The following is a 114,365-nucleotide window of genomic DNA, read 5'->3' as shown; positions in this document are numbered from 1 at the left end:
ATTCCGTCCTCATAACAAGCCTCTTTATAGTGAGCGTAGATAATGATTAATGCAAACTATGACATAAATCCCGTGAATGATTAGCAGCGGTGCGCGCATGGACGTTACGCTAAGCGATATGCCATGATGCGGATTGATTAAAATTTTCCAATATATGCCCTTGTGATAAAGCAGTTAGCGAAATGGCATAGTTATTCAGGCGATAAAACATGGCGTATGTGAATCATCTACTGACGTTTATTGAGAGTAATCCGGCGCTGGCGGTGGGATTTAACCTTATTCTGCTGCTGCTCTCTGGCATATTTGCCCACCTTTTATGCAAGTTCTTGCTGATTAAAGTGGTGCGTAAGGTCTTCTTTGGCAGCCATAAACAGGACGTGCCGCTGGAGAAGGATCGACGCATCGCCGAAAAGTTGTCCAATTTCATTCCGGTTATTATCGTCTATTACGTTCTGCAGTTTATGCCAGCGATGCCGGCATCGCTGGTGACGGCGATTAATACCATCTGCGGGATCTTGTTTTTTATTTTTATGTCGGTGTTTTTCAACGAGATGCTGGATATTGTCAACAGCTCTTATCTGCGAAAAACCAAACGTAAAAATCATTCCATTAAGGGCTATATCCAGATAGGCAAAATCTTAGTCCACATCCTGGCGGCGATTATGATCCTCGCCGTGATGTCGAACAAATCGCCGATCATTATTATCTCCAGTCTCGGGGCGGTGGCGGCGGTGCTGATGATCGTCTTCCAGCATACCCTGCTGTCGCTGGTGGCGAACGTTCAGCTGTCGTCCAACGACGTGCTCCAGCTGGGGGACTGGATTGAAATGCCTGACAAGAACCTCAGCGGTGAGGTGACGGATATCGCGCTGCACACCATTACCATCCGTAACTGGGACAATACCATTTCCCGTATTCCCACCAAGAATTTCCTCACCGAGACCTATACCAACTGGCAGGCGATGTTCTCCTCCGGGGCGCGGCGGATCATGCGCAGTATCGCCATCGATCAGCACTCGGTGCGTTTTCTCAACCAGGAGATGCTCTCCTCGATGCTGACCATCCGCGGGGTAAGCGAGCCTCTGACCACGCTGCTTGACGGTCGCGATCCCGGCGGCGTGGCGGACCGCTGGTTTGTCGATAACGGCCTGACCAACCTGACCCTGTTTCGCCACTACCTGATGCACTATCTCGCCGAGCGACCGGATATTATTAAGGAGATGTATATTGTGGCGAGGACGCTGAAACCGTCGCCGTCGGGCATCCCGTTAGAGATTTACTGCTTTACCTCTTCGACGCTGTGGAAAGACTACGAGAATACCCAGTCGGCGATATTTGAGTACATTACCGCGGTGGCCGGGCAATTTTCCCTGCGCCTCTATCAGTATCCCGCCGGGCACGATTTCTGGCGTCTCTCCCAGGAGCACGCCGCCCGGGCGGGCCTGCCGCCGTCGGCGGAAGGCTAAGCGCTGAGCTGCTGGCGCCAGAGGGCGATCTCCTCCACCAGCCAGGCGATGAATCGGGCGACTTCCGGGCGGTTCTCCGCCTGCGGGGAGACGGTCAGCCAGTAGTGCCAGGGGTAGGGGACGGTGACTGCGGTGAGCTGCACCAGCTCGCCGCGGGCTATCGCCCCCGCCACCAGCGAGCGCCGCTCCAGCGCCACGCCCGCTCCCAGGCGAACCGCCTCCAGCACCAGGTTGGAGTCATTCAGGCGCAGGCCCGCAGGAATGATTGTCTTTTCCAGCCCCGCCTGGCTGCACCAGGCGTTCCAGGACTCCATGGAAAAAACGATATCGCTGGCGGCGATCGCCTGCGGGGTGGTCGGCAGGTCGCCGCCGCGATAGTGCGGCGCGGCCACCACCAGCTGTTCATCGGCAAACAGATGTCGGCTTTCCATCCCCTCCCAGTCGCCTTGCCCCATGCGAATGGCCAGATCGATACCCTCCTGCTGCAGGTTGACCACCGCCAGGCTGGTCAGCAGGCGCACCGCGATCTGCGGATGCCGCGCCTGAAAGCGCGCCAGCCGCGGCAGCAGCCAGTGGCAGCCAAAGGAGGGGAGCGTCGCCAGGGTCAGTTCCATCGTGCGGGGTTTGATCTGCACCATCCGCGTGGCGTCGGCGATGTGCTGTAACGCCTCGCGGATTTGCAGGGCATAGAGCCGCCCCTCTTCCGTGATGCGCACCCCGCGGCCGTGGCGGACAAACAGTGTGACGCCGACCAGGGCTTCCAGCTGTTTGATGTGCTGGCTGACCGCCGAATGGGTCACGCTCATCTCGTGGGCGGCCTGCGTCACGCTGCCGAGGCGCGCCACCGCCTCAAAGCTGCGCAGGCTGGCGACAGGGGGAAAATCTGCCATGGTCATCTCTCTTATCAGGGGGGCAATACGTTAACGTTACTACCGGGTTAGCGGGTTTTAAAGCCGCCGCGAGCAAACAGTGGACGGGCTTCAGGCGCCCTCAGTCGGTATAACACAGGGGAGACAGGCGGACTACCCCGTGGCGCTAATTTGTTAGTTTTTCTAACCTTTGCGGTAAGCATCCCCTGATATTCGCGGGGCGGGTTTTCCAGTAAGGTAAGCCAGCAACCCCTTTATCGCAGGCAGGAGTGACGATGAAACTCATTGGTATGATGGATTCACCTTATGTAAGACGCGTGGCGGTTTCTCTGGCGCTCTATGGCGTGGAATTCGAGAGCCTGCCGCTGTCGGTCTTTAGCGGCTTTGATGAATTCTCCCGTATTAATCCGGTGGTCAAGGCGCCGACGGTGGTTCTCGATGACGGGACACAGCTGATGGACTCCACGCTGATCCTCCACTATTTCGAAACGACCCATCCCGCCGGACGCCGGTTGCTTCCCGCGCATCCCGAGGCGCTGGCCCGCGACCTGCACCTGCTGGGGGTGATCCTCGCCGCCAGTGAAAAAGCGGTCCAGCATGTTTATGAGCACCGTCTGCGGCCGGAGGAGAAGCAGCATCAGCCGTGGATAGCCCGGGTGACCGGTCAACTGCTCGCCGCCTGTCGGGAATGGGACGCCCGGCTGGCAGACCGCGTTGCCGCCGCGCAGCCGGACCAGGTGTTGGTCACCAGCACGGTGGTCTGGTCCTTTATCCAGTTGATGATCCCGGCGGTGGTGTCGGCAGCGGCGTTTCCGCATATCCGCGCGCTGGCGGAGAAAGGAGAGGCGCTGCCGGCGTTTCAACAGTATCCGCTGAGTTAACGGCGGGGATGGCGAGGGGCGCCGCAGCGTGGCGCCCTGAAGCAGGAGAGGATCACCAGCAGACAAACCCGCCGTCGACCACCAGGTCTACGCCGGTGCAGAACGAGGCGGCGTCGCTGGCGAGGAACAGCGCCGGGCCGGCCATCTCTTCCACCTTCGCCATCCGCTGCATCGGCGTCTGGCTTTCAAACTCGCGGGTCTGGTGCACCATCTCCGGGCGGGTATTCATCGGCGTGGCGGTATATCCCGGGCTGATGGAATTGACGCGGATCCCTTTGTCCACCCACTCCATCGCCAGGCTTTTCGACAGATGGATCACGCCGGCTTTGGAGCAGTTATAATGCGCCTGGTCGAGGCCGCGATTAACGATAATCCCCGACATCGAGGCGATGTTGATAATCGACCCGCCGCCGGACTCCAGCATCAGTTCCGCTTCCGCTTTGCAGGAATTCCACACCCCGGTGAGATTGATATCGATCACCCGCTGCCATTGCTCGCTCTCCATCGCCAGCGCCGGATTGGCGTTGGCGATCCCGGCGGCGTTGACGGCGATGTCGAGGCGGCCAAAGCGGCTTTTGGCCAGCGCGACGGCGGCGCGCAGGTCGGCCAGCTGGCGGACGTCGCCGGTGTAGGCGCAGGCCTGGCCGCCGATAGATTCAATATGACTGACCGTTTCCGCCAGCCCGCCGTCGTCGCGAAGATCAAAACAGACCACCCGCGCGCCGGCGCTGGCGAGACTGCAGGCGATAGTCTGGCCAATGCCGCTGCCGGCGCCGGTAACGAAGGCGACGCGATCCTGCAGGCTAAACAGCTGTTGTGCAAAGTCTTTACCGATCATAATGATTATTCTCTTCAATATAGTGTCGAACGTCGGGAGCCTGACGTCCCGGATAGCGGCGCGTCGCGCCTAATCCGGGCTACCGTGCTCAGGACATAATCAAACCGCCATCGATATTAATGGTCTGTCCGGTGAGATAGCGGGCGTCGTCGGAGGCGAGAAACGCCACCAGGCCGGCGACATCTTCCGGCTTGCCGGCGCGCTTCATTGGAATGCCCTCGACCCACTCCGCCATCAGCTCGCCTTTGCCGTAGCGCTTCTGCTCGGTGCTGAGAATTTCGCCCCACACGCGGTCGTTGTAATCCCACATTTCGCTTTCAATAATGCCCGGGCAGAAGGCGTTGACGGTGATATTCCACGGCGCCAGCTCGTGGGCCAGGCTTTGGGTAATGCCGATCACGCCCATCTTGCTGGCGGCATAGTGAGGGGTGTAGATGAAGCCCTGACGCCCCTGGCCGGATGAGGTGTTGATCAGGCTGCCGTGGTTCTGTTTCACCATATATTTGGCCGCCTCGCGGCAGCATAGCCAGACGCCGGTGGTATTGACCGCCAGCACTTTCTCGAAATCGGCTTTTGGCATCCGATCGTAGTAATCAATGGTGATGACCCCGGCGTTCTGAATCGAGACGTCAATGGTGCCGAAGCGGGCGGCGGCCTGCTCATACAGCCCCTGCACCTGGGCTTCGTCGGTGACATCGACCTGCAGCGATAAAATATCCGCCTGATAGCGCTGACGCAGGGTTTCGGCGGTCTCATGAACGCGCTCGGCGTTGGAGACCATCACCAGGTTTGCGCCGTCGCGGGCGAAGCGCTCGGCAATACCCGCGCCAATGCCGCGGCAGGCGCCGGTGATCACCACCGTTTTGTTCTGGAAATCTCGTTGCATATTTTTTCCCTTTCGCTGAGCCGGGCACCAGGCCCGGCGGAAGATGTGAATCGTTGCCGGTTAGCTGGAGGTGGCGCCGTTGGGGGGGAGGGCGGCCAGTTTCTCCTCATGGCGGCGCATCAGGATGACCTTGCTCTGCAGCTTCTGCTGGAACTGGTCGACGACCACGGCGGTAACGATCACCACGCCTTTGATCACCATCTGCCAGAAGTCGCTGACGCCCATCATCACCATGCCGTCGGCAAGGAAGACGATCACGAAGGCGCCGATAATCGAGCCGGTCACCCGACCACGGCCGCCGGCCAGCGCGGTGCCGCCGAGCACGGTGGCGCCGATGGCGTCCATCTCAAACATGTTGCCGGTCATCGGGTGCGCGGTTTGCAGCTGTGATGCGACGATCAGGCCGACAAAGGCCGCGCACAGGCCGGAGAAGGCATAGACGAATATTTTCGCTTTCACAATCGGCACGCCGGCAAGGCGGGCGGCGGACTCATTGCCGCCGATGGCGTAGATGTAGCGGCCAAGCGGCGTTTTGGTGGTCAGCCAGTAGCCCAGCACCAGGAAGCCGATCATCAGCCAGATGGGAAGATAGACGCCGAGCAGAGTGCCGGAGCCGAGGGTGGCGAAACCGGTGTTGCCCAGCGCTTCCATACCGTTGAGATTCGGGTAGGTGCTCCCGTCGTTAAACAGCAGCGCGGAGCCGCGGGCGACGTACATCATGCCTAAGGTGCAGATAAACGGCGCCACGCCGAAGCGGGTGATCACTGCGCCGTTCACCAGGCCGACCAGTACGCCGAAGATCGCCACGCAGAGGATCACTTCCGGGACGTTAAAGAAGAGGATGTCGCCGTTCCACAGCGGCAGGCCGTTGGTCAGCAGCGCGCCCGCCACCATGCCGCAGATCCCCGCCACCGCGCCGACGGACAAATCAATGCCGCCGGTGAGAATGACCAGCGTCATGCCGATGGCCAGCAGGCCGGTGATCGCCACGTGCTGGGTCATGATCAGCAGGTTAGAGGCGGTCAGGAAGTTGGGTACCATCACGCTGAAGAATGCGATCACCAGCAGCAGGGCGATAAAGGTGCGGGCCTTCAGCAGGTACATATAAATCATATATTTCTGGTTCATGATGGATTCCAGCCTGATTAATCTTGAGGTGTTGAAGCCGCGATTAACTGTTCGCGGGTCACCGCATGACGCGGTAGATCGGCGGTAATGCGGCCATCGGCCATCACCAGGATGCGGTCGGCCAGGGCCATCACCTCATCCAGCTCTGAAGATGAAAACATCACCGCCAGCCCCTGCTGGGCCATTTTGCCGATCAGGTGATAGACGTCGGTTTTCGCGCCGACGTCGATGCCGCGCGTCGGTTCGTCGAGGAACACCACCTGCGGCTGGGTCATCAGCGCTTTACCCAGCACCACTTTTTGTTGATTACCGCCGCTCAGCGAGGTGATGGGCAAATTGGCGTCGCTGACCTTGATCGCCAGCTGCTGGATCATCGTTTTCACGCAGGTCTCTTCTTTTTGCGGATTCAACCAGCGCCAGGCGCGGCGAAACCCCTGCAGGCTGAAATCAGAGAGCGTCATGTTGGCCTGAATCGACATCATCTGCACCACGCCTTCGCCCTGGCGGTCCTCCGGCACCAGCGCCAGCCCCTTTTTCAGACGCTGCTGAAAGCGTGATTTGCCGATGCTTTCGCCGTTGAGATGCACCTCGCCGCGCTGGCAGGGCATCAGCCCCACCAGACCTTTAAACAGCTCGGTGCGTCCGGCCCCCAGCAGGCCGTAAATGCCGATCACTTCGCCTTTGCTAAGAGTGAAGGTAACGTCATTGAGCTTGTAGCCGCCGCTGGGATGCAGCGCGGTCAGCCCCTTGACGTCAAGCACCGCGTTGCCTTTTGGCGCCGGTTGATAATCAAAGTGTTTTTTCTTATTGCCGACCATCTGCTCAATTATCCACGGCACGCTGGCGTCGCTGACGTGACGCTCGCTGATAAAGCGACCGTCGCGGAAAATGGTGATGTTGTCGCCGATCTCCATCAGCTCTTCGAGGCGATGCGAGATATAGATAATGGTCACCCCGCGGCGCTTAAGCTGCGCGATCACCTTGAACAGCACTTTCACCTCAGACTGGCTGAGCGCCGAGGTGGGTTCGTCCATGATCAGCACCCGGGTGTCTTTCGACAGCGCGCGGGCAATCTCGACTAACTGCTGGTGGCCGATACCGAGTTCGCCCAGCGGGGTGTAGGGATCGACATCCAGCTCCAGTCGCTCCAGCAGCGATTTGGCCAGCGCGTACTGGTATTTTTCGTTGATGCGTCCTTTCTGAAAGAATTCATTTGCCATGAAGATGTTGTCCATCACATTCATATTGGGAAATAAATTCAGCTCCTGGAAAATAATGCTGATGCCGAGTTTTTCTGCCTGATGAGTCGAATGTAATGAAACCGCTTCGCCATCGAGAATAATTTGCCCGGAGGAGGGCGTTTCCACACCGGCAAGCATTTTCATCATGGTGGATTTACCCGCACCATTTTCTCCGATCAGCACGTTGACCTTATTTCGATAGACCCGGTAATTGACATTATCCAGGGCGGTCACGCCGGGATAGACGCGTGACAGGCCGCGGGTTTCGATAATCACTTCGGACTCAGCGGGCTGGGGAGCGACGAGTTCTTGCGGCGCCATATTATTGCCCCCCCGCGTGAACGATTTTCGCCGGGGTAATTTCCGGGAGAGTTGGCGGAATATCCCAGGCCGAGAAGACGCCGTAGACCTCCACGCTGTCGCCGGTTTTGAGGTTGGCGGTCTGAATCATTTTGACCGCCTGGCTGTTGATATTCTTGCTGTACTCGCCGAACAGCACCTGGTCATTAAAGTCCTGATAGCTGGCGCCGCTGTAGCCGTCGCGCAGCTGGGTGCCGCGCAGGGTGGGGCCAATCTGTACCGTCACCTTGCCGACGCTGGGGTCGGACAGGGTCATCTTGCCGCTGCGCGAGGCGGTATCGAGTTTGCTGACAGTACCTGAAACCTTGACGTAGAAGATGCAGGGGTTTTCGTCCTGCGCGCGGTAGCCGAGGGTTTTGCAGGCGCTATCAATGTCTTTTGCCGCCTTGAGCGCGCTCATCAATTCAGCCGCCGGGCGCGCTTTCGTCACCACCTGCGGTACGATGCTCTGCTGCCAGGTTTTATCCATATTTGCCATATGCGGGTTGGGCGGCGATTTCAGGTCTGCCAGCTCCTGCTGCGAGACGATGCGACAGCCCCCAAGCGCCAGCACGGCCAGCGTCAGACAGGTTTTCTTAAACATAATGCTCTCCTCTGCGCCCCCGCAGGGGCGCAACCACCCGAACTCAGGACTTAATGTTGAAATCCTGGACTTTATCGGCGTTATCCTGAGTAATCAGGATGCCGCGGAACATCACGCGCTGTTTAGCCGGCTTTTCGCCTTTTTGCAGGTAATTATCCAGATCGGTGACGCCCTGAGCGGCGATGGCCTGCGCCTGCAGCATCACGGTCGCCTGCAGGGTGCCGGCCTTCACGGCGTCGCGCTCATCGTTGCTGCCGTCGATGCCGACGACGATCACATCGCTGCGGTTGGCCGCCTTCAGCGCCGCAATCGCGCCGAGGGCCACCGGCCCGTTGCCGCAGATCACGCCTTTCACGTCCGGGTGAGCCTGCAGAATGCTGTCCATGATGCGCTTGCCGTCGATCAGGGTCCCTTTGGCATCCTGTTTGGCTACGCTGACCATATCCGGATACTGGTCAATGACCTGATGGAAAGATTTAGAACGGGTGACGCAGTTATTATCGGCGAGGTTGCAGGTCAGCTCGGCGTATTTGCCTTTCTCCGCCATCTTCTCGACGAAGACGTTGGCAACCTCGGAGCCGGCCTGGAAGTTATTGTGGGTAATTTGTTCCAGCGCCACATCATCAACCGGAATTTCACGGTTAATTAAGACCACCGGAATGCCGGCTTTTTTGGCCTTTTCAATGGCGGCGACGCTGGCGGTGGAGTCGGCGTTATCAAGAATAATACCCTGCACCTTTTTACCAATGGCGGTGTCGATAAGCTCATTCTGCTTTTTGACATCTTCGCCATGGGACAGCACGGTGGTTTTATAGCCGAGAGCTTGCGCTTTTTCACTGGCGCCTTTGGCTTCCGAGGCGTAATACGGGTTATCCAGCGAGTTGACCATGATCATTATGGTGCCTTTCTCCGCGGCGTGCGCGGCAAAGGATAAGGCGGTCAGGGTAGCAGCGGTTAAAAGGGTTTTACGTAATTTCATGACTCTGTTCCTGTATTTTTATATTCGAACAAATGAGCCCCTGAGCGGGCAGGCTTTTACGGTCTGAAATTTCCCCTGAATACATTCAGGGATAGCGATATCGTTATGGGCCGGGTTTCTCCTGTGATAAGTGAATGCATGTCGTCGCGCAGTCTGGCGGTCAGGCTGGCGAGTCCGGTTTCCATAATGTTCGGTCGACCGCATGGCGCCACTCCTGCCAGCGCGTTTGCAAGCGCTGGTGGCGGGCCATATCGGGCTGAAAGGTGCTGTGTTCGGTTAGGAAGGCCTGCAGGTCGGCGGTCGACCCCGGATGGAGCGCTTTGCGCGCCAGCAACGCTGCGCCGATGGCGGACAGCTCCGGTACGTCGCTGCGCATCACCGGGCAGCCGAGCAGGTCGGCCTGGTATTGCATCAGCCAGTCATTGTTGGTCGGCCCGCCGTCCACCATCAGCGCCGACAGGGTGAACTCTTCATGTTGCCGCATCGCCACCACCACGTCGGCAATCTGATAGGTGATGGATTCCAGCGCCGCGCGGATCAGATGCGCGCGTTTCACCCCGCGACTCAGGCCGCAGATCACGCCGCGGGCGCTGTCGTCCCACCAGGGGGCGCCGAGGCCGGTCAGCGCCGGCACGAAGTACACCCCGAGGGTCGAATCAACGGAGGCGGGAAGGGTGTTCAGCTCATGGGCCAGCTCGGCGGCAGAGAGCTCGCTCAGGCCAGTGCTGTCCGCCATCCAGGCGACGGCATCGCCGGTGTGGGGAATATTACCCTCCAGACCCCACACCAGCTGGTCGCCATCGTGCCAGGCGACAGTGGTCGCCAGCGCCTCGATATCGCACTGCGCCGATTTGACTGGCGCCATCACCGATGAACCGGTGCCGTAGGTGGCTTTCACGCAGCCCGCTTCGCCGAGCGCGTGGCCGAACAGCGCCGCGTGGGAGTCGCCGATCATCGCCATAATGGGAATACCGTCCGGAATGGCGGCCAGCCCTTTGGTATGGCCGAAGAGGCCGCTCGACGGTTTAATTTCTGGTAACGCCGCGCGCGGAATGCCGAACAGCGCCAGCATCTCGTCGTCCCACTCGCCGCGGTGCAGATTCAACAACTGGGTGCGGGCGGCATTGGAGTAGTCGCAGCAGAAGGCGTCTCCGGCGGTCAGATTCCACAGCAGCCAGCTGTCGATGGTGCCGAGGCAAATCTCGCCGCGTTCGGCGCGCAGGTGGCCATCGGCAGTCGCATCCAGCAGCCAGCGCATTTTGGAGGCCGAGAACAGCGGGGCGATCGGCAGGCCGGTGGCCTGTTTAATCCGCTGTTCCTGACGATCGTGACGCAGCGTGTCGCAGAACGCTGCGCTGCGGGTGCATTGCCAGGTGATGGCCGCGTTAATCGGTTTGCCGCTGTCGCGATACCAGCCGATGGCGGTTTCCCGCTGGTTGCTGATGGCCAGCGCGGCGACGTTTTCCGCGCCGACGTGGGCTATCGCGCTGGCGATCACCGCCAGCGAGGCGGCCACCAGCGCCTCGCCCGACTGCTCCACCCAGCCGTCGCGCGGCGTTTGGATCGCCAGCGGCTGCGAGAATTTGACGATAACCTTACCCCGGCTATCCAGCACCACCGCTTTGGCGTTGGTGGTGCCTTCATCCAGGGCAATGATGAACTCTTTTGCTGTCGCCTGCATCGTGCTCTCCTCGGTCACCCGGTGTCCTGGAACAACGGAGACGGGATCTTTTCCACCGTCTCATGCGTCTACGCAGGCCATGATGTGACATTTCGTTATCATCTTTTTAATCACTGAATATATATTCGATAGTGATTATTTATTTGATACCTTAAGCCACAAACCCGGTGACGGGCTACCGGAAAAATCATCAATTGTGCTGGCAATCACATTTCGCCGATCGGCGAAAGCGGCGGCAGGCGGCTGGGTTGGTTGACTAAATTATTGAATTTAAATGTATTAACAGAGACAGCCCTGAGGTTGAAAAAGCACGTCAGGGCGGCAGAGAGGAAAAACAGCGCGGCAGGTTAGTCGCTGACCAGCATGCGGGCGGTAGGATAATCGGTGATTAAAACGTCAATGTAGCCGCCGGTGAGGGCGCCTTTGATGGCCGCGACTTTGTCAGTGCCGCCGGCCAGCGCGACGACGTTCGGGCATTTTTTGACCTTTTCCAGCGCCATGCCGATCACCGGATCTTCATCATCGCGTAACACCGGATGGCCGTTTTTGTCGTAGTAGTGCAGGCAGATATCGCCCACCGCGCCGCGCGCCGCCAGCACCTGCAGCATATCTTCGTGATAGTAGTTCCCGGAGGTTTTCAGCAGTTGGGAGGGTTCGAGAATGCCGATGCCGACGATGGCGATATCCACCTCGTCAAAGCGCGACACCACGTCCGCGACGTCCTTGCTGGCCAGCAGCCGGTTGCGCTCCTCCATGGATCCCTCAATGCTCTGCGACGGCAGCAGCCAGGCGTCGCAGTTCAGGCGCTGGGCGAGGGTCTGGGTAAGAATCGTCGCCTGCACGTTACCGTTGGGCCCGACGCCGCCGAGCAGCTGGATCACGCCGCTGGCCTTCAGGTTCTGCGCATGAACTTCATCGACCATCGCGCGAATGGTTGAGCTCCAGGAGGAGACGCCAATCAGATCTTTTGGCCGCAGACGGGTTTCCAGATAGTGGGCGGCGGCGGAGCCAATCGCCCGCTTAATGGTGTGATCGCTGGCCTCTTCTTCGGTATCCACCACCACCGCCTGCTTAAGACCGTAGCGATCCTCAAGCCCTTTTTCGAGCTTCAGAAAAATGTTTGACGGCTGTACGACGCTGATTTTGACGACGCCCTCTTTCTGGCAGCGGGTGATGGCGCGGGAGACAAATGACTGTGAGAGCGAGAGAAGTTGGGCGATATCAGACTGCTTTCGTCCTTCCAGGTAGTAAAGCGTGGCAATCTTAACCAATAGCCGTTGTTCATCCTGCTTAGCCATATTAATCCTCGAAAATCATTTATCGCCTGTGTTCAGGCGCTTAGCGGCAGCCATTTTATTTAGGGTATAGAGGCTTCTATCATACGCGAAAAAAAATCACACTTAAGTGTGACAGGCGTCTAACTTTTGCCAATCCTCAAAATCGACTATGGACAAAAACAAAACAGCCAGGTCATAATCGAATAAAGAATCATCATTGAATATATATTCAAGGCGATTTCAAGTCAATGTGTTTCTCCGGGCTAAGTCCGGAGCGGGAGGCAGAATGTTCCTGAGTAGGGCGCTGTGGCAGAAGGCTTACCACCCGGCATAGGGATATCTGGTTTTTTTAGTTCTTGCTGGAATAAATATTCCATGCTGAAAATAAATTCAGAGGTGTGAAATGAATCCCTACAGATTTGATATTCAGACGCTGGAGCGTAAAGCCCGCGCGGTGCGGCGCCACATTGTGCGCTTAAACGCCAATAGTCCGGCCGGCGGACACACCGGGGCCGACCTTTCGCAGGTCGAACTGTTAACCGCGCTCTATTTCCGGGTCCTCAACGTGGCGGCGGATCGGCTCGACGACCCGCAGCGCGATATCTACATCCAGTCGAAAGGCCACGCAGTGGGCTGCTACTACTGCGTCCTGGCGGAAGCCGGCTTCTTCCCGGTGGAGTGGCTGGAGACTTACCAGCATGCCAATTCCCATCTCCCTGGCCACCCGGTGCGGCAGAAAACGCCGGGTATTGAGCTGAACACCGGCGCGCTGGGCCACGGTTTGCCTGTTGCGGTGGGGCTGGCGCTGGCCGCGAAGAAAAGCAACAGCACCCGCCGCATTTTTTTGATCACCGGCGATGGCGAACTGGCGGAAGGCAGTAACTGGGAAGCCGCCCTGGCGGCGGCGCACTACGGGCTGGATAACCTGGTCATTATTAATGATAAGAACAACCTCCAGCTGGCCGGGCCGACGCGCGAAATCATGAATACCGATCCGCTGGCCGACAAATGGCGCGCCTTCGGCATGGAGGTCAGCGAATGCCAGGGTAACGATATGGCCTCGGTGGTCGCGGCCATCGAGGGGCTGCAGCAGAAGGGTAAACCAAACGTCATTATTGCCAACACCACGAAAGGCGCGGGGATCTCCTTTATCCAAGGGCGCCCGGAGTGGCACCACCGGGTGCCGAAAGGTGAAGAGATCGCTCTGGCACTGGAGGAACTGAAAGATGAGTAATGCAGAACACCTGGCTAACGTCATGGTCGAGGCCTTTATCGCCGCCGTGGAAAGCGGTGTCGATCTGGTGCCGGTGGTGGCCGACTCCACGTCGACGGCCAAAATCGCCCCCTTTATTAAGCAATTTCCCGGCCGGCTGGTGAACGTCGGCATCGCTGAGCAGAGTATGGTCGGCACCGCCGCCGGTCTGGCGCTGGGCGGCAAAGTGGCGGTGACCTGTAACGCCGCGCCGTTTCTTATTTCGCGGGCCAATGAGCAAATCAAAGTGGATGTCTGTTACAACAACACCAACGTGAAGCTGTTTGGCCTTAACGCCGGGGCCAGCTACGGTCCGCTGGCCAGCACCCACCATGCGATTGACGATCTGGCGGTGATGCGCGGCTTCGGCAATATCCAGATCTTCGCCCCCTCCACGCCGCGCGAATGTCGGCAGATTATCGACTATGCCCTTGCTTATCAGGGGCCGGTCTATATTCGCCTCGATGGTAAGGCGCTGCCGGAGCTGCTTGACGAGTCGTATCGCTTTGTACCCGGCGCCGTGCTGACTCTGCGCGAAGGCGAGGACGTCGCACTGGTGGCGACCGGTTCGACAGTGCATGAGGTAGTGGAGGCGGCGCAGCAGCTTGCCGACCTCGGCGTTCAGGCGAAAGTGGTCAGCGTGCCGTCGATCCGCCCCTGCGATACCGCCGCGCTGCTGGCGGCGCTGAAGCCGTGCAAAGCGGTGATCACCGTCGAAGAGCATAACGTCAACGGCGGGCTGGGCAGCCTGGTGGCCGAGGTGCTGGCGGAAGCGGGCGTGGGCATTGCCCTGCAGCGGTTGGGGATCCCGGACGGGGAGTACGCCGCCGCCGCCGATCGCGGCTGGATGCGCCAACATCACGGGTTTGATGCCGCCGCCATCGTCGCCCGGGTGCAAAACAGGGGCTGATGGTCTGAACGCCCGTCGCGTGAAGCGCGGGCGTTTACTGCTGCAATGCGCAAAACGTGACGACCTGCTCCTCCGACGCTGTCCAGTACAGCGGATAGCGTTGCCCCGCAAACCGAAGCGCTAAGGTGCTTGCCGTTATTTCCACGATCTGAAAATCGGTGAACCCCAGCGCGCGCTGGCCTGCTGTCGGCGTCGCCTTAAACCCACTCTCTTTCGCCGAAAAGGCCAGCGTCAGCGCCAGCGGGAAAGGCAGGCCGCTGTGCAATAGCACCTTTTTTTCCGCCTCGTTGATAATGCTGCTCTCCAGCTCCGCCGCCAGCTGTGGAGTAAACCGGCGCTCGATGTCGACGCCCACCGGCCGGTCAGCGACCACCGCCAGCGCGCGCTGGCCGCAGTGGCTGATACTACCAAACCAGGGCGCGGGCCACAGCGGCTGGCGCCGCTCGCCAATCGCGGGAGGCTGTTTTTCTCCCACCTCGCGCAGGGCGTACACCGCGGCGATGCGCCCGGCCAGGTGCTCCGCCTGCCGCTTGCTGCTCCAGCCGCTCAGGCTGGCGTGATAGGGCAACCACAACAGATCGGCAGCCTGAAAAGTCGCCGGGTCGAAGTCGACGTGCTGCAAGCGATAGCCGGCCAGCGGCAGGGTGGAGTGAAGAATGCGCATAAGGCAAGTATACCGCGGTTGTCCCCGCCCTTTATCCTGCAAGGGCGGGGGAGGGAGAACCCGCTATCAGAAGTGGGTGTTGACGCTCATATACCAGGTGCGGCCCGATTCGTTGTAGGTCTCGGCGCCGGCGCCGTACATCGTGCCGGTGGCGCCCCCGGTGGTCTGGGCGTTGCCCGCGCGCCAGTGGCGCTTGTCGAAGACGTTATCCACGCCGCCGGTAAGACTAACGTATTTGGTCACGTCCCAGGTCGCGCTCAGGCCGAGGATGCTGTAGGGGCTGACCTCGTTCTTCTCGCTGCCGGTGACCGGTTGACCCTTATAGTTGTACTTCTTCGGCTCCTGTTTGCCGTACCAGGTAAAGGTCGACTGCAGCGAAACGTCATCGCGTACCTGCCAGCTCAGCGTGGAGTTCAGCGTGTATTCCGGGATAATCGACAGCCGATCGCCGGTCTCTTTATTCTTACTCTGCAGCATGTAGGTGATGTTGTTGGTCCAGTTCACGGTCTCGCTCACCGGGACGTTCAGCGTACCTTCCAGGCCTTCCACCACCGCTTTCGGCACGTTTTCCCACTGGTAGAGATCGGTACCTTTACCGTTTTGATAGACCGGAGCATAGCCAGCTTCAATCTTGTTGCGGTAATCGTTGCGGAACCAGGTCACGCCCGCCAGCCAGCCGTCGCGTTTAAACTCGAGGCCAATCTCTTTGTTGATGCTGGTCTCGGCTTTTAAATCTTCATTCCCCTGCAGATAGCAGCCGTCTTTACTGGCGTAGCAGCCCTGGCCTTTGCTGTAGAGAATGTAGTTCGGGTTGGTCTGATACAGGCTCGGCGCTTTATAGGCACGGGCAATACCCATCTTCAGCGTGAAGTCGTCCCACAGGCCCTGAGACAGATTGAGGGACGGGCTCCAGTTGTTGCCGACGATGCTGTGATGATCGAAACGCAGCGCCGGGGTCAGCATGGTGGTGTCGGTCAGCTCCATGTTGTTCTCAGCGAACAGGGAGAAGATCTCCGCCTTCGAGTACGGGCTGCGGCCGGTGCTGTCGTAGCCCGGAATTTCTCCCCCCGACAGCGCCTGGGTGTTGGAGGCCTTATCCTTCATGCGCTGCTGGTTCCACTCGCTGCCCAGCGTCAGGTTCTGATTAACCAGATAGTCGAACGGGATGCTGACTTCGCTGTGCAGCATCACATCCGCCAGATCGATATCCGTGAACTGGTTGCTGTTGAAGATCCCCTCGGTCCCCCCGGCCAGTCCTTCGCCTTTGCGTGAGTTGCGGGTACGTTCGTACTGCGCCCAGTTGCTGGTGGTCACCCCGTTGTCCCAGGCGCCGTTCCAGGTGACCGAGTAGGTGTTGCGGTACAGACGGTTGGTCTCTTTGCCGTAGTTCTCTTTTACCAGGTCGTTGGAGTTGGTGTTCTGGGTGTCGCCTGCGTAGAGGTTGCCCTGGCGGCTGTAGCCGGCCTCAAACTCCAGCGACTGCATCGGCGCGAATTCCCAGCGCACCAGACCATCGATGTTTTTATTTTTTACCCCTTCGCGCCCGGCCGGCAGGGTGTCGGCATAGATCCCGGTACGTTCGGACTGATGGCCCTGGTTGATGTCCCAGGCGTCGGCCTGGGTTTTGTCGAGGTTACCGAACAGGCGGAAGCTGAAATCACCGCCCAGCGGGCCGCTGAGGCTGAAGTTGGTGCGCTTGGTGGAGCCTTCGTCTTTGTGCTCCGGGGCGTTCATATAGGTGTTCCAGGAGCCGTGCCACTCATCGCCGGTTTTTTTAGTGATGATATTCACCACCCCGCCGGCGGCGCCGTTGCCGTAGCGGGCGGCGGCCGGGCCGCGAATCACTTCGATGCGTTCGATCATCTCCGGCGGCACCCAGCTGGTGTCGCCGCGGGTGTCGCGCTCGCCGCGCCAGCCGAGACGCACAGAGTTGCGGCTGGTGACCGGCTTGCCGTCGATCAGGATCAGGGTGTTTTCCGGGCCCATGCCGCGGATATCAATCTGGCGGTTATTCCCGCGCTGGCCGCTGGTGGAGTTGCCGGTCAGGTTGACCCCCGGCATGGTGCGAATGATCTCCGAGACGTCGCGCGCCGGCGGACGTTTGCGGATCTCATCGGCGGTGATGGTGGAGACGCCCGGCGCCTGCAGGTTCTGCTCGGCGGCGGTGACCACCATGGTCTCTTCCGCGGCGCTGTTTTTATCGTCGGTGGCGGTTTCCGCTGCGCTTAACGGAAAAGCAACCCCGTAAATTCCCAGATTGACCAGCAAGGCCAGGGATTTGATCCTGTTATTCATTGTTATTCCTGCTTTTTTGTCGCCACGTTCCCCAAACGCCCCTTCCCACCGGGAGGGGAGGCGGCATAAATGTTGCCGGAAGAGGGCAAAGGCACTCCGTCGCTAGCTGAATAAGCTCTCTTCGACATGTGTTGTGAAAGACGCGCTTCCCACGGCGCGCTAATACGCTATTGCAAATGCAAATAGTTATCAATAATATTATCAATAAAGAATGACAATTAATTAAAAAAGTCACGCGATACATAGGGTTAATGACTGAATGTTAACGACAGGAAGCGAGGAGTGGTGGCGAACCCTGCAGGGACCGCAGTCCCGGGCGGTGGATGACGCCATCGAGGTGACGTTCTGGTGGCGGGATCCGGCGGGGGATGAAACGCGTTCTCCGCGCCGTCGGGTATGGCTCTATATCACCGGCGTGACCGACCACCATCAAAATGCGCGGCCGCAATCGCTGCAACGTCTGCCCGGGACCGACGCCTGGTGCTGGCGAACCACGCTGTCGCCGACCTGGCGCGGCAGCTACTGCTTTATTCCCTCCGACCGTGACGATGATTTTTCCCCTGAGGTGTTCAGCGCCGATAAGCCGGACCGCGCGCTGCTGCGCGAAGGCTGGCGCAAACTGCTGCCGCGGGCGATAGCCGATCCGCTGAACCCGCACAGCTGGCGGGGCGGACGCGGCCATGGCGTCTCCGCCCTGGAGATGCCGCAGGCGCCGGCGCAACCCGGCTGGGATCTGCTTAATGAGGCGCATCCTCCCGCCCGTTGCCTTGAGTGGCGCAGCGCGCGTCTGGGCAACCATCGCCGGGTCTGGATCTACACCCCCGGCGAGGCCGTCGACCAGCAAACGCGGCCCCTGGCGATCCTGCTTGACGGCCAGTTCTGGGCCGAAAGCATGCCGGTGTGGTCGCCGCTGGCCGCGCTGACCCGCGAGGGGAGGCTGCCGCCGGCGGTCTACCTGCTGATCGACGCGATCGACAACCAGCGCCGCGGGGTTGAGCTGCCCTGTCATCGCGATTTCTGGCTGGCGGTGCAGGAGGAGCTCCTGCCGCTGGTCCGCGGTCACGTCCCGTTCAGCGACCGCCCGGAGCGGACGGTGGTGGCCGGGCAAAGCTTCGGCGGCCTGGCGGCAATGTTCGCCGCCCTCAACTGGCCGCAGCGCTTTGGCTGCGTGCTCAGCCAGTCAGGCTCCTACTGGTGGCCGCATCGCGATGGCAGCGGGACGGGCTTTATCGGCGAACGTCTCCGCCAGGGCGAGGCGTCCGCGGCCGGGCTGCGCATCTGGCTGGAAGCGGGCCAGCGTGAACCGATTATTTTTCGCGCCAACCAGGCGCTGCTGGCGCAACTCACCACAACGCAGCAGACGATTTTCTGGCGTCAGGTTGACGGCGGGCATGATGCGCTTTGCTGGCGCGGCGGGCTGACGGCGGGGCTGATTCAGCTCTGGCAGCCTCTGCTATCGCCCCCTTAGCACAGCGCTTTACGACAGGAGTTTGATATGCAATTCAGTAACCCCTTCGACAATCCGCAAGGGCAGTTTTACATTCTGCGCAATGACCAGCGGCAGTTCAGCCTGTGGCCGGGGCATTGCGCGCTGCCTGCCGGCTGGACGGTGGTGTGCCCTCCGCAGTCGGTCGAGGCGTGCAACGCCTGGCTGGCGGCCAACTGGCCGACACTGACCCCCGCCCATCATGCGGCATAAGGAGCTGACCATGACCACTCGTTTACCGCTGGTTGCCGCGCAGCCGGGGATCTGGATGGCCGAGCGCCTCTCCACTCTGCCTGGCGCCTGGAGCGTGGCCCACTATGTTGAACTGCGCGGCGCGCTCGACCCGGCGCTGCTGGGTAAGGCGATTGTCGCCGGGCTGCAGCAGGCGGATACCCTCAGCCTGCGCTTTGAGGAAGAGGAAGGGGAAGTCTGGCAGTGGCTGGCGGCGGAACGCACCTTTGGCGAACCGCCGATCGTTGACCTGCGTACGGCGCCGGATCCGCACAGCGCCGCCACGGAGCGGATGCAGGCGGATCTGGCGCAGGATCTGCGCGTCGATGGCGGCAACCCGCTGGTGTGCCATCAGCTGCTGCGCGTCGGCGACGACCGCTGGTACTGGTATCAGCGCTATCACCACTTGCTGGTGGATGGCTTCAGTTTCCCGGCGATTACCCGACAGATCGCAGCCATTTACCGCGCCTGGCAGCGTGGAGAAGCCACCCCGGAATCGCCTTTCACCCCCTTTGCCGAAGTGGTGGACGAGTACCAGCGCTACGCCGGCAGCGAGGCCTGGCAGCGGGATAAAGCCTTCTGGCAGGCCCAGCGCCAGGCGTTACCGGCTCCCGCCTCGCTCTCTGCCGCCCCGCTGGGCGGGCGCGCCGCCGGGAGCGATATCTGGCGGATGAAGCTGGCGATGAACGCCGACGCCTTCCGCCGCCTGGCCGGCCATGCGCCGCAGTGTCAGCCCGCTGACCTGGCGCTGGCGCTCACCACGCTGTGGCTGGGCCGCCTGTGCAACCGGATGGACTACGCGGCGGGCTTTATCTTTATGCGCCGGATGGGCTCAGCGGCGCTGACCTCGACGGGGCCGGTGCTCAACGTCCTGCCTCTGGCGGTGCATATTTACGCCCAGGAGACGCTGGCGGACCTGGCGATGCGCCTCGCCGCGCAGCTGAAAAAGATGCGCCGCCATCAGCGCTATGACGCCGAGCAGATCGTCCGCGACAGCGGCAAAGCGGCCGGGGACGAACCGCTGTTCGGCCCGGTGCTGAACGTCAAAGTCTTTGATTACCAGGTGGATATCGACGGCGTCGAGGCGGTGACCCACACCCTCGCCACAGGCCCGGTCAACGATCTCGAGCTGGCGCTGTTCCCGGATGAGACCGGCGGGCTGTCGCTGGAGCTCCTCGCTAACAAGGCCCGGTACGATGAAGCCGAGCTGCGTCGCCACATGGCGCGACTGACCGCGCTGCTGGCGCAGTTTGCCGCCGATCCGACGCTACGCTGCGGCGAAGCGGAGATGCTCTCCGCCGACGAGCAGGCCCGGCTGGCGGCGGTCAACGATACCGCTATGCCGCTGCCCGCCACCACCCTCAGCGCGCTGGTGGCCGACCAGGCGCGGAAGACCCCGGATGCTCCGGCGCTGGCGGATGCTAACTGGCAGTTCAGCTATCGTGAGATGCGTCAGCAGGTGGTGGCGCTCGCGCAGCTGCTGCGTCAGCGCGGCGTGAAGCCGGGCGACAGCGTGGCGGTGGCCCTGCCGCGATCGGTGTTCCTGACCCTGGCGCTGCACGGCATTGTCGAGGCGGGAGCCGCCTGGCTGCCGCTGGACACTGGCTACCCGGACGACCGCCTGCGGATGATGCTGGAAGACGCCCGGCCGTCGCTGCTGATCGCCACGGAGGATCAGCTGGACCGCTTCAGCGATATCCCCGGGCTGGAGAGCCTCTGCTACCAGCAGCCGCTGGCCGTTGCGGATGACGCGCCGCTGGCGCTGTCAAAACCGGAGCATACCGCCTATATCATCTTTACCTCTGGCTCCACCGGGCGGCCAAAAGGGGTGATGGTCGGCCAGACCGCCATCGTCAACCGCCTGCTGTGGATGCAGGATCGTTATCCGTTATCTGCCGACGACGTGGTGGCGCAGAAAACGCCGTGCAGTTTCGACGTGTCGGTGTGGGAGTTCTGGTGGCCGTTTATCGCCGGCGCGCAGCTGGTGATGGCCGAGCCGGAGGCGCACCGCGACCCGCAGGCGATGCAGCAGTTCTTCGCCCACTACGGCGTGACCACCACCCACTTTGTGCCGTCGATGCTGGCGGCGTTTGTCGCCTCGCTGGATGCCGACAGCGTGGCCGCCTGCCGCACGCTGCGGCGGGTATTCTGCAGCGGCGAAGCGCTGCCGACGGAATTGTGCCGCGAATGGGAGCGCTTGACCGGCGCGCCGCTGCATAACCTGTACGGCCCGACGGAAGCGGCGGTGGACGTCAGCTGGTATCCGGCCTGCGGGCCTGAGCTGGCGGCGGTGACCGGCAGCAGCGTGCCGATTGGCTGGCCGGTATGGAACACCGGGCTGCGCATTCTCGATGCCGCGATGCGCCCGGTGCCGCCGGGGGTGGCCGGGGATCTCTATCTCACCGGCATTCAGCTGGCGCAGGGCTATCTGGGGCGTCCGGACCTCACCGCCAGCCGCTTTATCGCCGATCCGTTTGCCCCCGGCGAGCGGATGTATCGCACCGGCGACGTGGCGCGCTGGCTGGCGAACGGCGCGGTGGAGTATCTTGGCCGCAGCGACGATCAGCTGAAGATCCGCGGGCAGCGCATCGAGCTTGGCGAGATTGACCGGGTGATGTCGGCCCTGCCGGACGTGGCGCAGGCGGTGAGTCACGCCTGCGTCTTTAACCAGGCGGCGGCGACCGGCGGCGATGCCCGTCAGCTGGTGGGCTATCTGGTCTCTGACTCCGGCCTGCCGCTGGATACCGCGGCGCTGAAAGCGCGGCTGGCGGAACAGCTGCCGCCGCATATGGTCCCGGTGGTGCTGATGCAGCTCCCCGACCTGCCGCTCAGCGCCAATGGCAAACTGGACCGCAAAGCGCTGCCGCTGCCGACCCTCGGCGGCGAGCGCAGCGGCCGGCCGCCGGAGCCCGGGATGGAAACCGTTGTCGCCGCCGCCTTCAGTCAGCTTCTGGGCTGCGAGGTGAATGATATCGACGCCGATTTCTTCGCCCTCGGCGGCCATTCGCTGCTGGCGATGCGCCTGGCGGCGCAGCTCAGCCGCCAGCTGGCGCGGCAGGTGACCCCGGGGCAGGTGATGGTGGCCTCGACGGTGGGCAAACTGAGCGCGCTGCTGGCCGCCGATCTCAGCGATGAGCAGGCTCAGCGCCTGGGGCTGGATGCGCTTCTGCCGCTGCGCGAGAGCGACGGCCCAACGCTGTTCTGTTTCCATCCGGCCTCCGGCTTCGCCTGGCAGTTCAGCGTGCTCGCGCGCTATCTCAGCCCGCGCTGGTCGATTACCGGTATTCAGTCGCCCCGCCCGCAGGGGCCGATGGCCGGCGCCGCCAGCCTCGACGAGGTGTGCGAGCATCATCTGCAAACGCTGTTGGCGCAGCAGCCGCACGGTCCTTATTATCTGTTCGGTTATTCGCTCGGCGGCACCTTAGCCCAGGGCATTGCCGCCCGCTTGCGCCAGCGCGGCGAAGCGGTGGCCTTCCTCGGCCTGCTGGATACCTGGCCGCCGGAGACGCAAAACTGGGCGGAGAAAGAGGCGAACGGGCTGGATCCGGCGGTGCTGGCGGAAATTGCCCGCGAGCGCGAAGCGTTCCTCGCCGCCCAGCAGGGGCAAGCCTCCGGCGAGCTGTTCAGCGCCATCGAAGGCAACTATGCCGACGCGGTGCGGCTGTTAACCACCGCGCACAGCGCGAAGTTTGACGGCAAGGCGACGCTGTTCGTGGCGGAGAAGACGCGGCAGGCGGGGATGGATCCGCAGGTCGTATGGGGCCCGTGGGTGGGCGAGCTGGAGGTGTTCAGCCAGAACTGCGCCCACGTCGACATTATCTCCCCGCAGGCCTTTGAAGCCATCGGCCCGGTGGTCAGGGAGATTCTGGGATAACGGTTGAGTTCGGGCTACAGCAGGTAGCCCGGCTCAGCGTCGCGCAAGCCGGGGAAAGGGGAAGTTACCGGCGGCCCAGCGGCACCACCAGCGGCGTATGCGCCACCGGATCCTCAATGATCGTGCAGCGCAGACCGTAAATCCGTTCAATCAGATCCGCCGTGACGATCTCCTTCGGCGCCCCCTCGGCGACGATCTTACCGTCGCGCAGGGCGATCAGGTGGGTGGCGTAGCGGCAGGCCTGGTTCAGATCGTGCAGCACCGCCGCCAGGGTATAGCCCTTCTCGCGATTCAGCTCGCTCAACAGCTCCAGCAGGTCGATCTGATGGCTGATGTCCAGCCAGGTGGTCGGCTCATCCAGCAGCATAATCGCCGTCTCCTGGGCCAGCACCATCGCAATCCACGCCCGCTGCCGCTGGCCGCCGGAAAGCGTATCGACGCTCTGCAGTGCCAGGTCGCTGATCCCGGTGGCCCGCATCGCATTATTCACCGCCGCTTCATCTTCTTTGCGCCAGCGGGTAAACAGCGGCTGGTGCGGGTAGCGCCCGCGGGCCACCAGCTCCTGCACCGTGATATCGCCAGGGGTGGTGGCATTCTGCGCCAGCAGCCCGATGCGGCGGGCAACCTCTTTACTGGCGTACTGCTGGATCTGCGCGCCGTCGAGCCAGACATGGCCGCTGGCCGGCGTCATCAGACGGCTGAGGGTGCGCAGCAGCGTCGACTTGCCGCAGCCGTTGGGGCCGATAATGGCGGTGAAGTGGCCGTCAGGGATGGTCACGTTCAGCGACTCGGCGATGGTCTTGTTCCCGTAGGCCAGGGTTAACTGCTCGCCGCGCAAACGGGAGGGGACAGCACTCATTTTTTGCGGGACTCCTGAATCAACAATGCAATAAGGTAAATACCGCCGAGGCTGACGGTTAGTACGCCCACCGGCAGCTGCCAGGGCATAAACAGCCGCTGGGCGCCGTAATCGGCCAGCGCCAGCAGCAGCGCGCCGCACAGGGCCGACTGGGTCAATCCCCAGCGGGCCGTGCCGCTCAGGCGGCGGGCGATGTGCGGCGCCACCAGCGCAATAAATGAGATGGGCCCGGCCAGCGCCGTCGAGGCGGCGGTGAGCACCACCGCCACCAGCATCAGCAGCAGGCGCGAACGCTCAACCTGCACGCCCAGCGCGCAGGCGGTATCGTCGCCCATCTCCAGCAGCCGCATCCGACGAACCAGCAGGGCGCTGCTCACCAGCATCAGCAGGATCAGCGGCGCCGACGGCCAGGTTTTACCCCAGGTCAGGCCGTTAAGCGATCCGGCGTTCCACAGGCCCGCAGAAAGGGCGGTCTCCAGCGAGGCGCGCAGCAGCAGCCAGGTGTTGAAGGCCACCAGCATGGCGCGTACGCCGATGCCGATAATAATCAGGCGAAAGGTCTCGATCCCGTTGCGCCAGGCCAGCAGCCAGACCACCAGCGAGGTGAGTACCCCGCCGGCCATCGCCGCCAGGGCAATCGCCGTCAGGTTCTGGCCGAAGAGAACCATCGCCACCAGCACGCCGCTCCAGGCGCCGGTATTAAAGCCCATCACGTCCGGGCTGCCGAGCGGGTTACGGGTCAGCGACTGGAAAATGGCGCCGCTGACGCCGAGCGCGGCGCCGATGAGCAGCGCCATTAACACCCGCGGCAGCCGCCATTCGTTCACCACCATCGCGACGTTGCGCGGCGCGTCGCCGAACAGGGCGGAGAAGACCTGGTCAATCGTTAGCGGCACCGGGCCTTGCGCCAGCCCGAGCAGGGAAATCAACAGGCTGGCGGCCAACAGCAGCAGACAGCTGGCTATCAGGCGGCGGGACGGGGCAATCACAGGCCACCTCCGCGCGGCTGGCGCCGCACCAGCCAGATCAGCACCGGCGCGCCGAGAAAGGCGCTCACCACCGATACCCGCAGTTCGCCGGGCACCAGCAGGCGGCCAATCACGTCGGCAAACAGCAGCAGGGCCGGGGTGGCCAGCAGGGTGACCGGCAGCGACCAGCGATGATCGGCCCCCACCAGCCAGCGGGCCATATGCGGCATCATCAGGCCGATAAAGGCGATCGGGCCAACCACGGCGGTAGCGCTGCCGCACAGGACGGTAATCACAATCAGGCCGAGCAGCTGGGTGCGGGCGACGCGGCTGCCGAGGGCGGTGGCGGTATCGTTGCCGAGGCTCAGGCTGTTAAGCGCCCGGCTCAGCAGCAGGGCGGCGATCCCCGCCATCGCCACCGGCAGCAGGACAATTTTCAGGGTTTGCAGGGTGCGGATATCCAGCGAACCGGCCTGCCAGAAGCGCAGCTGATCGTAGACGTCCGGGTTGAGCAGGGCGATGCCGTTGGACAGCCCCTCCAGTACCGCCGCGAGGGCGACCCCGGCGAGGGTGAGGCGCACCGGGCTCAGCTGGCCGCCGCCCTGACTGCCGGTGAAGGCCACCAGCAGCGAGGCGCAGAGCGCACCGCAAAACGCCAGCAGCAGCTGTTCCTGCGGGGAGGTGATCCCGAACAGCGCCGCGCCGAGGACGATGGCGAAGCTGGCGCCGGAGTTGACCCCCAGCAGGCCGGGGTCGGCCAGCGGGTTACGGGTGAGCGTTTGCATCAGCGCGCCGGCGAGGCCGAGGGCGAGGCCGGCCAGCAGACCGGCCAGGGTGCGCGGCAGGCGCGCGTCCAGCACGATGGTGCAGTCGGCGCTTTGACAGGTTCCGCTAAAGGCGGTGAATACCGTGCCGATCGGCAACGATTTGGCGCCGATGGTCAGGCTAAGCGCGGCGGCTAAGGCGAGTAACAGCAACAATCCGGGCACGGCGACAGAGCGTACCGCGGTCGTAGAAAACGACATAACTGACATCCCTGATATGATAATGATAGTAATTATCGTTATCGATTTTATTCAGCTATGGTAGCATGACCCACAGTAAAAAGGGTATTAAAAATAACGACAAGGCGCTGTAATGAACCGACAATCCTGGCTGCTCAACCTCAGCCTGCTGAAAACTCACCCGGCGTTTCGCGCCGTTTTTATCGCTCGCTTTATCTCTATTCTGTCGCTTGGCCTGCTGGGCGTGGCCATCCCGGTGCAGATCCAGATGATGACCCATTCGACCTGGCAGGTCGGGTTGTCGGTGACGCTGACCGGCGCGTCGATGTTTATTGGCCTGATGGTGGGGGGGGTACTGGCCGACCGCTATGAGCGCAAACGCCTGATCCTGCTGGCGCGCGGCACCTGCGGCGTGGGCTTTGTCGGCCTGTGTCTGAACGCCCTGCTGCCGGAGCCGTCGCTGGCGGCGATCTACCTGCTGGGGATCTGGGATGGGTTCTTCGCCTCGTTGGGGGTGACCGCGCTGCTGGCGGCGACGCCGGCGCTGGTGGGGCGGGAAAATCTGATGCAGGCCGGGGCCATCACTATGCTCACGGTGCGCCTGGGCTCGGTGATTTCGCCGATGATCGGCGGCCTGCTGCTGGCCTCCGGCGGCGTGGCCTGGAATTTCGGCCTGGCGGCGGCGGGGACCTTTATCACCACCTTAACCCTGCTGCGTCTGCCACAGCTGCCGCCGCCTCCGCAGCCGCGCGAGCATCCGCTGCGTTCCCTGCTGGCGGGGCTGACCTTTCTCTGCCAGAGTCCGCTTATCGGCGGGATTGCGCTGCTCGGCGGCCTGCTGACCATGGCCAGCGCGGTGCGGGTGCTCTATCCGGCGCTGGCCGGGAGCTGGCAGATGTCGGCCGGGCAGATTGGCCTGCTGTACGCCGCGATTCCGCTCGGCGCGGCGCTGGGGGCGTTGACCAGCGGCCAGCTGGCCCAGACCGTGCGGCCGGGCGCGCTGATGCTGGCGACGACGGTGTGCTCCTTTGTCGCCATTGCGCTGTTCAGCCTGATGCCGCACTGGGCGTTGGGCGCGCTGTGCCTGGCGCTGTTTGGCTGGCTGAGCGCTATTAGCTCGCTGCTGCAGTACACCCTGATCCAGACCCAGACGCCGGAACATATGCTCGGGCGAATTAACGGTCTGTGGAACGCGCAGAACGTTACCGGCGACGCCATCGGCGCGGCGCTGCTCGGCGGGTTAGGGGCGGTGATGACGCCGGTCGCTTCCGCCAGCGCCAGCGGCTGGGCGCTGGCCCTCGTCGGCGTGCTGCTGGTGGGGCTGCTACGCGAGCTGCGCCGTTTCCAGCGCCCGGAAATAGTCAACGAAAGCTGAGTACGGTGCGATTGCCCGGTGGCGGCTGCGCCTTACCGGGCCTGGGGTCTGGCCTGGAGGGCGCAAGCATTGTAGGCCGGTGCAAGCGTAGCGCCGCCCGGCAAGGTGTTCAGGCCGCGCCGCCCGGCAAAGCGTTCAGGCCGCGTACCCGTCCCGATGGCACGGCCCGCGTTAGCCGAACAGGCTGGAGAGACGCTGGAGCACCAGCAGGGCGCTGTAGTAGTCAAGACGGAAGGTCTCGGTGCCCAGCGGGTAAACGCGTTTGCCTTCGACCGCCGGGAGATGCGCCAGCAGCGGGTTGGCGTAAATGGCATCGACATCTTTCTGGTCGCCGGCGAACAGGAACAGGCTCTGGCCGTTCAGACCGGCGGCCAGGTTCTCCCCGCCCAGCTGCACGATATCGTGGCGTTTGCCCTGACTATGGCTGGCGGGCAGGCCGCCCGGCAGCGTCGCCAGGCTAAAGCCCAGCTGTTCGAGCATCTGCCCCTGGGCCGATTCCGGCGTCCAGATATTGGCGCTGTGCGCGGCGGCGGTGTAGACGAGGGCGGTGACCGGCTGCGGCGGCAGCTTCATTTTTTCTTTTAACGAAACGAGCTGTTTATTGAAGTCGGCGATGCGCGCGCTGGCCTGCTGCTCATGGCCGGTGATCTGCCCCAACTGGGTAAGCAGCGTTTGCCAGCTTTTATCGTCATAGTTGATGACCAGCGTCGGGGCGATCGTTTTGAGCTGATCGTACAGCGGCAGGGCGGAGTCGCCGCCGGTGGCGCTCACCAGGATCAGATCCGGCATCTGGGCGGCCACCGCTTCCGCGCTCGGTTCGCCGATGTACAGCCGCGCCAGCTTGCGGGCTCTGGCGACCTCACTCCACTGGCGCAGAAAGCCCTGGCTATCGGCCACGCGATTGTTCGGGGTGGTGGCGCCGCTGGCGACCACCGGGGCGTCGATCGCCAGCAGCGAGCCGGTGAGGGTCACGCTGGTGGAGACAATGCGCAGCGGCTGGCTCGGCAGGGTGTGCGTCCCGTAGCTGTCGGTGACCTGGCGCGGCCAGTCCGCCGCCTGGGCTGAGGTAATTCCTAAAAACAACAGCATCCCGGCCAGCGCGCCGCGGCGGTAAAAAGAAGAGAAGTTCACGTCATCGCATCCTGATTTGAAGGGTAATAAATGCGTCTCATTTTCAACTTTGCGCCGACAGGATGCAAGCCAAAGTGGCAGCGCGATGACGTAACGCGGTTGACATGACGGGCAATACCTTTTAGGTTAGCCAACCAAAATACAAATGATAATTATTCGTAATATATTTATCGTTTTTGGAGGATGATATGGAAACGTCACTGGCTGAGGATGTACAGAAATCTACCCGGACCTTATCGCCGGACAGCTTCTTCTTTATGTCGCCGTACCGCAGTTTTAGCACCTCAGGCTGCTTCCGCCGCTTCTCAGCGCCCGCCGACGGCGGCGATGCGCTGAATGGCGAGTTCCAGCAGCAGATGGCCGCCGCCTTTGCCGAGGCCCGGGCGGCGGGGATCCGCAAGCCGGTGATGGTTGGGGCCATCCCGTTCGACACCTGTCAGCCTTCCGAGCTCTATATCCCGGAGCGCTGGGAAGCATTCTCGCGCCCGGAAAAACAGCGTTCCGCCCGCTATGCCGCGCCGCTGGAGACGATGGAGGTGGTGGAGCGCCGGGAGATCCCGGAACAGGATGCGTTTTTAGCCATGGTGGAACGCGCCGCCGCGCTGACCGCCACGCCGGAAGTGGACAAAGTGGTGCTATCACGACTTATCGATATTACCACCCGCGATTCTGTCGATAGCGGCGCCCTGATGGAGCGACTGATCGCCCAGAACCCCGCCAGCTTCAACTTCCATGTGCCGCTCTCCGACGGCGGCGTGCTGCTGGGCGCCAGCCCGGAGCTGCTGCTGCGTAAAGAAGGACCGCACTTCAGCTCGCTGCCGCTGGCCGGCTCCGCCCGCCGCCAGCCGGACGATGTGCTGGACCGCGAAGCGGGCAACAGGCTGCTGGCGTCCGGCAAAGATCGCCACGAGCACGAACTGGTGACCCAGGCGATGAAGAGCGTGCTGGGCCCGCGCAGCAGCCAGCTGTCGCTGCCGGCATCGCCGCAGCTGATCACCACCCCGACGCTCTGGCATCTGGCGACGCCGATCGAGGGCACGGCGCTGGCGGAAGAAAACGCCATGTCGCTGGCCTGCCTGCTGCACCCGACTCCGGCGCTGAGCGGCTTCCCGCACCAGGCGGCGAAGCGCCTGATTGCCGACCTGGAACCCTTCGACCGCCAGCTGTTCGGCGGCATCGTCGGCTGGTGTGACGATGAAGGCAACGGCGAATGGGTGGTGACCATCCGCTGCGCGCGTCTGCAGCAGCGTACGCTGCGCCTGTTTGCCGGCGCGGGCATCGTTCCGGCCTCCTCGCCGCTGGGCGAATGGCGCGAAACCGGCGTCAAACTGACCACCATGCTTAACGTATTTGGCTTGAATTAAGAGGCAAGGATGATTGCATTTACCCGTTGGCCGGATGAGTTCGCGGCCCGCTATCGCCAAAAAGGCTACTGGCAGGATCTGCCATTAACCAATCTGATCACCCGTCACGCGGAAAACGACGCCGTGGCGATTATCGATGGCGATCGACACATTAGCTACCGCCAGTTTAACCAGCGGGTGGACAACCTTGCCTGCTCTCTGCAGCGTCAGGGACTGAAGCGCGGGGAAACCGCGCTGGTGCAGCTGGGCAACGTCGCCGAGTTTTACTTCACCTTCTTCGCGCTGCTGCGTATCGGCGTCGCGCCGGTGAACGCGTTGTTCAGTCACCAGCGCAGCGAGCTTAACGCCTACGCCGCGCAGATTAAACCGGCGCTGCTGATCGCCGACCGCGAGCACGCGCTGTTTGCCGACGATAGCTTTCTTCACGCGTTTATCGCTGAACATCCTTCCCTGCGCGTGGCGCTGCTGCGTAACGACGGCGGCGAGCGCGATCTGGCGACGGAGATTAACCGCCCGGCGGATAACTTTATCGCTAACCCAACGCCTGCCGACGAAGTGGCCTTTTTCCAGCTCTCCGGCGGCAGCACCGGGACGCCGAAGCTGATCCCGCGTACCCATAACGATTACGACTACAGCATTCGCCGCAGCAACGAGATCTGCGGGATTAACGCTGAGACGCGCTACCTCAACGCGCTGCCGGCGGCGCATAACTATGCGATGAGCTCCCCGGGGTCGCTGGGCGTTTTCCTCGCCGGCGGGCGGGTGATCCTCGCCGCCGACCCCAGCGCCACCCTCTGTTTCCCGCTGATTGAAAAACATCAGATCAACGTCGCCTCGCTGGTGCCGCCGGCGGTCAGCCTGTGGCTGCAGGCGATCCATGAATGGGGCGGCAATGCCCAGCTGCAGTCGCTGCAGCTGCTGCAGGTCGGCGGCGCGCGCCTGTCGGCGACCCTTGCCGCGCGCATCCCGGCGGAAATTGGCTGCCAGCTGCAGCAGGTGTTCGGCATGGCGGAGGGGCTGGTGAATTACACCCGCCTTAACGACAGCCCTGAGCGGATTATTCATACCCAGGGCTGCCCGATGTGCCCGGACGATGAAGTGTGGGTGGCGGATGCCGACGGCAACCCGCTGCCGCGCGGCGAAGTGGGCCGCCTGATGACCCGCGGGCCGTACACCTTCCGCGGCTACTACAACAGCCCGCAGCATAACGCGGAAGCCTTTGACGCCGACGGGTTTTACTGTTCCGGCGATCTGATATCGATCGATGAAGACGGGTATATCACCGTCCAGGGCCGGGAAAAAGACCAGATCAACCGCGGCGGCGAGAAGATCGCCGCCGAAGAGATCGAAAACCTGCTGCTGCGCCATGAGGCGGTGATCCACGCCGCGCTGGTCAGCATTGAGGACAACCTGCTGGGCGAGAAGAGCTGCGCTTACCTGGTGGCGACCTCGCCGCTGCGCGCCGTCGCGGTGCGCCGCTTCCTGCGCGAGCAGGGGGTGGCTGAATTTAAACTGCCGGACCGCGTGGAGTGCGTTGCCGCGCTGCCGCTGACGCCGGTGGGCAAAGTCGATAAGAAACAATTACGTCAGTGGCTGGCCGAAGGCAAGCTGGGCTGAAGGAGAACAGAAAATGGCAATCCCTAAATTACAGGCTTACGCGCTGCCGGAAGCCAGCGATATCCCGGCGAACAAAGTCAGCTGGGCCTTTGAGCCCTCCCGCGCCGCGCTGCTGATCCACGATATGCAGGAGTATTTCCTCAATTTCTGGGGTGAAAACAGCGCGATGATGGAGAAAGTGGTGGCCAATATCGCCGCCCTGCGCGACTTCTGCAAACAGAACGGCATTCCGGTGTACTACACCGCCCAGCCGAAAGAGCAGAGCGATGAAGATCGCGCGCTGCTGAATGATATGTGGGGGCCGGGGCTGACCCGTTCGCCGGAGCAGCAGCAGGTGATTGCCGCCCTGGCGCCGGATGAAGACGACACCGTGCTGGTGAAATGGCGCTACAGCGCGTTTCATCGCTCGCCGCTGGAGGCGATGCTGAAGGAGAGCGGCCGCGACCAGCTGATCATCACCGGCGTGTATGCCCATATCGGCTGCATGACCACCGCCACCGACGCCTTTATGCGTGATATCAAACCGTTCTTTGTCGCCGACGCGCTGGCGGACTTCAGCCGCGAAGAGCACCTGATGGCGCTGAAATACGTCGCCGGCCGCTCCGGCCGCGTGGTGATGACCGAAGCGCTGTTGCCGCTGCCGGCCTCCAAAGCGGCGCTGCGCGCGCTGATCCTGCCGCTGCTCGACGAATCCGACGAACCGCTGGATGATGAAAACCTGATCGACTACGGTCTGGATTCGGTGCGGATGATGGCCCTGGCCGCCCGCTGGCGCAAAGTGCACGGCGATATCGACTTCGTGATGCTGGCGAAAAACCCGACCATCGACGCCTGGTGGGCGCTGCTTTCCCGCGAGGTGCGATAATGGCGGCGCTGGATTTTCGCGGTCAGACCGTGTGGGTGACCGGCGCAGGTAAAGGGATCGGTTATGCCACCGCGCTGGCTTTTGTGGAGGCCGGCGCCAACGTCACCGGTTTCGACCTCGCCTTTGACGGCGAACGCTACCCGTTTGCGACCGAAACGCTGGACGTCGCCGATGCCGACCGGGTGCGCGAGGTGTGCAGCCGCCTGTTGGCGAACACCGAGCGGTTAGACGTGCTGGTGAACGCCGCCGGGATCCTGCGCATGGGCGCCACCGACCAGCTAAGCGCGGAAGACTGGCAGCAGACCTTCGCGGTCAACGTCGGCGGGGCGTTCAACCTGTTTCAGCAGACGATGGCCCAGTTCCGTCGCCAGCGGGGCGGGGCCATCGTCACCGTCGCCTCCGATGCCGCGCACACGCCGCGCATCGGCATGAGCGCCTATGGCGCCTCGAAGGCGGCGCTGAAAAGCCTGGCGCTGACCGTCGGCCTTGAGCTGGCGGGCAGCGGGGTGCGCTGTAATCTGGTCTCGCCGGGCTCTACCGATACCGATATGCAGCGCACGCTGTGGGTCAGCGACGATGCGGAGCAGCAGCGGATCCGCGGTTTCGGCGAGCAGTTTAAGCTCGGCATCCCGCTGGGTAAGATTGCCCGCCCGCAGGAGATTGCGAATACCATTCTGTTCCTCGCCTCTGCTCATGCCAGCCATATCACCCTGCAGGATATCGTGGTGGACGGCGGCTCGACGCTGGGGGCGTAAATGGCCTGGAAACGAGCGCTCACGCTGGCGGCGCTGAACGCCAGCAGCGAAAACACCCTGGTGGCGCATCTGGGGATCGTCTACACCCGGCTGGAGGCGGGGCTGCTGGAGGCGGAGATGCCGGTGGATGCCCGCACCCATCAGCCGTTTGGCCTGCTGCACGGCGGCGCTTCAGCGGCGCTGGCGGAGACGCTGGGGTCGATGGCCGGCTGGCTGATGACCGACGAGGGGCAGTGCGTGGTCGGCACCGAGCTGAACGCCACCCATCACCGGGCGGTCTCCAGCGGGAAAGTGCGCGGCGAGTGCCGCCCGCTGCATCTTGGCCGGCAGAGCCAGAGCTGGGAGATTGTGGTGTATGACGAGAAGGGGCGGCGCTGCTGCACCTGTCGTCTGGGCACCGCGGTGCTGGGCTAAGTAGCCACGCTTTCCCCGGCTTGCGCTGCGCTGAGCCGGGCTACGTATCGGCGCAATGGGTAGCCCGGATAAGGCGCAGCGCGCCGCCATCCGGGAATCTCCCTGCTCGCGCTGCGCTTAGCAGGGCTACGGTTTCTGGGTCAGGAAGCTGCTGTTTCCCCGGCTTGCGCTGCGCTTAGCCGGACTACGTATCGGCGCAATGGGTAGCCCGGATAAGGCGCAGCGCGCCGCCATCCGGGAATATCCCCGCTCGGCTGTACTTAGCAGGGCTACGGTTTCTGGGTCAGGAAGCCGCTGTTTCCCCGGCTTGCGCTGCGCTTAGCCGGACTACGGATCTGTAGGTCGGGTAAGGCGTTAGCCGCCACCCGACAAACAAACGGCACCGTTCACGATAATCCTTTCATTCATTTTCCTGCCTTAAGTGATCTCGCTAGCAATGTGAGACAAATCTCTGTGGGTGGACGGCATCTGCGCTGTTTCGATGTTGTTAAATTCTGCGTTGTGTTCTAGAAACAAACTGTAACATCCTGATTACCCTACCGGTGGACCACAACAATGAATAATTCAGGGAAATACCTTATCTGGGCACTGCTCTCCGTGATCGGAGCCTTTGCCCTCGGCTACATTGCTTTAAACCGGGGTGAGCAGATCAACGCGCTGTGGATTGTCGTCGCGGCAGTCTGCGTTTATCTGATCGCGTATCGTTTTTACGGCCTGTATATCGCCAAAACCGTGCTCGGCGTCGACCCGACGCGCATGACGCCCGCGGTGCGGCATAACGATGGCCTCGACTATGTCCCGACCGACAAAAAAGTGCTGTTCGGTCACCATTTTGCCGCCATCGCCGGCGCGGGGCCGCTGGTGGGCCCGGTGCTCGCCGCGCAGATGGGCTATCTGCCGGGGATGATCTGGATCCTCGCCGGCGTAGTGCTGGCCGGGGCGGTGCAGGACTTTATGGTGCTGTTCGTTTCCACCCGTCGCGACGGCCGTTCGCTGGGCGAGCTGGTGAAAGAGGAGATGGGGGCGACCGCCGGGGTGATTGCCCTGGTGGCGACCTTTATGATCATGGTGATCATCCTCGCGGTGCTGGCGATGATCGTGGTGAAAGCGCTGACCCACAGCCCGTGGGGAACCTATACCGTGGCCTTTACCATTCCGCTGGCGCTGTTTATGGGGATCTATATTCGCTATCTGCGCCCGGGGCGCATTGGCGAAGTGTCGGTGATTGGGCTGGTATTGCTGGTGTTCGCCATTATCTCCGGCGGCTGGGTAGCGGAAAGCCCGACCTGGGCGCCGTTCTTTGACTTTACCGGCGTCCAGCTCACCTGGATGCTGGTGGGCTACGGCTTTGTCGCCGCGGTGCTGCCGGTCTGGCTGCTGCTCGCCCCGCGCGACTACCTCTCCACCTTCCTGAAAATCGGCACTATCGTCGGTCTGGCGATCGGCATTCTGATTATGCGTCCGACCCTGACCATGCCGGCGCTGACCAAATTTATCGACGGCACTGGCCCGGTATGGACTGGCAACCTGTTCCCGTTCCTGTTTATCACCATCGCTTGCGGCGCGGTGTCGGGCTTCCACGCCCTGATTGCCTCCGGTACCACGCCGAAGATGCTGGCGAATGAAAATCAGGCCTGCTTTATCGGCTACGGCGGCATGCTGATGGAATCCTTCGTGGCGATTATGGCGCTGGTGGCCGCCTGTATCATTGACCCGGGCGTCTACTTCGCGATGAACAGCCCGATGGCGGTGCTGGCGCCGGCGGGAACCACCGATGTGGTGGCCTCGGCGGCGCAGGTGGTGAGCGGTTGGGGCTTTGCGATTACCCCGGAAACGTTGACGCATATCGCGAATGAGGTGGGCGAGCAGTCCATCATCTCCCGCGCCGGCGGGGCGCCTACGCTGGCGGTGGGCATGGCCTACATTCTCCACGGCGCGCTGGGCGAGTTGATGGACGTCTCGTTCTGGTACCACTTCGCCATTCTGTTTGAAGCGCTGTTTATCCTGACGGCGGTGGATGCCGGCACCCGTGCGGCGCGCTTTATGCTGCAGGATCTGCTGGGGGTGATCTCCCCGAACCTGAAGCGTACTGACTCGTTACCGGCTAACCTGCTGGCGACGGCGCTGTGCGTGCTGGCGTGGGGCTACTTCCTCCATCAGGGAGTGGTCGATCCGCTGGGCGGCATTAACACCCTGTGGCCGCTGTTCGGTATCGCCAACCAGATGCTGGCGGGGATGGCGCTGATGCTCTGCGCAGTGGTGCTGTTCAAGATGAAACGTCAGCGCTATGCGTGGGTGGCGCTGGTGCCGACGGCCTGGCTGCTGATCTGTACCCTCACCGCCGGCTGGCAGAAGGCCTTCAGCCCGGACAATAAAGTGGGCTTCCTGGCGATTGCCAACAAGTTCCAGGCGATGATCGACAGCGGCAAAATCCCGGCGCAGTACACCGAGTCGCAGCTGGCGCAGCTGGTGTTTAACAACCGTCTCGATGCCGGGCTGACCATCTTCTTTATGATCGTGGTGGTGGTGCTGGCGCTGTTCTCGATTAAAACCGCGCTGGCGGCGCTGAAAGAGAATAAACCGACGGCGAAAGAGACACCGTATGAGCCAATGCCTGAAAACCTGGACGCGATAGTGACCCAGGCGAAAGGGGCGCATTAACCTGTGTGCCGGGTGGCGGCTTCGCCTTACCCGGCGTACTTTTTCTGTGAGATCAGAATTATGTTCGACACCCTTTCCAAAGCAGGTAAGTACCTGGGCCAGGCCGCCAAAATGATGATCGGCGTGCCGGATTACGACAACTACGTCGAGCACATGCGCGTCAACCATCCGGATCAGACGCCAATGACCTACGAAGCATTTTTCCGCGAACGCCAGGACGCCCGCTACGGCGGCAAGGGCGGGGCGAAGTGCTGTTAACCCTCTTTCGGCAGATAGAGGCTGATCTGCTCCTGCTTACAGCCGTAGAGCGCCGCCAGCTTCTCGCGGGTGCGCTTCTGCGGACGGGAGTCCAGCGCTTCCAGCTGTGACACGGCGGACTGGCTGATGCCGAGCTTTTCGGCGACCTCCTGCTGGGACATCCCGCGTAGGATGCGCCACGCAGCCTGCAGGCTGACGTTTTCTTTATGCATCACGTCGCATACTTGGCCTGGCAGCATGACGTTATCATAGATGTGTGATTCATAAGGAATATCTTCCCAGTCGCTTTCATCCTCGTCGTCGTACTCCAGCAGAGCCAGGCGCATACGAAAGTAATCACTGTAAGGAATGACGACATACTGGTCTTTTCCTTCTTCATCCTTGATGTACTGAATAGTCATATTCGGCATGCTCCTCATGCAGGTAGGTGGTGGTGGTTCGGCGTTTAACCGCCACTATCGATTTTAGAAAATGGCTTATCTGCCGTTTTTGACCAGACAATCTTCATCCGTACCTCCACTGTACGACCGCACAAAATATAAGGAAATAATAAGACTATTAGATAAATTCCGAATTTCTTATGGGGTAGGGTAGAGCGGAGAAAAAACGCAGGTAAGCGGCAAAACGCAACCCGTCGAGGCGGCTCGAAAAGGCCTCTGCCGGGCGACAGAGGCTTGCAGAAAATGTGCGATCAGGCGTTCAAACCGCCATCCACGTCCAGCCCGGTGCCGGAGATCTGCCCGGCGGCCGGGCTGGCGAGGAAGGTGACCGCCGCGGCGATGTCTTCCGGCTGGCCGTAGTGACCTAACGCAATAAGTTGACGCTGGGCATCGGCCTGCTCGCCGTCTTCCGGGTTCATATCGCTGTTGGTCGGGCCGGGATGGACGAGGTTAACGGTGATCCCGCGGGGGCCTAAATCGCGCGCCAGGCCGCGGGTAAGGGAGTTGAGGGCGGACTTGGTCATCGAGTAAACCGCGATGCCCGGCTGCGCCACGCGGTTAGCCAGACAGCTGCCGATGTTGATGATGCGCCCGCCGTCTGACATATGCACCAGCGCCTCCTGGATGGCGATAACCACCCCACGAATATTGACGTTGATAAGCGCGTCGATGTCCGCCAGCGTCATGGACTCCAGCGGGCCGCCGCGCGCGATCCCGGCGTTGTTGACCAGAATGTCCAGCCCGCCGAGGGAACGCGCCGCATGGGTGACGGCATCCTGAATCGCCTGCGCGCTGGCGCTGTCGGCCTGCACCGCTTCACCGTGCCGGCCCAGCGCTTTTATTTCATCGGCGACCGCCTGGGCTTTATCGGCCGATTTTTCATACGTAATAACCACATCGGCGCCGGCGCGCGCCAGCGACAGGGCGATAGCCCGACCCAACCCACGGCTGGCGCCGGTAACCAGCGCCTTCTTACCTGTTAAATCGATCTGCATGATGACCTCGTTGCGAGAGTGGTGAGAATCATCATTAGGTATAGACGGTCGGGTAATTAACGGCTGAAGTATTCCACCTTCTCAAACGCCGCGCGCAGAACCTCAGGGGTTAACGTCACCGGTAAATAGTGAATCGACTCGCCCGGGCGCAGGGTATGGGCAATGACCCGGTCAAGCTCTGCGCGGTTATTGATATCGACCTCCAGCGCCGCCAGCGTCGCCGGCAGGTTAAAGCGCTGCCAGGCCTGCACCAGCTGCGCCAGGACCTCATCCTGACCGAGCAGGGCGCTTTGCACCAGAATGCCGTAGGCTACCTTGGTGCCGTGGAGGAATTTATCCGTCTGCGGCAGCACCGTCAGCCCGTTATGCACCGCGTGGGCGGCGGCGACCCGGGTGTAACGTTCCCCCAGCCCGCCAACCATCCCGCCGCCGGCGATAACCGCATCCACCACATCGCGAAACGCCTGGGTCAGCTCGCCGCGGCGCTGGTCCGCCAGCGCCGTTTCGCTGCTGGCCAGCAGCACGTCGCGGATCGCCAGCGCGCCGTTAATCCCCAGCCGCACGGTGAGCGGCAGCGCCTCCGGCTGCGGCGCCAGCACCACTGCCTCATACCATTTGGCTAAGGTGTCGCCAATGCCCGCCAGCAGGTACTCCGCCGGGGCGTTGAGAATGATGCGCGGCTCGACCAGCACCAGGAAATTCGCGTCATCGAAGATCTCAAAATTCAGGGCCTGTCCGGCGTCGCTGTACCACACCGACAGCGGCGTCCATGCCGCGCAGGTGGCGGCGATGGTCGGGATGGCCACCAGCGGAACTCCCAGGCGGCGGGCCAGCACTTTCGCGCTGTCGAGCAGCGCGCCGCCGCCTACGCCAATCACTACCGCCCGATCGTCACCTGAGGCCTGCGCCAGCGCCGCCACATCGCGTTCGCTGCAGTGGCCGGTAAAGCGGATCTTTTTTGCCTCCGGCAGGTGGAAGGCCGCCGGCAGAAAAGGTTCGGCGCCGGCCAGGGCGCGCTCGCCATAGACCCACACCGCCCGCGATAGCTGGTCGGCGTTAAAAAAATCGCTTAGCCGCTGAAGGCTGCCAGGGTGGGAGAAATAGTTGGCCGGGCCGGGTACGACGCGGATCTCGCTGTTGCTCATGAAAGCTGTCCTTATAGGTGTTGGGCTAACCTGATGTTATGTCTGGACATCCAGATGGCTAATATTATTTCGTTGTATCTTATGCTTTTTACGCAGTTGTCAGCCAGCGGCGGCTATGAAAAATTCGTTAAATCAGAAGATTAATTGCCGCACGGGAGCAGTGATGAGCGCGAATCGCCTTGAGATGCATAACATTAGCCTGGCCTTCTCCGGCTTTCAGGCGCTGAACAAGGTGGCCTTCACCCTTCATGGCGGGTCGGTGCATGCCCTGACCGGCGCCAACGGCGCGGGTAAGTCGACGCTGATGGCGGTGCTGTGCGGCACCCACGCCCATTATCAGGGCGAAGTGACGATCAATAACCAGCCGGTCACTATTCGTTCGCCGCGGGATGCCAAACAGCTGGGGATCCACCTGGTGCAGCAGGAGGTGGACGTGGCGCTGGTGCCGGGCATGAGCATTGCCGAAAACATCATGCTGGACAGGCTGGCGGAGCCGGGGACGACCTTCCGCTGGTCGCGGGTTCGGCAGCTGGCGCGCGAGGCGCTGGCGCAGCTGGACGTGGCGCTGGACGTCAGGCGCTCTATTGACAGCTGCACGCTCGCCGAAAAACAGCAGATCCTGCTGGCCCGCGCCCTGTCGCACCATTGCCGCTTTCTGATCCTCGATGAACCCACCGCGCCGCTGGATCAGCATGAAAGCGAACGCCTGTTTGCGGTGGTACGCCGTCTGCAGCAGCAGGGGATCGGGGTGGTGTTTATTTCGCACCGCATCCACGAGCTGAAGGCGATCTGCGACACCCTGACGGTGCTGCGCGACGGGCGTCTGATTGAGAGCGGCCCGATGGCGCCGCTGAGCGGGGAACAGATTGTCGAAAAGATGCTGGGCCACGAGCTGAGCGATATCTTCCCGCCGCCGCGTCCACCGCACGGAGAAGAAGTGCTGCTGCAGGTGGAAGGGCTGCACGATGAGGCGCTGCTGCAGGATATCTCGCTGCGCCTGCGTAAGGGGGAAATTCTGGGTATCGCCGGGCTGGCCGGGGCGGGCAAAACCGAGCTGTGCAAAGCGCTGTTCGGCGCCAGCAAAAGCCGGGTGCAGCGCGGCGAGCTGAACGGCCAGCCGTGGCGGCCGCGGGATCCCGCCGACTCGGTGGGGCGCGGCCTGGCGCTGGTCCCGGAGGAGCGGCGCAAAGAGGGCATTTTCATCGAAGAGCCGATCGCGATGAACCTGGCGGTCAGCGCCGATAACCACTTTTCGCGCTGGAGCCTGTTCGGCCATCGCCAGGCCTGGCGCTGGGCGGAGGAGGTGATAGCCCGCCTCGGCGTGCGCGCCACCGGTCCCGGTCAGACGCTGCGCCGTCTGTCCGGCGGCAATCAGCAGAAGGTGGCCATTGGCAAATGGTTGCGCGGCGATGCCAACGTTTTGATTTTTGACGAACCGACCAAAGGGGTCGATGTGAAAGCGAAAACCGATCTGTTCATGCTGATCGATGGTCTGGCGCGGGAAGGCAAAGGGGTGATTTATGCCTCGGGTGAATTCGCCGAGCTGGTCGGTTTATGCGACCGCATCTGCGTACTATGGGACGGACGGATCGTGGCGGAGATCCCCGGCGCGGAAGCCCGGGAAGAGACACTGCTTTATTATTCAACCGGAGGAGCGGCAGCGTGAGCAAGGCCCTGGCAGTGAACGCGACGGTATCGGGCCGTCAGCGATTTTTTGATTTTCTCTATAAGTGGGGCATGTTGCTGACCGTGGTGCTGCTGGTGGCGGTCTTTGGCTTCGCCTCGGACAACTTCCTTGACCCGTTCAACATCATCAACATTCTGCGCTCGATAGCCATCGTGACGGTGATTGCCATTGGGGTGTCGATTTCCCTCACCATCGGCGGCTTCGATCTGTCCGTCGGATCGACGGCGTCGCTGGCCAACGCCCTGGTGATCTCCCTGTTTGTCTGGCACGGCCTGGGGACCACCGAAGCCATTCTGATCACCCTCGCGCTCTGCACCCTGGTGGGGTTGTTTAACGCCTTTCTGATCGTGGTGCTGCGCATCCCCGACATGCTCGCCACCCTGGCCAGCCTGTTTGTGATTCAGGGGGTGGCAATGACATACAGCTACGGCGGGTCGATTACCGAAAACATGGTGCTGCCGAGCGGCGAGATGGCAGAAGGCACCATCCCGGCGGCGTTTGGCGCGCTGGGCCAGGTGCCGACCATCGTCATCATCATGCTGGTGGTGACGCTGGTCGCCCAGCTGGCGCTGTCGTTCACCACCCACGGCCGGCGGATGTACGCCATCGGCGGCAACCCGGAGGCGGCGCGGCTCTCCGGCCTGCGGATCACGCGTTATAAAGTGGCGGCGTACGTGATTGCCTCGCTGCTGGCCGGGCTCGGCGGCATTCTGCTGGCCTCGCGTATCGGATCGTCGCAGGTTAACGCCGGCGGCGGCTATCTGATGGACGCGGTGGCGGCGGCCTGGATCGGCTTTTCGCTGGCCGGCTCCGGCAAACCGAACGCCCTGGGGACGCTGGTGGGGGCGGTGATCCTCGGCGTGCTCTCCAACGGGCTGGTGATGCTCTCGGTGCCGTATTACGCGATGGACATTATTAAAGGGCTGGTACTGGCTGGCGCGCTGGCACTGACCTATTTTCAGCGCCGTACTTAACATTTTACAGGGTAAACCGCATGAAAAAGATCGCACTCTCTCTCATTACGCTGGGTCTGCTGCAGTCGACGGCGGCGCTGGCCACCGCCCCGACGCCGGTGCCGGCGGCCATTGCCGAACACAATGGCCCGATCCGCATTGCAGTGATCCGCAACCTGGGGTCTGACGATAACACCACCCAGTTTGTCGCCGGGGCGCTGCAGGAAGGCAAAAAGCTCGGTTTCAAAATCAGCACCTTCCTGAGCAACGGCGATGACGCCAAATTCCAGGACTTCGTCAACCAGGCGATCAGCCAGAAATACGACGGCATTATTCTCTCCCAGGGGCGTGACCCCTATTCGACGGCCCTGGTGAAGAAGGCGGTGGACGCCGGGATCAAAGTGGCGGTGTTCGATACCGCGGTGAGCGGCGAGATCCCCGGCGTGACGGTCAGCCAGCAGGATGACGCCTCACTGACCGATCTCTCCTTTGGCCAGCTGGTGAAAGACTTCAACGGCAAAGCCAACATCGTCAAGCTGTGGGTGGCGGGTTTCCCGCCAATGGAGCGCCGTCAGGCGGCTTACCAGACGCTGCTGAAGCAAAATCCGGGGATTAAAGAGCTGGAGTCGATCGGCGCCGTTTCGTCCGATGTGCAGGGAGATACCGCTAACAAGGTGGGGGCGATCCTCGCCAAATATCCGAAAGGGAAAATCGACGCTATCTGGGGCACCTGGGATGCCTTTAGCCAGGGGGCCTATAAGGCGCTGAAAGAGAACGGCCGCACCGAGATCAAACTCTACAGTATTGATATTTCCAACCAGGATCTGCAGCTGATGCGCGAAGCCGGCAGCCCGTGGAAGGTGAGCGTGGCGGTGGATCCGAAGCTTATCGGCGCGACCAACGTGCGGCTGATCGCCAATAAGATCGCCGGCGAGCCGACGCCGGCCACCTACGACTTCAAGGCGGCGGCGATCCCGCAGGCGCTGCTGGCGGCCCAGCCGGGGGCGGTGAACGTGGCCACGCTGGGGAAAATCATTCCGGGCTGGGGCCAGACGGAAGACTTTATCGCGCCGTGGTTTGCGACGCTGGAAGCGAAAAACAAATAAAACGAAGCCGGGTGGCGGCGGGGGCGGCCTGTTGCCCTTTCCCACAGGGAGAGGGGGAAAACCAACAGCGCCCTTAGGCCCGGTAAGCGCAGCGCCACCGGGCGAAAGGAATTCCCTATGTCAGCATTACCTTCCCCAGAATACAGCCGCAATATGCGGCTGATCGGCCATAGCGACCAGGGCGGTCGTCCGGACGGCGTCCAGCTGATGGTGCATCGCGGATTCGCCTATATTGGCCATATGGTGTCGCAGGGTTTTTCCGTGGTCGATGTTCGCGATCCGACCCGGCCCACCACGGTCAACTATATTGCCGCGCCGCCGGGCACCTGGAACGTGCACCTCCAGACGCATGACGATCTGCTGCTGGTGATCAACGCCCGGGATCTGTTTGCCGATGCCCGTTTTGCCGATGAGAAGGTGTACTACACCCGCTCGGTGGGTGACACGGTCAGCGATGTGCAGGACAACGGCTGGAGCGCCGGGCTGCGCGTGTTTGATATCTCCACGCCGGATAAGCCGCGTGAAATTGGCTTTCTGTCGCTGAGCGGTATCGGCATTCACCGCATCTGGTACGTCGGCGGCCGCTGGGCGTATGTGTCCGCGCTGATCGACGGTTTTACCGACTACATCTTCCTGACCATCGATCTGGCCGATCCGCGTAAACCGCAGGTTGCCGGGCGCTGGTGGCTGCCGGGGATGCACCAGGCGGGCGGTGAAACACCGGACTGGCCGCAGGGCAAACGCTATGCGCTGCACCACGCCATTATTGCCGGGGATACCGCCTACGGCAGCTGGCGCGACGGCGGCCTGACGCTGCTGGATGTCAAAGACCGTACCCATCCGACGCTGATCAGCCATCGCAACTGGAGCCCGCCGTTCGGCGGCGGAACGCATACCGCGCTGCCGCTGCCGGATCGCGATCTGCTGGTGGTGCTGGATGAGGCGGTGCTCGACAATCAGGAGGACGGCGAGAAGCTGATCTGGCTGTTTGATATTCGCGAGCCGGCGAACCCGGTGAGTATCTCGACTTTCCCACAGCCTGATGAAATCGACTATGTGGCGAAAGGGGCGCACTTCGGGCCGCATAACCTGCATGAGAACCGGCCGGGGAGCTTTGTCAGCTCAACGCTTATCTTCGCCACCTATCAGAATGCCGGCGTGCGGGCGTACGATATTTCCAACCCGTATCGTCCGCTGGAGACCGGGGCGCTGGTGCCGGCTGCTCCTGAGAGGATGATGGATACCCGTCCCGGCCGCCCGCGGGTGATCCAGTCCTGCGATGTGTTTGTCGATGCGCAGGGCATTATCTACAGCACCGATTACAACGGCGGGCTGTCGGTGATTGAGTATCTGGGGTGAGGACAAGGTCAACGCAAAATTGTGCTCGCATGTCTGCCGGGTGGCGGCTTTCGCCTTACCCGGCCTACAAAAGACTGCAATATCAAACCGTCATGCGGTTATCTGTAGGCCCGCGCAAGCGCAGCGCCGCCGGGCAATCCCAGAAGAATGCACTTTTTTAGGGTTTGCTCCCTCTACCAGGGGAGAGGTCTGGGGTGAGGGCAAGGTCAACGCAAAAAGGCAATGACAATTGCCTTTTTCTGGCTGATGACAAACCTGTTTCGTTATTGTGCTCGCATGTCTGCCGGGTGGCGGCTTTCGCCTTACCCGGCCTACAAAAGACTGCAAGATCAAACCGTTATGCCGTTATCTGTAGGCCCGCGCAAGCGCAGCGCCGCCGGGCAATCCCTGAAGATTGCACTTTTTTAGGGTTTGCTCCCTCTCCCTGGGGGAGAGGGCTGGGGTGAGGGCAACAGGCCGCGCTCAGCTGTACTGGCGCACCCGCGCCAGCAGCTCGTCGACGCTGTCGATACGCTCGGCCAATACGATCAGCGCTTTGCCCAGGGTAATGGCGTGGCGCAGGCACTCATGCCGCATAGCGTCATCCTGGATAGTGTCGATATCCGCGACGTGCGACAGCCCGACGCTGCGGCGGATCAGTTCGCTGCCGCAGAAGCCGACCGCGTCCGCCCAGACCTTTTTCAGAAAGGCGGAGGCGTAGCCGGGGTAAGCCAGCGCCGCGTCGCGGGTTTTCTCCGCCGCCAGCGCCTGGAAGCGCTCGGCAAAGGTGGTCCACAGCTGGTGGATGTCGTTCAGCCGCTGCTCGCGCGCGGCGGCGGCGTCGCGAATGCCGAGCTGGCCCGGCAGGCCGCAGTAGTTCAGCAGCAGGTTGCCGATGGCGGTGCCGATATCGAAGCCGATGGGGCCGAAGTAGCCGAACTCGGCGTCGATGGCCTTCAGGCTGCCTTCGGCAACGAAAATCGACCCGCTGTGGATATCGCCGTGCAGCAGCGCTTCCGCATGGGCAAAGAAACGGTGCTTCAGCGCCGCCACCGCCAGCTTAAGCTGGGCGTCGTCGCGCAGGGCGGCGACATCGGCCTCCAGCTCCGCCGGGTAGTTATTGCGCGCGTGGATCTGATACGGGTCGTTAAAGAACAGATCCTCGGTGATCTCGCACATCGCCGGGTTAATAAACTGCGCCACCTGCGCCTTTTTCTCGTGGGGATGGAGATAGAAATCGCTGGTGTGAAACAGCACCTGCGCCAGATAGTCGCCAAGCTGGCGGGCCGCCTGAGGGTAGTAGACGTTAGCGATAAGCTCCCCGCGCCAGATGCGGTGGTCAGAAAGATCTTCCATCACCATCACCGCCAGTTCGGGATCAAAGTGATGGATTTTTACCGTGTGCTGCGGGCTGTGCTGATAGTGGGCGACCAGGGTCTGCGCTTCCAGACGGGCGCGGTCAAGGGTCAGCGGCCAGGATTCGCCGACGCAGCGCACGTAGGGCAGGGCCTGTTTGACGATCGCCCGGCTGACGCCCTGGCGATCGAACACTTTAAACACCAGATTGAGGTTGCCATCGCCCACTTCCTGCGCGCTGACCAGCTCAGATGGGTTGTCGATGCCGGCGAACTGCTGCGCGTAAGCCACGGCGTCGTGGGCGGTGAAGGTATGGTATTGCGACATTGCCTCGATCCTCGAATTCTGATTAAGCCGTTCAGACGTCTATACTTCTGGATTTCATCCTGACACAATGTGATACAACAACGCAACAGGGATTTAACGACATGCAGACATTACAGACCACCAGCCTGCGGGTGAGTGAAAATCAGCTTTTTATTCTCGACCAGCAGGCCTTGCCGCAGGAAAAACGCTGGCTGGCGGCGGATAACGTTGCACTGCTGGTGGACCATATTCACGCCCTGCGGGTGCGCGGCGCGCCGTTGATTGGCCTGTCCGCCAGCCTGCTGCTGGCCCTGCTGGCCCAGCGCGGCCTGAGCCGGGACGAACTCCAGCAGGCGCTGGAGACGCTGCGCGCGGCGCGGCCGACGGCGGTCAACCTGATGAATAATCTGGATCGCATGAAGCAGGCGCTGGCCCGGGAGGATTATCCGCAGGCGCTGGAAGCGGAAGCCCTGCGTCTGGTCGAAGAAGATAAACAGCTGTGCGACCGCATCGCTGAGGCAGGCAGTGCGCTGGTGAAGCCCGGTAGCCGTCTGCTGACCCACTGCAACACCGGTGGCCTGGCGACCGCCGGGGTGGGGACCGCCCTGGGCGTTATCGCGCTGGCGCACCGGCAGGGAAAGGTGGCCAGCGTGTGGGTCGATGAAACCCGGCCGCTGCTGCAGGGCGGACGTTTAACCGCGTGGGAGCTGGGCGAGCTGGGCGTGCCCTATCAGCTGATCACCGATTCAATGGCCGCCAGCCTGATGGCGCAGGGGCAGGTGGATGCGGTGTGGGTCGGCGCCGACCGTATCGCCGCCAACGGCGATGTGGCGAATAAAATCGGCACCTATTCGCTGGCGGTTTTGGCCCATTACCACCAGATCCCGTTCTACGTCGCTGCGCCGCAGACGACCCTCGATCGCCATTGCCCGAACGGGGCGGCCATCCCCATTGAGCAGCGCGCCGCGGCGGAAGTGACCGGGGTGGCGGGCAGCTTTGGCGCGGTACAGTGGGCGCCGACCGGGGCCGCCGTTTACAATCCGGCGTTCGACGTCACGCCTGCCGGGCTGATTAGCGGCTGGGTGCTGGACAGCGGGGTGGTCACCCCGGCGCAAGTTGCCGCCGGGGCGTTTGCGCCGGACCACGGATAGCGGACCATGTGCCGGGCCTGGAAAAAACGGTTTCCCGGGCCCGGGCAATCGCCTGGCCGCTACGGCAGGACCATCGCTACCGCCGGGGCGGAGGGCTGGTCGATACGCTGACCCAGCGCGGTGATAGCCGCCTGGAAGGGACACAGCGTACCGACGTCGGTCTGACGGCAGCCCGGCTGACGCCACTCCTGACGCAGCATCGGGTGCTGCGCATCCGGCGTCTGCAGACGACGCAGGTCGTCGAGGCCTTGCGCCTGGAAATAGACCCGCAGATAGCGTTCCCCGCTCTTCGCGTCGCGCCAGCGCTCCAGCACCAGGCTACTGCCCGGCGGGATATTTCCCCGGCTGTAGCCCGGCAGCTGCCAGCTAAAGTTCATCAGCGTGCGCACCATGGCGATATTGGTGTCATGGGCCACCAGCAGCAGCCAGCGTACGTTCGGATTCGCCTCTGGTTTGACGCCGTCGAGCATGGCGTTGAGCAGCACCGACCCGCGTTTTTGCGCGGTATACAGCACGTCGTTGCTCAGATCGTAGTTTTCCGTTAACAGCGGCAGCAGGGCGGTGATCTGACTGGCCTGGGCGATCTTGCCCCACGCCAGCTGGCTGAGAGGCAGGTTTTCACTCCAGCCGAGACGCAGCGTCTCCACCATATTGGCCATCACGCTCAGTCCGCTAATGGTGGTTTTCCCGCTTTTACTCTGCTCGACCTGCCACGGGGTGTCGAAGACCGGACAGGGCTTATCGGCCTGACAAACCGCCTGTTTCAAAAGCTGGATGGCCGGCTCCAGCGCCTGCCGACGCTGCGCCAGATCCCCGGCCTTCTCTTTTACCGCCGCCAGCTGGCGGGCGGGGTCGGTTTGCGTGGCGGCGAATTTGTCGGTCTGAAACAGCGGATCGGCGTCCCCGCTGACGTAATGGATAGCGACGCCGCAGCCGGGGAAGGCGCCATCCACCAGCGCCTGGGCGGTCGCCCGCGTCCGCTGCAGCGGGCTGGCGCGCACGTAAATCGACTCCGCCGTCGGGCATCCCGCCTGCAGCAGGCCAAGCTGGCGATAGTGCTGGCCTTCCTCACGCCCTTTATTGACCACGGCGGCATAGCCATGACCGGTGAGCTCGCCGTCATGGGTGGTCCACTCGGTCCACGGTCGTCCGGTGGCGGCCTCGATGGCTTCCCGGTTGCCGGCCGTCGGCGGACGAATCCCGTGGCGGCTAAGCTCCACCACTTTCTCCAGCTGCCAGTCCGCGGCGGCGGCAGATTGCAGCGCCAGCAGCGGCAGCGCGCAGGCGATAAACAGGCGTAACAGCCCCTGATGTCTTGCAGGCATCATATCTTCTTCCTTAATTCGTTAATCGGTTATGAGGAGAACGAGGTCTGCCGTTCGACGGCATGGCGCCGGGCGACGATGGCGGCAGTGGTAAAACAGAGTAGCGCGGAACCCAGACCGGTACCCACCCAGAACAGCGCCAACGTGCTGAAATCATACAGCGTTTTGCCATTCTCAAGGATAGCCGTTTTATCAATAATGATCCCGGTGAGAAACTCGCCCAGGCCGGCGCCGGCGTAGCTGGCGATGCCGATGGTGCCGAGCGCGGCCCCCGCCGCTTTGCGCGAGGAGATATCGACGGCGATCAGCCCGCCGAGAAAGCAGGTCAGAGCGCCAATGGTTGCCCCGAAGATAATCATCGCCAGAATATCAGTGTAATAATTGTGCGGCGACCAGAGCATCAGGGCGAAGCCGGCGGTGTTCAGCAGGCTGATAAACCCGGCCATCACGCTGCGGTTGCGCGGGAAAAAGCGGTCGGAGAGCATGCCGGCGATGATGGTCCCGGCGATGCCGGCGATGGCGTTGACGCCGATAATCCCGGAGGCCTCCAGCGTGGAATAGGCTTTATCCTGCTCCAGAAAGAAGATCCCCCAGGAGTTGACGGCGTAGCGGTCGATGTACATAAAGGCGGAGGCGAGGGCGAGGGTCCACAGCGCCGGATTGCGCAGCGCCAGCAGCTGGTTTTTAAACACCGAGCCGCGGGCTTCGGCCTCTTCCTGCGGTTCATCGCGGATGACGTTGATGGACGGGAAGCCGCTGCTCTGCGGCGAATCGTGCATGAACAGCACCAGCAGCACCACGCCGGCGGCGCCGAGCGCGGCGGTGGACAGGTAGCCCATCTGCCAGCCAAACCCGGCGATCACCGCGGCGATCACCATATAGGTGACGGCCTCGCCGATATTATGCGCCGTCGACCAGATGCCATAGAAGGTGCCGCGCTCCTTAACGCCGTACCAGCGCGCCAGCGAGACCGCGCAGGGGCCGACGCCCATCGACTGCGCCCAGCCGTTGATCCCCCAGAAGATGGCCAGCAGCAGGGCGTTGGTGGTCATCCCCATCATCAGGTTCATCCCGGCGCTGAGCAATAAACCGAGGCTCATATAGCGCACCACGTTGGCGTGATCGGCGATAAAGCCGTTGACCAGTTTGCCGATGGCGTAGCTGAAGAACAGGGTGGAGCCGATCATGCCGAGCTCCGTCGGGGTGATCCCCAGCTCCACCAGCGCGCTTTTGGCGACGGTGAACGATAACCGGCAGACGTAAAAGGTGACGTAGGCCAGGGTCATGGCGATAAAGGTTTGCCAGCGCACCCGGCGAAAACGGTGTTCATCAAACGCGGCGCCCGCTTTCGGCGGCGACGCCCGGAAAAAAGCGATAATTCCAGACATAGGTGGTTCTCCGCAGGTCGGAGGCCTGACTGATTGATGTGGTTCGTCCGTGAATGAAGTTATCGTTACTGTGTAGAGTACATAATCAGAAATAGCCTGACCCGTAAGGGTTAATGTAATGGTTGTAGGATCATCTTTTTCAGCTGCGGGTAGAGCGTCTGGCTGGCCAGCAGCAGCGGGTTGCCGCGCTGGATCCCCTCCTGCGCCAGAAAATCGTTGCTGGCGCCGCCCGCTTCGCGCATCAGCACCAGCCCCGGCAGGGCGTCCCATGGGTTCATGTGCGGCTCGTAGTAGCCAATCAACCGGCCTGCCGCCGCCCAGGCGCTCATCAGCGCGCCGGAGCCGTTGCGGATAAACATGCCGCCGTCGCTGAGCAGCGCCTGCAGAAACGGCAGAAAGTCCGCCGGGGTGACGCGATGCGAGGTGCCGACGCCCATCACCCCCTCCCTGACCGTCGTCGCGGGGTGCGGACGGATCGGGGCGTCGTTGAGCCAGGCGCCATGGCCCCGCAGGGCGTGAAACAGCTCGCGATGGTTAGGGTCATAGACCACGCCGATGACCGGTTCGCCGTCGGCGACGATCGCCAGCGACAGGCACCAGGTGTGCAGGCCGTTGAGGAAACAGCTGGTGCCATCGATGGGGTCGACCACCCACAGCACCCGCGCGTCGGACAGGCGGGCGCCGCTCTCTTCGCCGAGAAAGCCATCCTCCGGAAACGCGCTCTGAATGCGCTGTTTCACAAAGGCCTCCACCCGCTTATCGGCCACGCTGACCACATCCTGCAGATCGTCGCCCTTATGGTCGACGGTCAGCGCTTCGCGTTGTTGATAGTATTCAAACGCCAGCTCAGCCCCCGCTTTCGCCAGCTCGCAGGCCAGGCGGTAGCGGGCCTGTAGCGCTTCTGATTCCTGAGATTGCATAGTGACTCCCTATTTTGCACACGTGTGCATTTTGCGTGAAAAAAACAGCCCCGAAGGGCCGAATGAGTGTGGCCGGGTTTCACAGAAGATTCTGTGATCGATCCAGCATAAAATGATTTTTTCATTTCGCACTTTGACGAATAATTAGTTTCACCGGCACTTCGCGATGGCGCGAGGGCAGGCTGAAGCGGGCGATCCGCGTCATCAACAGATCCACCGCGTGGTGGGCCAGCAGGGCGGTATTCTGTTGAACGGTGGTGAGCTGATAGGGGCGCCAGTCCGCCTGCGGGATATCGTCAAAGCCGACGATGGCCGGTAGCGGGGCGGCGGCGGGGGCGTCCCGCAGGCCGTCCAGGGCGCCCAGCGCCAGCATATCGGTGGCGCAGAACAGGGCCTGCACCCCGGGGTTTTCAGCAACTAATTCTCTGGCGGCCTGGTGGCCGGCCTGATAACCGCCGCCGTCGCAAAAGCGGCTGGTCACCGTCATGCCCGACGTCTGAGCGATAAAAGCGTCATAACGCTGGCGGGTGCTGAAGTTCTCGCGATTTTCGCCAATAAAGCCAACCTGCCGCCAGCCTCGACGACTGAACAAGCCCGCCACCAGCTTCGCCCCCTGGGCGTTATCGCTGCACACCCGGTCGCAGCCGGCGAGGTCCGCATGACGGTTGATCAGGGTGACGGGGATCTTGCGCGCCAGGTACTCTTCCGCCAGCGACAGCGGCGGTGCGCCGGAGGTGATGATCACGCCGGCGACGTGGTAGCTCAGCAGCTGTTTAAGCGAAGGGGCGAGCTGCTGCGGATCGTCAGCGTTCATCAGCAGCGGCATAAAGCCGTTGAGCGCCAGCTGATGGACCAGCGGCGCCAGCAGTTTGCTGCGAAACGGGTTGTCGAAACCGGCGGTGACGATGCCGATAAAATTACTGCTGCCGGTGATCATCGTCCGGGCGATGATATTCACCTGATAGCCCAGAGCTTCCGCGGCGCTCAGCACCTTCTGCCGGGTCTTCTCCGACACCGAGGCGCCGGGGGTGAAGGTCCGGGAGACCGCCGAGCGCGAGACGCCGGCCAGTCTGGCCACATCCTCGGCCTTAATCCATTTTTTATCGCTCATCGTCGTTTCGCGCCGTCTGTTTTCCAGGAAGCCGACGCCCGGGCGGGCGTCGGTCACGCACACTGCCTGAAAAGGTATCACAGAAAGGCGCCGACGCGCAGCGCCTTGCGCCTTATGCCGGGTAGCGGATGTGCTCCACCTCACGCTGCAAAATCACCTTACCGTGGCGAATGGAGGTTAGCACCCGCGCCTGGCGGCGGACGGCCTCGTAGTCGTTTTCCGCATCGAGGATCAGCAGGTTAGCCGGGCGGCCTTCGGCGAGGCCGTAGTTATCGCCCAGACAGAGCGCCCGGGCGCTGTTGTCGGTGACGAAGTCGAGGCAGCGCTGCAGATCGTCATAGCCGAGCATATGACAGATGTGCAGTCCGGCATCCAGAATGCGCAGGATATTGCCGTTCCCCAGCGGATACCACGGATCCTGAATCGAGTCCTGAGCAAAGCAGACGTTGATGCCGGCGCGATCCAGCTCCGCCACCCGAGTGACGCCGCGCCGTTTCGGCCAGCTGTCAAACCGGCCCTGCAGATGAATGCTTTCGGTCGGGCAGGAGATAAAGTTGATACCCGAGGCTTTCAGCAGGCGAAACAGCTTCGAACAGTAGGCGTTGTCATAAGAGCCCATCGCGCAGGTGTGGCTGGCGGTGACCTGCGCCCCCATACCGCGCACCCGGGCCTCTTCCGCCAGCACTTCGAGGAAACGCGACTGCGGATCGTCGATTTCATCGCAGTGGACATCCACCAGGCGGCCATAGCGCTGGGCGAGGTCCATCAAAAACATCACCGAACTGACCCCTTTGTCGCGGGTGTTTTCATAGTGCGGAATACCGCCCACCACGTCGGCGCCCATCTCGATGGCGCGCGTCATCAGCCCCCGACCGTCGGGGTAGGATTCAATCCCCTCCTGCGGAAAGGCGACAATCTGCAGATCGATGAGATCGGCGGCCTCTTTTTTCACCGCCAGCAGCGCCTGCAGGGCCGACAGCGACGGGTCGGTGACATCCACATGGGTCCGGACGTGCTGGACGCCGAAATCGCGCAGCATGCCGATGGTTTTCAGCGCCCGCTGGCGGGTGTCCTCCGGGGTGATGCTCGCTTTGCGCTGGCTCCAGCGGGTGATGCCTTCAAACAGGGTGCCGCTGCGGTTCCACTCCGGCTCGCCCGCGGTGAGGGTGGCGTCAAGATGAATATGCGGCTCGACGAAGGGGGGGATCGCCAGCCGGCCCCGGGCGTCGATATCGCCGGCGTCGGCGGTCTGCATCGCGGTTTGGGCGGTCATGCGCTGAATCAGGCCGTCCTGCAGCTCAAGGGTAAACAGCGCCTCCTGGCGGCGCAGGCGGGCGTTAACAATTTTCATGGTTGGTCCTGTAAATGGTTTTGCGATAAACGCCAGATCACCAGCGCGACCGAGGCGTTGAGATGAAACTGAGGGTGGCTGACCGGGTAGCCGGTCAGTTTTTCAATACGCTGGATGCGCTGATGCAGGGTGTTGCGATGGAGACCCAGCCGGTCGGCGGCCCGCACCACGTTGCCGTTCTCCTGCTGCAGGGTCTCGAGGGTCTCCAGCAGCAGCCACGGCGCTTTACGGCCCGGCTCGATCAGGCAGCCCAGGGTGTCGTGCATAAAATCGTTGAGCAGCGCCGGGTCGCTGACCGCGGACAGCAGTTTGATAAACCCCAGCTGCTGATAGTCGCTGATCCGCTGGGTCGGCCGCAGGGTATCGCAAAGATCCAGCGCCTGTCGCGCCTGCGACAGCGCCCGCGGGTAGCCCTGCAGCTGCCTGACCGGCGCGGAAAGGCCGCAGAGCAGCGACAAACTCTCTTCTCCCTCCGCCAGCGTCTGCAGCCACTGCTGCAGCCACTTTTTCTGCTGAAAGCCTTCCCCCTCCTCATCCGGCAGCAGGAAAAGGAACATGTTGCTGCGCTCCAGCAGCGGGAAGGGGTTGCCCTGCTGGTTGAGCTGCAGCTGCAGCTGCTGGCGCACGCTGCGGTGGGCCTGCTGCAGCCAGGCTTCGGCCTGTTCGGGCGGAAACTGGCGAAACAGGCGGGACAGTCCCTCCAGGCGCAGCGCCGCCAGCCGCAGCGGGCGGGTAAAATCGAGCTGCTGGTGGAGGGCGCGCTGGTGGAGCATCTGCAGGTCCGGATAGTCGCCGGTGACCAGCTGCATCAGGATGTCGCGCTGCGACTGCAGGGCGCTTTCGCTGCGGACCAGCGCGGTGCCGACCCGCTCGGTGACAATCACCATCTTCAGCAGGTAGGGCTGCTCGATCAGCGGAATGCCCAGCTCGTCGGCAAGGGCGATCAGCGTGGCGGGAATGGCGTGGATATAGGCCTCGCCGGTGAGGATCACCATCCCGGCGATGCCGCGCTGTTTGCCCTCCATCAGCAGCTGGATCAGGTTGGCTTCATCCCGGGGATGGTTGATGCCAGTGATAAAGACCAGCTCGCCGCCCATGATCCACTCGGCGATATGCTCATTTTCCGCCACGTAGTACCAGCGTACCGCCCGCTGCAGCCCTTGCTTTCCCGCCCGCAGACGCAGGGCGGAGAGTCCCTCAAGGGCCAGCAGTTCGCTGACCGTCAGGCTCATGGCTCCTGCTCCGCGACGGCGGCAGGCTGACGCTTGCTTAGCAGGGTCAGGGCGATATAGACCAGCGCGGAGACGGTGATCCCCACCAGCGGCGCGATCCACGGCGACAGATAAGCCACCACCGCGCCGGCGGCGTAGGCGCCGAGTCCCAGCCAGTTAAAACGCGGCAGGCGGGCGTTCTGCAGCAGGGGATAGCGCCCGCCGCGGGCGAACCAGTAGTCGGCGAGGATCACCCCGCCGATGGGCGGGATAATGCTGCCCAGCAGCACGAGGAACGGGATCAGCATTTCGTACATACCGCCAATGGCCAGCACAATGCCCACCCCGGCGGCGGCGAGGGTCAGCGTGCGGCGACGTTCGCTGCGCAGCAGATGGCAGGCGGCGGCGGAGACGTTATAGATGGTGGGGCCCTGGATAGTCAGTAGATTGAGACACAGCATGATCACCGCGGCCACCGACAGCCCCTGCAGGATCAGCACTTCGACGATATCGGCCTGTTGATAGACGATAGCGCACCAGGCGCCGGCGACGATCATCAGCCCGTTGCCGACGAGGAAGCTGCCCATGCTGGCGAGAATGGCGGTACGGCTGGAGTTGGCCAGCCGGGTCCAGTTTGTCGCCTGGGTGGCGCCGCTGGCGAAGGTGCCAAAGACCATGGTGATGGCCGCCGACCAGGTCATGGCGTCGCCTGGCGCAATGCGGGTCATCGCCTGCCAGCCGCCGGCGTGGCGCAGCGCCAGATACATGGAGACCACCAGCAGCACGAACATCAGCGGCACCGACAGGCGCGACAGCGCGTCCAGCCCCTTGTAGCCCACCAGCGCGGTGACGCAGAACAGAATGCCAAACAGCACCATCAGCGGCAGGGTCAGCGCCTCGGGCAGGGCGAGGATCTTCACCAGCGAGATAGCGACCGTGGCCGTCCCCCACGCGTACCAGCCCAGCTCGGCAAAGCCAAGGATAAAATCGGCCAGCTTGCTGCCGATCTCGCCGAAGCAGAAGCGGCCCATCAGCACCGTATTCAGGCCGCTGCGCGCGGCGATCCAGCCCAGCGATGCGGCATACAGGGCCAGCAAGGCGTTGCCGATGACGGCTATCCACAGCAGATTGACGATGGAAAAGGAGACGCCGAGTTTACCGCCGGCGAACATCGTGCCGGTGAAAAAGGTAAAGCTGAATAACACCATGGCGATGGAAAATACGCCTTTGCGTCCGGCGGCGGGCGCTTCGACGAGGGGAAAATCATTGCTGTTTGACATCCTGGAACCTCTGGCTGGTTAGATGGGCGGTGATAGCCGGAAGTAGCAAGAGATGTGCCAGGAAAAACCGGGCACGGGGAATAGCGCGCGGTGTGCAACATGCACAGTTATTGCAGGATGCAGGGGGGTTAATGCCATTTTAGTGTGCATTCTGCCATGTTTTGCACCAGTCGGGGGCAGAGGAGAGCGGCGACGGTATTCCCGGCGCAGGCGGAGAATTTCAGCCAGCAGAATCCGCCAGCGTTTTGGCGCCAGACAGGAGGGAATCATAGCGGACTCACCGCGGTTGGTTAAATTGCTGTGAATAAAGGTTATTTAATATGCATTTATGATATAACCATTTGTCTTATGTGTGTTTCCTGAAATATTGTTCCCTCCGGTTAGCGGTGTTAGTATCGGGTAAATAGCCATTTAGACGGCTAAATAAATCATCGCTAACCTAAGGAACTGCTATGTGGCAAGAAAGACTCGCGCAACTGGTTACCACCTGTCATTGGATCGGCGCGAAAGGCTGGGCGCCGGCGACCGGCGGCAATATGTCGGTGCGTCAGGATGACACCTGGTGCTGGCTAAGCGAGTCGGGCCGCGACAAAGGCAGCCTGACGACCGAGGATTTCCTGCAGGTGGAGATCGCCACCAACCAGGCCCCTTCCGGACGGAAACCGTCGGCCGAGACCGGCCTGCACACGCTGGTCTATCGCCTGTTCCCGGAGGCCAACGTGGTGCTGCATGTGCATACCGTCAACGCCACCGTGCTGTCGCGCATCGAAAAAAGCGACACGCTGGCGCTGCAGGGGTATGAAATGCAGAAAACCCTCAGCGGGCAGCACAGCCATCTCGACACCGTTCCGGTCGCCATCTTCGATAACGATCAGGATATTGACGCCCTGGCGGCGCGGATTGCCGATTATGCGCAAACCCGCCCGCTGCGCTACGGTTTTCTGCTGCGCGGACATGGTCTGACCTGCTGGGGGAAAGATATTCAGGAGGCCCGCCGACAACTGGAAGGGCTGGAGTTCCTGTTCGAGTGCGAGCTGATGCGCCGCCGCTACGAGCCCTGAGCCGGAGCAGGTATGGATTTTTATCTTGGTATCGATATCGGCACCTCCCGGGTGAAAGCGGTGCTGTTTGATCAGCATTTCACCGCGCGCGCCAGCGCCGCGGAAAACACCTCCCCCCGCCTGTCGGCCAATGGCTACGCGGAACAGGATATGACCCAACTGTGGCATTCGGTGCTGGCTATTCTGCGCCAGATTGCCCGCCACCCGGCGCTGCAGGCGGGGCGGCTGCGGGCCATCGGCCTCGCCGGGCAAGGGGAGGGAGTCTGGCTCAGCGATGAGCAGGGCGAACCGGTGGGCCCGGGGATCCTGTGGAGCGATACCCGCAGCCACGCGCTGATGAGCGACCTGCTGCGCCGGCCCGGCTTTGACCGCCGCTATTTCGCCGATACCGGCACCCACCTGCAGCCCTGCAATACCAGCCTGCAGCTGTACTGGCTGAAACAGTATCAGCCGGAGCGGCTGGCGGCCGCGCGCTATCTGTTTTTCGCCAAGGACTGGATCCGCTTTCGCCTGACCGGCGTGGCGGCGCTGGAGCTGACGGACGCCAGCAGCTCGTTACTCAATCAGCAGAGCGGCAGCTGGTCCTCGGTGGTGATGAACGAGATGGGGCTGGACGAACTGCTGCCGCTGTTTCCCCCGCTGCTGGCCCCGGATGCTCCGGCCGGCACGCTGAGCGACGCGGTGGCGGCGCTGACCGGGCTGCCCGCCGCGACGCCGGTGGCCGCCGGGGCGCTGGATGTCTGCAGCGCCGCGCTGGGCTGCGGCGCGGTCAACGAAGGGGACATCTACACGATCCTCGGCACCACCTGCTGCACCGGGATCGTCTGCCGCGGCCCGCAGACGGTGAACGAGGCGACGCGCTTTGTCACCCATACCGAAGCCGGACAGGTGATCTCGCTGTTTCCGATGCAGGCCGGTACGCCAAACATTGACTGGCTGCAGCAGCATATTTCGCTGGACGCCGATCTGGGTCGGCTGGAGCAGGCGATCGCGGACGTGGAGCCGGGCAGCGGCGGCGTCTTCTGGCAGCCCTACCTCAATGGCGAACGCGCGCCGTTTTACAGTCCCGACGCGCGGGCCGGCTTTATCGGCATTAGCCCGCACACCACCCGCGCCGAACTGCAGCGCGCGGTGTTTGAAGGCCTGGCCTTCGCCATTGTCGATGCGCTGCAGGGTTATCCGCAGGGCGGCGAGCTGTATCTGACCGGCGGCGGCGCCGCCTCGGCCACCTGGCTGCAGATTATCGCCGACTGTACCGGGCGCACGGTGGTCTCCAGCGCCTTTAACGAACTGAGCGCGCGCGGGGCGGCGATTCTGGCGGCCCGCAGCGTCGCTGCGCTGGCCGAGACGCCTCCGCTGGCGCAGACCCGCTATCAGCCGCGCCCTCAGGCGCATGCCCGCTATGCGGCGCTGTATCCCGTTTATCGCCTGCTGCGCGAGCAGATGCTGCCGGTATGGCAGGCCAGGCAGGCCGCTCTTCAACGTCTTTCTCAGGAAGTTCAACCATGAAAATCGTTTTTACCGCCGAGCATGCTGGCGACCTTAGCGCCTTCCACCAGTTGGGCGAACTGCTGGTAGAGGGATGGGCGCTGGGCAAACCGAAACTCAGCGCCGGCCAGCTGATTGAGCTGGCCCACGACGCCGAGGTGCTGGTGACCAGCTATGATGAAGTGACGGACGCGGTGATGGCCGCCTGTCCGCGCCTGCAGGTGATCGCCTGTACCCGCGCCAATCCGGTGAATATTGATACCCAGGCCGCGCAGGCGCGCGGCATCCGGGTGCTCTACACCCCGGGGCGCAATGCCGATGCCGCCGCGGAGCTGACGCTTGGCCTGATGCTCAGCCTGGCGCGCCACATTCCGCAATCCCATGCGGCGCTGAAGCGGGGGGAGTTCACGCAGGCTGATAATGCCGCCGCCGCCACCCAGCAGGGCCTGCGGCGCGATGTGGTCTGGGACGTGAGCCCGGAAAGCCCCTATGAAGTGTTTAAGGGCAGTGAACTGCGCAATAAAACGTTGGGGCTGGTGGGCTATGGCAACATTGGCCGCCGGGTGGCGCGTATCGCCCGGGCGTTCGGCATGGCGGTGCGGGTGGTGGATCCGTTCGTCGCCGCAGAGGATATCAATGAGCCAGGGCTACAGAAAACGACCCTCGAGGCGCTGTTCCGCGACGCGGATATCGTCAGCCTGCATCTGAGCAGCGGACCGCACAGCGACGGGCTGGTGAATGCGGCGCTGTTAAACAGCATGAAGTCCGGCGCGCTGCTGATCAATACCTCCCGCGCGGCGGTGGTCGACGAAGCGGCGCTGATTGATGCCCTGCGTCACGGCCCGCTGGGCGGCGCGGCGCTGGACGTGTATCACCTCGAACCGCTGTGGCGCGATCACCCTTTTGTCACCGAGTTCGATAACGTGATTATTACGCCGCATATCGCCGGGGCTACCCGGGAGAGTATCGCCAAACACACGGCGATGATTGCCGCCGATCTTCAGCGCTATGTCGCCGGGGAGCCGCTGCTGTACCAGTGGCGTTAAGCCGCTAGCGCCGCCGCGCCTGCGGCGGCGCGGGTCCAGCGTCAGGGGCGATGGGCCGCCATAAAAGCCTGGGTCTGTTCCCAGTCCACCACCCCGGCATCCGATCCCATCCCGGTCGCCACCAGCGCGGCCACCGCCGAGGCGACGTCGCACGCCGCTTTCACGCTGAGTCCGCGCGCCAGCGCGGCTATAAACCCGCCGCAGTAGCTGTCGCCGCAGCCGGTGGTATCCACCGCCTCGACCGGCCACGGCGCAATATGCTCCAGCACGCCATCGCGGCCGATAAGCCAGGAGCCGTTCTCGCCGTCTTTCAGAATGCAGGTGCCCACGCCCAGCGCAAAGAAAAAGCGGGCGATGGCCTCCGGCTGCGTCTCCCCGGAGAGAAAGGCGGCTTCCTCCAGGGAAGGCATGAAATAATCCACCGACGGCAGCAGGGGCCGCAGCAGTTCCAGAGTGTGTTCATTCGGGGCGATAAGATCAAAGCTGGTGGTGACCCCGCGCGCTTTGGCCGCCTGCAACAGCCGCGCGCTCTGTCCCTGGTCCATTGCCGCCAGCAGTCCGGTCCCGCCGTGATGCAGGAAGCGACAGTCAAGGACGGCGTCAAATTCCGCCTCACTGACGAACAGGGCGTCAGATGCGCCCCGGCAGTGCAGGGCCGGACGTTCGCCGTTGGGGCGAATCGGCAGGATCGTCGCCGAGGTCTCCTTCAGCGCGGTGCGCTGGATAAGCGAGCAGTCGATGCCCAGCCGGGCATAGCTGGCGAGGATAAAGTCGGCTTTTTCATCTTCGCCCAGGCAGGCCACCGCTGCGGTGCGGATCCCGAGCTTCGCGGCGTTAATATTGGCCCCCGCGGCGGTACCGGCGGGGTTGAGGCGAATTTGCTCAATAAAGGCGACGCCGCCGCGCGGCGGGATCGCCACCACCGGGCGCCCGGCGATATCCAGAATAGTCAGGCCGACAAACACGGCGTCAAAGGTTGCCATCGTTCTCCCGTTTAGCGATGCGTTTGGCGCAGGCGCGCCTGCCAGAAGGATAGGGCGAGGGCCACCACCAGAATCACCCCGACCAGCGCGTCCTTCACCAGATAATTGAGCCCCATCAGATTCAGACCATTATCAATAATGGCGAGGAACAGCACGCCGCCCAGCGTGCCGGCGATGCTGACCCGGCCCAGACGGTTAAAGGCGGTGCCGATAAACACCGCCGCAATGGCGTCCATCAGATAAGACTGCCCGGCCAGCGGGGTAAATTGCCGCAGGTTGGCGGAGAGGATCACCCCGCCGACGGCGCAGAGGGCCGAGGCGGCCACCAGCACGCCGAGCATGGTCAGGCGATCGCGGATCCCGGCGATGCGCGCCGCTTCGCTGTTCTGACCGATGGCGCGGATATATTTGCCCCACAGGGTACGCTCGGTGACCAGCCAGGCCGCCAGCCACAGCGCCAGCACGATCGCGACCGGCGTGGGGATGCCGCCAAGGTTACCCACCGCCAGGTCGTGATACTCGGGGGCCATCCGCCGATAGGCTATCGCGCCGCCGCCATCGGTATAGATGCGTTCGGCGCTGCTGGCGATAAACCAGGTGCCAAGGGTGGCGAGGAAGGGGCGGATCCGGCAGATGAGGATCAGAAAAGCATTGAGCAGGCCAATCAGCACCCCGCCGAGCAGGGCGCAGCCCACCGCCGCCTGCCACGGCAGATGCCAGGTTTTCAGGGCGACGAGGGCGAAGGCGGCGCCAAAATCGAGCGCGACGCCTACCGACAGGTCAATCGCGCCCGCGCTGACGATCAAGGTCATCGCCATCGCCACAATCAGCAGGATCGCGCTGCCCTGCAGCAGGTTGGCCCAGTTATCCACGGTTAAAAATACCGGATTCGCCCAGCCGAACAGGGCAATGGCCAGCAGGGTGATGACGCCGAATCCGGCCCGCGACAGCCAGGCCAGCGGGCTGCTGACCGTCTGTTCCGCAGGCGCTGGGGTTTTCAGGGTGATTTGGCTCATGCCTCGCCTCCTTTGTGTCTGACCGCCGATGCCGCCAGCACCACCAGGATCAGGCCGCCTTTAATGGCGCCCATCCAGAAGATATTGACCCCCAGCAGGCCGAGCCCGTTAGAGAGGGCGTTAACCAGAATCGCCCCCAGCAGCGCGCCCCAGATGGTGACCACCCGACGACGCGAGAAGGCGGCGCCGATAAAGGTCGCCAGCACGGTTTCCAGCAGCAGCGGCGTGGCCGTTCCGCTGGAGCTGCCGGAGCCCTGGCTGAGCAGCGGCAGAATAGCCAGCCCGGCGGCGATGCCCGCTAACAGCCAGACCAGCAGGGTTAAGCGGCGCACGTTCAGGCCGCTCATCTGCGCCATATCGCGATTGCCGCCCACCGCCTGCACATGCTGGCCGAAGCGGGAGTGATGGAGCAGGAACTGGAACAGGATAAACACCCCCAGCAGATAGACCAGCGGCCAGGGCAGGCCCAGCACGCTGTTATCGCGAAAGGCGACCATCAGCGGATCGCTGACCGCGATGCGCCGCTGGCCGGTCAACAGGTCCGTCAGGCCGGTAAACGCCACCGAAGTCGAGAGGGTGGCCAGCAGCGGCGGCAGGCCGGCCGCCAGCACCAGGAAGCCGTTGATCGCCCCGCAGAGCAGGCAAACCGCCGCCAGCAGCGCCAGCAGCAGGAGATACGGCGCGTGCCATTCGGCCAGCCCAAGGCTGAGCAGCGCGACGCCGAGCACCGCGGTCGCCGGCAGGGAGAGGTCGATGCCGCCGGAGACCACGTCATCTCCGCCAACGGCGATGACGCAGACCAGGCCGAAACAGAGGATCGCCAGCGGAACGCTCTGGACCAGCATCAGGCTGATATTTTGCCAGCTGAGGAAGTAGGGCGACTGCACGCTCAGCCACACCAGCAGCGCCAGAAACAGGATCAGGGGGAATTTTTCAATAAGCGTCGCCAGGCCCGGACGGCTGCGACGCTGGATAGCGGTACTCATGGTGAAGGCTCCTGTCCGCCGTTGATCGCCACCAGCAGGGCGTCGAGGGTCAGCCCGCGGGTGGGCAGATTGGCCGCCAGCGCGCCGCGCCAGAGGACGAGGATCCGGTCGCATAGTCCGAGTAATTCGGTGGCGTCGCTGGAGGAGACCAGCACCGCCCGTCCTTGATCGGCCAGCTGGCGCGTACGTTGGTAAATATCGCGGCGGGCGCCGATATCAACCCCAAGGGTGGGTTCATCGAGAATAAACAGCCGGGCATCGGTGCCGAGCCAGCGGGCGAGGATCGCTTTTTGCTGGTTGCCGCCGCTCATGTAGCGTACCGGCAGGGCCGGGCGTCCCGGGCGGATCGCCAGCTGCGCTATCCAGTCGCGCGCTTTCTGCTCGGCAAGCCCCCGCCGCTCCCAGCCAAAGGTGGCGGTCTCGGGCAGCGAGGCGAGATTAATGTTGTCAGCGGTGGTGAAAGGCAGGATCAGCCCCTGATGACGGCGGTCACGCGGGACCAGCGCCATTCCGGCGCGGATCGCCTGCTTTGGCGTACGGATACGTCGCGGCTGGCCGTCGAGGTGGATCGTACCGCGCTCCGCCGGGCGTAAGCCGTAGAGTAAGTCAACCAGCACATCGCGCCCGGCGCCGAGCAGGCCGGCGACGCCGACGATCTCCCCCGGGTGAATATCAAAAGAGAGGTCCTGTAGCTGCCGTCCGTCGCTCAGCTGGCGCACCGAGAGTAATGGAGCCGCCCCGTTGTCTGCCGCCGGGCGCTGGCGCGGGGTATACAGCTGGTCGATTTCCCGGCCGACCATCATGGCGATCAGCGCCTCGGTATTCTGCAGCAGGTCGCGGTCCGGGTAGCCGACCACTTCCCCGTTGCGCAGCACGGTGCCGCGGTCGCAGAGGGTGGCTATCTCATTGAGGTAGTGGGAAATATACAGAATGGCAATGCCCTGGTCGCGCAGGCGCAGAATGGCGGAGGAGACCAGACTGGCCTCCTGGGCCTCGAGGGGGGCGGTGGGCTCGTCGAACACCACCAGCCGCGCCGCGCCGTCGATCAGCGCGCGGGCGATTTGCACCAGCTTGCGCTCGGCCAGGCTCAGATCCCGCACCAGGCGTTCGGGGTCGATCGCCAGCTGCCAGTTTTGCTGGAAAAATTGCGCCGTGGCGGCCCTCATCCGTCGGCGATCCAGCGCCCCCCAGCGGGTGCGATACTCCTGACCCAGAAACACCGATTCCGCGACGGTAAAGTGCGGGATCAGGTTGAGCTCCTGGTGGATCACGCGGATGCCGGCGGCTTCGATGGCTGCCGAGTTGCCGAGGGGCAGCGGGCGGCCGTCGAGGGTCGCGCTGCCGCTGTCGGCCTGATAGACGCCGGCGAGGATTTTGATCAGCGTCGATTTACCGGCGCCGTTCTCGCCAATCAGGCCGTGAATTTCCCCCGGATTGAGGCGCAGGGTAACCGCATTAAGCGCCGTTACGCTGGCAAAACGTTTGCCGATCTGGTCCATGACCAGACCCGCGGCGGGGCGCTCCCCGCCAGGGTGTTGATTTATCACTGCAGTTCGCCGTATCCCAACTGTTTATATACCGCTTTCGCTTCCTGCGGACCTTTCACCGGTATGACCGGGATAAAGGTTTGCACCGGCAGTTTCTGACCGGCAAAGTAGCGGGCCACGTTATCGGCGGAGGTCTGGCCGATCAGATGCGGCTGCTGCGCGACGTTAGCCACGAAGGGGCTGCCGGGCTCCGCCATGATCTCCAGTGTCTCCGGGCCGGCGTCGATGGCCGTCACTTTCACGTCCTTATCACGACCGGTCTCTTCCAGCGCCTGGACGATGCCGATGGCCGGTTGATCCCAGCAGGCGACATGGATGGCATCCAGTTTGCCTTTCGGATACTGGCTGAGTAATTCGAGGGTTTTCTTCCGCGCGTCTTCCGGCGAGTTGGCGAACTGTTCCGCGAGCTCAGGCTGGATAATATGAATATCCGGATAATCCTTAAGGACATATTTCCACTGATCGTAACGAATTCCGCAAATACGCAGCGCGCTGGAGAACGCGTTAAATACAGCCACATTACCTTTGCCGCCTAATTCGTCCGCCATGTAACGACCGATGGTGGAGCCCAGAGTGTAGTTATCGGAGGTGGAATTGTTGACCGAATATTGTGAAACATGATCCACGGTGAATACCGGGATGCCGGCATCACGTAAGGCTTTAAATTTGGGTTCGACGGCGCTGTCGCCGAGAATACTAATTACCGCGTCCACCTTGCGTGACAGTAAAATATCGTGATTATTGGCATGAACCTGATTATCCCGGCCGCCATCGACGCCAATGACTTTGCCCCCCAGCTTCTCCACTTCTTCTGTCGCGCCTTTGAAAGCCTCGCGATCCCAGAAATGCTGGGTGCCTACGACGGCAACGCCAATGGTTTTTCCCTGTAAGGAGAGGGCGTCAGCGGCGGTGACGCTCAGCGAGGCAAGGGAAAGCAGTCCCAGTGCGGCAGGCAATAATTTTCTCTTCTGCGACATTGTTATTATGATCCTGTGATGAAGGTGGTTGCGGACCGGTAGCATGACAAGAAGCACCTCGCCACCTCAAATACAAAATAAGTCTAAGTTATGCCGGCAATGTTATATCGCGGAAACGCCAGAGAAAAAGTTTATTTTGTCATGAAGAACCTGAAAATATTTCATGATGCCGGGTAGGCCTTTTTATTTTGTGGTTTTATTTTTGGTTTGTTCTGTGTTTATTTAGCGGATAAAGACAATTTTCTTAATATTATGAGTGCATGGGAAATACGGCCTCTACTGCGAAAAAGAGAAGATTGCGCGGGCTAACGCTTTTTTTAGCAGAGCAATGTCTGGCCGGGTAAGGAATATTACCGCATTTCCCCGCTTTATTTTAACGAACCTTAGGCTGAGAAGAACGCGGGCGCTATGAAGAAACAGCATAATTATACGGTGATGCACTGGGGAACCTGGCAGGTGGAGAGCCGCGAGGGCGAGATCGTGGCGGTTAAGCCGGTGCCCTGGGATAAAAACCCCTCACGCATCGGTCAATCGCTCCCCGACGCGGTGACCAGCCAAACGCGCATTCGCCGCCCGGCGGTGCGCGTCGGCTATCTGCAGCACGGGCCGGCGTCACGAGAAGGGCGAGGCAAGGAGCCCTTTGTCGAAGTCAGCTGGGAGGTGGCCCTGAACCTGGTGGCTCGCGAGCTGCGCTCGGTCAAGGCGCGCTGCGGCAATGAGGCGATTTACGGCGGCTCCTACGGCTGGGCCAGCGCCGGGCGCTTTCACCATGCGCAGAGCCAGCTGCACCGTTTTCTTAAGGGCTTTGGCGGGTATACCGCCAGCACCAATACCTATAGCAGCGCCGCGGGCGAGCGCATTCTGCCGCATATTCTCGGGCCGCTGAGCCCGCTGCACCGTCAGCATACCCATTTTTCCGAGCTGGCGCGGGAGTGTCAGCTGTTTGTCGCGATTGGCGGTCTGCCGCTGCGCAATGCCCAGGTCAACGGCGGCGGCGCCAATGACCATATGCTGCCGTACTGGCTGGATAAGATGCAGGCCAACGGCACGCGGTTTATTAATATCAGTCCGGTGCGCAATGACCTCAGCGCGGTGGCCGACGCCGAGTGGCTGGCTATTCGGCCGGGCACCGATACCGCACTGCTGCTGGCGCTGAGCTATGTGCTGATCGCTGAGTCCCTCTACGACCAGGCGTTTGTCGCCAGCCATACCGTCGGGTTTGCCCCCTATCGCGCCTATCTGTTGGGCGAGCATGACGGCGTGGCGAAAACCCCGGCGTGGGCGGCGGCGATAACCGGCCTGGACGCGCAGCGCATCGCCGACCTGGCGCGGGAGATGGCCCACCACCGGACGATGGTGAATATCTCCTGGTCTATCCAGCGCGCCCGTCAGGGGGAGCAGGCCTACTGGGCGACGGTGGCCCTGACCGCGCTGCTGGGACAGATCGGCACGCCGGGCGGCGGCCTCGGGTTTGGCTATGCCTGTACCAACCTGGCGGGCGCGGTGCGAAAAGCGTTTTCCGGCCCGCGCTTGCCCGCCGGGGAGAATGCGGTGGGCAGCGTCATCCCGGTGGCGCGGCTGTCCGATATGCTGCTGCACCCGGGAGAAGCCTATGAGTTCGACGGTCAGCAGCTGCATTATCCCGACATCCGTCTGGTCTACTGGGCGGGAGGCAATGCGTTTCATCATCACCAGGATATTAACCGACTGTGCGAGGCCTGGCGCCGTCCGGAGACGGTGGTGGTGCATGAGCAGTACTGGACCGCCCAGGCCAAATTCTCCGACATCGTTCTGCCGGCTACCACCTCGCTGGAGCGAGAGGATATCGGCAGCGGCGGTCACGACGGGTTTATGATTGCCATGAGCGCGCAGATCCCGCCGGTGGGCGAGGCGCGTGATGATTACGCTATTTTCCTCGATCTTGCCGGGCGGTTGGGCTTCGGAGAACAGTTCAGCGAGGGGAGGGACGCCGGGCAGTGGCTGCGCCATCTCTATGAGGAGTCAAGACCGCGGGCGCAGGAGGAGGGCATTGCGCTGCCCTCGTTCGAAGACTTCTGGCAGCAAGGGGTGCTGGAGTACAGCGCGCCGGCGCGGCCGCAGGTCTTTCTCGCCGATTTTCGCGCCGATCCGCAGCGCTATCCGCTTTCCACGCCCTCCGGCAAGATTGAACTCTTTTCCGCTACCGTCGCCGGGTTTGGCTATCGCGAATGCCCTGGCCATCCCTGGTGGGATGAGGTAGAGGCCGCCCGGCAGCGACAGGAGGCGGCGCGCTGGCCGCTTCATCTGCTCTCCAGTCAGCCGCGCGCCCGTCTGCACAGTCAGTACGACCACGGCAGCGTCAGCCGGGCGACGAAAATTCAGGGACGCGAGCCGTTGTGGATGCATCCGCAGGATGCGCAGGCAAGAGACATTCGCGAAGGCAGCGTGGTGAAAGTGTATAACGACCGTGGGGCGATTCTGGCGGGCGTGCACCTGAGCGAGCAGATTTTGCCGGGGGTGGTACAGATGTCCACCGGCGCGTGGTATGACCCTCTGGATCCGAATGAAAAAGGATCTCTCGATAAGCACGGTAATCCCAACGTGTTAACCGAGGATCGCGGCAGTTCGCGCCTGGGACAGGGCTGTAGCGCCCAGAGCTGTTGGGTGGAGATCGCCCCGTGGCGAGAGGAACTGCCGCCGATCACCGCCTTTGACCCGCCGAAGTTTATTGCGGTTTAGGTGTCAGGGATCGCCGGCGGCGGGTCGGCTATCCCGCAGAAGGCGCGGTATGCGCCGCCTCCGGGAAAGCGCGCGCCAGGCGGTTTAAGGCTGATGACAGGGCGACGTTACGCCAGCCGTGGGTAGGCGCTGGCGATATCGTCGCCGGTAAACTGGGCGATCCAGCCTTCCGGGTTATCAAAAATGCGAATGGCGGTGAAGTTCGGTTCTGAACCCATATCAAACCAGTGCGGAGTGTGGGCGGGAACCGAAATCAGATCGTTCTTTTCGCACAGCACCTGGAACACCTCGTCGCCAATGTGCAGGCAGAACAGGCCGGCGCCCTCGACAAAAAACCGCACCTCGTCTTCGCCATGAGTGTGTTCGTTCAGGAATTTTTCCCGCAGCGCCTCTTTCTGCGGGTTATCGGCGCGCAGGCTGATGACGTCCCAGCTCTGATAGCCCTTTTCGGCCACCAGTTTGTCAATCGCATGCTGATAGGCGGCAATCACTGTTTCTGCGCTGGGGGCCGCGCCGAGATCGCGGTCAGCCTGCCAGCGCTCAAAACGGACGCCTTTGGCGTTAAGCTGCTCCTGAATCGCTTTGGCGTCGGTGCTGTGCCAGACCGGCGTTTGCGGATCTTTCACGGAAAAAAGGGTTAATGCGCTCATGCTGGGATCTGCTCCGGATGAATGTCGTCAAAACGCTGAACCTGAGGGTGGCGGCTTGCCGGGTCGCGGTCGCCGCGTACCAGCTGGACAGTGCGCAACCCCGCGGCTTCGGCGGCGTCGAGTTCCTGATGGATATCCGACAGGAACAGGATGGCCCCGGGGGCGTGGCCCAGGTGTTCAGCAATATTGCGGTAGGACTGCGCTTCGCGTTTGGCGCCTACCAGGGTATCGAAATAGCCCGTAAAGAGATGAGTAATATCACCTTCATCGCTGTAGCCAAATAACAATTTCTGCGCTGCCACGGAGCCAGAAGAATATACATACAGATCAATGCCCTGTGCTTTCCATTTCTCCAGCGCCGGCAGCACGTCCGGGTAGAGATGGCCGGTAAAGTCGCCGTTGAGGTAGCCATCGCGCCAGATGATCCCCTGCAGCGCCTTCAGCGCAGTGGATTTCCGATCTTCGTCCATAAAAGCGAAGAGGGTAGCAATCAGGTCGGCGGTGCTGGCGGCGGGGGCGTCTGTCTCGCGGCGCAAGTTGTCGAGGATCGTTCTCACCGGTTCAGCGTGCTGTTGAGCGGTCACAAAGCCGGCCAGTCGTTCGCGGGCGTAGGGGAACAGCACGTTATGCACGAAGCGGATATCGCTGGTGGTGCCTTCTATGTCGGTCACGATGGCGCGGATCATGGTTTCTCCAGAGTGGGCGTAGCGTGGAATAACATTAGCATTTAGACGTCTAAGCGTCTTGATTGCCAAATATTAACATCGTGTTATAGTGGCTTCAACAACAGCATTACAATCGGTACAAAAAGAATGAGTAATAACCCATTGATTCCAGAGAGTAAACTCCCGTCACTTGGCACCACCATTTTTACCCAGATGAGCGCTCTCGCCCAGCAGCATCAGGCCATAAACCTGTCGCAGGGCTTTCCCGATTTCGACGGCCCGCGCTATCTTCAGGAGCGTCTGGCGTACCACGTGGCGCAGGGGGCGAATCAGTATGCCCCGATGACCGGCGTGCCGGCGCTGCGCGAGGCGATCGCTGACAAGACGGCGGAGCGGTATGGATATCGACCCGACGTCAACAGCGATATTACGGTCACCGCCGGGGCGACAGAGGCCCTGTACGCGGCGATTACCGCTCTGGTGCGCCGCGGCGACGAGGTGGTCTGTTTCGATCCCAGCTACGACAGCTATGCTCCCGCGGTGGCGCTGGCCGGCGGCGAATTACGCCGTATTGCCCTTCAGCCGCCGCATTTTCGCGTCGACTGGCAGCAGTTTGCCGCGACGCTGAGCGACAAAACCCGGCTGGTGATCCTCAACACCCCGCACAATCCCTCGGCCACGGTCTGGCAACGCGAGGATTTTGCCGCCCTGTGGCAGGCGATTGCCGAACGCGAGATCTATGTTCTCAGCGACGAGGTCTATGAGCATATCAACTTTGCCGAGGACGGCCACGCCAGCGTGCTGGCGCATCCGCTATTGCGCGAGCGGGCGGTGGCGGTCTCTTCGTTTGGCAAAACGTTTCATATGACCGGCTGGAAGGTTGGCTACTGCGTGGCCCCGGCGGCCATCAGCGCGGAGCTGCGCAAGGTGCACCAGTATCTGACCTTCTCGGTAAATACCCCGGCGCAGCTGGCGATCGCCGACATGCTGCGCGAGGCGCCGGATCACTACCGAGAACTACCGGCCTTTTACCGTGAACGCCGCGATCTGTTTATTGAGGCGCTGCGCCCCAGCCGGCTGGAGCTCCTGCCCTGTGAGGGGACCTATTTCCTGCTGGCGGACTACAGCGCCATTTCCGACCTTGACGACGTCAGCTTCTGCCGCTGGCTGACGACAGAGGTTGGGGTGGCGGCGATCCCGCTCTCCGTCTTCTGCGCCGACCCGTTCCCGCACAAGCTGATCCGCTTGTGCTTCGCTAAACAACCGGAGACCCTGCTGGCCGCGGCGGCGCGTTTGTGCGAGCTGTAGTTACTTTATGGTCCACGCCTGAGAGAACTGGCGGTCGGCGAACATCTCTGCCAGGCCGCTAATTTGCTTCAGGCGCAGCACCTCATCGGCATCCATCCCCAGCTCTTTGCCGATCTTCTGCGGCGTCCAGCCGAGCCGGGTTAGCTCGCGGACAATATCTGACATGGCGTGGATTTGGTGGCGTCCGCGCGCCCGGTTGTGGCGTATTGTAGCTGCCATCAGCCCGTCGCGTGAGGCGTTTTCATGCGTCAGGCAGGTGACCGGTAGATAGCCTTTCAGCTTTTTTTTCAGCGACGCTTTGCTGCAGGCCAGCTCATGGCGGTGAAAACCGTCGACAATCGCGTACCCCTGCGGTCCCTGCCTGATGACCACCACCGGCTGGGTAAAGCCATCGGCCTCCAGCGAGGTCTGCAGCAGGCGCTTCTCCGGCGGCGCCACGTTATTCGGATTATAGTCGTTGGGGATAACCTGCTCCTGTTTGACCCACAGCACACAGTCAACGGGCTGCGAGCGGAAGGGGCTGTGTTGGTGGAGCACCTGGCGAAACGCGTTGATAGCCTCGATACGCGCTTCGTCATCCAGCGTTTGCAGGAAATCCTCCAGCGCCTGCGTTAGTTGTTGTTGCATAATATCCCCCATTGTTGGCGATGTTTTTCCATACGTTTTCGGTAGCGCTGATAGTGGCTGCTTTTGGTTGGGCTGAAGGAGAGCTGGCGGCACCAGTAGTCATTATTGAGTAGCACTTTGCAGATCCGTCGCCAGGAGGGGATATCTTTGGTGCCAACGTCCGCGGGCTGAGTATCGGGGATCTCTTCCATGCCTTTTTTCTGGTACCAGCGCAGGTAGACGGCGATCTTATTGCGGTAATGCTCGGCGGTGGTTTCCGGCATGCTGTCGAGCAGAAACAGCGCATAGCTTTTCCATGTCAAATGGTCCGGTTTGTCGATTTTTCGGTGACCGTAGAATTGATTATCATGCCCGGCATAGATGCCGCCGCTGTGCGCGCCGCTCACCCGCTGGCACATCGCGGCCCAGCGCTCCGGCTCCAGCACATGGTACAGCCATAGCCCCTGGCGCTGCTCCGGACCGAAGGGTTCGCAGATGCGCATATAGCGCAGCGGCACACCGGCCTGATACATCAGATCGTACAGCGGGTTATAGGGCTGGCCGCTTTTAGCAAACCAGGTCCAGATATCGGCGGTTTTCCAGTCATAGATCGGGTAGATGTACCAGGCGTGGCCGCCCGGCGCCGAGGTGGTCCACGGTTTATCGTCGGCGAAGCGCTGTTTTCGCTGAGAAGAGATGGTCATAAAGCGATTCAGCGACTCATCTGCCCGAATACCCACCAGCACGGCGGCGGGACGGCGCTGTGAAAACCACTCGGCAAAGTGGCTGACGAAGGCTTCAAAGCTCATCCCCGGTTGATAAAACGAAAAATAGCCCGGGTGGGTAATGGCCCAGGAGGGGGGCTGGCGGACCCAGGCGGTCCCGGGCTGCCAGCATTGCCATTGCGGCTTATACTGCGTCAGGGCATTTTGGGTAGTGAGCGGCAGGGCGACCCAGTAAAAGGTATCGATAACATCCTGATAGAGGGCGCGCAGTTTTTCACAGTGAGCGATGGTGCAGGAGAACTGCGCTTCCCAGTCAATAAACAGCACACTGATTTTCTTACCCTGTAACCGCGCTGCCTGCGCGGTTAAATGGAGCATAACGGTAGAGTCTTTTCCGCCAGAGAAAGAGACGCAAATGCGTGAAAAATTATCCATAACCCAATCGATCCGCTGCTCCGTCGCCTGCAGCACCGATTCCGCTAAGGGATATTTGATAAACGACATGACCATTAATCCTTTAATAGTAGAGATTCCCGTTCGCTCAGTATAAACGATGACGAGCGGGAAATTAATGGTCGACTTTCCCTTCCTTTGGGGAGGGTTAATAAGTCGGATCGTTATTGGCTGTTATTGAATTGGGGACGTGATATCTCTCTGTCATTCATTAAAATGGTGATTAATTCAGATAAAAAATGATTTTGTGCGGATGATTGATGGTAGTTAATATATATCGTAATGTCTGGAAAAAGTTCGTTTATATCGAGGGCGTGAAGTTGCATGGCTGGCGAAATAAAATCATATAAATAGGACGGCAAGAAACCAATCAGATCGGTTTTATTGATCATGTTAAGAATGGTCATAAAAGAGTCGCTGCGAAAGGCAATATTACGCGGGTTCAGCCAGGGCGTGCTGCTTTGCTGAACGCGCTGGATAACGGGATCGTTGGTAATATAGTGGGTGAAAAACTCCTGCGCCAGCGCGTCAACTGACGTGAGCGCCTCGCGCCGCGGATGGTTCGTCCGACACACCGCGAGGGTCTGCACCGTCTGATAGGGCTGACAGATGGTGGCGCGGTTGGTGATGGGCATTCGGGTGAACACCAGGTCAGCCTGGCGATATGCCAGCAGCTCCTCAGCCGATTCGGTGGTGGTCAGGTTATGGTGCTCAATTTGCAAGTTGGCCTGATGACAAAGCTGGTTAATCATAAAGTGGCTGTTTACTGAACAGAACAGCGGGGGGCCATATATTACAATACGTTTACGCAGATCGGAGCGGTTATTGAGATTGATCGTTTTTTCCAGCTGCTCCAGATTTTGCTGCAGGTGGTAATGAAGATTCACGCAGGCGGTGGTGGGCGTCATTCCCTTCCCGACGCGCACAAATAGCGGATCGTCTAACTGCTGACGCAGACGCTGCAATGACTGACTTACCGCAGACGGGGTGATAAATAACATCGCCGCCGCTTTGCTGATGCTTAAATGCTGATAGATACATTCAAAAATAACCAATAAATTTAGATCGAACTTTTTCAGATCGTAAAGATTTGCCATTAACACAGTCCTGTTTATTGCCAGTGTAAGTTAAAATATTTCTAACGATAATATCTTGCGTCTTAGTATTTGCGGTGTGAATTTAATTGTGGGCAAATAAAATTAAGTTTTGCTTAATATATCTTACTATCGGCAGTGGCACCAGCGGTCGGATTCGCCAGGCGCCACACCGGGACGAAATTACTCTTTTTCACCCATCATAATAGACAGCTTCTCTTTATCCGGCAGGCCGACCACCTGCTGCAGCATATTATCCTTATTCATATAATAAATAGCTGGCGTGACGTTGGCCCCCAGATCGTCCATTAGCTGCTGGTTGACGTTGAGCATTTTCATCTTCTCCGGCGGGATAGCCTTCGGTATCGTCAGGGCCATTTTGCCGTTCGATTGCTCGTAATCGTGCCAGGTTTTCGCCGGATCTTTACTGGCGAGGATCGCCGCGGCGGTGGCCGGGCTCTCCGGCTTGATCACGCCCACCAGCAGGGTGCGGATCTGCACTTTACCGGCCTCCACCCAGGGACGGGACTGCTGCCAGAACTGTTTGCAGTAAGGGCAGAAGGGATCGGCAAAGACATACAGCACGATGGGGGCGTCTTTGTCGCCATCCTGCAGCCAGTGGGCGCTGGCCATCTTCTTCCACATCTCCTGTCCCGCCGGCGTGTAGAGGGCTTTTTGAAATAACTGCTCGCTGAGGTTGATGCCGTTTTCGTCGTACATATAACCGGAAATGGCATGTTTGCCGTCAGGCGTGAGGTAGATGGCGACGCCCATATCCTGGTATTTCCCCAGCCAGCCCTTCATTCCCCCCGGCGCGTCAAAGGGTTTGATGATGGTAATGCCCTGTTTTTCAATTGCTTTTACCGGGGCGGGCAGTTCTTCCGCATAGCTACAAAAAGGCAAAAGGCTGAGCAACAGCAGACGTTTTAACATGAGTATTCCTTGTAAAATCAGCAGGAAAGGAAGAAACATTGCCAAACCTATTACAGTTATAGGCAGGATCAGCAGAACGACGGATTGCCCTTTCCTGGCGTGGGTGATGTAATCCTGGATGCTGTTACATTAAGGTAATGTAGAGCGCAACACATAGCCAGTCTGACTGGCGCTGAACCTACCTTCGGGTATTTCAGGTAACGGGGCCGCCTGAAAGGGTGGCCTTTTTACTTTTGTCGCGGCAAATGATGCGAATAACAGCGAACTGCGCTGACGCGTCGACAGGTTCACATTGTTGTCTTGTTCCGGTTGTTAGATAACGCTTATTGATTCGATAATGTAAACGCATTGGTCGGGTCAGGAAAAATTCGTTAACTTAGACCTCAACGAAAACACGGAGGAAGTATAGATGTCCTTAATTAACACCAAAATCAAACCGTTCAAAAACCAGGCATTCAAAAATGGTGAATTCATCGAAGTCACCGAGAAAGACACCGAAGGCCGCTGGAGCGTCTTCTTCTTCTATCCGGCTGACTTCACCTTCGTCTGCCCGACCGAACTGGGCGACGTGGCTGACCATTACGAAGAACTGCAGAAGCTGGGCGTAGACGTTTACTCTGTTTCTACCGATACCCACTTCACCCACAAAGCGTGGCACAGCAGCTCTGAAACCATCGCGAAAATCAAATACGCGATGATTGGCGACCCGACTGGCGCCCTGACCCGTAACTTCGACAACATGCGTGAAGATGAAGGTCTGGCTGACCGCGCCACCTTCGTGGTTGACCCGCAGGGTATCATCCAGGCGATCGAAGTTACCGCTGAAGGTATCGGCCGTGACGCGTCTGACCTGCTGCGTAAAATCAAAGCGGCGCAGTATGTTGCTTCCCACCCAGGCGAAGTGTGCCCGGCGAAATGGAAAGAAGGCGAAGCGACGCTGGCTCCATCCCTGGACCTGGTCGGCAAAATCTAATAATCACGGCGTCTTTCGCATCATAGCGGCGTTGGCTGCGCTTAATCACCCCGGTCACTTACTCGTGTAAGCTCCCGGGGGTTCATAAGCTTGCCGCCTTGCTCTAACGCGAAATACTGGTGAATTAAAATTTCCGTCGTCTTTCATGCCATAGCTGCGTTGGCGTCGCCTGCTCACCCCGGTCGCTTACTTTAGTAAGCTCTCGGGGATTCTCAGGCTAGCCGCCTTGCTCTGACGCGAAATACTTTGGAAATTACTTCAGTCATGGGCGCACCTGCGCCCATTTCATTCCAACACCATGATGCAAGCGCATTCAGGCAGCCTGACAAGGCCGCTTGCATGATGATGTTTTAAGCCCAGGAGATAACAATGCTCGACACCAACATGAAAACCCAGCTCAAGGCCTATCTTGAGAAGCTGACCAAGCCTGTTGAGCTGATTGCCACGCTGGATGACAGCGCTAAATCGGCAGAAATCAGGGAACTGCTGGCTGAAATTGCTGAACTGTCAGACAAAGTCACCTTTAAAGAAGACAACACGCTGGCGGTACGCAAGCCATCGTTCCTGATTACTAACCCCGGTTCCGACCAGGGCCCACGCTTTGCGGGCTCCCCGCTGGGCCACGAGTTTACCTCGCTGGTGCTGGCGCTGCTGTGGACCGGCGGTCATCCGTCGAAAGAGGCTCAGTCTCTGCTGGAGCAGATCCGCGATATCGATGGCGACTTCGAGTTTGAAACCTACTACTCGCTCTCCTGCCATAACTGCCCGGACGTGGTCCAGGCGCTGAACCTGATGGCGGTGCTCAACCCGCGTATCAAACATACGGCGATTGACGGTGGGACGTTCCAGAATGAGATCACCGAGCGCAACGTGATGGGCGTGCCGGCGGTGTTCATGAACGGCCAGGAGTTTGGTCAGGGGCGGATGACGCTGACGGAAATCGTCGCCAAAGTGGACACCGGTGCGGAAAAACGCGCAGCGGAAGAGCTGAATCAGCGTGACGCTTACGATGTGCTGATCGTCGGTTCCGGCCCGTCCGGCGCGGCGGCCGCGGTTTACTCTGCGCGTAAAGGGATTCGTACCGGCCTGATGGGCGAGCGCTTCGGCGGCCAGGTGCTGGATACCGTGGATATCGAAAACTACATTTCGGTGCCGAAAACCGAAGGCCAGAAGCTGGCCGGGGCCCTGAAAGCGCACGTTAGCGACTATAACGTCGATGTGATCGACTCCCAGAGCGCGACCAAACTGACGCCAGCGGCGACAGAGGGCGGCCTGCATCAGATCGAAACCGTCTCCGGCGCGGTGCTGAAGGCGCGCAGCGTCATCATTGCCACCGGGGCGAAATGGCGCAACATGAACGTGCCGGGCGAAGATCAGTATCGCACCAAGGGCGTAACCTACTGCCCGCACTGCGACGGCCCGCTGTTTAAAGGTAAGCGCGTGGCGGTGATCGGCGGGGGGAACTCCGGCGTGGAAGCCGCCATCGACCTGGCGGGCGTCGTGGAACACGTGACCCTGCTGGAATTCGCACCGGAGATGAAGGCCGACCAGGTGCTGCAGGATAAAGTCCGCAGTCTGAAGAATGTCGACATCATTCTCAATGCGCAGACCACGGAAGTGAAAGGCGACGGCAGCAAGGTCACCGGTCTGCAGTATCGTGACCGGGTGAGCGGCGATGAGCATCACGTCGCGCTGGCGGGCATCTTCGTGCAGATCGGCCTGCTGCCTAATACCACCTGGCTGGAAGGCGCGGTTGAGCGTAACCGCATGGGCGAGATCATCATCGATGCGAAGTGCGAAACCAACGTTAAAGGCGTATTCGCCGCCGGTGACTGCACCACCGTGCCGTACAAGCAGATTATCATCGCGGCAGGGGAGGGGGCGAAAGCGTCGCTGAGCGCCTTCGACTACCTGATCCGCACGAAAACCGCATAACAAGTCAGACAATAGACCTGCATAACAAAGAGGCTACCCAGGGGTAGCCTCTTTTTTTATGCGCTTTTCCTCAGCCTTACCTGACGACCATCACCGGGATATGGGCGTGACGGATGACGCTCGAGGCGTTGGAGCCCAACAGGTGAGTACTGATGGAGGGATTGCGTGAGCCTATCACCACCACGTCGGCGTTTATTTCGCTGGCCAGTTCGTTGACCATGTCGCGCACGCTGCCGAAACGCACATGCAGCTTGATCCGCGATGGGTCGATGCTGAAATGGCTGACCATGGTCTGCAGGCGGGTTTCCGCCTCGTGCTGCAGATGTTCCTCAAAACGCCGCAGGTCGGCGGTAAAACGGCTCATCGTGAAGCTCGCTGAACCGGGTAAGACGTGGAGCAGATGGATCACCCCGTCCTGCTGGGCCAGAAACTCCGCATGCCGGACGGCTTTATCGCTCAGCGCCATCTCAAAGACATCAACCGGCATAATGATAGTCTTATACATATGCAATCCTCCTTGTTCGTTTGCGTCTATATCAACATATTATATGCGGATATTGTGTCATTCAGGTCGCAAAACTGTCAGTCAGGCAGGCGCAAAGCGTAAAAAAAGGTTAGCGAGGGGAAAGACAGCAGAAAGAGGATGTGTGGACATCCTCTGAATAAAGCGCGATACGCCTCAGGCAGCGGGGATTAACGGTGGAATTCGCCAGCGGCTTCCGGCTGGTACAGCAGCGCCAGCACTTCCAGGTGCGTCGACGCCCCGCCCGGCAGCTCCCAGTGAATGGTGCTGCCGACCTTGAGGCCGAGCAGCGCGGCGCCCACCGGCGCGAGGACGGAGAGCTGGCTGGCGCTGTCGGTCACCTGCGTCGGAAACACCAGCGTCCGCACGCGCTCTTCGCCGCTGGTTAAATCGCGGAATTTAACCGTACTGTTCATGGTGACGACATCGTGCGGCATCGCTTCCGGCGCCAGCATTTGCGCGCGGTCGAGCTCGTCGTTCAGGGCATCGGCAACCGGCGAGCTGGCGAAAGCCGGCTGCTCCAGCAGCCTGTCGATACGTTCGGCATCCAGTTCGTTAATGATGATTGCGGGTCTGGTCATTGCATACTCCATGTTATCCAGGAACCTGTCCGTAAAAGAAAACCCTCGCCGAAAAAGGCAAGGGTTAAGGTTCTCCCATCATACTGAGAGTTGCCGGCAGTTTGAAGTGATGAAACGCACAATCAGCGCGCAACGCCTCCGGCGAAGGACGTTTTCTGAACAGTATGCCGCGTTGCGCTAGTGGCCAACCTTATCGAGGATAAACTGCGCGCCGCAGTTACCCGGGTGAGGCTGGGGCAGAAAGGCGGAGGTGGCCAGTGGGGCGTTGATGGTCGCGGCGTTGAGTGAGATTTGCATCTCGGTCAAATAGGCAGGATTACCGTTACAGGTTAATTTAAACGCCTTCACGCTCTGCGGACCCCAGGCGCGGGCCACGGCGGCGTCGAAGTCGGCCCGACTGACGGTTTGGCCATAGTGTTTGGCAAGGAAATCACCAACCGGGCTGCGCTTAATTTCCCCGTTCAGGCGCACCATGGCGCCAAAATAGCTGTCGGGATCGAAGCCGAAGCAGACACCATGTTTGGCATATTCGTAACGTTCGAGGCAGGAGGTGCCGCCCGCGCCCGGCATTACGCTATTCAGTTTGTTGGCCATCTCCAGCGACAATCCCGTCTCCGCCGCCTGACATTTGCGGTTCGCTTTCACCTCCGGCATGTCGGGCAGCGGGCGCGTGGCGCAGCCGTAGCGCATCCAGCGTCGTTCATCCACTCCGCGCGCGGCAATGGACTTTGGCAGCCCGGGCCACAGGCCGTGCACGGTCAGAAAATCGGCTTTATTCGCGGTTTCCTGCTGCAGGCGGCACTCTTCCGGTTCGTTGCGGTTACGGTCATACATGCTCTGACAGAATCCGGTTTGCCAGGAGAGGGCCAGGACATAGCGGTCAAAATCAGCGTATCGCGTCGCGGTGAGCGGTTCAGCGCCGGCCTGAGTGGCGGTAAGCACAAGGGCAAGCGCGGCGAATTCCTTCCTGAACATGTTTATTCCTGATTGTGGATGGCAAAAGATAACGGGGAGTTATTAAAGCATAAAAAAGGCGCCTGCTGGCGCCTTTTCACGTGGTTAGACCATTAGTGGACCGCGCTGCCCGGGACGAGGATCTCGGTCGCGACAATCACCACCAGCAGGCCAACCATCACCGGCACCGAGGTGCGTTTGACCACTTCGAACGGGGAGATCTTCGCCATCCCGGCGACGGCCACCACCACGCCGGAGACCGGCGAGATCGTGCGGCCAAGGTTAGAGGCCTGCAGCATCGGGATCGACAGATAGGCGGGATTGATGCCGGAGGAGTGCGCCAGCTTGGGGATCATCTCGACAAAGGCGTAGAACGGGGCATTGCCGGAGCCGGTGGTCATCGCCGCCAGCATGGTCAGGATCACCAGCACCAGCATCAGAATAATACTGGCCGAGCCGAAGGAAGTGGCGATGGAGATCAGACCGTTGATGAAGCCGATGGTGCTTAATCCCTGAGCAAAAACGCCGGCGGCGACCAGCAGCATCACCACCCCGGCGAAGGCGTCAGCCATCCCGCGGTAGGCGACTTCCAGTCCGCTGAAGACGTTTTTGGTGTTGAACCCGCGCAGGAATTCGAGGATCGCCGCCAGCAGCATGCAGCCGACGAGGATGGTAATAATGTGCAGTTCCGGCCCCCATTTGCCATCAAAGATCAGTACGCCAATAATCGGGGTAAACGGCAGGATGGCGTACAGCGCCGGGGCATTGGTGGTGATCTCGTTGACGTCGAGCATTTCGTGGGAAATGTTCTCTTTTTTATCCAGGTAGCGCTGCCAGAAGAAGTGGGCGATCGCCATGCAGATGATAGCGGCGATGGAGATCGGCAGCGTGGTCTTGAAGGCAAAGTCGATCAGCGGCATTTCGGCCGCTTTTGCCGCCAGCACGACGTCACCCGAGGTAGGCGAAAGGATAATCGCCGCCGGGGAGGCGCAGATGGCCGCCGCCGCACCGCGGCTGATACCAACGTTTACCATCACCGGGAACAGCGTCGCCATCAGCAGGACGCCGAGGCCGGTCGCGGAGGAGACGGCCAGCGACATCAGGCAGGCGACAAAGTAGGCGGCAATCATCAGCAGATAGGGCGAATTGATATAGCGCAATGGCTTTGAGGCTAATTTCACCACCATATCATTGGCGCCAATATGCGTCATATAGGTGGCGAAGCCGCACAGCATCATGATCATCATACCCAAATCGCCGCCACGGCTCATGAGTAGAATCTTAATGTATTCAATAATGTCAGTGGCGGAGTAACCGGTGCCCTCGGTATTGCCTGGTAAGACTTTATGACCCAGCAGGGCGCTGACGATCAGCAATATTAAGCCGCCGACGAACAGCACGCCGGTGGCTGAATAGCCCTTAATGATATAGCGGGCGACGCCCACAATGACCGCAATCCCGATCAGGATCTCAACAAACGTCAGCATTCATTTCCCCTAAGCCCAAAGAATATGTAGTTAAAAAGCGCCACACCAAATTTTAATGTGCGAATGTGCCGAAAAAACGGACGAAACTCGCTGATGCAAATCAATAAAGCGATAAGAACTACGCCCCTCCCGTCCCGCCTGGATATAATCACCAGATGGATAGTTAAGCGGTTCTGATGGTCAGCGGGCGAAAATCAGGAGTTTGCCTTATTTCGTTCAACCTGTATTGAGACTATCTTTGCTATCTTAGGTGGCTTTTAAATGAAAGTGGTAATAGAAAAGTGTTGATGTTACGTCGTTTTTCATTGTTTTCTCTTGGTTTTTTAGGATGGTTATTGGTATCCGGAAACGCCAGCGCGTCGTTTTCATCGACCCTTAGCGAAGGTTACCATACCTTAAGTAATAACGTTGCGCAGACCTGGAATGAGCCGGAGCACTATGATCTGTACGTTCCAGCCATCACCTGGCACGCGCGCTTTGCTTATGATAAGGAAAAGACGGACAAGTATAACGAACGTCCGTGGGGGGCAGGCTTCGGCGTTTCGCGCTGGGATGAGAAAGGGAACTGGCACGGCCTGTACCTGATGGCGTTTAAAGACTCTTTCAATAAGTGGGAACCCATCGGCGGCTACGGTTGGGAGAAAACCTGGCGTCCGCTGACGGACCAGAACTTCCGCCTCGGTCTCGGCTATACCCTCGGGGTGACGGCGCGCGATAACTGGAACTACATCCCGATTCCGGTGATCTTGCCCTTAGCGTCAATAGGTTACGGTCCGGCAACGTTCCAGATGACCTATATTCCCGGTACCTACAATAACGGTAACGTTTACTTCGCCTGGGCTCGTATACAGTTTTAATTCGCTAAGTCTTAGCAATAAATGAGATAAGCGATGCGTCTTGTGGAAAAACAAGGACTAAAGCGTTACCCACTAAAAAAGATAGCGACTTTTATCACTTTTTAGCAAAGTTGCACTGGACAAAAGGTACCACAATTGGTGTACTGATACCCGACACAGCATTAGTGTCGATTTTTCATATAAAGGTAATTTTGATGTCTAAGATTAAAGGTAACGTTAAGTGGTTTAATGAGTCCAAAGGATTCGGTTTCATTACTCCGGAAGATGGCAGCAAAGATGTATTCGTACACTTCTCTGCAATCCAGTCCAACGGTTTCAAAACTCTGGCTGAAGGTCAGCGCGTAGAGTTCGAAATCACTAACGGTGCCAAAGGCCCTTCTGCTGCAAACGTAATCGCTCTGTAAGCAACGCGTCAGTAGAATATAAAAACCCGCTAATCAGCGGGTTTTTTTTTGCCTGTTGATTACGCCTTTAGCGGCTGGCGGCCTGCGAGAAGAGCCAGAAGGCGACAGCCGTCATGGCAAACGAGCCCAGCAAGTTCACCGCGACGTTGAGGAGCGCCCAGCTCACTCGCCCCTGCTGCAGAAGAAACACCACTTCCGCAGAGAAGGTGGAGAAGGTGGTCAATCCGCCGCAGAAACCCGTGGTGATCAGCAGTTTCCACATCGGGTCAATGCCGGTCAGTCTATTAAACCACGCCAGCCCGGCGCCGATCACAAAGGCGCCTAACAGGTTGGCAGTCAGCGTCCCAATCGGGATAGCATGGTGCACAGGATTGAGCTTCATGCCGAGCCACCAGCGCAAAACGCTGCCGGTGCCGCCGCCAATAAAAACGGCGCAAAGAAGTTGAAACACGGTCGTTTCCTGCTATTTGATGTAAGAGAGTGTCAAGTGTAGCGCGCAACGGGCGCAATTGGCTATTCATAACCTGACGGGAGAAAAACATGCGGGTAGCGGCAGGGCAGTTTATCGTCACGCCAGTATGGCGGACGAATGCGCAAACTTGTGTGGCGATGATGCAGCAGGCGGCGCGTGAAGGGGCGGCGCTGCTGGTGCTGCCGGAGGCGTTGCTGGCACGTGATGACAACGACCCGGATCTGTCGGTGAACTCGGCCCAAACGCTGGATGGAGAGTTTTTACAGCTGCTGCTGGCCGAGAGCGCGCGTAACGGCCTGACGACGATCCTGACGCTGCATGTGCCGTCGGGGGAGGGGAGAGCAACCAACACGCTGGTGGTATTGCGTGAAGGGAAGGTTATTGCACATTATCACAAACTTCATTTATACGACGCCTTCGCAATGCAGGAGTCCCGGCGGGTGGATCCCGGCCGGCAAATCCCGCCGGTGATTGAAGTGGCGGGTTTCCGCGTTGGCCTGATGACCTGTTACGATCTGCGTTTTCCGGAGCTGGCGCTGTCGCTGGCGCTGAACGGGGCGCAGCTGCTGGTGCTGCCCACCGCATGGGTGAAAGGGCCGCAAAAAGAGCATCACTGGGCGACGCTGCTGGCGGCGCGCGCGCTGGACACGACCTGCTACGTCGTGGCGGCAGGCGAATGCGGGACGCGTAACATCGGGCAGAGCCGCATCGTCGATCCGCTGGGGACCACCGTGGCGGGCGCGGGGAGCGAGCCGCAGCTGATCTATGCCGATATTTCCGCAGACTACCTTGCGCGGGTTCGCGAGCGTTTGCCGGTGCTGCAGAACCGACGGTTTGCGCCACCGCAATTATTGTGACGTTTTTTTAAACAAGGCTTGATTCACCTTGTTACAGATTGCTATTGTGTCCGCGCGCCAAATACCCGTATTGTTTATCCCAATAATTCGCTGTGCACGTCAGGACGGACACCCCAGCGCTCACTCCCGGAGGGGAGGCCTCGGGCTGAATCACGCAGCCCACGCACAGGTGGATTACAATATGACGGATAAATGCGTGTATGATGGCGTATTCGCAGCTTGTATAGAGAAGAAGGTTAGCTATGGGTGAGATTAGTATTACCAAACTGCTGGTAGTCGCAGCACTGATTATCTTAGTGTTTGGTACCAAGAAATTACGTACGCTGGGCGGCGACCTGGGGTCGGCTATCAAGGGCTTTAAAAAAGCCATGAACGAAGATGACGATAGCGCGAAAAAAACCACCGCTGAAGACGAAGCACCGGCGCAGAAGCTCTCTCATAAAGAGTAATTCTCCTGCTGCGTCCCCTGGCGGGATGCGGGTGGTACGGCGAAGAGGCCGCGACGTTTGACGTTGCGGCCTTTGTTGTTTTTGTCGACGCCGCGCAGGAAAGATGCAACTAACTGTTACGGGAAGGCGAAGCGAATGAAGCGGAGAGCGCCGCTGCGCCAGGACGTGACGCAGCGGGAGAAGCGGCAGGTTATTTAACTTCCATCCCTTTAGCCTGCAGGTCGGCGTGATAGGAAGAGCGAACGAAGGGGCCGCAGGCGGCGTGGGTGAAGCCCATCGCCATGGCTTCCGCTTTCATCTCTTCAAACTCTTCCGGGCTAACGTAACGCTGCACTGGCAGGTGGTGACGGCTCGGCTGCAGATACTGGCCTAATGTCAGCATGGTGACGCCATGACGGCGCAGGTCGCGCATGACTTCGATGATCTCGTCGTTGGTTTCGCCCAGGCCCACCATCAGGCCGGATTTTGTCGGGATCTCCGGGTGCGCTTCTTTAAAACGCTCCAGCAGCTTCAGCGACCAGTTGTAATCCGCGCCCGGACGCACCTGACGATAGAGGCGCGGTACGTTTTCGAGGTTGTGGTTGAAGACGTCCGGCGGGGTCACCGTCAGAATATCAAGGGCGCGATCCATGCGGCCGCGGAAATCCGGGACCAGTGTTTCGATTTTAATCGTCGGGTTTTTCTCGCGAATGGCGCTGATGCAGTCGGCAAAATGCTGTGCGCCGCCATCGCGCAGGTCGTCACGGTCCACCGAAGTGACCACCACGTAGCGCAGCCCCATATCGGCGATAGTTTGCGCCAGCTTCTGTGGCTCGTTCGCATCTGGCGCGACCGGGCGGCCATGCGCCACGTCGCAGAATGGGCAACGGCGGGTACAGATCGCGCCGAGGATCATAAAGGTCGCGGTACCGTGGTTGAAGCACTCTGCAAGGTTCGGGCAGGAGGCCTCTTCGCACACGGAGTGCAGGCCGTTCTTACGCATCGCTGCTTTGATTCCCTGGATACGGGACGAGTCTGCCGGAAGTTTGATTTTCATCCATTCCGGTTTTCTGAGCAGAGCTTCACGCTCAGTTGCCACGTTCTTCACCGGGATAAGGGCCATTTTATCGGCGTCGCGGTACTTAACACCGCGTTCCATCACAATGGGTTTACTCATAGCGTGCGTGTTCCAGTTGCGAGTCACGAAGGAAAGCGAATTAATTCAATGAAATGTTGCAATTATCAACTATTTTTGAATCAAGAGCAGGCAGTATACCATTGAAAAGGGGCAGAAAGCAGCCTGCCTGCCCGGCAAATTGTAAAATAGTTGTTGTTCTATCCTTTTCCCTTCCGTGCGCTACGCCTTAAACGCCTGGATCACGGTCTCAATGATCTCTTTCAGCAATGGCTCTTTCCCGCTCTGCTTATTGAAGTGCAGCGCAACATCAATCTGCTCTTCCCGCAGGGAGGGGAAGTCCAGGGTCTGCAGCGGCCAGAGACGGGATACCATGGCGAACAGGCGCTCGGTGGTCAGCCCCAGCATGTCGCTCTCGGCGATCATTGCCGCCTGGGTTAGCAGGTTGAAGGTGCTGAAACCGCAGCGGCGCTCGCCCATCTCCTCCTGCAGCCGACGGTGCAGCGTAGGGTAGCGCTGGCCTTCCGGCAGCAGCAGCGCAAACTCGTATTGTGCAAGGGCGGATTCATCCTGCGGACCGTCCAGCGCGGGATGCCCAGCGCGGCAGTACATCTGCACCCGTTCCTGATACAGCACGTGATGGCTTATCGCCTGGCCGCTGTGCAGATGGGTATCAATCAACAAATCCACCTGGCGCTGGTCAAGCTGCCGCGCGGCGTCGGTGAGGGCGATGTTGTGCAGCAGGATCTGCGGAAAGACCGGCTTCAGCGCGCTGGCCAGGCCAGGCATCAGCAGCGCCCCCATGGCTGGCGTGGTGGCGATAGTGATCACCCGCTGCTGATGCGGGCTGCCGGTGATATCCAGCGCGCTGAGGAAAGCCTCCATACCGCGGCTGATGTACTGGTGAAGATGGGTGGCATAGGCGGTGGGCGTTACGCCCTGGCCTTTACGGATAAACAGCGGATCGGGGAACAGCGCCCGCAGTTTGTTTATTGACTGGCTAATGGCCGACGGCGTGATATTGAGTATCTTCGCGGCATTGACGATACCTTTGTGTACGTACACGGCTTCGAAGATGGTCAACAGATTGAGGTCAATATTACGCAGGATGCGAAACATCTGACGGTCGTAACGTTCGTCCTGTCGGTCAGGAGATTCTGACGGCGGCGTATTCTCTGGCACGCGATGAGTCCGGTTGGGAATGATAGGCCAAGTATAGCGGCCCACCGCGTTGCCGTGCGTGACAATTGATTGCAAAAATAATGTGTTACTCGTTCAGCACCCCGCCGTCAGCGGGGCGCTGGTCTGCCCTTAACCCTGAGGAAGGTATTCGTGCGGGGGATTGTTCAGCAGCGCCAGCAGATGGGCGACCAGCCGCGGAGCCACTGTCTCCGGAGTGGCTTCCGGCTGCCACTGGCGCATTTGTGTCATCTCCATACCGGCATAGCCGCAGGGGTTGATACGCAGAAACGGCGTCAGATCCATCGCGATATTGAGCGCCAGGCCGTGGAAAGAGCAGCCTTTGCGGATCCGCAGCCCCAGAGAGCATATTTTGCGATCGCCGACGTAGACGCCAGGGGCGTCGGCGCGGGGGTGCGACTCAATACCGTATTCGGCAAGGGTATTGACGACCGTTTGCTCCAGCAGCGTCACCAGTTCACGCACGCCCAGCTTGCGGCGCTTGAGGTTCAACAGGACGTACATTACCTGCTGTCCCGGGCCGTGATAGGTTACCTGGCCGCCGCGATCGCTCTGGATCACCGGAATATCACCGGGCACCAGCAGGTGTTCCGCTTTGCCGGCCTGACCCTGGGTGAAGACCGGGTGATGTTCCACCAGCCAGATCTCATCGAGGGTATCTTCATCACGGGCGTCGGTAAATCCGTGCATCGCCTGCGAGACGGGTTCGTAAGGTTGCAGGCCAAGCTGCCGGATTAGAATTTTATTGTGCTGCAAAACAACATCTCCGCCGGGAAGAGAGAATTCAGGTCGGGGAGTATATCACAGCCGTGCGGGAGGGAATGAGAAGACCCGGCATGGCGGCCGGGTCAGGGAAAAGGTTACAGCACCATCCGAACGATATCGATATTGCCTAACTCTTCGTACAGCGTTTCCACTTGTTCAATGTGAGTGGCGTTGATGGTGATGGAGACCGAGTGGTAGTTACCTTTGCTGCTCGGTTTTACTGACGGCGAGTAATCACCAGGCGCATGGCGCTGTACCACTTCCACCACCTGATCAACCAGCTCAGGCAACGCCTGCCCCATTACTTTGTAAGTAAATGGCGTAGGGAATTCAAGCAGTTCGTTAAGTTTGGTTTTCATGTCAGCTCCGGTGTTACGACAAAATAATAACTCCCACCAAGGGCGGGAGTTATCAGGTTACTTGGATGAATAGTATATGGGGATGGAAATCACACTTTCAAGTGTTCGATTTTTAACCAAACCAGTGGTGGAACATTAATTTAATGTAATCAATAATTTTACCGAAGAAATTACCTTCCGGAATTTCCTGCAGCACCACCAGCGGGCGCTGGTCAATGGTTTTACCATCCAGCTGGAAGTTAATGGTGCCGACGACCTGGTTTTTCTGCAGCGGGGCGTGCAGCTCAGTGTTATTCAGCACGTAGCTGGCTTTCAGATCTTTCATCCGGCCGCGCGGGATGGTCAGGTAGACGTCTTTATCCACCCCCAGCGAAGCGCGATCGCTGTCGCCGAACCAGGCCGGTTCGGAAGCAAACTCTTTGCCGGCTTTAATTGGGTTGACGGTTTCAAAGAAGCGGAAGCCCCAGGTCAGCAGTTTTTTGCTTTCCGACTCACGCCCTTTGAACGTCCGGCCGCCCATTACCGCCGAGATCAGACGCATCTGCCCTTCGGTGGCGGAAGCGACAAGGTTGTAGCCCGCTTTGTCGGTGTGGCCGGTTTTGATGCCGTCGACGTTCAGGCTGTTATCCCACAGCAGGCCATTACGGTTCAGCTGGCGGATACCGTTGAAAGTGAACTCTTTCTCACGATAGATGGAGTACTCGTTCGGCACGTCGCGGATCAGCGCCTGGCCAATCAGCGCCATGTCGCGCGCCGAGCTGAACTGGCCGTCAGCATCGAGGCCGTGAACAGTCTGGAAATGGGTGTTTTTCAGGCCGAGGGCGTTGACGTAGTTGTTCATCAGGCTGACGAAGGCGTCCTGGCTGCCGGCGACATAGTCGGCCATCGCCACGCAGGCATCGTTACCGGACTGCAGGTTGATACCGCGGATCAGCTGGGAAACCGGCACCTGCATCCCCGGCTTGAGGAACATCAGGGAAGAGCCTTTGAATACCGGGTTGCCGGTGGCCCAGGCGTCGTTGCCGACGGTGACCAGATCGGACTCTTTGAATTTGCCCGCTTTCATCGCCTGACCGATAACATAGCTGGTCATCATTTTGGTCAGACTGGCCGGGTCGCGGCGGGAGTCGGCGTTGTTTTCAGCCAGCACCTTGCCAGAGTTGTAATCGATAAGGATCCAGGATTCGGCGTCAATCTGCGGGGCGCCTGGGATCATCGTTTTGATATTCAGGTCATCGGCGCGGGCAGCGGAGGAGAGCGCTGCAACGGAGAGCGCCGTGATGAGTAAACGAGCGGTGAAAGAGGTCTTCATGGTCAGAACAACGGCATCCGTGATGGAGTTAAAAAAAGTGCCTTACTATAGCAAATGCTCTGCGGGCCAGCATCCGACATTGCGCATGAGTTTGTTAATGACTTTTACATGCGCAAGGTGAACGGGCTGCCCGCGGCCTTTAGTTGGCGCGAGTAATAAAGGACTGCAGCTGCGCTTCGCTTTGCAGGCGCTGCTGAACGGCGCTGGCCTGCGCCTTGTCGGCAAACGGCCCCAGCTGAATACGCCATACCGCGCCGTTTTGCATGACCCGGCCCGGCACAGAGAACTGCTGGCTCAGACGCTGCTGATACTGCTGCGCCCGCGCCTGGTCGCTCACTGCGCCTACCTGCACGACGAAGCTACCGCTGGCGCTGGAGGTGGCGGAAGACGAAGCGGCAACGGCGCCGGCGGCTGCGGCGGTGGCCGCTGCGGGCGCGACGCTACCCTGGATGGAGCCGGGCGCGGTCACCGGCGCTGCTGGCGTGGCGCCGGCGGCAGGTGCCGTCGCGGCGGCGGCCGCGGGTTCGCTGCTCTCCAGCACGCCGCTGTTCAGCGGCGTCGGGGCGCCGAGGAAACCGCCGCTGTTCACCGGTGCGCCAACGCTGTCTTCCGGCTTCAGCGTGCTGTTGCTGATCGGGCGAACGTCAGTGGGCGAGGGCTGGCTCATGCCAGCGGCGTCACCGCCGTCCAGATTCGGACGGGCGGGCAGGGCGTAAGTCTGTTTGGCGACGGTGGTACAAGCCATTCCCGGGCCGGAAAGCGAACCGTCAGGTGCGACGATGATCGGGTCGATACGCACTTTGGTGTTATTCGAGGTGTTCAGGCGGTCGGCGGACGCGCGGGAGAGCGAGATAACCCGATCGTTGCCGTAGGGACCGCGATCGTTAATCCGCACGACGATCATGCGCCCGTTGGCGAGGTTGGTGATCCGCGCATAGCTCGGGATCGGCAGCGTCGGGTGCGCCGCGGTCAACTGCGTCGGGTCGAAGGTTTCACCGCTGGCGGTCAGGTTGCTGTTGGGTTCCGCGTCATAGATCGCCGCGAAACCGGCCTGAGTAAAGTTTGCCGGATCCTGGACGATGTTGTAGCGCTTACCGTCGCGCTCATAATCCTGATTCGCCGTCGCGTTCGGCGTTTCATACTGCGGATCGGCGCCGCTGATCTCAACCGTCGGGCCATTACAGACGGCCGGCTGTGGAGTACTGACCGTCTTTTGTTGCACGTCATCACTCGAACATGCCGCCAGCAGCCCCGCTGCTATGCAGATCCCCAGCCATTGCTTACGCATTGCGAACCCCTTTAAACGCTTTTCGACAACATTTTTCTGTGGGTATGGATCGACATCACGATACCAAACCCGGCCATCAATACGATCAGGGCGGAGCCCCCGTAGCTCACCAGCGGCAACGGTACGCCCACCACCGGTAAAATACCACTCACCATACCAATATTTACGAAGACATAAACGAATAAAATCAACATTAAACCACCGGCCATGACCCGGCCAAAGGTGGTTTGCGCCTGGGCGGCGATCCACAGTCCGCGCATGATCAGCAGAATATAGAGCGCCAGCAGGATCAGTACGCCAATCAGGCCCAGCTCTTCGGCGAGTACGGCGAAGATAAAGTCGGTATGGCGTTCCGGCAGAAACTCCAGCTGCGACTGGGTGCCGTGCAGCCAGCCTTTGCCGCGCAGACCGCCGGAGCCAATGGCAATTTTAGACTGAATAATGTGATACCCCGCGCCCAGCGGGTCGGTTTCCGGATCGAGCAGCATCATCACGCGCTGGCGCTGATAATCGTGCATCAGGAAGAACCACAAAATCGGGATAAAGGCGGCGACCAGCACCACCGCAATGCCGATCAGGCGCCAGCTGAGGCCGGAGAGGAACAGTACAAACAGACCGGAGAGGGCGATCAGAATCGAGGTCCCGAGGTCAGGCTGCGCCGCCACCAGCAGCGTCGGCAGGAAGATCAGCACCAGGGCAATACCGGTATTCTTTAGCGAAGGCGGGCAGACGTCGCGGTTAATAAAGCGCGCCACCATCAGCGGCACGGCGATTTTTGCAATCTCCGACGGCTGAAAGCGGACGATACCGAGATCCAGCCAGCGCTGCGCCCCTTTGGAGATGGCGCCGAAGGCGTCGACGGCCACCAGCAGAATAATACAGAAAATATAGAGGTAGGGCGCCCAGCCCTCATAGACCCGCGGCGGGATCTGCGCCATGACGATCATGATCACCACGCCCATGGCGATCTGGCCGATTTTACGCTCCATCATGCCGACGTCCTGACCGCTGGCGCTCCAGATAACCAGCGCGCTGTAGGTCAGCAGCGCCAGCAGGATCAGCACCATAGTGGGGTCAAGATGGATCTTATCCCACAGCGATTTTTTGTTCGGATTATCCGTCATTATTGATCCTCCCCTGCGGTTACCGCCGGGTTTTCGCTTGGCAGCGTGGTGTTGTTATCGCCCAGCATGATGTGATCGAGGATTTGGCGCATAATCGTACCGACCGCCGGGCCGGCACCGCCGTTTTCCAGGATCATCGCCACGGCAACCTGCGGGTTGTTATAAGGCGCAAACGCCGTCATCAGTTTATGGTCACGCAGACGCTCAGAGATTCGGTGCGCGTTATAGGTTTCGTTGGCCTTCAGGCCGAACACCTGGGCGGTACCGGACTTGGCCGCGATTTTATACGGCGCGCTGGCGAAATATTTGTGCGCGGTGCCGTTGCCGCGGTTGGCCACGCCGAACATGCCGTCTTTGGCGATTTCCCAGTAGCCGGAATGGATGTCGCCTACCGGCGGCTCATGAGGCTGGACCCACGGAACGGGCTTGCCGTCTTCCACGGTACTTTGCAGCAGGTGCGGCACTTTCACCACCCCGTCGTTAATCAGGATCATCAGCGCTTTGTTCATCTGGATCGGCGTGGCGGTCCAGTAACCCTGGCCGATGCCCACCGGAATGGTGTCCCCCTGGTACCAGGGTTTTTTAAAGCGTTTGAGCTTCCATTCGCGGGTCGGCATGTTGCCCGAGCGCTCTTCGGCGAGGTCGATACCGGTATAGTGGCCGTAGCCGAACTTGCTCATCCACTCCGAGAGGCGATCGATGCCCATGTCATAGGCGACCTGATAGAAATAGGTATCCGCGGACTCCTCCAGCGCTTTGGTGACGTTCAGATGGCCGTGACCCCATTTTTTCCAGTCACGATAGCGTTTTTCCGAGCCGGGCAGCTGCCACCAGCCCGGGTCGAACAGGCTGGTATTGCGCGTGATCACCCCGGCGCTCAGCGCCGAGACGGCGACGTACGGTTTGACCGTCGATGCCGGCGGATAGACCCCTTGCGTCGCACGGTTGACCAGCGGCGTGTTGGGATCGTTGAGCAGGCCGGAGTAATCTTTGCTGGAGATGCCGTCGACGAACAGGTTCGGGTCGTAGCTCGGCGTCGAAACCAGCGCCAGAATGGCGCCGGTACGCGGGTCGGTGACCACCACCGCGGCGCGGCTGCCGGCCAGCAGCGTTTCGATATACTGCTGTAGCTTGAGGTCGAGGGTGAGGTAGATGTCGCGTCCGGCCTGCGGAGGCACCTCTTTGAGCTGACGAATAACGCGGCCGCGGTTGTTTACTTCAACCTCTTCGTAGCCGGTCTGACCGTGCAGGACGTCCTCGTAATAACGCTCAATACCCAGCTTACCGATGTCATGGGTCGAGGCGTAGTTGGCCAGTTTGCCCTCTTTATCGAGGCGGTCGACGTCTTTATCGTTAATTTTCGACACGTAGCCGATGACGTGCGTCAGCGCCGAGTTATAGGGGTAGTAACGGCGCTTGTAGCCTTTGACTTCCACACCGGGAAAGCGGTACTGGTTGACGGCAAAGCGGGCCACCTGCACTTCGCTGAGGTTGACCTTGACCGGAATCGAAGTAAAGCGATGGGAGCGGGCGCGCTCCTTTTTGAAACCGGCGATATCATCGTCGGTTAAATCGACGACATCGCGTAGCGCATCCAGCGTCTGCTGCACGTTATCGACTTTCTCCGGCATCATCTCCAGCTGATAAATGGTGCGGTTAAGCGCCAGCGGGGTGCCGTTGCGATCGTAAATAATGCCGCGGCTCGGCGGGATCGGCACCAGCTTGATGCGGTTTTCGTTCGAGCGCGTCTGATAGTCGTCGAAGCGAACGATTTGCACATTGTACAGGTTGGCGATCAGAACGCCGGTAAGCAGCAAAATCCCCAAAAAAGCGACCAGCGCCCGGCGCACGAACAGCGAGGATTCAGCCGTATAGTCGCGGAAAGAATTCTGTAATTTCATTCGCTGCTCAGTCTACCCTGATCATCATTACTCACGGTGGTACGGATGGTTGGTGGTAATGCTCCACGCCCGATACAGGCTCTCGGCCACCAGTACGCGCACCAGCGGGTGAGGTAAGGTGAGGGTGGAGAGCGACCAACTCTGTTCCGCCGCTGCTTTACAGGCTGGAGAGAGGCCTTCCGGGCCGCCGACCAGCAAACTGACGTCGCGCCCGTCCTGTTTCCAGCGTTCCAGTTCGCGCGCCAGCTGCGGCGTATCCCATGGTTTACCCGGAATATCCAGGGTCACGATGCGGTTTTTACCGGCAGCGGCTAACATCATCTCGCCCTCTTTTTCGAGGATGCGCTTGATATCAGCGTTCTTGCCGCGCTTACCGGCAGGGATCTCCACCAGTTCGAACGGCATATCTTTGGGAAAACGGCGCAGATACTCGCTAAAGCCGGTCTGTACCCAGTCCGGCATTTTGGTGCCAACGGCCACCAGCTGCAACTTCACGCATTAACTCCAGAGTTTTTCCAGCTCGTACAGACGACGGCTCTCTTCCTGCATGACGTGAACCATCACGTCGCCGAGGTCGACGACGATCCAGTCGGCGGCGGCTTCCCCTTCAACGCCCAGGGGCAGCAAGCCGGCGGCGCGGGATTCCTGAACCACGTGGTCGGCGATGGACATCACATGACGCGTGGAGGTGCCGGTGCAGATAATCATGCAATCGGTGATGCTGGATTTGCCATGTACATCAATGGCAACGATGTCCTGACCTTTCAGGTCATCAATTTTGTCGATAACAAAATCCTGGAGTGCTTTACCCTGCAAGTGTTCCCCCTGGGTGCGTGAAGATTGATAATCATAAAGAGCCTGACAGTATACCTGAACTAATGAAAAAGTCGGGTGAAATGTCTGTCGGCAGGCGTTCGCGGCGGAGTATCATCCCATCCCTCGCCGAGGATTGCATCGCCATTTTTGTAAAACAATTTCTGCAAACCTGCTTTGGCGGATGCTGCCTGGCAGCGGAGAATAGCAGCCTGCTCTGGCCTGTCAATGGTTCGGCGGGAATTCTTGTTGCGGCTGCCAGACGGCCTGGCTATTTAATACCCGCAGGGTGGTGAAATCGTCGCGAATGTCGAGGAGACTCCAGGCGCCATGGGCTATCGGAAAGTGCCACATCGCCGCGGCGGGCATCTGCAACAGCAGGGCGGTCAGCAGGCTCAGGACGCCCTGATGGCCGACGATCAGCAGGTGGTCAAGATGGCGGCATTCGGTCAGCGTGGGGGTAAATTCGCTGACGCGGCGGGCAAAACGCTGAAAGCTTTCGCCGTTGGTCGGGGCCGCGTGCTGCCAGTCAGCGCACCATGCGGCATAGTTTTCCGCATCTTCTCGCTGGAGGTCGCGATGATGGCGCATCTCCCAGTCACCGAAAAACATCTCATTGAGCGCGGCATGGCATTCGCGCGGGATAGCGCGATCGCCAAGCAGCAGATCGGCCGTTGTCCCGGTCCGCGCCAGCTCGCTGCAGAAGACTTTATCGAAAGGCACCGCGCGCAGTCGTTCACCGAGCGCTCGCGCCTGAGCGACGCCGCGCGGCGTCAGGGGCGTGGGGGCGTGGCCGCTGTATAACCCGGCAACGTTAGCTTCGGTTTCGCCATGGCGAACTAACCACAATTTCATGAACAGGCTCTGACAGGCGTTGGAGAGGTGGCGTTACGATAGCGCTTTTTTCGCGCCAGGCCCAGCCCGGGGTCAGCAATAGAGACCCTGCTCGCGGATGTAGTCCAGCACCGCGGCCGGCAGCATCTCGGCGCAGGACTCGCCGCGCTCAAGGCGCTGGCGAATGATCGTCGCCGAAATATCGAACCACGGGGTCTCAGCCAGGTAGATCACGCCGGAAGGACGGTGATGCAAAGACTCCACGTCGTGAGTTAAATGGCGATCCAGCCAGCGCTGATCGGCCTCATGGGCCATGGTCAGCGGGTAACCCGGCCGGCGGCAGACAATCAGGTGGACATTGTCGAGGATGGTTTCATAGTTATGCCAGGTGGGAAAGGTGAGCAGCGAATCCTGGCCAATGATAAACGCCAGCGGCTTGTGCGGCCCCTGCTCCTGGCGCCACTCCTGCAGCGTTTGCGCCGTCCAGGAGGGGGTATCGCGCCGCAGTTCGCGTTCATCGAGCGTGAACAGCGGCTTATCGGCAATCGCCAGCTTCAGCATGTGCACGCGCTGGGCGCTGGTGGCTTCCGGCTGGGGACGATGCGGCGGGACGTTATTAGGCATGATGATGACCTTGCTCAGGCCAATCTGATTCGCCAGGATCTCGACCGGCTTGAGGTGACCATAATGCACCGGATCGAAGGTGCCGCCATAGATTGCCTGTAAGTGAGTCATATCAACCATCAATAAAAACGTCCGCCAGGGCTTTGTGGCAGAGCAACAACGAAAGACTTTCCAGTTCGGGCCAGACGTCGTACCCGTAATCCTGTTTAAAGGTCAGTTCCGCGCGGGTCAGAAGGGTCACCGCCTGGCGCAGCTGTTCGCCGCTGAGTCGGGCGAGGGCGTCGCTGAGCAGCTGACGGCGGTTTTGCCAGACCCGATGTTTATCAAACAGCGAACGCAGCGGCGTCTGTGCCGACTGGCGCTTGAGAGTGACCAGCAGCAGCAGCTCCCGCTGTAGCGTACGCAGCAGGATCGCCGGCTCGCAGCCTTCAAGACGGAGCTGCTGCAGAACGTGCAGCACGCGCTTGCTTTTGCCTGCCAGCAGGGCATCGACCCAATGGTAAGGGGTAAAGTGCGCGGCATCGTTCACCGCCTGCTCAACGCGGGGCAGGGTCAGCTTACCGTCCGGCCAGAGGAGCGCCAGCCGCTCCAGCGCCTGCGCCAGCGCCAGCAGATTGCCTTCGTAACAGTAGCACAGCAGCTGGCTGGCCGCGTCGTCGAGCTGCAGCTGATGCTGTTTGGCCCGCGCAGCCAGCCAGCGCGGCAGCTGCGCGTATTCCGGCGTCTGGCAGCTGACCTGGACGGCGCGCTGAGCCAGCGCGGTGAGCCACGCGGCATTCTCCTGGGCTTTGGTCAACTTACTGCCGCGAACGATCAGCAGCAGGTCGTCGTGCAGCAGACCGACCAGCGTCGCCAGCTGTTCATTGATCGCAGCGTTGGGGCCGTTTTCCGGCAGGATCAACAGCAGGGTTTGCCGGCTGGCAAACAGGCTCATCGCCTGGCTTAAGGCGAAAAGCGCCTGCCAGTCGGTGCTGCTATCGATAGTGAAGGTGTGGTGTTCGGTAAAGCCCTGCGCGGCAGCGGCTTCGCGAATAGCGTCCTGGCTTTCCTGCAACAGCAGAGGATCGTTGCCAAGCAGCAGATAGGCCGCGCGCAGCCCTTCAGTGAGCTGCGCGCGGAGCTGTTCCGGGTACAACCGAATCATCATTGACCCAGCGTGGTGGAGACGCGGTTACCCGAGGACGCCGGCGCGGTGCTGCCCGCGACCGGTTTTTCTTCCTGCTGGGTGGCTTCAACATCCGCTACCTGAACGCTTGGCAGTTTACGAATCAGCTGTTCCGCCGCTTTATCGTACATTTCCTGGATAATCATATCCTGCTCGGCGTCTTTGGCTAGCGCCGCCTGCGGGTTATCAAAGAACGAACGATAGACCTTGGTGGTTATCGGATAGATATCGTGACCCGGGATCAGGACGCTGGCATGAACGGTCATGACCATCTGATATTCCGCCGTACGACCGTCCTGGAACACCGATGCCGTATCTTTCTGAATCGACGATCCATCGAGGCGCAGAGAAGGGACATCTTTACGCAGCGTGCTGGCGTCGATCAGTTCCACGCCGTTAAGACGCAGCTGATTACGCACCGCGCGGCTTAACGGCCCGTTCGGATCGCTCGACTGGAAGATCATGGTTTTCATGGTGGTGGGCACCTTGGTAGTGCTACGCAGATGCCAGCCACAGCCGGCGGTGGCAAGCACCGCCAGAGATAACAACATTGTTACCAGATATCGCACGCTTCCTCCCGCGCTTAGCCAACGACCAGATTGAGCAGTTTACCCGGAACGTAAATCACTTTACGCACGGTTTTGCCGTCGAGATACTTCGCCACCAGATGCTCCTGGCCGGCGCGCTCGCGGACCTGCTCTTCAGTTGCGTCTACCGCAACGGTAATTTTACCACGAACTTTGCCGTTGACCTGGACGACGACGAGGGTGCTGTCTTCCACCATCGCGCTTTCATCTGCCACCGGCCACGGCGCGTTGTCGATATCGCCTTCACCGTTCAGCTCACGCCACAGGGTGAAGCTGGCGTGCGGGGTGAACGGGTTGAGCATACGCACGACCGCCAGCAGGGCTTCCTGCATCAGAGCGCGATCCTGCTCATCTTCCTGCGGCGCTTTCGCCAGCTTGTTCATCAGCTCCATGATCGCCGCGATGGCGGTGTTGAAGGTCTGACGACGACCGATGTCATCGGTCACTTTGGCGATGGTTTTGTGGATATCGCGACGCAGCGCTTTCTGATCTTCACTCAGCGCCGCCACGTTCAGGGCCGCAACGTCCCCTTTGGTGGTGTGTTCGTAGACCAGCTTCCAGACGCGTTTCAGGAAGCGGTTCGCCCCTTCGACGCCAGATTCCTGCCACTCGAGGGTCATATCCGCCGGGGAGGCGAACATCATGAACAGACGCACGGTATCCGCGCCGTAGCGCTCAACCATGACCTGCGGGTCGATGCCGTTGTTTTTCGACTTGGACATCTTGCTCATGCCGGTGTACACCAGCTCGTGGCCCGCCGCGTCTTTGGCCTTAACGATACGGCCTTTTTCGTCACGTTCGACGATGGCGTCAACCGGGGAGACCCAGTTACGTTCGCCGTTTTCGCCTACGTAGTAGAAAGCGTCAGCCAGCACCATGCCCTGGCACAGCAGCTGTTTCGCCGGCTCATCGGAGTTGACCATACCCGCGTCGCGCATCAGCTTGTGGAAGAAGCGGAAGTAGAGCAGGTGCATGATCGCGTGTTCGATACCGCCGATGTAGATATCGACCGGCAGCCAGTAGTTGGCCGCTTGCGAATCCAGCATCCCTTCCTGATACTGCGGGCAGGTGTAGCGCGCATAGTACCAGGAGGACTCCATAAAGGTGTCGAAGGTGTCGGTTTCGCGCAGCGCCGGCTGGCCGTTAACCGTGGTCTTGGCCCATTCAGGATCGGCTTTGATCGGGCTGGTGATGCCGTCCATGACCACGTCTTCCGGCAGGATCACCGGCAGCTGATCTTCCGGGGTCGGCAGCACGGTGCCGTCTTCCAGGGTGACCATCGGGATCGGCGCGCCCCAGTAGCGCTGACGGGACACGCCCCAGTCGCGCAGGCGGTAGTTAATTTTACGCTCGCCAACGCCCATGGCTGCCAGTTTGTCGGCAATGGCGTTGAAGCCCGCTTCATAATCGAGGCCGCTGAACTCGCCGGAGTTAAACAGGACGCCTTTCTCGGTCAGCGCCTGCTCCGAGAGATCTGGCTCAGAACCGTCGGCGGCGAGGATCACCGGCTTGATGTTCAGCCCGTATTTGCTGGCGAACTCGTAGTCGCGCTGGTCGTGACCCGGAACGGCCATCACCGCGCCGGTGCCGTACTCCATCAGCACGAAGTTAGCCGCCCATACCGGAATTTCTTCGCCGGTCAGCGGGTGGATAGCTTTAAAGCCGGTATCGACGCCTTTTTTCTCCATCGTCGCCATGTCGGCTTCCGCCACTTTGGTGTTGCGGCATTCGTCGATAAAGGTGGCCAGCGCCGGATTGTTGGCCGCAGCCTGCTGCGCCAGCGGGTGACCCGCAGCGACCGCCAGGTAGGTACAGCCCATAAAGGTGTCCGGGCGAGTGGTGTAGACGGTCAGCTTGTCGGCGTAATGGTTAACGTCAAAGGAGATTTCCACCCCTTCAGAACGGCCGATCCAGTTGCGCTGCATGGTCTTCACGGTGTCCGGCCAGTGGTCCAGCTTATCCAGATCGTTCAACAGCTCATCGGCGTAGGCGGTGATTTTAATAAACCACTGCGGGATCTCTTTACGCTCGACTTTGGTGTCGCAGCGCCAGCAGCAGCCGTCGATAACCTGCTCGTTGGCCAGTACGGTCTGGTCGTTCGGGCACCAGTTCACCGCGGAGGTTTTTTTGTACACTAGGCCTTTTTTGTACAGCTCGGTGAAGAACTTCTGCTCCCAGCGGTAGTATTCCGGGGTGCAGGTCGCCAGCTCGCGGCTCCAGTCATAGCCGAAGCCCAGCATTTTGAGCTGGTTTTTCATGTAGGCGATGTTGTCGTAGGTCCACGGCGCTGGCGCGGTGTTGTTTTTTACCGCCGCGCCTTCCGCAGGCAGACCGAACGCATCCCAGCCAATCGGCTGCAGGACGTTTTTACCCAGCATGCGCTGATAGCGGGCAATCACGTCGCCGATGGTGTAGTTACGCACGTGACCCATGTGTAGTCGACCAGAAGGATAAGGAAGCATCGACAGGCAGTAATACTTCTCTTTGCTCTCGTCTTCAGTTACTTCAAATGTACGATTTTCGTCCCAGTGAAGCTGGACTTTCGATTCTATCTCTTCCGGGCGGTATTGCTCTTGCATGGCAGCCAGTGGTCCTGTTTTCAATACAGCTACAAAATGTAGCCAATGGATGTGTTATTTCAGATCGGCATAGCATAGCCCAAACGCCAACGTCAAAACAGCTTTTCGCACATCAACATCGGCAAAAGCTGGGCAGATTATTTCGCGAGTCTGTGGCTTGTCAGACACAGCGGGAGAGGAATAAGGTCTATTATCAGAAGACGTTAACCACACCGGAGGCGAAATGATGAACAAGGTTGCTCAATATTACCGTGAACTGGTCTCCTCGCTCAGCGAACGGCTCCGCCATGGAGAACGCGATATTGACGCGCTGGTGACGCAGGCACGCGATAAAATTGTCCGCGCCGGCGATCTGACGCAGAGCGAGATTGAGTCGGTGATAGCCGCGGTCAAGCGCGATCTTGAGGAGTTTGCACGCAGCTACGTAGAGAGTCATGAAGACGAGAGCGACAGCGTGTTTATGCGGGTGATCAAAGAGAGCCTGTGGCAGGAGCTGGCCGATATCACTGACAAAACCCAGCTTGAGTGGCGGGAGGTTTTTCAGGATCTGAATCACCACGGCGTATACCACAGCGGCGAAGTGGTCGGTTTAGGTAACCTGGTGTGTGAGAAGTGTCACTATCACCTGGCGGTGTATACCCCGGATGTGCTACCGCGCTGTCCGAAGTGCGGCCACGATCAGTTCCAGCGTCGCCCGTTTGAGCCCTGATCGATCGGGCCCGGTGCTGAATGATTGCGCCGGGCCGGTGAAAAAATAATTAATGATAAATCTAATGGGGCAATATAAACCTTATAGATTTATTGGTGTTATGCTCATATTTTTTACACCGCCACGGATTATCGTGGAGCATAACGCGCAGCGTATCGCAGCCAGCTCAGCGTATGATATTGACCAAATTAATTTGGAATAAGATGCGCGGTGCGCTTGCTAATGGGGCGTGGGCGCTGTCTGATAACAAGGCTATGTCATTTGCGGAGACTCATCGGCGATGCGCTGTCGCCAGCGCATCGCTTATTGTCAACGAATAGTATTTATTTCTGCCTGTTTATACTGCTGGCGACCACCCATGTCAGAGGCGTAGTTATGGTAAGAATTGACCACTAACTTATCAGCAGAAAGAGAACCTGCATTACAAATTGAAAGGTTCAGGAAACCGCAGCGGTAGCCACCATTTTTGACATACCGGGTGGTCATCGTCAGGGAACTATTCGCCTTAATCGTTTTATAGTTGGTGATGTCAGCGGTTTGTTGCGTATACAGAGTCATGTCCCCGCTACTCATCATTTGACCCTCATTAAGTATGCCATTATTCGCGGTGATGTTGACAGCATTCCCGTCGATCGTTGCCCTGTTCCGCAGGTAGTTACTCTCGATGCTCAGCGTGTCGCCGTAAATATAATAAGTATTATCGATCACATCGCCTTTAATCGACAGGGAATGTTGACCAACAATATTCCCCTCCTGATCCAGATTGCCGTTAGTCACTATGGATACATCGTTACCTTCAATGCGACCTTTGTTATATATCTTCCCCGAAGTGATGTTGTCATCCTTTTTAGCTTGCACGGTCAGGCTGGAGTTAGCCCGGATGTTGCCGGTGACGTTAAGCGTATTGCCGCTGAAAGCAATGTTTGTGACATCGCCCAGGATTGAGCCGCCGTTATCGATATTGACAGCGGACACGGCTAACTGGCCATCAGAGTCGATATAGGACCCATAGCGAGTAGTGAGATTGCCCCCGCTGGCTACGGATAGCATCTGAGTTCCCCTAAAAGTACCCGCGTTAACGAGATCGCCGCTAGCATTTACGCCAAGTGTTTTGCTGCTGGCAATAGTGCCTTCATTGTTTAATGTCCCCAAACTGGACAACGCCGTAGCGTAAGCGGTGCTATTAATGGTACCTTTATTTTTCATATCCCCTGCAGACACCATATTAGCGACAAGGCCGTCCGCGTTGATGGCGCCCTCATTAATCAGAGAACCATAGCTCGTCATCATAAGCATAGAGTTTGCGCTAATAACGCCTTTATTACGCACGCCGAGGCCTAAGGTATTCCCCACCATACTGATGCTATTGGCCTTGATACCGCCTAGATTGCTGATATCAATACTATATTCCGGTATGAGCATCTGCATGACCGTAGCCGTTTTCCCATGGTTTGCTATCTCTCCGGTAGCGTTATTATATGTGAAGTTACCCGCGCTGAGGGCGGTGCTGGCGGCGTTAAGGGTACCGTTAATCGCAATGGCATCCGCAAGCAAGATCGCATAGTTTGAGGAGGCGTTCATGCCTTTATCACCGATGGTGATTTTACCCTGCGTGACCGTATAGCTATCAATCGCGCCGGTGTCGCTCAGATTGACCTGGCCTGTCGTCAGCACTGCTTTGTTAGTATTAATAAAACTGCATCCGGAGCAGGAGATGCCGTTAGGGTTGGCGATAACGACATCGGCTTTTTGTCCGTTAACCTCGATAAAGCCCTGCAGGTTACTCATTTTATTGGAGGTCACTTCATTTAAAATGACGGAAGCGCTGCCGTTGGTCAGATTGTTATTCTTTGCGATATTACCGTGAGTGTCGTGATTAACGTCACTGGCACTATTGTTTAATATGGCGCCGTTAGGGCCGACGTTAAATTCGCGATATAAGTTATGCGAGACGCCAGCGGCATTAGGGGCTTCGATATCAATAACATTTGCCCCTGATTTATGCGTATAGCTTGACGGATCGGCATAAACAACGGATGAACTTAGCGCTGCAGCCAGCGCAACATATGAAACCTTGAATTTAAACATGTAATTTATTCCTTTAAATATGAAAAAATGGATCAGTAAATTGCAGTAATGTGCTGATGAAAACTAATACCTCCACTGTAATGAAAAGCCCATATTCATGGCATCGCTATGAAAGTCGTCAGGTTTACTAATGGGCGTGCCGATAAAAAAGTCATATTGCGTAGACGCTATTTCTCCGCGGACGCCGCCGACTGCGCCAGAAAGACTTTTTCCTTGCCTGGCGCGCTCGCTACCAATGATCCGGCCGAAGTCAAGACCAAGATATACCTGCCGGTCGGGGGTGGGAATATTCCAGCTAAAATCATTGCGCCAGTACCAGCCTTGATTGGCCGAAAGCGTATTTTCACCATCAAAGCCGCGAACCGTCCAGCGATTGCCGATATTAAACTGGTTGTCCGAAGATAATCTCTCCGGGCTGAACTGGGCATGGAAACGCGGCATCCAGCTAAACTTATCGCCGGTTGCGGCAAACTGCATTAAGGCCTGTATATCGGCGTGAACGATGCGCGAATGGCGGCTATATAAACCGGCTTTTTCCTCCGGCGTAGGCACGGAGCTGAGCCACGGCAGGCTGCGCTGAATACCTACGCTGGCGTCGACAATTTTATTGTTAAAATAGCGCTGGTGGCGCAGGGTAAATTCCCAGACAGGATTTTGTTTACGCATTACATGCAGCTCATCGCCGCCAAAAAAGTAGTGCGAACTGCTCTTTGCTATGCGCAGATCGGCGGTCGTTTTTTGTTGTCGGGTATGCGAAAGCAGGCGGCTAAGGGTCGCGCTGTAATAACGGTTTTTACTTTTATAGTCGATGCTTGACCATCTTCCTTTAAACAGCTGGCGGTACTGGCTGTAGGAGCCGTACAGGCTCAATGACCAGTAACCAAAAGGCACGGAGTAGTAAAGGTTGCCGTTATGGTTGCCGTCGTTGTGCTGGTTGAATTCAACGTCGCCGCCTGCCGAGATGGAAAGAATATCGTTCAATGAAGATAAATCGTAAAGGTATAGCGCGCCGCCGCCCTGATAGCGACCGCTGGCGCGGCTGCCTGCGTCATCAAGCCAGGCGCCAACCTGCCACTGTTTATCCATTACCCGGGCGATTTCAATATCACTTTCGCCAATGTGTTCCCCGGGCCGCAGTTTCATATGGGCGCTGGCGCCAGGCAGCCGCTGCAGGTTAGCCATCCCTTGTTCAAGATCGCTGAGGCGCAGGATTTTACCGGTATGCGTGGGCATGGAGGTCCACAGGTTCGTCACGGCGCTCTTCGGCGCAAAATCAATATGCCCCGTTTTGCCATAAGTCAGCGTTATTTTGAGAATGCCCCCTTCTAGTGACTGAGAAGGGATATCGATCAGGGAAGTAATATACCCTTGCGTTATCAGTTCATTTTGTAAGGCGTTCGTCAGCAGGCGAATCCCTTCTATTCCGAGGCAATGGCCGGGCGCCTGGGCTGCGATCTTCCCGAGGAGGGCGGTGGTTTTTGCGTTGTCCTCGGAGGTAATATCAACTTTCGTGATATACCGACAGGTCGCTTCTTCGGGAAATATCAAGGTTTGCTTTTTCGTATGGGTACGAGAAGATTGGTATTGCTGCTGATGGGGCATTAATGCGCTTTCACGGGCTTTATCCTGTTCAACCTGGTTTACCGTTGCGGCCTCAATACCCGCCCAGGCGGTAAAGCAGGTGAGCAAATTTAAACACAAAATAATGGCCAGTCTGTTAGTGTTAGTCCGCATGAAGCAATATCCGTTTGTTTCATTGAGTAAGATTATAATTAATGGTTGTGCGCGGCATGAAATAGCCTGCGCGACGTATAGCAAGTCAATTGAAATATTATTTTCAAGAAATTTAAACTCACGGGGATTATTACAAGATGCCGTATGCTAACGATGACGTGGCGGTTAATCTATTCTACGGCCCCTGAATTCTTTGTGAAATTTTTACTTCACGTTGTGAAGCTGTCGCTTTGAGATGAAGCGATTGAAAAGGGGAGGGGCTGACAGGCGCGCACGGTGATATCGTGCGCGCCGCAGAAGTTAGTGCAGAATTTTGGCGAGGAAGTCTTTGGCGCGATCGGATTGTGGGTTAGCGAAGAACGCTTCTTTATCGGCGTCTTCGACAATCTTTCCTTCATCCATAAAGATCACCCGGTTGGCCACCTTGCGGGCGAAGCCCATTTCGTGGGTAACCACCATCATAGTCATCCCTTCGTTGGCTAGTTCCACCATGACGTCCAGTACCTCGTTGATCATCTCCGGGTCGAGCGCGGAGGTAGGTTCATCAAACAGCATGGCGATCGGGTCCATGCACAGCGCACGGGCGATGGCCACGCGCTGCTGCTGGCCGCCGGAGAGCTGCGCCGGGTATTTTTCCGCATGCGCCGCCAGGCCCACGCGCTCCAGCAGCTTGAGACCCTTCTTGCGCGATGACGCTTTGTCACGATTGAGCACCTTAACCTGCGCCAGCGTCAGGTTGTCGATAATCGACAGGTGCGGGAACAGTTCAAAATGCTGAAACACCATTCCGACATGCGAGCGCAGTTTGGCAAGATTGGTCTTTTTATCGTTAACCACGGTGCCATCGACGATAATCTGCCCCTGCTGCACCGGCTCAAGGCCGTTCACGGTTTTAATCAGTGTGGATTTACCGGAGCCTGACGGCCCGCAGACCACCACGACTTCGCCTTTTTTCACTTCCGTGGAGCAATCGGTCAGCACCTGAAAGTGACCATACCATTTTGAAACATTTTTCAGGGTAATCATTACACAGTCCTTTTCTTCAACCAGCTGACCAACAGCGAGGCGCTGAGGCTAATCACAAAATAGACGCCGCCCGCGAACAGGATCATTTCAACCTGGGTCCCGTCACGCTCGCCAATCGTCGAGGCGGTACGGAAGAAGTCGGCGAGGCTCAAAACATACACCAGCGAGGTATCCTGGAAGAGGACGATCCCCTGGGTTAACAGCAGCGGTACCATGGCGCGGAAGGCCTGCGGCAGGATCACCAGCCGCATCGACTGCCAGTGGGTCATTCCCAGCGCCAGCGCGGCGCTCGACTGGCCGCGGGAGATGCTCTGGATGCCGGCGCGGATAATCTCCGAGTAGTAGGCGGCTTCGAACATCGAAAACGCCACCATCGCCGAGATCAGGCGAATATCCGTTTTCGGCGACAATCCCAGCACGTTCTGCAGGAAGCCTGGGACAATCAGGTAGAACCACAGCAGAACCATCACCAGCGGGATAGAACGGAACACGTTAACGTAGGATTTAGCAAACCAGGCCAGCGGCAGAAAGCTGGACAGGCGCATTACCGCCAGTAGGGTGCCCCAGACGATACCGACCACGATGGCGATCACTGTGATCTTCAGGGTGATCACCAGCCCCGCCAGCAGGTAGGGCATGGAGGGAACGATCGAACTCCAGTCAAAATCGTACATTATTTGCCTCCCATATTGCCAGGCAGGCGAACCTTACGCTCGACCACATACATAATCAGCATAATCACCGCGTTGATGAAAACATAGGCCAGGGTGATGGCGGTAAAAGACTCCCAGGCATGAGCGGAGTAGTCCAGCAGTTTGCCCGCCTGCGCGGCCATATCGGCCAGACCGATGGTGGAGGCGATGGCCGAGTTTTTCACCAGGTTCATCATCTCCGAGGTCATCGGCGGCACGATAACGCGATAGGCGTTCGGCAGCAGCACGTAGCGGTAGGTTTGCGGCAGGGTCAACCCCATCGCCAGACCGGCGTTCTTTTGTCCGCGCGGCAGCGACTGGATAGCGGCGCGTACCTGCTCGCAGACGCGAGCGGCGGTAAACAGCCCCAGGCACAGCATGGAGGAGACAAAGAACTGAATGTTTGGGTCCAGCTCCGATTTAAACCACATGCCGATATTTTCCGGCAGGAATTCCGGCACCACCAGGTACCAGGTAAAGAACTGCACGATCAGCGGCACGTTGCGAAACAGTTCGACATAGCAGGTGCCAATCCCTGAGAGCAGACGATTGGGCACCGTGCGCAAAATACCGAACAGCGAGCCGACGAGAAAAGCGATGATCCAGGCCGAGATGGAGAGGGCGACGGTGATCTGAAAACCGCTCCACAGCCAGCCCAGGTAGGTAGTGTTGCCGAAGGGGGCCTGTTGCAGGAATATCCCCCAGTTCCAGTCTATTGACATACATGACTCCTGGAAAAAAAGGGTAGCCATTGCTACCCTCGAAGACGGTTGTCCAGCTTGTTTCGGTATTCGCGGCGGCTGGGGAACGACCAGCCGCCGTATAGTCTGTCCGTGCTGTGACAACCATCGGGAGGGCAGGATATCCCGCCCCTGGTTGTTATAATTAGTTCAGTGCTTTGTCATTAGGTGATTTGAACAGCGCTTTCATGTCGTCCGACAGCTCGAAGTTCAGGTTAAGATTTTTTGGCGGAATCGGGTTTTTGAACCATTTATCGAACCACTTCGCCGCTTCGCCAGAGGTCTGGGCCTGGGCAACGGTTTCATCGACCAGCGCCTTGAAGGCCGGATCGTCCTTACGCAGCATGCAGCCATAGGCCTCTTTCGACTGCGCGGTGCCGACGATTTCCCAGTTATCCGGTTTCTTTGCCTTGGCGCGTTCGCCGGCCAGCAGAGCGTCATCCATCATAAAGGCCACCGCGCGTCCGCTCTCCAGGGTGCGGAAAGAGTCGCCATGATCTTTGGCGCTGATGATGCGCATATTCATTTTTTTCTCATCGTTCAGCTTATGCAGCAGGATCTCTGAGGTGGTCCCGGAGGTGACAACGACCGCCTTATCCTTCAGGTCCGGGAAATCTTTGATCGGGCCGCCTTTCTTCACCAGCAGACGAGTGCCGACGACGAAGATAGTATCGGAGAAGGCCGCCTGTTTCTGGCGCTCGAGGTTGTTGGTGGTTGAGCCGCACTCGAAATCAAAGGTGCCATTCTGCAGCAGCGGGATACGATTCTGCGAGGTAACCGGGATCAGTTTGACCTGCAGATCGGGTTTGTTCAGCTTCTTCTTGATGGCATCGACGATGGCGTTGGAGTAGTCCTGAGAGTAACCCACAACCTTCTGTTGGTTATCGTAGTAAGAGAAAGGGACGGAAGATTCGCGATGGCCGACAACGATAACGCCATTTTTCGCGATCTTATCCAGAGTGCTCTGGCCAGCCGCCGGGGCAGCATCTTCCGCCTGCGCCAGACCAGCGGTCATTCCCATTACCAGCATTGCCGTGGCCAGTTTACGTAATTGCATATCCAACTCCTTATCCGCAGCGTCACCGACGCTATTGATACCCATTGTGATTGTGTGTGTTGTTATTGGGGGCACGCATCCACGTGCCGCATTTGTATGTGTTTGTTAGCATTTAGTTTGGCTTAATGTAAAGATTTTGCTGTTTTATTGTTTATTTTTGCGAAGCGCTCCGCACCAATCGGAGGCAAATATCTTCCATTGCACCAAAATAGCGCGACCGCCGATCGTTTATGGTGCAACCCGGTTGCACTGGGCCAGAGGACGGCGCTACCCGATTAAATAAAGCAATGACTGTGCCAGGGTGGCAAATGACGGGAAGAAAAAAAAGCCGACGACGGGCGTCGCCGGCAGAGCATTTATCGGCGACGCTGACGCAGGCTCATCAGCAGCGCGCCGAAGCCGAGCAGCGCCGTCAGCGCCCACAGCGGCCAGTTGCCAGTGCGGGCGTAAGGGGTCAAGCCGCTGGTGGGCGTCACGGTGGTGGTCAACACCTCGCGGGTAAACTGCGGGATCATCTTCTGAATCTCGCCGCGCGGGCCGATGACGGCGGTAATGCCGTTGTTGGTGCTGCGCAGCAGCGGGCGGGCCAGCTCCAGGGCGCGCATCCGCGCCATCTGGAAGTGTTGCCACGGGCCGATGGACTTGCCGAACCAGGCGTCGTTGGAGATGGTCAGCAGGAAGTCGGTGTCCGGACGGAAGTTATCCCGCACCTGTTCCCCGAGGATGATCTCGTAGCAGATGGCCGCGGTCAGCTTGAGGTTATGCGCCATCAGCTGCGGCTGCACGTAGGGACCGCGGCTGAAGGAGGACATCGGCAGGTCGAAGAATGGCGCCAGCGGACGCAGAATCGACTCCAGCGGTACAAACTCGCCGAACGGCACCAGATGGTTCTTGTTGTAGCGGTTGGTCGAGTCGTAGCGGTACGGATTATCTTTGCCGAGGGTAATGATGGTGTTGTAGGTGTCGTAGCGGTTCTGCTTATTGAGACGCGCGTCGACGATGCCGGTGATCAGTGAGCTGTCTTTTGCGCGCAGCAGATCGTCCATCATGCTGAGGAACTGCTGCTGGTTGATCTCGAGATCCGGGATCGCCGATTCGGGCCAGATAATCAGCTGCGAGTGGCCGATATGCGGCTGGGTCAGCGCCAGATAGGTTTTCAGAGTGTTAACCAGCTGCTTCTCGTCCCACTTCATGGCCTGCGGGATATCGCCTTGCACCAGAGAGACCTGCGTCGCACGCGCCGGCAGCAGCTGATACCACTGGATATAGCGCAGCGGGAACGGCAGGGCGAACAGCAGCGCGGCAATGACCAGCGGCTTCCCGTTGCGCTGTACGAGGGCCAGGGCCAGCAGGCCGCTAACCATCATCAGCAGGAAGTTGATCGCCTCGACGCCCATCACCGGCGCCAGGCCTTTCAGCGGGCCGTCAATCTGGCTGTAGCCGAACTGCAGCCACGGAAAACCGGTCAGCACCCAGCCGCGCAGGAACTCGGTGATCTGCCAGACGACGGGAGCGGCGATCGCCACCCGCAGCCAGCTCGTTTTGGGCCACAGACGGGCGAGCAGGCCGGCAAACAGGCCGGTGTAGAGCGAGAGATAGGCCGCCAGCAGCACGACGAGGAAGACGTTAACCGGGCCCGGCATACCGCCAAACTGCGCGATGCTGACATAGACCCAGTTGATACCCGTGCCGAACAGGCCGAGCCCCCAGAAATAGCCGATGCCGGCGCTTTGCAGCGGGCGGCGGTTGAGGGTTAACGCCTGAAGACCGACCAGCGAAATAATCGCCGCGGGCCAGAAGTCATAAGGTGAAAAAGCCAGCGTTCCGCTGGCTCCGAATAGCAGCGCCAGCAGCAGACGTACGCGCTGACGTTCAAGAAGAGAGGCAAATACCATTTAGGCTAATCGTCCCGTTAATTAACGCCTGTTGCCACAGGCTATGCTGTTTGCCAGCCGGGGGAGGGGACAACCGGGGATCGCCCACGGTCTGTCTCCCGGCTGGCCGTGACCTTCAGCGCCGCCGCTTACTCTTCCAGCTTCGGCTGGGGAGCGTCATCCGGCAGCTTAACATGCACCTGAATGATACGACGACTATCTGCCATTGCTACCTTGAATTGGTAACCATCAATGTCGATAGATTCGCCGCGAGCCGGCAGGTGGCCAAAGGCCTGCATTACCAGTCCGCCAATGGTATCCACTTCTTCATCGCTGAAGTGCGTATCGAAGGCGTCATTGAAGTCTTCGATGGAGGCCAGAGCGCGCACCGTCCAGGTATGGCGGCTCAGCTGGCGGAAATCGATATCTTCTTCTTCGTCGTACTCGTCTTCAATTTCCCCGACGATGAGCTCAAGGATATCCTCGATGGTCACCAGACCGGAGACGCCGCCGAATTCGTCAATAACGATCGCCATATGGTAGCGCTGTGAGCGAAACTCTTTCAGCATGCGGTCGACCCGCTTGCTTTCCGGAACGACAACCGCCGGCCGTAACACTTTTTCCATGCTGAAAGCTTCGGCGTCGCTGCGCATAAACGGCAGCAGATCCTTGGCCATCAGAATCCCTTCGATGTGATCTTTATCTTCACTGATGACCGGGAAGCGCGAGTGGGCGGATTCGATGATGACATCAAGGCACTCGTCCAGCGTCTGATTGCGTTTCAGGGTAATCATTTGTGAACGGGGGATCATAATGTCGCGGACCCGCTGGTCGGCGATATCCATTACCCCTTCGAGCATGTCACGGGTATCTTCATCGATAAGGTCGTTCTGCCCGGAATCACGGATCAGCGCCAGCAGTTCATCGCGGTTTTTCGGTTCCCCGTGAAAGAGCTGGCTGAGTAACAGGGAGAAAAATCCCTTTTTGCTGTTTACTGTGTCACTACTGTGTGAATTGTCGTCGCTCATGGCGTCGTTTGGGTTCTCATGTTGATTTAATGTCGCTCGTCGCGCGTACACTCAGCGCCGGACGGCATGGGTTGCCTGAGGTTCAGGCGGGTAAAATGCATGAACAGCGGCCGGATGAGACGCAAGCGCCGCCATCCGGCAGGGGGCTATTCAGCAATCTTCTCGGAAATGTACGGGTCCTCATAGCCCAGAGCAAGCATTATCTCTGTTTCGAGGGCTTCCATCTCTTCCGCTTCGTCATCTTCGATGTGATCGTAGCCCAGCAGATGCAGGCTGCCGTGAACCACCATATGCGCCCAGTGCGCCTCCAGCGGCTTCCCTTGCTCGCTGGCTTCCTGCTCCACCACCTGACGGCAAATGATCAGATCGCCGAGCAGCGGCATTTCAATCCCCGGCGGCGCTTCAAACGGGAAAGAGAGGACGTTGGTCGGTTTATCCTTGCCGCGATAGGTCAGGTTCAGCTCATGGCTTTCTGCAACGTCGACCAGACGAATCGTTAACTCTGACTCCTCCTGAAACGGCGGAATGACGGCGTCGACCCAGCGTTGAAAAAGGGCTTCGTCCGGCAGGCCGCTGGTCTCTTCGCAGGCCAGCTGTAAATCGAGGATCACCTGACTCATTTTTGCTCCTGTTCCTGGGCTTCGCGTTTGCGCTCGGCGGCCAGTTCTGCTTTACGTTTCTGGTCTGCGGCTTCCCATGCCTCATAGGCGTTCACGATGCGGGCGACCACCGGATGGCGGACCACGTCTTCGCTATGGAAGAAGTTAAAGCTGATCTCATCCACTTCCGCCAGCACTTCGATGGCGTGGCGCAGACCGGATTTGGTGCTGCGCGGCAGGTCAATCTGCGTGATGTCGCCGGTGATCACCGCCTTGGAGTTAAAGCCGATGCGGGTCAGGAACATCTTCATCTGCTCGATGGTGGTGTTCTGGCTTTCATCAAGAATGATAAAGGCGTCATTCAGCGTCCGTCCGCGCATATAGGCCAACGGAGCCACTTCGATGACGTTACGCTCAATCAGCTTTTCCACCTTCTCAAAGCCGAGCATCTCGAACAGCGCGTCGTACAGCGGGCGCAGATACGGGTCGACCTTCTGGCTCAGATCGCCGGGCAGGAAGCCGAGCTTTTCGCCCGCCTCGACGGCCGGACGGGTCAGCAGAATGCGGCGGATCTCCTGGCGCTCCAGCGCATCGACCGCCGCCGCCACCGCCAGATAGGTTTTCCCGGTACCTGCCGGACCCACGCCGAAGGTGATGTCGTGATCGAGGATATTGGCGATGTACTGCGCCTGGTTCGGCGTACGCGGTTTGATCACCCCGCGCTTGGTCTTGATATTGACGGCTTTTCCGTACTCCGGCACGCTCTCGGCGCTCTGCTCCAGCACGCGCGCCTCTTTGATCGCCAGATGGATCTGCTCTGGTTCAATATCCTGAATCTGACCGCGCATCGGCGCCGTGTCGACATACAGGCTGCGCAGAATATCGGCGGCGGCGTGCACGCAAAGGGCGCGTCCGGTCAGTTTAAAGTGATTGTCACGGCGGTTGATCTCAATGCCTAACCGACGCTCCAGCTGTTTGATGTTGTCGTCAAACGGGCCGCACAGGGCTAACAGGCGTGCGTTATCCGCTGGCTCCAGGGTAATTTCACGAGTGTCTATGTTCAAACTGTTCCTCTTTACGCAGGTGGCCGGACGCGGCGCGTGGCCGGCTAATCAGGAAATTATTTACGTCACAGGAAAATGGCGCAAGCATTGCTGTAGATATAGGGACGGAGAGAGGAATTACAAGGCCTGCCGGAACCGACAGGCCTGAAGGGATCACGGCTGATAGATACCCACGCCAAGATCGTTCTCTTTACGGGTGCGGGCAATCACTGATTCAGGTGATTCAGCGATACGCAGACCCATCTCCGCTTCGGTGCGCACGATTTTGCCGCGCAGCGAGTTGGTGTAAACATCGACAATTTCGACATCCACAAACTTGCCGACGAGGTCCGGGGTGCCTTCAAAGTTGACCACCCGGTTGTTCTCCGTACGTCCGGAAAGCTCCATGATGTTCTTGCGCGACGTGCCTTCCACCAGGATGCGCTGTACCGTGCCGAGCATGCGACGGCTCCAGGCCATCGCCTGCTGGTTGATGCGCTCCTGCAGAATATACAGACGCTGTTTCTTATCGGCATCCGGCACGTCGTCTACCATATCGGCCGCCGGGGTGCCCGGGCGGGCGGAGAAGATAAAGCTGTAGCTCATATCGAAATTGACGTCGGCGATAAGCTTCATTGTCTTTTCGAAATCTTCCGTAGTTTCGCCGGGGAAGCCGACGATAAAGTCGGAGCTTATCTGAATATCCGGACGCGCTTCACGCAGCTTGCGAATAATCGCTTTATACTCCAGTGCGGTATGGGTGCGTCCCATCAGGTTCAGCACGCGGTCGGAGCCGCTTTGCACCGGCAGGTGCAGGAAGCTCACCAGCTCCGGCGTATCGCGATAGACGTCGATGATATCGTCGGTAAATTCGATCGGGTGGCTGGTGGTGAAGCGAATGCGGTCGATGCCGTCGATAGCGGCCACCAGGCGCAGCAGATCGGCAAAGCTGCCGGTAGTGCCGTCGTAGTTCTCGCCGCGCCAGGCGTTCACGTTCTGGCCCAGCAGGTTGACTTCACGCACGCCCTGCGCCGCCAGTTGGGCGATTTCAAACAGGATATCGTCGCACGGGCGGCTGACTTCTTCTCCGCGGGTGTAGGGCACCACGCAGTAGGTGCAGTATTTATTGCAGCCTTCCATAATCGAGACAAAGGCGGTCGGGCCTTCGGCGCGCGGTTCTGGCAGGCGATCGAATTTTTCAATTTCCGGGAAGCTGATATCAACCACCGGGCTGCGGTTGCCGCGCACGGAGTTAATCATCTCCGGCAGGCGGTGCAGGGTTTGCGGCCCGAAAATAATATCGACATAGTGCGCGCGCTGACGAATATGGTCGCCTTCCTGGGAAGCCACGCAGCCGCCAACGCCAATAATCAGGTCCGGGTTCTTCTCTTTCAGCAGCTTCCAGCGGCCAAGCTGATGGAAAACTTTTTCCTGGGCCTTCTCACGAATTGAGCAGGTATTGAGCAACAGCACATCTGCTTCTTCCGCCACTTCGGTCAGTTGATACCCATGTGTCGCATCCAGCAGATCGGCCATCTTTGATGAATCATACTCGTTCATCTGACAGCCCCAGGTTTTAATATGGAGTTTTTTTGTCATTGACTTGCTCATGCTCAGTAATAGATATCCAAAACGCGGGGATATATACAGGGTGAATTTCGCATTCCAGGGCGCGTATTGTAATGCTTTGGTCGCCCCCTGACCAGTGCGAGCGTTATCACCGCAAGAGGGCGAAAAATCCGGTAAACTTAACGGATTCTGCTTTAAGGATAATAGCCATGACAATTCACGCAACAGATGTCGCCATCGTGGGCGGCGGCATGGTCGGCGGCGCCCTGGCGTTGGGGCTGGCGCAACAGGGATTTACCGTGACGGTGCTTGAGAAAACGGCGCCTCCGGCTTTCGATCCGGCATCCGCCCCGGATGTGCGGATCTCGGCGATCAGCGCGGCCTCGGTCGGCCTGCTGAAAAGCCTTGGCGTCTGGGATGCCGTGCGGGCGATGCGCGTCCACGCCTACCGTCGACTGGAGACCTGGGAGTGGGAGAGCGCCCACGTCGCCTTTGACGCCGCCGAGCTTAAGCTGCCGGAGCTGGGCTATATGGTCGAGAACAAGGTCCTGCAGTGGGGCCTGTGGCAAGCGCTGACGGCGCACGAAGGGGTTACCCTGCGCGTTGGCGGCGAACTGGAGGCGATGCAGCGCGGCGAGGCGGAGACGGCGTTGCGTTTACGCGACGGGGAGACGATCCACGCCCGGCTGGTTATCGGCGCCGACGGCGCCAGCTCTCAGGTGCGGGAGATGGCCGGCATCGGCGTGCATGCCTGGCAATATCTGCAATCCTGTATGCTCATTAGCGTCCAATGCGCCGACGATCCCGGCGACAGCACCTGGCAGCAGTTTACCCCCAGTGGACCGCGCGCTTTCCTGCCGCTGTTCGACAACTGGGCCTCGCTGGTGTGGTATGACGCCCCGGCGCGGATCCGTCAGCTGCAGGGCATGTCCATGCCCCAGCTCCAGCAGGAGATCGCCCGCCATTTCCCGGCGCGTCTCGGGCGGGTGACGCCGCAGTCGGCCGGCGCCTTCCCGCTCACCCGGCGTCATGCGCTGCAGTATGTTCAGCCTGGTCTGGCGCTGGTGGGCGATGCGGCGCACACCATTCATCCGCTGGCGGGGCAGGGGGTTAATCTTGGCTATCGTGATGTCGACGCCCTGCTGGAGGTCCTGACGCAAGCGCGCGGCCGCGGCGAAGAGTGGGCCAGCCTGCCGGTGCTCAAGCGCTACCAGGGGCGGCGGCGGGCGGATAATTTTATTATGCAGTCGGGGATGGATCTGTTTTACGCCGGATTCAGCAATGACCTGACGCCGGTGCGGATGCTGCGCAATATTGGCCTGATGGCGGCCGAACGCGCCGGGGCGCTGAAGCGTCAGGCGCTGAAGTATGCGTTAGGCTTGTAAACCGGCGTCGCGGGCAGGGGCGTCGTGGAAAGCGCCTGCCCGGCAGTCAGTGATGCGCCAGGATGGCAAAACGCCAATAACAAAAAAGCCCACCGAGGTGGGCTTTTTTGCATTGAAGTGGCTGGGGTACGAGGATTCGAACCTCGGAATGCCGGAATCAGAATCCGGTGCCT

Annotated in this window: 102 protein-coding genes and 2 pseudogenes; 34 read left to right on the top strand and 70 right to left on the bottom strand. The window is 60.1% G+C overall.

Going from position 1 to position 114,365, the window contains the following annotated elements; genetic code table 11:
* Positions 1-209: 209 nt before the first annotated feature.
* Together ABLV04_RS04745 and ABLV04_RS04740 are read left to right on the top strand one after the other, a co-directional pair.
* Positions 210-630 (top strand): annotated as a pseudogene (locus tag ABLV04_RS04745) (hypothetical protein).
* Complete coding sequence (locus tag ABLV04_RS04740; RefSeq protein WP_306064786.1) at positions 531-1,466, top strand: mechanosensitive ion channel domain-containing protein; 936 nt, start codon at positions 531-533, stop codon at positions 1,464-1,466. Before ABLV04_RS04745 ends, ABLV04_RS04740 begins: the two are co-directional and overlap by 100 nt.
* Here the strand turns inward: ABLV04_RS04740 and ABLV04_RS04735 are convergent.
* Positions 1,463-2,356 (bottom strand): LysR substrate-binding domain-containing protein, encoded by an 894-nt coding sequence (locus tag ABLV04_RS04735; RefSeq protein ID WP_102004517.1) that lies wholly within the window; start codon positions 2,354-2,356, stop codon positions 1,463-1,465. The two genes, ABLV04_RS04740 and ABLV04_RS04735, sit on opposite strands and share 4 nt — an antisense overlap.
* Positions 2,357-2,610: 254 nt before the next feature.
* Between ABLV04_RS04735 and ABLV04_RS04730 the strand changes: the two genes are divergently transcribed.
* Entirely contained in the window at positions 2,611-3,216 is a 606-nt protein-coding gene (locus ABLV04_RS04730) for a glutathione S-transferase family protein (RefSeq protein ID WP_152842423.1), read from the top strand.
* Positions 3,217-3,268: 52 nt separating this feature from the next.
* On the opposite strand, the gene ABLV04_RS04725 is transcribed toward ABLV04_RS04730, so the two are convergent.
* The 8 genes from ABLV04_RS04725 to ABLV04_RS04690 form a co-directional block, all read right to left on the bottom strand.
* A complete protein-coding gene (locus tag ABLV04_RS04725) occupies positions 3,269-4,054 on the bottom strand; it encodes an SDR family oxidoreductase (protein ID WP_023288765.1) in 786 nt (261 codons plus the stop codon).
* Between the two features lie 88 nt (positions 4,055-4,142).
* Positions 4,143-4,940 (bottom strand): SDR family oxidoreductase, encoded by a 798-nt coding sequence (locus ABLV04_RS04720; protein ID WP_002893589.1) that lies wholly within the window; start codon positions 4,938-4,940, stop codon positions 4,143-4,145.
* A gap of 60 nt (positions 4,941-5,000) precedes the next feature.
* Positions 5,001-6,068, bottom strand: a complete 1,068-nt coding sequence (locus tag ABLV04_RS04715; RefSeq protein ID WP_023288766.1) for an ABC transporter permease — start codon at positions 6,066-6,068, stop codon at positions 5,001-5,003.
* Between the two features lie 17 nt (positions 6,069-6,085).
* Positions 6,086-7,630: a sugar ABC transporter ATP-binding protein gene (locus ABLV04_RS04710; RefSeq protein WP_180266152.1), complete on the bottom strand. Its 1,545-nt coding sequence runs from the start codon at positions 7,628-7,630 to the stop codon at positions 6,086-6,088.
* A gap of 1 nt (position 7,631) precedes the next feature.
* Entirely contained in the window at positions 7,632-8,252 is a 621-nt protein-coding gene (locus tag ABLV04_RS04705) for a DUF2291 domain-containing protein (RefSeq protein ID WP_032455053.1), read from the bottom strand.
* Between the two features lie 43 nt (positions 8,253-8,295).
* Entirely contained in the window at positions 8,296-9,231 is a 936-nt protein-coding gene (locus tag ABLV04_RS04700) for a D-ribose ABC transporter substrate-binding protein (RefSeq protein WP_023288769.1), read from the bottom strand.
* Positions 9,232-9,391: 160 nt separating this feature from the next.
* Positions 9,392-10,912 carry an FGGY-family carbohydrate kinase gene (locus ABLV04_RS04695; RefSeq protein ID WP_110238126.1) on the bottom strand — a complete coding sequence of 507 codons (1,521 nt, stop codon included), beginning with the start codon at positions 10,910-10,912 and terminating at the stop codon, positions 9,392-9,394.
* 347 nt (positions 10,913-11,259) lie between these two features.
* Entirely contained in the window at positions 11,260-12,210 is a 951-nt protein-coding gene (locus ABLV04_RS04690; RefSeq protein ID WP_002893602.1) for a sugar-binding transcriptional regulator, read from the bottom strand.
* 382 nt (positions 12,211-12,592) lie between these two features.
* Between ABLV04_RS04690 and ABLV04_RS04685 the strand changes: the two genes are divergently transcribed.
* Both ABLV04_RS04685 and ABLV04_RS04680 read left to right on the top strand, forming a co-directional pair.
* Positions 12,593-13,423 carry a transketolase gene (locus ABLV04_RS04685; RefSeq protein WP_032455056.1) on the top strand — a complete coding sequence of 277 codons (831 nt, stop codon included), beginning with the start codon at positions 12,593-12,595 and terminating at the stop codon, positions 13,421-13,423.
* Entirely contained in the window at positions 13,416-14,351 is a 936-nt protein-coding gene (locus tag ABLV04_RS04680; RefSeq protein WP_032455057.1) for a transketolase C-terminal domain-containing protein, read from the top strand. The genes ABLV04_RS04685 and ABLV04_RS04680 overlap by 8 nt, the downstream gene beginning before the upstream one ends.
* 34 nt (positions 14,352-14,385) lie before the next feature.
* Here the strand turns inward: ABLV04_RS04680 and entD are convergent, their stop codons facing one another.
* Entirely contained in the window at positions 14,386-15,015 is a 630-nt protein-coding gene (gene entD, locus ABLV04_RS04675; protein WP_178945109.1) for an enterobactin synthase subunit EntD, read from the bottom strand.
* A gap of 66 nt (positions 15,016-15,081) precedes the next feature.
* Positions 15,082-17,310, bottom strand: coding sequence for a siderophore enterobactin receptor FepA (fepA, locus tag ABLV04_RS04670; RefSeq protein WP_048296999.1), 2,229 nt, complete (start codon positions 17,308-17,310; stop codon positions 15,082-15,084).
* Between the two features lie 259 nt (positions 17,311-17,569).
* Between fepA and fes the strand changes: the two genes are divergently transcribed.
* From fes to entF, 3 genes are read left to right on the top strand one after another with little or no spacing between them, the layout of a single operon-like run.
* Positions 17,570-18,778 (top strand): enterochelin esterase, encoded by a 1,209-nt coding sequence (fes, locus tag ABLV04_RS04665; RefSeq protein WP_152842419.1) that lies wholly within the window; start codon positions 17,570-17,572, stop codon positions 18,776-18,778.
* Between the two features lie 27 nt (positions 18,779-18,805).
* Positions 18,806-19,009, top strand: a complete 204-nt coding sequence (locus tag ABLV04_RS04660; protein WP_032455062.1) for an MbtH family NRPS accessory protein — start codon at positions 18,806-18,808, stop codon at positions 19,007-19,009.
* A gap of 10 nt (positions 19,010-19,019) precedes the next feature.
* Positions 19,020-22,901, top strand: a complete 3,882-nt coding sequence (gene entF, locus ABLV04_RS04655; protein ID WP_348815412.1) for an enterobactin non-ribosomal peptide synthetase EntF — start codon at positions 19,020-19,022, stop codon at positions 22,899-22,901.
* Between the two features lie 64 nt (positions 22,902-22,965).
* Here entF and fepC read toward each other — a convergent pair whose 3' ends face one another.
* Genes fepC through fepD form a run of 3 tightly spaced genes read right to left on the bottom strand, consistent with a single transcriptional unit; the run spans position 22,966 to position 25,753 of the window.
* The gene (gene fepC, locus ABLV04_RS04650) at positions 22,966-23,760 is read right to left on the bottom strand and encodes an iron-enterobactin ABC transporter ATP-binding protein (RefSeq protein WP_032455067.1); all 795 of its coding nucleotides are present in this window, start codon (positions 23,758-23,760) and stop codon (positions 22,966-22,968) included.
* Entirely contained in the window at positions 23,757-24,749 is a 993-nt protein-coding gene (fepG, locus tag ABLV04_RS04645) for an iron-enterobactin ABC transporter permease (RefSeq protein WP_241508611.1), read from the bottom strand. The genes fepC and fepG overlap by 4 nt, the downstream gene beginning before the upstream one ends.
* On the bottom strand, positions 24,746-25,753 hold the full coding sequence (gene fepD, locus ABLV04_RS04640; RefSeq protein WP_348815410.1) for a Fe(3+)-siderophore ABC transporter permease: 1,008 nt from the start codon (positions 25,751-25,753) through the stop codon (positions 24,746-24,748). Before fepD ends, fepG begins: the two co-directional genes overlap by 4 nt.
* Before the next feature lie 112 nt (positions 25,754-25,865).
* On the opposite strand from fepD, the gene entS reads away from it, so the two are divergent.
* Positions 25,866-27,107, top strand: coding sequence for an enterobactin transporter EntS (gene entS / locus ABLV04_RS04635; protein ID WP_348815409.1), 1,242 nt, complete (start codon positions 25,866-25,868; stop codon positions 27,105-27,107).
* 171 nt (positions 27,108-27,278) lie between these two features.
* On the opposite strand, the gene fepB is transcribed toward entS, so the two are convergent.
* Positions 27,279-28,238, bottom strand: coding sequence for a Fe2+-enterobactin ABC transporter substrate-binding protein (gene fepB / locus ABLV04_RS04630; protein ID WP_023288783.1), 960 nt, complete (start codon positions 28,236-28,238; stop codon positions 27,279-27,281).
* Positions 28,239-28,426: 188 nt separating this feature from the next.
* Here fepB and entC point away from each other — a divergent pair, with 188 nt between their 5' ends.
* The 7 genes from entC to ABLV04_RS04595 all read left to right on the top strand — a co-directional run bounded on the left by entC (position 28,427) and on the right by ABLV04_RS04595 (position 36,172).
* Entirely contained in the window at positions 28,427-29,602 is a 1,176-nt protein-coding gene (entC, locus tag ABLV04_RS04625) for an isochorismate synthase EntC (RefSeq protein ID WP_348815407.1), read from the top strand.
* Positions 29,603-29,611: 9 nt separating this feature from the next.
* A complete protein-coding gene (entE, locus tag ABLV04_RS04620) occupies positions 29,612-31,219 on the top strand; it encodes a (2,3-dihydroxybenzoyl)adenylate synthase EntE (RefSeq protein ID WP_232712061.1) in 1,608 nt (535 codons plus the stop codon).
* A 13-nt stretch (positions 31,220-31,232) separates the two neighbouring features.
* A complete protein-coding gene (gene entB, locus ABLV04_RS04615; protein WP_048334361.1) occupies positions 31,233-32,084 on the top strand; it encodes an enterobactin biosynthesis bifunctional isochorismatase/aryl carrier protein EntB in 852 nt (283 codons plus the stop codon).
* An 8-nt stretch (positions 32,085-32,092) separates the two neighbouring features.
* Positions 32,093-32,839: a 2,3-dihydro-2,3-dihydroxybenzoate dehydrogenase EntA gene (entA, locus tag ABLV04_RS04610; RefSeq protein WP_087672169.1), complete on the top strand. Its 747-nt coding sequence runs from the start codon at positions 32,093-32,095 to the stop codon at positions 32,837-32,839.
* Positions 32,840-33,253 (top strand): proofreading thioesterase EntH, encoded by a 414-nt coding sequence (gene entH / locus ABLV04_RS04605; protein WP_023288788.1) that lies wholly within the window; start codon positions 32,840-32,842, stop codon positions 33,251-33,253.
* 555 nt (positions 33,254-33,808) lie between these two features.
* Positions 33,809-35,914, top strand: a complete 2,106-nt coding sequence (cstA, locus tag ABLV04_RS04600) for a pyruvate/proton symporter CstA (RefSeq protein WP_348815405.1) — start codon at positions 33,809-33,811, stop codon at positions 35,912-35,914.
* A gap of 60 nt (positions 35,915-35,974) precedes the next feature.
* Entirely contained in the window at positions 35,975-36,172 is a 198-nt protein-coding gene (locus tag ABLV04_RS04595) for a YbdD/YjiX family protein (protein ID WP_023288790.1), read from the top strand.
* On the opposite strand, the gene ABLV04_RS04590 is transcribed toward ABLV04_RS04595, so the two are convergent.
* From ABLV04_RS04590 to ABLV04_RS04575, 4 genes and pseudogenes are all read right to left on the bottom strand, one after another.
* The gene (locus ABLV04_RS04590; RefSeq protein ID WP_348815403.1) at positions 36,169-36,573 is read right to left on the bottom strand and encodes a helix-turn-helix transcriptional regulator; all 405 of its coding nucleotides are present in this window, start codon (positions 36,571-36,573) and stop codon (positions 36,169-36,171) included. The two genes, ABLV04_RS04595 and ABLV04_RS04590, sit on opposite strands and share 4 nt — an antisense overlap.
* Positions 36,548-36,680 (bottom strand): annotated as a pseudogene (locus ABLV04_RS04585) (hypothetical protein). Before ABLV04_RS04585 ends, ABLV04_RS04590 begins: the two are co-directional and overlap by 26 nt.
* A gap of 183 nt (positions 36,681-36,863) precedes the next feature.
* Complete coding sequence (locus ABLV04_RS04580; RefSeq protein ID WP_023288792.1) at positions 36,864-37,607, bottom strand: 3-oxoacyl-ACP reductase family protein; 744 nt, start codon at positions 37,605-37,607, stop codon at positions 36,864-36,866.
* A 56-nt stretch (positions 37,608-37,663) separates the two neighbouring features.
* Entirely contained in the window at positions 37,664-38,752 is a 1,089-nt protein-coding gene (locus ABLV04_RS04575; RefSeq protein ID WP_060589605.1) for an oxidoreductase, read from the bottom strand.
* A 163-nt stretch (positions 38,753-38,915) separates the two neighbouring features.
* Between ABLV04_RS04575 and ABLV04_RS04570 the strand changes: the two genes are divergently transcribed.
* From ABLV04_RS04570 to ABLV04_RS04555, 4 genes are all read left to right on the top strand, one after another.
* Complete coding sequence (locus tag ABLV04_RS04570; protein ID WP_241515643.1) at positions 38,916-40,418, top strand: sugar ABC transporter ATP-binding protein; 1,503 nt, start codon at positions 38,916-38,918, stop codon at positions 40,416-40,418.
* The gene (locus ABLV04_RS04565; RefSeq protein ID WP_032455088.1) at positions 40,415-41,413 is read left to right on the top strand and encodes an ABC transporter permease; all 999 of its coding nucleotides are present in this window, start codon (positions 40,415-40,417) and stop codon (positions 41,411-41,413) included. Before ABLV04_RS04570 ends, ABLV04_RS04565 begins: the two co-directional genes overlap by 4 nt.
* A 20-nt stretch (positions 41,414-41,433) precedes the next feature.
* Positions 41,434-42,498, top strand: a complete 1,065-nt coding sequence (locus ABLV04_RS04560; RefSeq protein ID WP_032455089.1) for a sugar ABC transporter substrate-binding protein — start codon at positions 41,434-41,436, stop codon at positions 42,496-42,498.
* Positions 42,499-42,615: 117 nt separating this feature from the next.
* Entirely contained in the window at positions 42,616-43,857 is a 1,242-nt protein-coding gene (locus ABLV04_RS04555) for an LVIVD repeat-containing protein (RefSeq protein ID WP_348815402.1), read from the top strand.
* A gap of 462 nt (positions 43,858-44,319) precedes the next feature.
* On the opposite strand, the gene mtnK is transcribed toward ABLV04_RS04555, so the two are convergent.
* The gene (gene mtnK / locus ABLV04_RS04550) at positions 44,320-45,519 is read right to left on the bottom strand and encodes an S-methyl-5-thioribose kinase (protein WP_023288798.1); all 1,200 of its coding nucleotides are present in this window, start codon (positions 45,517-45,519) and stop codon (positions 44,320-44,322) included.
* A gap of 101 nt (positions 45,520-45,620) precedes the next feature.
* On the opposite strand from mtnK, the gene mtnA reads away from it, so the two are divergent.
* A complete protein-coding gene (gene mtnA, locus ABLV04_RS04545) occupies positions 45,621-46,649 on the top strand; it encodes an S-methyl-5-thioribose-1-phosphate isomerase (protein ID WP_023288799.1) in 1,029 nt (342 codons plus the stop codon).
* Between the two features lie 59 nt (positions 46,650-46,708).
* On the opposite strand, the gene ABLV04_RS04540 is transcribed toward mtnA, so the two are convergent.
* The 7 genes from ABLV04_RS04540 to codB all read right to left on the bottom strand — a co-directional run bounded on the left by ABLV04_RS04540 (position 46,709) and on the right by codB (position 55,235).
* Positions 46,709-47,977 (bottom strand): histidine phosphatase family protein, encoded by a 1,269-nt coding sequence (locus ABLV04_RS04540; protein ID WP_130940751.1) that lies wholly within the window; start codon positions 47,975-47,977, stop codon positions 46,709-46,711.
* Positions 47,978-48,003: 26 nt separating this feature from the next.
* Positions 48,004-49,362, bottom strand: a complete 1,359-nt coding sequence (locus ABLV04_RS04535; RefSeq protein ID WP_023288801.1) for an MFS transporter — start codon at positions 49,360-49,362, stop codon at positions 48,004-48,006.
* Positions 49,363-49,472: 110 nt separating this feature from the next.
* A complete protein-coding gene (locus ABLV04_RS04530) occupies positions 49,473-50,282 on the bottom strand; it encodes an inositol monophosphatase (RefSeq protein WP_023288802.1) in 810 nt (269 codons plus the stop codon).
* A 121-nt stretch (positions 50,283-50,403) separates the two neighbouring features.
* Positions 50,404-51,360, bottom strand: a complete 957-nt coding sequence (locus tag ABLV04_RS04525; protein ID WP_072096504.1) for a LacI family DNA-binding transcriptional regulator — start codon at positions 51,358-51,360, stop codon at positions 50,404-50,406.
* A gap of 145 nt (positions 51,361-51,505) precedes the next feature.
* Complete coding sequence (codA, locus tag ABLV04_RS04520; protein WP_064158176.1) at positions 51,506-52,744, bottom strand: cytosine deaminase; 1,239 nt, start codon at positions 52,742-52,744, stop codon at positions 51,506-51,508.
* Positions 52,741-53,976, bottom strand: a complete 1,236-nt coding sequence (locus ABLV04_RS04515; protein ID WP_023288805.1) for a PucR family transcriptional regulator ligand-binding domain-containing protein — start codon at positions 53,974-53,976, stop codon at positions 52,741-52,743. The genes codA and ABLV04_RS04515 overlap by 4 nt, the downstream gene beginning before the upstream one ends.
* Positions 53,973-55,235, bottom strand: a complete 1,263-nt coding sequence (codB, locus tag ABLV04_RS04510; RefSeq protein WP_032455098.1) for a cytosine permease — start codon at positions 55,233-55,235, stop codon at positions 53,973-53,975. The genes ABLV04_RS04515 and codB overlap by 4 nt, the downstream gene beginning before the upstream one ends.
* 452 nt (positions 55,236-55,687) lie before the next feature.
* Between codB and ABLV04_RS04505 the strand changes: the two genes are divergently transcribed.
* The 3 genes from ABLV04_RS04505 to ABLV04_RS04495 are packed head-to-tail and all read left to right on the top strand — an operon-like array spanning position 55,688 to position 58,830.
* The gene (locus ABLV04_RS04505; protein ID WP_008805607.1) at positions 55,688-56,296 is read left to right on the top strand and encodes a methylthioribulose 1-phosphate dehydratase; all 609 of its coding nucleotides are present in this window, start codon (positions 55,688-55,690) and stop codon (positions 56,294-56,296) included.
* A 12-nt stretch (positions 56,297-56,308) separates the two neighbouring features.
* Positions 56,309-57,805, top strand: coding sequence for an FGGY-family carbohydrate kinase (locus tag ABLV04_RS04500; protein ID WP_048297029.1), 1,497 nt, complete (start codon positions 56,309-56,311; stop codon positions 57,803-57,805).
* On the top strand, positions 57,802-58,830 hold the full coding sequence (locus ABLV04_RS04495; protein ID WP_348815401.1) for a 2-hydroxyacid dehydrogenase: 1,029 nt from the start codon (positions 57,802-57,804) through the stop codon (positions 58,828-58,830). Before ABLV04_RS04500 ends, ABLV04_RS04495 begins: the two co-directional genes overlap by 4 nt.
* A 41-nt stretch (positions 58,831-58,871) precedes the next feature.
* Here ABLV04_RS04495 and ABLV04_RS04490 read toward each other — a convergent pair whose 3' ends face one another.
* The 5 genes from ABLV04_RS04490 to ABLV04_RS04470 are packed head-to-tail and all read right to left on the bottom strand — an operon-like array spanning position 58,872 to position 64,339.
* Positions 58,872-59,813: a sugar kinase gene (locus tag ABLV04_RS04490; RefSeq protein ID WP_044521592.1), complete on the bottom strand. Its 942-nt coding sequence runs from the start codon at positions 59,811-59,813 to the stop codon at positions 58,872-58,874.
* An 11-nt stretch (positions 59,814-59,824) separates the two neighbouring features.
* Positions 59,825-60,829: an ABC transporter permease gene (locus ABLV04_RS04485; RefSeq protein ID WP_032455105.1), complete on the bottom strand. Its 1,005-nt coding sequence runs from the start codon at positions 60,827-60,829 to the stop codon at positions 59,825-59,827.
* On the bottom strand, positions 60,826-61,815 hold the full coding sequence (locus tag ABLV04_RS04480) for an ABC transporter permease (RefSeq protein WP_132134030.1): 990 nt from the start codon (positions 61,813-61,815) through the stop codon (positions 60,826-60,828). Before ABLV04_RS04480 ends, ABLV04_RS04485 begins: the two co-directional genes overlap by 4 nt.
* Positions 61,812-63,314, bottom strand: coding sequence for a sugar ABC transporter ATP-binding protein (locus ABLV04_RS04475; protein WP_187142945.1), 1,503 nt, complete (start codon positions 63,312-63,314; stop codon positions 61,812-61,814). The genes ABLV04_RS04480 and ABLV04_RS04475 overlap by 4 nt, the downstream gene beginning before the upstream one ends.
* A gap of 44 nt (positions 63,315-63,358) precedes the next feature.
* Positions 63,359-64,339 carry a sugar ABC transporter substrate-binding protein gene (locus tag ABLV04_RS04470; protein ID WP_023288813.1) on the bottom strand — a complete coding sequence of 327 codons (981 nt, stop codon included), beginning with the start codon at positions 64,337-64,339 and terminating at the stop codon, positions 63,359-63,361.
* Positions 64,340-64,747: 408 nt separating this feature from the next.
* Between ABLV04_RS04470 and ABLV04_RS04465 the strand changes: the two genes are divergently transcribed.
* The gene (locus tag ABLV04_RS04465; RefSeq protein WP_147734041.1) at positions 64,748-67,057 is read left to right on the top strand and encodes a molybdopterin-dependent oxidoreductase; all 2,310 of its coding nucleotides are present in this window, start codon (positions 64,748-64,750) and stop codon (positions 67,055-67,057) included.
* A gap of 107 nt (positions 67,058-67,164) precedes the next feature.
* Here ABLV04_RS04465 and ABLV04_RS04460 read toward each other — a convergent pair whose 3' ends face one another.
* Together ABLV04_RS04460 and mtnC are read right to left on the bottom strand one after the other, a co-directional pair.
* The gene (locus ABLV04_RS04460; RefSeq protein ID WP_023288815.1) at positions 67,165-67,707 is read right to left on the bottom strand and encodes an acireductone dioxygenase; all 543 of its coding nucleotides are present in this window, start codon (positions 67,705-67,707) and stop codon (positions 67,165-67,167) included.
* Entirely contained in the window at positions 67,704-68,393 is a 690-nt protein-coding gene (gene mtnC, locus ABLV04_RS04455; RefSeq protein ID WP_023288816.1) for an acireductone synthase, read from the bottom strand. Before mtnC ends, ABLV04_RS04460 begins: the two co-directional genes overlap by 4 nt.
* Before the next feature lie 141 nt (positions 68,394-68,534).
* Between mtnC and ABLV04_RS04450 the strand changes: the two genes are divergently transcribed.
* Positions 68,535-69,680 carry a pyridoxal phosphate-dependent aminotransferase gene (locus tag ABLV04_RS04450; RefSeq protein WP_074186690.1) on the top strand — a complete coding sequence of 382 codons (1,146 nt, stop codon included), beginning with the start codon at positions 68,535-68,537 and terminating at the stop codon, positions 69,678-69,680.
* Here ABLV04_RS04450 and ABLV04_RS04445 read toward each other — a convergent pair whose 3' ends face one another.
* The 4 genes from ABLV04_RS04445 to dsbG form a co-directional block, all read right to left on the bottom strand.
* Positions 69,681-70,307: a ParB/RepB/Spo0J family partition protein gene (locus tag ABLV04_RS04445; protein WP_023288818.1), complete on the bottom strand. Its 627-nt coding sequence runs from the start codon at positions 70,305-70,307 to the stop codon at positions 69,681-69,683.
* The gene (locus ABLV04_RS04440) at positions 70,292-71,515 is read right to left on the bottom strand and encodes a DUF3440 domain-containing protein (RefSeq protein ID WP_049015322.1); all 1,224 of its coding nucleotides are present in this window, start codon (positions 71,513-71,515) and stop codon (positions 70,292-70,294) included. The genes ABLV04_RS04445 and ABLV04_RS04440 overlap by 16 nt, the downstream gene beginning before the upstream one ends.
* A 113-nt stretch (positions 71,516-71,628) precedes the next feature.
* Complete coding sequence (locus ABLV04_RS04435) at positions 71,629-72,561, bottom strand: LysR family transcriptional regulator (RefSeq protein WP_117128573.1); 933 nt, start codon at positions 72,559-72,561, stop codon at positions 71,629-71,631.
* A 180-nt stretch (positions 72,562-72,741) separates the two neighbouring features.
* Positions 72,742-73,491, bottom strand: coding sequence for a thiol:disulfide interchange protein DsbG (dsbG, locus tag ABLV04_RS04430; protein ID WP_102004263.1), 750 nt, complete (start codon positions 73,489-73,491; stop codon positions 72,742-72,744).
* A gap of 409 nt (positions 73,492-73,900) precedes the next feature.
* Here dsbG and ahpC point away from each other — a divergent pair, with 409 nt between their 5' ends.
* Both ahpC and ahpF read left to right on the top strand, forming a co-directional pair.
* Complete coding sequence (gene ahpC, locus ABLV04_RS04425; RefSeq protein ID WP_002894394.1) at positions 73,901-74,464, top strand: alkyl hydroperoxide reductase subunit C; 564 nt, start codon at positions 73,901-73,903, stop codon at positions 74,462-74,464.
* Between the two features lie 369 nt (positions 74,465-74,833).
* Positions 74,834-76,399 (top strand): alkyl hydroperoxide reductase subunit F, encoded by a 1,566-nt coding sequence (gene ahpF, locus ABLV04_RS04420; protein WP_348815398.1) that lies wholly within the window; start codon positions 74,834-74,836, stop codon positions 76,397-76,399.
* A 76-nt stretch (positions 76,400-76,475) separates the two neighbouring features.
* Here the strand turns inward: ahpF and uspG are convergent, their stop codons facing one another.
* The 4 genes from uspG to dcuC form a co-directional block, all read right to left on the bottom strand.
* Entirely contained in the window at positions 76,476-76,904 is a 429-nt protein-coding gene (gene uspG, locus ABLV04_RS04415; protein ID WP_002894401.1) for a universal stress protein UspG, read from the bottom strand.
* A 188-nt stretch (positions 76,905-77,092) separates the two neighbouring features.
* On the bottom strand, positions 77,093-77,503 hold the full coding sequence (gene rnk / locus ABLV04_RS04410) for a nucleoside diphosphate kinase regulator (protein WP_032455114.1): 411 nt from the start codon (positions 77,501-77,503) through the stop codon (positions 77,093-77,095).
* Positions 77,504-77,680: 177 nt separating this feature from the next.
* Positions 77,681-78,478 (bottom strand): ribonuclease I, encoded by a 798-nt coding sequence (rna, locus tag ABLV04_RS04405; RefSeq protein ID WP_023288823.1) that lies wholly within the window; start codon positions 78,476-78,478, stop codon positions 77,681-77,683.
* Positions 78,479-78,570: 92 nt separating this feature from the next.
* A complete protein-coding gene (gene dcuC, locus ABLV04_RS04400) occupies positions 78,571-79,944 on the bottom strand; it encodes an anaerobic C4-dicarboxylate transporter DcuC (protein ID WP_023288824.1) in 1,374 nt (457 codons plus the stop codon).
* A 335-nt stretch (positions 79,945-80,279) separates the two neighbouring features.
* Here dcuC and pagP point away from each other — a divergent pair, with 335 nt between their 5' ends.
* On the top strand, positions 80,280-80,801 hold the full coding sequence (pagP, locus tag ABLV04_RS04395) for a lipid IV(A) palmitoyltransferase PagP (protein WP_223171797.1): 522 nt from the start codon (positions 80,280-80,282) through the stop codon (positions 80,799-80,801).
* Between the two features lie 194 nt (positions 80,802-80,995).
* Positions 80,996-81,205 carry a transcription antiterminator/RNA stability regulator CspE gene (cspE, locus tag ABLV04_RS04390; protein WP_002439184.1) on the top strand — a complete coding sequence of 70 codons (210 nt, stop codon included), beginning with the start codon at positions 80,996-80,998 and terminating at the stop codon, positions 81,203-81,205.
* Positions 81,206-81,272: 67 nt separating this feature from the next.
* Here cspE and crcB read toward each other — a convergent pair whose 3' ends face one another.
* Entirely contained in the window at positions 81,273-81,656 is a 384-nt protein-coding gene (crcB, locus tag ABLV04_RS04385) for a fluoride efflux transporter CrcB (protein WP_002894459.1), read from the bottom strand.
* Positions 81,657-81,745: 89 nt separating this feature from the next.
* Here crcB and ABLV04_RS04380 point away from each other — a divergent pair, with 89 nt between their 5' ends.
* On the top strand, positions 81,746-82,534 hold the full coding sequence (locus ABLV04_RS04380; RefSeq protein ID WP_023288826.1) for a deaminated glutathione amidase: 789 nt from the start codon (positions 81,746-81,748) through the stop codon (positions 82,532-82,534).
* A gap of 242 nt (positions 82,535-82,776) precedes the next feature.
* Entirely contained in the window at positions 82,777-82,983 is a 207-nt protein-coding gene (tatE, locus tag ABLV04_RS04375) for a twin-arginine translocase subunit TatE (protein ID WP_023288827.1), read from the top strand.
* A gap of 190 nt (positions 82,984-83,173) precedes the next feature.
* Here tatE and lipA read toward each other — a convergent pair whose 3' ends face one another.
* The 15 genes from lipA to leuS form a co-directional block, all read right to left on the bottom strand.
* The gene (gene lipA, locus ABLV04_RS04370; protein WP_023288828.1) at positions 83,174-84,139 is read right to left on the bottom strand and encodes a lipoyl synthase; all 966 of its coding nucleotides are present in this window, start codon (positions 84,137-84,139) and stop codon (positions 83,174-83,176) included.
* 180 nt (positions 84,140-84,319) lie between these two features.
* The gene (locus ABLV04_RS04365) at positions 84,320-85,279 is read right to left on the bottom strand and encodes a YbeF family transcriptional regulator (protein WP_071997598.1); all 960 of its coding nucleotides are present in this window, start codon (positions 85,277-85,279) and stop codon (positions 84,320-84,322) included.
* Positions 85,280-85,408: 129 nt separating this feature from the next.
* On the bottom strand, positions 85,409-86,053 hold the full coding sequence (gene lipB / locus ABLV04_RS04360; protein ID WP_309319665.1) for a lipoyl(octanoyl) transferase LipB: 645 nt from the start codon (positions 86,051-86,053) through the stop codon (positions 85,409-85,411).
* 104 nt (positions 86,054-86,157) lie between these two features.
* Positions 86,158-86,421, bottom strand: a complete 264-nt coding sequence (ybeD, locus tag ABLV04_RS04355; protein WP_002894474.1) for a DUF493 family protein YbeD — start codon at positions 86,419-86,421, stop codon at positions 86,158-86,160.
* 112 nt (positions 86,422-86,533) lie between these two features.
* A complete protein-coding gene (gene dacA / locus ABLV04_RS04350; RefSeq protein WP_023288831.1) occupies positions 86,534-87,733 on the bottom strand; it encodes a D-alanyl-D-alanine carboxypeptidase DacA in 1,200 nt (399 codons plus the stop codon).
* A 139-nt stretch (positions 87,734-87,872) separates the two neighbouring features.
* Positions 87,873-89,021, bottom strand: coding sequence for an endolytic peptidoglycan transglycosylase RlpA (rlpA, locus tag ABLV04_RS04345; protein WP_072421313.1), 1,149 nt, complete (start codon positions 89,019-89,021; stop codon positions 87,873-87,875).
* Between the two features lie 11 nt (positions 89,022-89,032).
* The gene (gene mrdB, locus ABLV04_RS04340; RefSeq protein ID WP_004885876.1) at positions 89,033-90,145 is read right to left on the bottom strand and encodes a peptidoglycan glycosyltransferase MrdB; all 1,113 of its coding nucleotides are present in this window, start codon (positions 90,143-90,145) and stop codon (positions 89,033-89,035) included.
* Positions 90,145-92,046 (bottom strand): peptidoglycan DD-transpeptidase MrdA, encoded by a 1,902-nt coding sequence (gene mrdA, locus ABLV04_RS04335; protein WP_023288833.1) that lies wholly within the window; start codon positions 92,044-92,046, stop codon positions 90,145-90,147. Before mrdA ends, mrdB begins: the two co-directional genes overlap by 1 nt.
* A 27-nt stretch (positions 92,047-92,073) precedes the next feature.
* A complete protein-coding gene (gene rlmH, locus ABLV04_RS04330) occupies positions 92,074-92,541 on the bottom strand; it encodes a 23S rRNA (pseudouridine(1915)-N(3))-methyltransferase RlmH (RefSeq protein WP_002894620.1) in 468 nt (155 codons plus the stop codon).
* Positions 92,542-92,544: 3 nt separating this feature from the next.
* On the bottom strand, positions 92,545-92,862 hold the full coding sequence (gene rsfS, locus ABLV04_RS04325) for a ribosome silencing factor (protein WP_023288834.1): 318 nt from the start codon (positions 92,860-92,862) through the stop codon (positions 92,545-92,547).
* Positions 92,863-93,084: 222 nt separating this feature from the next.
* Positions 93,085-93,714, bottom strand: coding sequence for an adenosylcobalamin/alpha-ribazole phosphatase (locus ABLV04_RS04320; RefSeq protein ID WP_101976521.1), 630 nt, complete (start codon positions 93,712-93,714; stop codon positions 93,085-93,087).
* A 72-nt stretch (positions 93,715-93,786) separates the two neighbouring features.
* Positions 93,787-94,437 (bottom strand): nicotinate-nucleotide adenylyltransferase, encoded by a 651-nt coding sequence (gene nadD / locus ABLV04_RS04315; protein ID WP_032455122.1) that lies wholly within the window; start codon positions 94,435-94,437, stop codon positions 93,787-93,789.
* The gene (holA, locus tag ABLV04_RS04310; RefSeq protein ID WP_032428664.1) at positions 94,430-95,461 is read right to left on the bottom strand and encodes a DNA polymerase III subunit delta; all 1,032 of its coding nucleotides are present in this window, start codon (positions 95,459-95,461) and stop codon (positions 94,430-94,432) included. Before holA ends, nadD begins: the two co-directional genes overlap by 8 nt.
* On the bottom strand, positions 95,461-96,051 hold the full coding sequence (gene lptE / locus ABLV04_RS04305) for an LPS assembly lipoprotein LptE (RefSeq protein WP_004885890.1): 591 nt from the start codon (positions 96,049-96,051) through the stop codon (positions 95,461-95,463). Before lptE ends, holA begins: the two co-directional genes overlap by 1 nt.
* Before the next feature lie 14 nt (positions 96,052-96,065).
* A complete protein-coding gene (leuS, locus tag ABLV04_RS04300; protein WP_044521615.1) occupies positions 96,066-98,648 on the bottom strand; it encodes a leucine--tRNA ligase in 2,583 nt (860 codons plus the stop codon).
* A 226-nt stretch (positions 98,649-98,874) separates the two neighbouring features.
* Here leuS and ABLV04_RS04295 point away from each other — a divergent pair, with 226 nt between their 5' ends.
* A complete protein-coding gene (locus tag ABLV04_RS04295; RefSeq protein WP_348815426.1) occupies positions 98,875-99,357 on the top strand; it encodes a zinc ribbon-containing protein in 483 nt (160 codons plus the stop codon).
* 309 nt (positions 99,358-99,666) lie between these two features.
* On the opposite strand, the gene ABLV04_RS04290 is transcribed toward ABLV04_RS04295, so the two are convergent.
* From ABLV04_RS04290 to miaB, 11 genes are all read right to left on the bottom strand, one after another.
* Complete coding sequence (locus ABLV04_RS04290; RefSeq protein ID WP_348815394.1) at positions 99,667-101,445, bottom strand: filamentous hemagglutinin N-terminal domain-containing protein; 1,779 nt, start codon at positions 101,443-101,445, stop codon at positions 99,667-99,669.
* 63 nt (positions 101,446-101,508) lie between these two features.
* Complete coding sequence (locus tag ABLV04_RS04285) at positions 101,509-103,179, bottom strand: ShlB/FhaC/HecB family hemolysin secretion/activation protein (protein WP_348815393.1); 1,671 nt, start codon at positions 103,177-103,179, stop codon at positions 101,509-101,511.
* Positions 103,180-103,479: 300 nt separating this feature from the next.
* Positions 103,480-104,205, bottom strand: coding sequence for an amino acid ABC transporter ATP-binding protein (locus tag ABLV04_RS04280; protein WP_004885898.1), 726 nt, complete (start codon positions 104,203-104,205; stop codon positions 103,480-103,482).
* Entirely contained in the window at positions 104,205-104,879 is a 675-nt protein-coding gene (gene gltK / locus ABLV04_RS04275) for a glutamate/aspartate ABC transporter permease GltK (RefSeq protein ID WP_002894707.1), read from the bottom strand. The genes ABLV04_RS04280 and gltK overlap by 1 nt, the downstream gene beginning before the upstream one ends.
* On the bottom strand, positions 104,879-105,619 hold the full coding sequence (locus ABLV04_RS04270) for an amino acid ABC transporter permease (protein WP_032455129.1): 741 nt from the start codon (positions 105,617-105,619) through the stop codon (positions 104,879-104,881). Before ABLV04_RS04270 ends, gltK begins: the two co-directional genes overlap by 1 nt.
* A gap of 163 nt (positions 105,620-105,782) precedes the next feature.
* Complete coding sequence (locus ABLV04_RS04265; protein ID WP_023288842.1) at positions 105,783-106,694, bottom strand: amino acid ABC transporter substrate-binding protein; 912 nt, start codon at positions 106,692-106,694, stop codon at positions 105,783-105,785.
* 356 nt (positions 106,695-107,050) lie between these two features.
* Complete coding sequence (lnt, locus tag ABLV04_RS04260) at positions 107,051-108,589, bottom strand: apolipoprotein N-acyltransferase (protein ID WP_065804702.1); 1,539 nt, start codon at positions 108,587-108,589, stop codon at positions 107,051-107,053.
* Positions 108,590-108,717: 128 nt separating this feature from the next.
* Complete coding sequence (corC, locus tag ABLV04_RS04255) at positions 108,718-109,596, bottom strand: CNNM family magnesium/cobalt transport protein CorC (protein ID WP_004197606.1); 879 nt, start codon at positions 109,594-109,596, stop codon at positions 108,718-108,720.
* Positions 109,597-109,742: 146 nt separating this feature from the next.
* Positions 109,743-110,216, bottom strand: coding sequence for an rRNA maturation RNase YbeY (gene ybeY / locus ABLV04_RS04250; protein WP_023288844.1), 474 nt, complete (start codon positions 110,214-110,216; stop codon positions 109,743-109,745).
* Positions 110,213-111,259: a PhoH family protein gene (locus tag ABLV04_RS04245; RefSeq protein WP_004176871.1), complete on the bottom strand. Its 1,047-nt coding sequence runs from the start codon at positions 111,257-111,259 to the stop codon at positions 110,213-110,215. The genes ybeY and ABLV04_RS04245 overlap by 4 nt, the downstream gene beginning before the upstream one ends.
* Positions 111,260-111,412: 153 nt before the next feature.
* Positions 111,413-112,837 carry a tRNA (N6-isopentenyl adenosine(37)-C2)-methylthiotransferase MiaB gene (miaB, locus tag ABLV04_RS04240; RefSeq protein WP_004885906.1) on the bottom strand — a complete coding sequence of 475 codons (1,425 nt, stop codon included), beginning with the start codon at positions 112,835-112,837 and terminating at the stop codon, positions 111,413-111,415.
* Between the two features lie 179 nt (positions 112,838-113,016).
* Between miaB and ubiF the strand changes: the two genes are divergently transcribed.
* Complete coding sequence (ubiF, locus tag ABLV04_RS04235; RefSeq protein ID WP_348815391.1) at positions 113,017-114,192, top strand: 3-demethoxyubiquinol 3-hydroxylase; 1,176 nt, start codon at positions 113,017-113,019, stop codon at positions 114,190-114,192.
* Here the strand turns inward: ubiF and ABLV04_RS04230 are convergent.
* Positions 114,181-114,365 (bottom strand): hypothetical protein (locus tag ABLV04_RS04230; RefSeq protein ID WP_348815389.1); only part of this gene is annotated, 185 nt, incomplete at its 5' end. The genes ubiF and ABLV04_RS04230 overlap by 12 nt on opposite strands.

Origin of the sequence: Klebsiella sp. JN_Kp127 (assembly GCF_040062505.1) — a bacterium.
Taxonomy (GTDB): Bacteria; Pseudomonadota; Gammaproteobacteria; order Enterobacterales; family Enterobacteriaceae; genus Klebsiella; species Klebsiella quasipneumoniae.
This window is presented reverse-complemented; position numbering and strand designations above follow the sequence as displayed.

What these genes read in the sequence shown, in the direction of transcription:
- ybeY (WP_023288844.1), bottom strand. Translation starts at nt 110,216, where the DNA reads ATGAGTCAGGTGATCCTCGATTTACAGCTGGCCTGCGAAGAGACCAGC.
- rlpA (WP_072421313.1), bottom strand. Translation starts at nt 89,021, where the DNA reads ATGCGTAAGCAATGGCTGGGGATCTGCATAGCAGCGGGGCTGCTGGCG.
- ABLV04_RS04445 (WP_023288818.1), bottom strand. Translation starts at nt 70,307, where the DNA reads ATGCAACAACAACTAACGCAGGCGCTGGAGGATTTCCTGCAAACGCTG.
- entC (WP_348815407.1), top strand. Translation starts at nt 28,427, where the DNA reads ATGGAAACGTCACTGGCTGAGGATGTACAGAAATCTACCCGGACCTTA.
- ABLV04_RS04720 (WP_002893589.1), bottom strand. Translation starts at nt 4,940, where the DNA reads ATGCAACGAGATTTCCAGAACAAAACGGTGGTGATCACCGGCGCCTGC.
- nadD (WP_032455122.1), bottom strand. Translation starts at nt 94,437, where the DNA reads ATGGTTGATATGACTCACTTACAGGCAATCTATGGCGGCACCTTCGAT.
- ABLV04_RS04580 (WP_023288792.1), bottom strand. Translation starts at nt 37,607, where the DNA reads ATGCAGATCGATTTAACAGGTAAGAAGGCGCTGGTTACCGGCGCCAGC.
- dsbG (WP_102004263.1), bottom strand. Translation starts at nt 73,491, where the DNA reads ATGTTAAAACGTCTGCTGTTGCTCAGCCTTTTGCCTTTTTGTAGCTAT.
- ABLV04_RS04515 (WP_023288805.1), bottom strand. Translation starts at nt 53,976, where the DNA reads ATGAGCCTGACGGTCAGCGAACTGCTGGCCCTTGAGGGACTCTCCGCC.
- ABLV04_RS04705 (WP_032455053.1), bottom strand. Translation starts at nt 8,252, where the DNA reads ATGTTTAAGAAAACCTGTCTGACGCTGGCCGTGCTGGCGCTTGGGGGC.
- tatE (WP_023288827.1), top strand. Translation starts at nt 82,777, where the DNA reads ATGGGTGAGATTAGTATTACCAAACTGCTGGTAGTCGCAGCACTGATT.
- ABLV04_RS04480 (WP_132134030.1), bottom strand. Translation starts at nt 61,815, where the DNA reads ATGAGTACCGCTATCCAGCGTCGCAGCCGTCCGGGCCTGGCGACGCTT.
- entE (WP_232712061.1), top strand. Translation starts at nt 29,612, where the DNA reads ATGATTGCATTTACCCGTTGGCCGGATGAGTTCGCGGCCCGCTATCGC.
- fepC (WP_032455067.1), bottom strand. Translation starts at nt 23,760, where the DNA reads ATGAGTGCTGTCCCCTCCCGTTTGCGCGGCGAGCAGTTAACCCTGGCC.
- rna (WP_023288823.1), bottom strand. Translation starts at nt 78,478, where the DNA reads ATGTTCAGGAAGGAATTCGCCGCGCTTGCCCTTGTGCTTACCGCCACT.
- entS (WP_348815409.1), top strand. Translation starts at nt 25,866, where the DNA reads ATGAACCGACAATCCTGGCTGCTCAACCTCAGCCTGCTGAAAACTCAC.
- ABLV04_RS04690 (WP_002893602.1), bottom strand. Translation starts at nt 12,210, where the DNA reads ATGGCTAAGCAGGATGAACAACGGCTATTGGTTAAGATTGCCACGCTT.
- lipA (WP_023288828.1), bottom strand. Translation starts at nt 84,139, where the DNA reads ATGAGTAAACCCATTGTGATGGAACGCGGTGTTAAGTACCGCGACGCC.
- ABLV04_RS04555 (WP_348815402.1), top strand. Translation starts at nt 42,616, where the DNA reads ATGTCAGCATTACCTTCCCCAGAATACAGCCGCAATATGCGGCTGATC.
- mtnA (WP_023288799.1), top strand. Translation starts at nt 45,621, where the DNA reads ATGCAGACATTACAGACCACCAGCCTGCGGGTGAGTGAAAATCAGCTT.
- ABLV04_RS04735 (WP_102004517.1), bottom strand. Translation starts at nt 2,356, where the DNA reads ATGGCAGATTTTCCCCCTGTCGCCAGCCTGCGCAGCTTTGAGGCGGTG.
- dacA (WP_023288831.1), bottom strand. Translation starts at nt 87,733, where the DNA reads ATGAAGACCTCTTTCACCGCTCGTTTACTCATCACGGCGCTCTCCGTT.
- mrdA (WP_023288833.1), bottom strand. Translation starts at nt 92,046, where the DNA reads ATGAAATTACAGAATTCTTTCCGCGACTATACGGCTGAATCCTCGCTG.
- entD (WP_178945109.1), bottom strand. Translation starts at nt 15,015, where the DNA reads ATGCGCATTCTTCACTCCACCCTGCCGCTGGCCGGCTATCGCTTGCAG.
- ABLV04_RS04495 (WP_348815401.1), top strand. Translation starts at nt 57,802, where the DNA reads ATGAAAATCGTTTTTACCGCCGAGCATGCTGGCGACCTTAGCGCCTTC.
- cstA (WP_348815405.1), top strand. Translation starts at nt 33,809, where the DNA reads ATGAATAATTCAGGGAAATACCTTATCTGGGCACTGCTCTCCGTGATC.
- ABLV04_RS04725 (WP_023288765.1), bottom strand. Translation starts at nt 4,054, where the DNA reads ATGATCGGTAAAGACTTTGCACAACAGCTGTTTAGCCTGCAGGATCGC.
- ABLV04_RS04560 (WP_032455089.1), top strand. Translation starts at nt 41,434, where the DNA reads ATGAAAAAGATCGCACTCTCTCTCATTACGCTGGGTCTGCTGCAGTCG.
- ABLV04_RS04475 (WP_187142945.1), bottom strand. Translation starts at nt 63,314, where the DNA reads ATGGACCAGATCGGCAAACGTTTTGCCAGCGTAACGGCGCTTAATGCG.
- ABLV04_RS04710 (WP_180266152.1), bottom strand. Translation starts at nt 7,630, where the DNA reads ATGGCGCCGCAAGAACTCGTCGCTCCCCAGCCCGCTGAGTCCGAAGTG.
- mtnC (WP_023288816.1), bottom strand. Translation starts at nt 68,393, where the DNA reads ATGATCCGCGCCATCGTGACCGACATAGAAGGCACCACCAGCGATATC.
- ABLV04_RS04660 (WP_032455062.1), top strand. Translation starts at nt 18,806, where the DNA reads ATGCAATTCAGTAACCCCTTCGACAATCCGCAAGGGCAGTTTTACATT.
- ABLV04_RS04435 (WP_117128573.1), bottom strand. Translation starts at nt 72,561, where the DNA reads ATGGCAAATCTTTACGATCTGAAAAAGTTCGATCTAAATTTATTGGTT.
- dcuC (WP_023288824.1), bottom strand. Translation starts at nt 79,944, where the DNA reads ATGCTGACGTTTGTTGAGATCCTGATCGGGATTGCGGTCATTGTGGGC.
- corC (WP_004197606.1), bottom strand. Translation starts at nt 109,596, where the DNA reads ATGAGCGACGACAATTCACACAGTAGTGACACAGTAAACAGCAAAAAG.
- ABLV04_RS04680 (WP_032455057.1), top strand. Translation starts at nt 13,416, where the DNA reads ATGAGTAATGCAGAACACCTGGCTAACGTCATGGTCGAGGCCTTTATC.
- ABLV04_RS04730 (WP_152842423.1), top strand. Translation starts at nt 2,611, where the DNA reads ATGAAACTCATTGGTATGATGGATTCACCTTATGTAAGACGCGTGGCG.
- ABLV04_RS04575 (WP_060589605.1), bottom strand. Translation starts at nt 38,752, where the DNA reads ATGAGCAACAGCGAGATCCGCGTCGTACCCGGCCCGGCCAACTATTTC.
- ABLV04_RS04740 (WP_306064786.1), top strand. Translation starts at nt 531, where the DNA reads ATGTCGGTGTTTTTCAACGAGATGCTGGATATTGTCAACAGCTCTTAT.
- rnk (WP_032455114.1), bottom strand. Translation starts at nt 77,503, where the DNA reads ATGACCAGACCCGCAATCATCATTAACGAACTGGATGCCGAACGTATC.
- codA (WP_064158176.1), bottom strand. Translation starts at nt 52,744, where the DNA reads ATGAAAATTGTTAACGCCCGCCTGCGCCGCCAGGAGGCGCTGTTTACC.
- ABLV04_RS04700 (WP_023288769.1), bottom strand. Translation starts at nt 9,231, where the DNA reads ATGAAATTACGTAAAACCCTTTTAACCGCTGCTACCCTGACCGCCTTA.
- fepA (WP_048296999.1), bottom strand. Translation starts at nt 17,310, where the DNA reads ATGAATAACAGGATCAAATCCCTGGCCTTGCTGGTCAATCTGGGAATT.
- mrdB (WP_004885876.1), bottom strand. Translation starts at nt 90,145, where the DNA reads ATGACGGATAATCCGAACAAAAAATCGCTGTGGGATAAGATCCATCTT.
- entF (WP_348815412.1), top strand. Translation starts at nt 19,020, where the DNA reads ATGACCACTCGTTTACCGCTGGTTGCCGCGCAGCCGGGGATCTGGATG.
- ABLV04_RS04595 (WP_023288790.1), top strand. Translation starts at nt 35,975, where the DNA reads ATGTTCGACACCCTTTCCAAAGCAGGTAAGTACCTGGGCCAGGCCGCC.
- cspE (WP_002439184.1), top strand. Translation starts at nt 80,996, where the DNA reads ATGTCTAAGATTAAAGGTAACGTTAAGTGGTTTAATGAGTCCAAAGGA.
- ABLV04_RS04695 (WP_110238126.1), bottom strand. Translation starts at nt 10,912, where the DNA reads ATGCAGGCGACAGCAAAAGAGTTCATCATTGCCCTGGATGAAGGCACC.
- ABLV04_RS04470 (WP_023288813.1), bottom strand. Translation starts at nt 64,339, where the DNA reads ATGTCGCAGAAGAGAAAATTATTGCCTGCCGCACTGGGACTGCTTTCC.
- leuS (WP_044521615.1), bottom strand. Translation starts at nt 98,648, where the DNA reads ATGCAAGAGCAATACCGCCCGGAAGAGATAGAATCGAAAGTCCAGCTT.
- ABLV04_RS04320 (WP_101976521.1), bottom strand. Translation starts at nt 93,714, where the DNA reads ATGAAATTGTGGTTAGTTCGCCATGGCGAAACCGAAGCTAACGTTGCC.
- ABLV04_RS04500 (WP_048297029.1), top strand. Translation starts at nt 56,309, where the DNA reads ATGGATTTTTATCTTGGTATCGATATCGGCACCTCCCGGGTGAAAGCG.
- uspG (WP_002894401.1), bottom strand. Translation starts at nt 76,904, where the DNA reads ATGTATAAGACTATCATTATGCCGGTTGATGTCTTTGAGATGGCGCTG.
- ABLV04_RS04295 (WP_348815426.1), top strand. Translation starts at nt 98,875, where the DNA reads ATGAACAAGGTTGCTCAATATTACCGTGAACTGGTCTCCTCGCTCAGC.
- ubiF (WP_348815391.1), top strand. Translation starts at nt 113,017, where the DNA reads ATGACAATTCACGCAACAGATGTCGCCATCGTGGGCGGCGGCATGGTC.
- ABLV04_RS04490 (WP_044521592.1), bottom strand. Translation starts at nt 59,813, where the DNA reads ATGGCAACCTTTGACGCCGTGTTTGTCGGCCTGACTATTCTGGATATC.
- holA (WP_032428664.1), bottom strand. Translation starts at nt 95,461, where the DNA reads ATGATTCGGTTGTACCCGGAACAGCTCCGCGCGCAGCTCACTGAAGGG.
- ABLV04_RS04380 (WP_023288826.1), top strand. Translation starts at nt 81,746, where the DNA reads ATGCGGGTAGCGGCAGGGCAGTTTATCGTCACGCCAGTATGGCGGACG.
- fepD (WP_348815410.1), bottom strand. Translation starts at nt 25,753, where the DNA reads ATGTCGTTTTCTACGACCGCGGTACGCTCTGTCGCCGTGCCCGGATTG.
- ABLV04_RS04270 (WP_032455129.1), bottom strand. Translation starts at nt 105,619, where the DNA reads ATGTCAATAGACTGGAACTGGGGGATATTCCTGCAACAGGCCCCCTTC.
- ABLV04_RS04285 (WP_348815393.1), bottom strand. Translation starts at nt 103,179, where the DNA reads ATGCGGACTAACACTAACAGACTGGCCATTATTTTGTGTTTAAATTTG.
- miaB (WP_004885906.1), bottom strand. Translation starts at nt 112,837, where the DNA reads ATGACAAAAAAACTCCATATTAAAACCTGGGGCTGTCAGATGAACGAG.
- lnt (WP_065804702.1), bottom strand. Translation starts at nt 108,589, where the DNA reads ATGGTATTTGCCTCTCTTCTTGAACGTCAGCGCGTACGTCTGCTGCTG.
- ABLV04_RS04290 (WP_348815394.1), bottom strand. Translation starts at nt 101,445, where the DNA reads ATGTTTAAATTCAAGGTTTCATATGTTGCGCTGGCTGCAGCGCTAAGT.
- ABLV04_RS04460 (WP_023288815.1), bottom strand. Translation starts at nt 67,707, where the DNA reads ATGAGCGCATTAACCCTTTTTTCCGTGAAAGATCCGCAAACGCCGGTC.
- ahpF (WP_348815398.1), top strand. Translation starts at nt 74,834, where the DNA reads ATGCTCGACACCAACATGAAAACCCAGCTCAAGGCCTATCTTGAGAAG.
- ABLV04_RS04485 (WP_032455105.1), bottom strand. Translation starts at nt 60,829, where the DNA reads ATGAGCCAAATCACCCTGAAAACCCCAGCGCCTGCGGAACAGACGGTC.
- ABLV04_RS04540 (WP_130940751.1), bottom strand. Translation starts at nt 47,977, where the DNA reads ATGATGCCTGCAAGACATCAGGGGCTGTTACGCCTGTTTATCGCCTGC.
- ABLV04_RS04715 (WP_023288766.1), bottom strand. Translation starts at nt 6,068, where the DNA reads ATGAACCAGAAATATATGATTTATATGTACCTGCTGAAGGCCCGCACC.
- ABLV04_RS04505 (WP_008805607.1), top strand. Translation starts at nt 55,688, where the DNA reads ATGTGGCAAGAAAGACTCGCGCAACTGGTTACCACCTGTCATTGGATC.
- ABLV04_RS04530 (WP_023288802.1), bottom strand. Translation starts at nt 50,282, where the DNA reads ATGCAATCTCAGGAATCAGAAGCGCTACAGGCCCGCTACCGCCTGGCC.
- mtnK (WP_023288798.1), bottom strand. Translation starts at nt 45,519, where the DNA reads ATGTCGCAATACCATACCTTCACCGCCCACGACGCCGTGGCTTACGCG.
- fes (WP_152842419.1), top strand. Translation starts at nt 17,570, where the DNA reads ATGTTAACGACAGGAAGCGAGGAGTGGTGGCGAACCCTGCAGGGACCG.
- ABLV04_RS04590 (WP_348815403.1), bottom strand. Translation starts at nt 36,573, where the DNA reads ATGACTATTCAGTACATCAAGGATGAAGAAGGAAAAGACCAGTATGTC.
- ahpC (WP_002894394.1), top strand. Translation starts at nt 73,901, where the DNA reads ATGTCCTTAATTAACACCAAAATCAAACCGTTCAAAAACCAGGCATTC.
- ABLV04_RS04440 (WP_049015322.1), bottom strand. Translation starts at nt 71,515, where the DNA reads ATGTCGTTTATCAAATATCCCTTAGCGGAATCGGTGCTGCAGGCGACG.
- ABLV04_RS04280 (WP_004885898.1), bottom strand. Translation starts at nt 104,205, where the DNA reads ATGATTACCCTGAAAAATGTTTCAAAATGGTATGGTCACTTTCAGGTG.
- entH (WP_023288788.1), top strand. Translation starts at nt 32,840, where the DNA reads ATGGCCTGGAAACGAGCGCTCACGCTGGCGGCGCTGAACGCCAGCAGC.
- ABLV04_RS04570 (WP_241515643.1), top strand. Translation starts at nt 38,916, where the DNA reads ATGAGCGCGAATCGCCTTGAGATGCATAACATTAGCCTGGCCTTCTCC.
- ABLV04_RS04535 (WP_023288801.1), bottom strand. Translation starts at nt 49,362, where the DNA reads ATGTCTGGAATTATCGCTTTTTTCCGGGCGTCGCCGCCGAAAGCGGGC.
- ABLV04_RS04685 (WP_032455056.1), top strand. Translation starts at nt 12,593, where the DNA reads ATGAATCCCTACAGATTTGATATTCAGACGCTGGAGCGTAAAGCCCGC.
- gltK (WP_002894707.1), bottom strand. Translation starts at nt 104,879, where the DNA reads ATGTACGATTTTGACTGGAGTTCGATCGTTCCCTCCATGCCCTACCTG.
- ybeD (WP_002894474.1), bottom strand. Translation starts at nt 86,421, where the DNA reads ATGAAAACCAAACTTAACGAACTGCTTGAATTCCCTACGCCATTTACT.
- entB (WP_048334361.1), top strand. Translation starts at nt 31,233, where the DNA reads ATGGCAATCCCTAAATTACAGGCTTACGCGCTGCCGGAAGCCAGCGAT.
- ABLV04_RS04465 (WP_147734041.1), top strand. Translation starts at nt 64,748, where the DNA reads ATGAAGAAACAGCATAATTATACGGTGATGCACTGGGGAACCTGGCAG.
- ABLV04_RS04265 (WP_023288842.1), bottom strand. Translation starts at nt 106,694, where the DNA reads ATGCAATTACGTAAACTGGCCACGGCAATGCTGGTAATGGGAATGACC.
- codB (WP_032455098.1), bottom strand. Translation starts at nt 55,235, where the DNA reads ATGTCAAACAGCAATGATTTTCCCCTCGTCGAAGCGCCCGCCGCCGGA.